The sequence below is a fragment of the Pirellulales bacterium genome (assembly GCA_035546535.1).
Classification (GTDB): Bacteria; Planctomycetota; Planctomycetia; order Pirellulales; family JACPPG01; genus JACPPG01.
Window position 1 is genome coordinate 1 of the sequence record DASZWQ010000180.1, and the last position, 85805, is coordinate 85805.

Here is an 85805-nt window from a genome sequence, read left to right on the forward strand (position 1 = left end):
CGACGATTTTGGATTTGCCGCGGCCGAAAACAAGGCGCACGTACACGATATTCATGCCACGATCCTGCACCTGATGGGGCTCGACCACGAGCGGCTCACCTATTTTCACAACAGCCGCGAAATGCGCCTCACGGACGTCGAGGGGCAAGTCATTCAGGGCATTCTGGCCTGAGTCGCGGAGATCGCGACGACGCTTAATCGGGACTTGTGTCGGGTGCCACTGGTGGCTCGCGCGCGAGTGAAGGTCTTTCTGAGTAAGGCACGGGTGGACAAGCCACCAGTGGCACCCCAAGCCAGATTTTCAAGCTGGAACTTCCAGGCACTCGGCCGGGTGGTTGTCTCCGCGTGGCAAACGTCTAAAACTTCTTGCGCACGCGCGGAGGCGGCGCGATCGCGATGCACCCATGACGTCGAATGCGTTCCCGAGCGGCTCAAACGGAGGAAACCATGGCCACCATGCGTGCGGCAGTCATCTCGAAACCCAAAGGGCCCATTGAAATCGTCGAACGGCCGATTCCCGAACCCACGGTTGGCACCGTTCGCGTCAAGGTCGAAGCGTGCGGCGTTTGCCACAGCGACTCGGTCGTGAAGGATGGATTGTTTGCTGGCATTCCTTATCCGCGCATTCCGGGCCACGAAGTGTCGGGCGTGATCGACAAGCTGGGTCCCGAGGTCAAAGGCTGGAAGGTCGGCGACCACGTCGGCGTCGGCTGGAACGGCGGTTACTGCGGCTATTGCGAGCCGTGCCGCCGCGGGCAGTTCTTCGCGTGCGTTAATGGCATGACGACCGGAATCTCGTTCGATGGCGGTTACGCCGAATACATGATCGCGCCGGCGAGTGCCCTGGCTCTGTTTCCCGCCGGCATGGCCGGGCTCGATGCGGCGCCGCTCATGTGCGCCGGCATCACCACATTCAACGCGCTGCGCAATTGCGGTGCGAGACCCGGCGATCTGGTGGCGGTGTTTGGGCTGGGCGGCCTCGGCCACTTGGGCGTGCAGTACGCCGCGAAGATGGGCTTCTACACCGTGGCCATCGCGCGCGGCCAGGATAAGAAAGCGCTGGCCACGAAGCTTGGCGCTGACCTGTTCATCGACAGCCAGGCAACCGACGCGGCGGCCGAACTGCTCAAGCTCGGTGGGGCCAAGGCCATTCTCGCCACCGTCACCGAGGGGAAAGCCATGAGCCAGATCGCCGCCGGGCTGGGCGTCGAAGGAACTCTGATGGCCATCGGCGTTACCAATTCGATGGAAATTTCGCCCGTCCGCATGCTCACCAGTTCGCAAGCCGTCAAGGGCTGGTACTCGGGCACGTCGATCGATACGCAAGACACGCTCGCCTTCAGCGCCCGGACGGGCGTGGCCTCGATGAACGAGCACTACCCGTTGTCGCGCGCCGCCGAGGCGTACGATCGGATGTTCAGCGGCAAGGCTCGTTTTCGTGTTGTGCTGAAGATGGGTGAGTAGCGGGGTGATGCGTTGAACTTGTCGCAACGGAGCGAGTCGAATGGGCGCCGTGAGCCAAGTTAATTGATCAGATGGTCGAGCACGCCATGCCCTTAACCGCCGACCATACCCGTCAAATTCGGTCAGGTTCCTGAAGGTCGGCATACCGCCGATCCGACTCCGGTGGGTGCGGATCCCACTGCCAGCCTCCGTAACTGGCCACCGCCGGATACTTTGCGCTAAAACGATTGTATTCTGGTGGGGGGATGGGGCCGACCAGGAATCTGCTGAAAATCTTGTTGACACAGCGTTTAGCACTCGATAATAGTTAAGAATAAGAATTCTGATTCCGGTTCCGCTGGTCCCGTTTTTCGGGGATGCGAAAGCGGGATTGTGACTAGGGCAGAAATCAGAACAAGAATTCCGGTTCCGCTTCTCTCTCACGCCGGTAATTACTCGATGAATCGGCTGCTCTCGAAGGTCGAGTGGGTTCGTCCGCCGCGCCAGACGCGCAGCCAGGAGACGCTGGAGCGCCTGCTGGACGCCGCCGAAGAGGTGTTCGGCGAGCGCGGGTTCGAAGCCGCCACGGTCGCCGAGGTCGTGCGCCGCGCCCGGTCGAGTGTGGGCGCGATGTACGCCCGGTTCACCGACAAAGACGCGCTGCTGAGCTGTCTGCACGACCGGTTCTGTGAAGAAGCGTTGGCCACGGCCGACATGGCCCTGGAAGCCGACCGCTGGGAAGGGGCCTCGATTGCCGAGATTTTCGCCGAGGTCATCCCGTTCCTTGTCGCTGTCTATCAACAGAAGCGCGGCCTGGTGCGGGCGTTCATCGTGCGTGGCAGCAACGACCCGCAATTCGCCGAGAGTGCCAGCCGGCTGGGCAAGCATATTTCCGAGCGGCTGACAGAACTGCTGCTCGATCGGCGCGAAGAGATCACCCATCCCGATCCGGCGGTGGCCGTCGATTTCGGACTGCGGATGATGTTCGACACGCTCGATCAGTCGACGCTGTTCGCGGACGTGGAGCGGATGACCCATCCCCTCACGCCGCAAGAAACAGCGCGGGAATTGATCCGTTTGTATCTAAGTTATCTCGGTGTCGAGCGAACACTTGCTGAGCAGGGCCTGTCTGTTCCGGCGCAGGGATCGGATATCCCCGTGCAGGGGTTGGCGATTCCTGAGCAGGGGCTGGCAATTCCTGAGCAGGGATTGGCGGGCCAAGAAGTTTCCAGTACCTGAAGAAGATTTTGATAGTTCAATGACCGTCGCGGCCGTCTCGTGGGGAGCGGCCGACACGACCTTAACCGCATGGCGACCGACGTTTGACAGGAGAATTCCGGATGAAGGCCAGAATCGTTTCCTTGTGCTTGCTCATCGGCCTGGCGCCGTCGCTGGCGCTGGGTGCGGAAACTGTGTCCCAGGCGAAGGATGGTGCGCTGCTGGGAAAGAAGATCGCGAACTTCACGGGGCGTGATTTTCGCGGCAAGGAAGTCTCGCTCGCCGACTTTGCCGACAGCAAAGCCGTCGTGGTCGCCTTCCTAGGGACCGAATGCCCGCTGGCCAAGCTGTACGGCCCGCGACTGGTCGAACTGCAAAAAGAGTTCGCCGACCAGGGCGTGGCCTTCATCGGCGTCGACGCCAACCGGCAGGACCTGGGGACCGAAGTCGCGCATTTCGCCCGTGAATCACAGATCGAGTTTCCGCTGTTGAAAGACGCGGGCAACGTCATCGCCGATCAGTTCGGGGCGCAGCGCACGCCGGAGATCTTCGTGCTGGACAAGGATCGCGTGGTCCGCTACCACGGCCGCGTCGACGATCAGTACGGTTTCATGAAGCAGGGCATTTCGTACCAGCGCACCGAGCCGAATCGCCGCGACCTGGCCGAAGCGCTTGGCGAGCTGTTGGCCGGCAAGGAAGTCTCGCAAGCCGAGACGGCCGTGCAAGGCTGCTTGATCGGCCGCGTGAAGGAACCGGTCGCCAACAGCGACGTCACGTACTCGAATCAAGTCGCGCGGATTTTCAACGCGAATTGCGTCGAATGTCATCGCCCTGGGCAGATCGCTCCGTTCCCGCTCACGTCGTATGACGAAGCGGTGGGTTGGGCCGACATGATTCAGGAAGTGGTGCAAGAACGCCGTATGCCGCCGTGGCATGCCGACCCGTCGGTTGGCACCTTCAGCAACGATTGCCGCTTGAGCGACGCGGACCTGGCCACGATCAGCAAGTGGGTCAAGAACGGCGCTCCCGAGGGCGATCCCAAGGACCTGCCGGAGCAGCCGAAGTTCACCGAAGGGTGGCAGATTCCCACGCCCGACCAGATCATCTACATGGCTGACGAAGCTTATAACGTTCCTGCCGAGGGGACGGTCGAATATCAACGTTTCGTGATCGACCCTGGCTGGACCGAAGACAAGTGGATCAGGGCGATGGAGTGCCGGCCAGGCAACCATTCAGTGGTCCACCACATCATCGTGTACGTGATTCCGCCGGGAGTCGCGCCCACGGGCCGCGCCGGCCGCTTGCAGACGAATTGGCTGGGGGCCTTCGCGCCGGGCTTGCGGCAAGAGCCGTTGGCTGACGGATATGCCCGGTACGTACAGAAAGGCTCGAAGCTTCTCTTCGAGATGCACTATACGCCCAACGGCATCGCGCAGAGCGACCGCAGCTTCGCGGGCTTCGTGTTTGCCGATCCGGCCACGGTGAAGAAGGAAGTGGCGGTGCAGAACGCCGGCAACTTCACCTTCAAGATTCCGCCGCAGGATCCCAACTACGAAGTGGAAAGCGAATTCGTCTTCCGCCAGAACGCGACGCTGTTGACGATTTCGCCGCACATGCACGTTCGCGGAAAAGATTTCTTCTATGAATTGATCTATCCCGACGGGAAAAAGGAAACTTTGCTGTGGGTGCCGAAGTATGACTTCGGTTGGCAGACGACCTACTGGTTGACCGAACCGAAACAGATCCCGCGCGGCACGAAAATGCACTGCGTGGCCCACTTCGACAACTCGCCGGACAATCTGGCCAATCCCGATCCGAACGCCACCGTGCAATGGGGCGAGCAGACTTGGGAAGAGATGATGTTCGGTTGGTTCGAGATGGCGCTGACGGATCAGGACCTGACCGCGCCGGCGACCGATTCGGCCCTGCGAGTGAAAGAGTTCCTCAAGCAGGCCGAAGGAGACACGATCCAGGTCGACGATCAGCTCAAGCAAATGGCTCGCAAGGCGCTTGCATCGCCCAAGAGCTGGGAGCTGGTCACCTGGCAAATCCTGGAGTTGGTGCCGCAAGTGGATCGCGTCTGCATCACCACGGTCGACGGCGACAAGTTGCGATTGAAGATGGTGCAAGACCGCATCGGGTTGAAGACCCCGTTTCACAGCACGTCGACCGTGGTCAAGGCCCAGGGCGAAGCTCTGGCCGACTACGCCGCGGGGGACAAGGTGGTGGTCAACGACTCGTTGGCTGACGTCAAAGGGCCGACGATGAACAAGATGGCCCGCAAGGAGATTCGCTCCAGCATGCACGTGCCGGTCATGATCGACGGTCAGCGCTGCACAATGAATTTCTGGAGCACCGAAGAGGGAGCGTTCCCGCCCCAGGCGGCGCAGATCCTTGAACAGATCGCGAAGCTCGTGGCCGAGGCGCCCCAGGCGCAGTAGCCACGGTTTTTGATATTCAGGCAGACCGCCACGCCAGTGCCCCGTGCGTCGCTCGATAGGACGCGCGGGGCACGCTTTTTTGCGCCGCGAGAGTCGATCGTTAAGCCGCGAGCTTTTTGCGCGAGGACAAAAACGGGGTGCCATTGCCGACACGCCCGCGTCAGCAAGCGGTTCGCAAAAAGCCCCTTGATGGATTCTTCGCCCGCTCGGCCGTGGCCACGACGAGCGTGGCCACGGCACCCGAACCCTGCGTGGAATGTACGGTGGTCAATAGCGTCAGTTGCTCAAGCGGTCTCGTTCCTTGATGACCTCGGCCAACATGGGCGAGCCTTCCAGATCGGCCTGATCCGCAAGCCGCTCGAGCAGTTCGGCGTAGCGCGCCTTGTCGACCAGCCGGGCCACGGCCAAGGCCTGACGGCGGACGTCGATCTCGACGTAGGAGTCGACTGCCAATGCAGCCACGGCGTCGAAGATGGCCGTCGCTTCGTCTCCGACCGGCCGTGGCTGTTCCTCTTCGGCAACGCTGCCCGGCGGGCTGTACTCGAAGCTGTCCGGCGCGATGCGCACGACCGCGAGGCCGTGTGGCGACGAACGGACGTTGCTGAGATACCGATGCAGCGCAAGAATCGAAGCCAGGGCGATCTGCTTGTTGCGCGACTGCGTCAGTCGGGCCAAGGGCGCCAAAAGCTTGTCGTCGTCGGTCAGGCCCGCCGCTTCGGCCGCAGCGGTGACGAGCGGATGCCGGTCGTCGCGCAGGACGCCGAGCAATTGCTGCTGCGCTTCGGCATTGCCGATGGCGGCCAGAGCCCCCAGCGTCACGGCGTACCAGCGCCGGTCCGGCCGTTCGGCGACGATTTCCGATAGATCGCGGCTGGTGCGTGGATCGTCGAGCGCCGCCAGGACCAGGATCGCCTGGGCCGTGTGCGCCGCATCGGCCAAATGCTCGGTGGCCAGCGCGTAGCCGTCGTCGATCTTGTGTCGCGCCAGCAGCCGCGCGATCCGCAATTTGTGGGGGAGAAAGGGCTCGGTCTTCAATAGCGGGCGCACCTCACGGGCGGCCACCGGCGAATCGATATTCTCAAGCGCCGCGAGCGCCGCCTCCTGAAGTCGGCCGTCTCGATCGCGCATCCAGCCGATCAGCGCGGGTACCGCGGCGTCGTCGCGCAATTGTCCTAGCGCCGCCACGAGTTGCAGACGATCGACAAGAGCGAGATCGGCTTGTTGCGCCGCAAGTAGCATCGGTGCGAGGCTCGATTGGACGCGCATCCGGCCCAGGGATTCGATCTCGGCCGCGAGCGATTGCCGCGCAACGATCGAACGGTTCAAGCGTTCAACGAGCGTGACGGCGGCCTTCTCGGCGTCGAGCTTCTCGGCGGCGCGTGCGTACACGGACTCGCGCGCGGGAACTTCGTCGAGCGGCAGCGCGGCGAGAGCGGCGCGAACCGCGGCGGCGACGTCCGGATCGTTCACGTGTGCCAGAGCCGTCGCCGCGGCCGCCCGCTCGTCATAGGTCGTGGCGCTGGTCAATTGCCTGAGGAGCCACGGCCTGGCCCAGGGAACGTCCACCTCGCGACCCAACAACTCTCCCAAGGCATCGATCGCGGCCAGCCGATCACTTGTCCGCGTGGCGTGGGTGACAGCACCGGCGCTTTTCCCTTCGCCACCATTCGGCGCAGCCGGAACCAGCGCTCTCTGCAAGGCTTCGCGAACACTGTCTGTAGCGAGCGGTTGTTCAGCAGCGCCGTGGCTGTTCAGTACGTCGCGCAGTACTCCCAACGCTGCCGAGCGCACATATTCCGGCCCTTCGCTCATGAGTTTCGCCAGAGTGGGAAGCGTCCGCGGATCGCTCGTTGCGCAGTCGGCCCGCATTTTCAGGCTGCTGAGCAGGGGCACGGCGGCCGGTCCGCTGGTCGTCTGCAGGCGGTCGAGCAATAGCTTCGCGCGCTGGTGGCGCGAACGTGCGTCGGCCACTTGGATCAAAGTATCGACCGCGTCGACCAGCGGATCGTCAGGCCCAGAGAGTAGCGGTACGAGCTGCTCAAAGGTGGTGGCGCCTGGCGTCGCGGATACACAACCGAAGCCTTGCAGCCCCTGCTGTTGCACGAGAATCAGCAGGCGGAACTCCCCCTCTTTCAAAGGGCAGCCCTGGACCGGATCCTCGGCCGGGCAGCCCAGATCGACGTTGGTCATCGAGAGTTGATCGCGTTGAAAGATGCCTTTGAGCCGACGCACCGGTTGAAAGCGATATTCGCGCAGCATGACGTCGGTCTTGGCCCCTTCGACGACCGTCAAGCTGCCGATGCTGGTGAGCCGGGCCACCATCACCAGGTGGGCCTGAGTAACGCTAGGTTCCAGATTCCAGTTTTCAAAGCCCTTCTCGGCCGCGGTGGCGCGGCCCACGGACAATACGATCAATAAAAGCGCGCAACGGTAGCGCAGAATTAGCCTGGACATGGAAACCTCCGGGTTTAGTGCGTTACGAAGGGCAACACATGGAGAGAACTTCGGCCGGCACGACTGGCTGGTTTGTCGGCTCGTTCACCGGCGCACCGGGCTCGCAGGTGGTGAAAATGGTATTCGATCGCGCGGCCGGCTGAGCGCCACGCGCGAGCCCATACCGCAACTCGCACGGAAGCACGGCGCAGGCAAACACGAGCGTCAGCAGCGCGGCCAGCCGATTGACCCGACCGGGAGAGCGCGTTTCGAGAATCGCTCGCAGCCGCTGCTCGACGTCGGTGGCAACGCTCATCCCCGTGGCTTGTGGAATGGCGAACGTGGGCAACGGGTGAACAAATTCGAGCACGTCCAATAGCAACTTCGCGTAGCCGCGCCGCGCGTGAGGCATGTGAGCCACGACCGCGCCGTCGCAACGTGCTTCTTCGCAAACCCGCAGTTGCCGGCCGATGGCGCCCACCATCGGCAACCACCAAAAAACGACACGGACCACGAGTTCGAACAGTCGCACCAGGTGGTCCCGATTCTTCAGATGTACCAGCTCGTGCAATAGGAGCGAGGGAACCTGCGTTGGCTCGAGCTGCTCGACCAGCGCCCGGGGCAGCACCATGCGAGGCCCGCGCCAACCGGAAATCACAAACGGCGGTAACCGACCGGGCACGACGAGGATCTTCGGCATGCGCCATAGCGAAAGGTCGGTGGCGAGTTTCAGGGCAAGCGTTTGCCATGAAACGGGCGCCGGCGACGCGCTGACGAGCAGTCGTTGAAAATGACTCCAGCGGCGCCAGGCGTTGTAGCCAGTCACGCCGGCCCCGACGATCCACATCGCGAGCAAGATCCACGGCAACGAAGTGACCAAGGGGCTTGTCGAGTTGACGTGCGTTCCGCAGGCGCATGTGCCCAACACGCAGGCGAGGAGGCCGGGCGACTCGCTGAGCGGCACGCTCACTACCGGAGGCGTCAGTAGCTTCAAAAGCGCCAGCAACCACAATAGCCGGGCAATCGCGAGCGCACCCAGCCAGCGCTGCACCGCGGCGGCCAATAGCGCCAAACATCCCGCCAAAACGACGTTCGAAATGAGCCAAGAAAGCCACGTCATATCGCGGGTTCCTGTTGTGGTCGAGGTCGTTTGGTGCGTGCTAGGTACCAGGCGCTTCGTCGAGCAGCCGGCGCAAGTGGGCCCGTTCTTTAGCGGTCAGCTCTCCGGTTTCGACCAGGTACGTGAGCAGCGGGGCCATCGAGCTGTCACCGAGATTCTCGGCCACTCGACGCAGCTCGCCGCCAATCAACTCATCGCGTGCGACTGCGGGCGCGAAGATCCAGTTCGTCGCATCCTTCCGACGGCGCACAAGCTTCTTGTCCACGAGCCGGGTCAGCAGCTTTTGCACCGTCGCAAATTTCGACTCGCCTTCTTCAGGATAGAGCGCATCACGCAGGTCGCGAATCGTCGCCTGCCCGCGCTGCCACAGCTCTTGCAGCACTTTGAGCTCGGCCTCCGTGGGGGCAGGCATCTGTCGCTTTCGCATCAGTGTCCTTTGAAATCTTGCGGCCGCAATTCCTCGTAATTAACCGACAAGACACCGTGTCTTGCTTAGATTATAGACAACTTGTCTTGTTCGTCAAGCGCTTAAGCGTTGCCATTCGCCCAACCATCCTCGGTGAGCCTCCTCCCGGCAACCGGCTTGAACGACCCTGCGGGCGTGAGTACAAGTGCAGCCATGCAAAAATTCGACGTAGCGATCATCGGCGCTGGCATTGTCGGCCTGGCAACGGGATACCAATTATCGCGCCGCTACCCCAGCTTGCGCGTGCTGATTCTCGAAAAGGAGGCCGATCTCGGCCAGCATCAGACCGGCCACAATTCAGGCGTGCTGCACTCGGGCATTTACTACAAGCCCGGCTCGCTGAAGGCCACGAATTGCCGGGCCGGCAAGGCCGCGATGGAGACTTTCTGCCGCGACGAGGGAATCCCCTTCGATATCTGCGGCAAGGTGATCGTGGCCGTGGCCGAGGAGGAATTGCCGGCGCTTGAGCGCATTTACGAACGGGGCCAGGCCAACGGCGTGCAGGTCGAAATGATCGACAAGGCCCGGCTGGCCGAGTTGGAGCCGCATGCCGCCGGGGTGCGCGCTATCCATGTGCCCGAGGCCGGTATCGTCGACTACCCGATGGTGTGTGTCCGCCTGGCCGAGCACGTGCGGCGCGGCGGCGGGCAGATCGTGACCGGGGCGCGTGTCACGGGCATGCGCGTGGCAACGGATGAAGTGCAGGTCGAAACGACAGCGGGCGCCTACCCGGCGCGTTATGTAGTGAATTGCGCGGGCCTGCAATGCGATCGTGTGACGACCATGAGCGGGCAAAAGCCGGCGGCCAAGATCGTGCCGTTCCGCGGCGAGTATTTCGAGTTACGGCCCGAGGCGCAGCATCTGTGCCGCAACTTGATCTATCCCACGCCCGATCCGGCGTTTCCGTTCTTGGGCGTACACTTCACGCGCATGATTCATGGCGGCGTCGAGTGCGGGCCGAACGCCGTACTGGCCTTTGCGCGGGAAGGATATCGCAAGACCGATATCAACCTCGCGGACCTGGTCGATTCGCTCACCTATCCCGGCTTCTTGCGCTTGGCCGCGAAATATTGGCGCACAGGCATGGGCGAAATGTGGCGCAGCATCAGCAAGCGCGCCTTTGTTAAGGCATTGCAGCGGCTGGTGCCCGAGATTCGCGAAGAACATCTGGTGGCTGCGCCGGCCGGGGTGCGCGCGCAGGCCTTGCTGCGCGACGGCAGCATGGTCGATGATTTTCTCATTCAAGATGGGCCGCGCGTGGTCAACGTGCAAAATGCGCCGTCACCGGCCGCCACGGCCTCGTTGAACGTGGGGAGCCTGATCGTCGACCATCTGGCCGCGCGGATGGCGTGAGCTCTCTCAGCCCGAGGTGGGCTGTCACCTGCTGCCTGCACGTGGCGGCACGCGGTATAATCACCCGCGCCGGATAAAAGGCTGCATTGTCATGAAACGCTGTTTCACAATCGCGCGACAGATCGGTAGGTGTGCCCCTGGTAGCTTGTCTACCAGTGCGTGCGCGGAGTTCGACACTGGTGGACGAGCCACCAGTGGCACCCCCTTTAAGCTCGGAATCAGCGTCTGACGATCACTGACAAACCACGCCATCTTCAAAAGGATTCGATCCATGAACGCTCGTCACGTTTCACGATGTCTGGTCGTGGGAATGCTCTCGATTGCGGTGCTTGCCGCACGACTGCATGAAGTTCGCGGCGACGACAAGCCAGCGGCCGAAAAGCCACTAGACAAAGCCGCGCTCGAGAAAGATTTTCAAGAAACCATGTCGGGCGCCACGTTGATCGGCACCTTCACCGTCCGCGGTCAGACCGATAAGAAGCTCAACGAAGAGAAGTACACGATCGAGAGCGTGAAAAAAGTGGGCGAGGACAAATGGCTCTTCAAGTCGCGCATCCAATACGGCACTCATGATCTGACCGTGCCGTTGACGTTGGACGTCAAATGGGCCGGCGACACGCCCGTCATCACGCTCACCGACATGCCGGTGCCAGGCTTTGGCACCTTCACTTGCCGCGTGCTGGTGTTCCGCAAGGAGTATGCCGGCACCTGGGACGGCGGCGATCACGGCGGACACCTGTTCGGCCGCATCGTGCCGAAAGGGGAAACGGCCGAAGCGAAGCCAGGCGACGGCAAGAAATCCGATGAAAAGGCCGGCGGCGCCGCGAAGTAGGCCCGCTGAAAGCGCCCCCCACCACGCACGATTTGGATGAGCCGTGCCATGCTTAGAGCGCCTGCGGCGAAAAAGCATGGCACGATTCCTTCCTGTCTTAGCACTACCTTAGCCGCGCGCAAGTAGTCCGGCTGCCGTGGCAAATACCGCCGCTGCCGTTTCCACGCGCAAGATTCGCGCGCCCAGGTCGAGGGCGGTCCAGCCGGCGGCGATGGCCCGAGCGATCTCGTCGTCGGTAAATCCTCCCTCGGGGCCGACGGCGCAGGCAAGGCCCGCCTCCGGCACAACCGACGTGTTGCGCAAGAAGTCGCGAAGCGCCGCTGCCGACCGCGGATGTGCCAGTAAGCGCAGGGACTCCGGGGTGGCGCTACGGACGAAATCATCAAACGAATGTGGCTCGGCAACTTGCATGAGCCGGTTGCGTCCGCATTGCTTGGCAGCCTCGATCACCGCGCGACGCAAACGCTCGAGCGTGCCGCCCGTCGGCTGGGCCACCCCGCGCGCGGCCACCAGCGGCACGAACTCGCTCACGCCCAGTTCGACCAGCTTCTCGACCAGCCACCGCTGCCGATCGCCCTTGGGCAGCGAGACGCCGATTGCGACCCGTATGGGCAATTCGCGTTCGATCGCTTGATGGGAAAGCACGCTCAGCTCGATCTCGGCCCGCCCCACGCGCGCGATCTCGGCTGTGTATTCGCCACCGCGCCCGTCGAAGATCGTGACTTGCTGGCCTGGCTTACCGCGCATGACGTGCGCCAGGTGATGCGCCTCGGATGCTAGCAGCGTAGCGTGAGGGCCGGCGATCGGCTGTTCGACGAAATAGCGCTCGGACATAGGGCGCGACTGCGGATTTAGGTGAAGAATTGCTCGACATCTTACCGAAGCCTGAAGAGTCACGGAATTGTCTCGCGCCGCGGGCTGCTGTCAGTGCGAAAGCGGCCGCCCGAGCCCATCTACCACCCATTAGCGCGTGGGACTGACAACAACCGCCCGGCGTTCGCCCGGGGCGACCGAGCAGGGAGGAAATCCCGACCATGTATCTGGCCCACTGGCAACTGCGCGAAGCGCCGTACCGCAACGCCATCGATCCGCGCTATTTCTTCCAAAGCTTGACGCACGAAGAGGCGCTGGCTCGCTTGCAGTTTTTGATCGATGGCCGTCATCGGGCCGGCTTGCTGCTGGGCGATTCGGGCACAGGCAAATCGCTCGTCTTGGAAGTGCTGGCCGGGCAGTTGGCCAGGCATGGGCAGCGTGTTGCCAAGTTCAGCCTCGTCGGTCTCGATAAGACCGAACTCCTGAGTCGGCTCGCCGCAAGCTGGGGTTTGAATCCGCAGCCGGGAGATAGTGCCTGCGATCTATGGCGGATGCTGCTCGATACAATCGCCGTGCAAAACCTCGAAGGGCACGGCAGCGTCATTTTGCTCGACGATGCGGATGAAGCCACGCCCGAGGTTCTGGCGCAGGTGCTGCGAGTAGCGCAAACCGACGTAGCAACGAATCCCGCGGCGACACTGATCCTGGCCGCGCGCCCCGCGCGCGTCACGCACCTGGGCAACCGACTGCTGGAACTGGCCGATCTGCGCGTGGACATTCTGCCATGGAACGTCGACGACACGCAGCACTACCTGGAACACGGGCTGGCGCGCGCTGGCCGGCACGCTCTGACGTTTACGCCCGAGGCGATCGCGCTATTGGCTGAGCTATCGCAAGGCGTGCCGCGCAACACGGTGCAATTGGCCGAGCTGTCGCTCGTCGCCGCGGCGGGGCAGGAGTTGGCCGCGGTCGATGCCGCCACGATTTTGGGCGTCTATCAAGAGTTGGGCGTCGTCGAGCGCGTGGTCGAGGCGTCGCTCGCATCATAGGCCATGGCTAGCCGACTTCTATTTCCTCGCGACCTTCAACAGCGCGATCTGACCAGCGTGGTACAGGTCGTGATGAATGACGACGTGCAGTAGTTCTTCCCGGCCGCCGGGGAGGTTGTCGGCTGGGACGGTGAGCTGTTCCTCGCTGAAGGAAGCGACGTCTTCTTCCAGGGCTCGCTGGGAAGCGTGCGATCGCTCGACCATGGCCTGCCAGGCCGCTTCGCTCGCATCGTCGATCGTGGGCCAGTTTTCATCGGCCGAGAGCTTTCGGCCCGGGCCATGCAAGCGGCGGCGCACCTCGTCGCGCCAGGCGGTCATGTGGGCGACCAACTGCCAGATGCTGTGCGAGCCGGCTGCCGGCGACGCAGCCGCTTGCGCGGCCGTGATGTCGGCCAGCAATTCGGCCACCGCCGGGCCGTGCCAGGCCGGACCGAAGTAGGCCTTGTGCAACATCTGTTGTAGCTGCGCGCCCCCCGTCATTGTTGCCACGCTCGTTTACGAGTTCCGCTGTCAGCCAATTTGAACAGGGACGCTCGCTCATCGGTCCTACGAACCAACGATGCGACAGATATGCTCGATGGCGGCTCAAGTCAGTTACCGTAGTATGGCACCTTCTCTCCGTCTCGAACATGGCGGACGCCGTCGAGAATGATCTTGTCGTCCACGCCGACCCCATTCTCGATCACAAAGATGTCGTCCACCTCATTCGAGTAGCTGATCTCGCGTTGATGCGCGACGTTGTCCTGATCGACGACGTAGACGTATCGCTTGGCAAGAGCCTCGAACGTGGCACGTTGCGGAATTACCAGCGCGTTATTCAGGACTTGACTGATCTGTATAGTGCCTCTCTGGCCGTGGCGCAGGATCCGGTCCGGGTTTGGAAAATCTGCACGGTAGGGAATGCTTCCGGTTTCTTCGCTGAAGTCGGCCTCGATCGCGCCCAGCTTACCACTCTGGTTGAACTTTTTGCCGCTCGCCAGTACGAGTTCGATTTTCAGATCATCGGCCTGCGGCTTCGAATCGGTCACATATTCGAGATAGAGCGATTCAGGGACGTTGAAGTAAACCCACATCACAGTGTTATCGGATAATGTCGTTAGCGTGTCGCCCTCTTCGACCAGGCTCCCTTCTTGATGTTGCAGACGATCAATGATGCCGTCGAAAGGTGCTCTGACGGTGGCAAAGTCCAATTCGGCCCTGGCCAGGTCCGCCTTGGCTTGAGCTTTTTGCAGCTTGGCCGCGAACATGGCTAAATGCTCCTTCGAGACGACCTGGTCTTCGGCCAGCTTCTTGGCGCCGTTGAACTCCAACTCAGCGATTTTTACTTCGGCGCGCTCGGCTTCCACCTTTTTCTGGTAAAGGATCGGGATGACGGTGAACAACACGTCACCTCGCTTCACCTGTTGCCCCTCCCGCAGCTTGATGGCCTCCAGATACCCTTGCTCCAGCGCACGGATTCTGATGTGGCGGTGCGAGTGGATGCGTCCGAGGAACGACGCAGTCAGCGTGACGTCCTGCAATCGCGGCCGCGTGACCGTGATCTTCGGGGGCTGCTCGTCCGCAGCTTTAGCATCCGCAACCCCGGCGTCCGGAGGTGTCGCGACTGGCTCCGATTTCTTTGTTCCCCACCACTGCTTCAAGGTCGATTCGCCGGTGCCGAAATAGTTGCCGCCGAAGCCATTGCCGTCCTCCATGGAATAAAAGCTCACATGAGGCCAGCCACGGCAGTTCATGGGCAGGTACAGGCTGAATGTTCCCGACCCCTTGGCGACGGTCGTGGTCTGCACCTTGTACGAAGTGCTCGTTCCGTCCTTTGCTTCGCGCGCCGTGGTGTAGGCGGCCAACGTTGCCCGATCGTGCGAGGCGAGAGTGTAGGTTCCCTTGATCCAGTAGATGTTGCCGGGCGCAAAGTTCTCGGCGGTGCCGCGGATTTCGGTGATCGTGATTTTGTCGCCGTCGGCGAAGCGGGTCGCCCCCTGCTCGAAGGGAACGGCGTGTGGAAATTCCAGGGACGTGTTCGCCATGGCTAACAGAATCTCTTTCGTCGACGAATCGCTGCCCGGCCTGGTAGACGTCGGAGCTACTTCACCGGCCGCGGTGGCAACCGCCGATGAATCGGCACTTGATGCGGTCCCCACGTCGTAGTGAGCCGTGAGAGCGGCCGACGGGACGGAAACAACCGCGAACAGCGCGACAATCCATTTCGACCTGCGCGAGAGGCGTGGTGTGAATTGGCGGTGCAGAATCATCTCGATCCTCGCTTTCAGGCTTGTCGAATGAAAAAACGAGCTCGCGGGAATCAACCGCGAACCAGGTTTCAGGCCAGGCAGACGGTCCGCAGTTTCGAAAATCGCTTCCGCATAACGGTGCGCGTGATGGGGAAATGCCCAGCACACCCAGGCGTCGCAGCACAGATCTTCGGCCTGGTGGATCTGGCGGCGAATGAGCCATGCCACCGGGTTCCACCAATAGATCGTTACCACGATCAGCTCGATCATCCGTACCCAATGGTCACGCCGGCGGAGATGCGCCAGCTCGTGCGCCAGGATCAGGGCCAGGCGATCGTCGCTGATTTCGGCGACCAGCCCCCTCGGCAGCACGATCGTCGGCCGCGCCCCGGCGCACCAGAGCATGGGGACGCCCGCAAATTCCGCGTATCGCACCGCTGGCACGCGGCCGGCGCCCAAGCGAGCGGCGATTTCGGCCGTCAATTGTTCGTGACGACGCGAAGCGGGCAGCGTGTCGCGCAACAGCCGCTCGAAGCGCACGATTCGTAGGATGGCTACCAGCCCGCAGATCGCCGCGTCGCCCAACCACATCCAGATGATCGCCAACTGGGCGTGCGGCCACCCTGTGGCGAACTGCGCGGCAAGATGAAGCGCTTTTCCACTGGCAAGCGGTGCCACAGGAAGAGCTGGGGAAGCAGAATCGGCGATGACGATTTCCTGCCCGGCCGGTCGTGTGGCGTCGTCCGGCTGATCTGAGGACGCCGTCGACTCGACTGCGGCTGCCTCGGAAAGCGTTTTCTCCCGGTCGTACGGCGCAACTACTACATGACTGGGCGCGGCCCCATCGTCTGACGTTGTCAAGGGCCAGTCGATCGGCACGAGCGGAGGTGCGACGAGCTTGATAAGAACCAACAGCCACAGCAAGTGGGCGGTTGGCGGATGGTGCCAGACGCGGGTTATTCCGAAAACCAGGATCGCGAGCAAAAGAGCCACGATCGTGTTTTGGACAGCCCAGAGAAGCAGATCATTCATGCCGCACCCTGCGGTTAGGATCGTACTCTCTTGCCACGGCAGTCATTTGGAGTACCTGGCGAGAAGCTTGCGGATTTCTGCCGCCTCTTGTTGGCTGAGCCGACGCTGATCGATCAATTGCATGATCAAGGGCGCCAACGAATCGGAACCGAGCCGATCGGCAAGCACTTCCAGTTCGCGCCCCAGCACGTCGGCCTGCGAGGCGCGGGCTGAAAAGACGTGTACGAACGAACTGCGGTCCCGCGCCACGAGCCCTTTGCGCTCCAGCCGCTGCAAGAATGAATGAACGGCGGCGAATTCCGACTCCGCGCCTTGCGGATAAATCTCCTCGGTGATCGCCTTGGCTGACAGCGCCCCGTGCGCCCATAGCACTTTGAGCACGGCCAGCTCAGCATCCGTGACAGTAATGGCTTTTTTGCTCACGACAACTACTTCTCACCAGATAATAAGCGACACGCCTATGGTTATAAGCATGTTGCCTATAAATGTCAATTGGCGTGATCGCGAGTCCGCTCGAACACGGCCGCCCAGCCTTTAGCTGCCGCCGAGGGGGGAATTAGAGAGCCGTTGCGATGTCTCGCGAATGCTCGGTATCCTGCACCTCGAGCGCTTGCCTGTGGCTGAACGATGGCATGGTATTGCCACCCCGGAGAAGTGTCACTCAGGAATACCGACCTCACGCAGCGTCTTGTTCGGACGCGTGGCATCGTGAAACTCGGATAACGCTTTGAGATGAGCAGTTCGATCCGATCCATGATTTCCTTCCCTCATGCTTCGACCGGCCCCCCGGCGTCGCACGAAGACGATCGAGTTGGCCTGCGGTTCGGCCCCGCGGTACCGGCCGGGTCGCGCGGAAGATCACTGCGCACGCTTCTCGAGGCTGCAATCATCGTGCTCATCGCGGCGGCTCTCGTGCGTACCTGGGGCGTGCAGACGTTCACCATCGATGGCAGTTCGATGGCGCCGACGCTGGCGGCATCCCATGTCGTGATTCGATGTCCCACTTGCGGATGTGAGTTCACGGCGGGCGTCGACGGCCCGGCGTCTGAGGATCGGCCCGCGATTTGCCCCAACTGTGGCGACGGGCAGGGGCGCATCGTTCGCTCCGCCGCGCTGCGCGGTGACACGGTGCTGGTGGATAAATCGGCGTTCGCCTGGCGGCGGCCAGGGCGCTGGGAAGTGGTTGCCGTTCGGCATCCCGGCCAAGAACGATGGCCGTGCGTTAAACGCGCCGTCGGCCTGCCGGGCGAGGAAATCACGATCGTGGCAGGCGACGTCTACGTCGACGGCCGCATCGCGCGCAAGAGCCTCGGCGAACAGCGGGCGCTGGCGATCATGGTACACGATGATCGCTTTCGTCCACCGGCCGAGACGATGCCGCCGTGCTGGCAGGCCGGCGTGGATTCGCGCTGGGCGATGACGGACGACGGGTTTTCGCTTGCTGCTTCTGTCGATGGGGGTTCACCACGGAGGCACGGAGACCCGGAGAAATCCGGAGAGAATGAAAAAAGAGAGGATAAAGAGGTATCTGATTCGACATTTGATATTCGTCCTTCGTCATTTCCGACGGACTGGCTGACTTATCACCATCGCCGACGGAATAGCGCGGGTGTGGTGGCCTCGTCACCGGTCGATGATTCGTATGCCTACAATCAGATGCTGCCGATTCGCGAGTTGCACGTGGTGCGCGACCTGGTCTTGTCGTTTTCGATAGCGGCGGGCGGAACGGGCGTCCTTTACGTGCGCGGATCGGACGGCGTGCATGATTTTGTGTGCGCGATCGAGAGCGACGGCGCCGCGCGGCTCTTTTGCGATGGTCAACCGGCGGCCGATGGCCAGATCGGTACCCCGCTCGGTCGCGCCACGAGACGCATGGAGTTTTCGCTGGTCGATGCCGCTTGCCGGCTGGCCGTCGATGGGCGCGAAGTGCTCGAATACGTCTTCGGGCCAACGCCCGCGAACGGCCCCACGACCGCGCAGCCCTTTGCGATTGCGGGCCGGGGAATGACATTGACCATCAGCGGCTTGCGCATCGATCGGGACGCGTTTTATGGTTTGCCGGCTTCGGGCCGCGCTCTGGAAAGGACACGGCTTGGCGACGGCGAATATTTTCTGCTCTCGGATAATGCCCCCCTGGGCGTGGATAGCCGGGAGCGAGCGTTTGGCCCAGCGGTCGACGATAAGTCGTTTGTGGGTAAACCGTTCGTAGCTGTCGGCGCAAGCCGGCCGTGGCCCGACTGGCTGCCGGCGATTCAAGTTCCGGCTCTCCGCCAAATTCGCTATATTCGGTGACCCGCGGCGAATAATCATCCAGGCGCCGGACGTGCCGGGCCGGCCGCCGCAGCACCCGTTCGACGGCGGATTGTTGCGGATCGGCCGCCGTATGAGCGTCGGGACGCTGTTCTACCCTGCCAAGGCCGTAGCCACGGAAGCTGGCATCGGTGTCGCCGTAGCCGGTCGAAGGATCACGATTGATGTCAAAAGCCAAAGCTCAGCCAGCGACGACGACGAAAGCCAGGGGTACCGCCGCGCCAGCCGCCCCGCCGCGCAAGGACGGCATGCGCGAGACCGTCGAATCGATCGTTATTGCCTTCGTGCTAGCATTTCTTTTTCGCGCGTTCGAGGCCGAGGCCTTCGTCATTCCCACCGGCTCGATGGCACCGACGCTGATGGGCGTCCACAAGGATCTCGCCTGCGAGAAGTGCGGGTATCCCTATCGTGTGAGCGCGAGCGAGGAGCAAGACGAAGAGGCCGAATTGTATCGCATGCTGATGGGCGATTCGCAGCGCGAGCCCGAGGTCCGTCGTGGCGCGGCCAATAACCTTGCGGCGCGCGACGTCGTGGGAGGTATCTGCCCGAACTGCCGCTTCCCGATGGTGATCGATCCGCAGACGCCGGAAGGGAAAAAATTCCCCACATACAAGGGGGACCGGATACTGGTCGCCAAGTTCCCGTACGACTTTTCCGACCCTGACCGCTGGGACGTGGTGGTCTTCAAGTATCCGCAAAAGTCGAACGAGAATTACATCAAACGTTGCGTCGGGCTGCCGAACGAAACGGTCATCATTCACGGTGGCAACATCTTTACCCGCACCGAAGAACAGCCACAGCGCGAAATCGCGCGCAAACCGCCGGACAAGGTCCGCGCGATCATGCAATCGGTGTACGACAACGACTATGCGCTGCCGGATCTGATCGCCGCGGGGATGCCCGTGCGCTGGCAAGGCATGAGCGAGGCGGGCGGCGAATCGTGGCAGCCGCTCGAAGGTTATCAGAGCTATCGTACCGAGGGCACGGCCAGCGGCGAAGCGTGGCTCGGCTATCAGCACCTGGTGCCTAGCCAGGCCGATTGGCAGGAATTCCGACGCACCGGCAAGTTTGCAGCCGCCGGAGGCGATATTGCTCCGCGACTGGTCAGTGACTTCTACGCCTACAACGCCGGCTGGAATCGCAATCTGCGCACCGGCCTGGAATCCGAAACGCAAGGTCTGCACTGGGTGGGCGACCTGATCCTGGAATGCGATCTGACCTGCGAACCGTCGGGTAAGACGCCCGAGGCCGAGGTCGTCTTGCGGCTCATCAAAGGCGGGCGCACCTTCGATTGCCGCATTGACGTCAACTCGGGCAAGGCCACCTTTGCCATCGACGGCGCCGACCTGGGCGCCACGGCCGAGACCGGCATCAGCCCCGGCCGCCGACACAGTCTCTCGTTTGCCAACGTCGATTGCCAGCTCTTGTTGTGGGTCGACGGCAGCGTGGTCGAGTTTGATAAGCCCGCCACATACGACCCCGTCGAGCGCGACGTACCGACGCTCGACGATCTGACGCCGGCACGGATCGGCGCTAAAGGCGCCGCGGTTCAGGCCGAACACCTGCGCATCTGGCGCGACGTGTACTACATCGCCTGCAAGTACACGCCCGACCGGCAACAGATCATGATTTCCGACTACGAGACGCCCGAGGCGGGCTTTTTGTCGAACCCCACCAAGTGGCCGCGCGTGTTTGCCAATATGCGGACCGTGGAGTTTCCGCTCGAGTCGGATCAGTTTTTGATGCTTGGCGACAACAGTCCGCGTAGTGCCGACAGCCGCTTGTGGAAGGCGCCCGACGGCCGGCCGGAGCATTATGTGAGCCGTGACCTGCTGGTCGGCAAGGCGGTGTTTGTGTACTGGCCGCATTCGTGGAATCGGATCCCGGGGACGAGAATCCCGTTCCCCTTCTTTCCGAATTTTGCCCGCATGAAATTTGTTCGCTGAGGCGTCGGCCACTCGTGCGTCGGCGGAGGCCGGCGCGGCTCTCGCTAAATCGGTCAAGGAGGACAGGCCGTGCCCACGCTGGAAGTCCAAGCGCTGCGGAGCAGGAACGACTCACAATTCGTTGGTCAGGGAGGACCAGCCATGCCCATGTTGCAAGTCCAGGGACTGGTAAAGATCTACGGATCGCGGCGCGTCGTCGACGGCGTCGATTTCGAGGTAGCGGCCGGTGAGATCGTGGGGCTGCTGGGTCCCAACGGCGCCGGCAAGACAACCAGCTTTCGCATGGCGTGCGGCATGATCGAGCCCAACGCCGGCCGCGTCACGCTCAACGACCTGGACGTGACGACCTGGCCCATGTTCCGCCGGGCGCGCGATGGCGGAATGGGCTACCTGGCCCAGGAATCGAGCGTGTTCCGCAAACTTTCGGTCGAGCAGAACCTGCTCGGCATGATGGAGATGCTGGGCTTCGATCGCAAGTCGCGCCGCCGCCGCTGCGACGAGCTCCTGGAGCAGTTCAACATTACGAAGCTGCGCAAAAGCCTGGCCATGTCGCTGTCAGGCGGTGAGCGCCGCCGCTTGGAAATCGCCCGCTGCCTGGTCTCGAACCCGAAGCTGATTCTGCTCGACGAGCCGTTCACGGGCATCGACCCGGTGACGATCGCCAGCATCCAAGAAATCATTCGCGGCCTGCGCGCTGCCGGAATCTCGATCCTGATCACCGACCACCAGGTGCGCGAAACGCTGCAGATCACGGACCGCAGCTACGTCATCCGCGGCGGCAAAGTCCTTTGCCACGGCCGGCCCGATGAAGTGGTCCGGAATCCCGAGGCCCGCAAATACTACTTCGGCGAAGGGCTCGACCTGGGGCTGCCTGCCGCACCCACGAGCGCACCCAATATGGTCGACTCGTTGCGTTCGCGGTTGAAACGGGAAGGGGCGCCGCAGCCGTAATAGCAGCAAGCCAGCGAGCGACAGTGGCCGGCACCGCTGCCGTTTTCCGTGCGTCAGCGATCGCGCGTCATTTTTCTTCGTCGGCCAGACCCAAGCGCGACAGCCAGCGGCCGCGTTGCTGCTTCTTGGACTTGTTCGCGGGATCGTTCGCGACGCGTGGCTCGTGCGGTGCGACGCCCTGGTCTTCCAGCGTTCGCTGTCGTTCGGCCACCTCTGCTTGGGCGCGGGCCAGTTGCGCACGCTGCACCGACAGGTCGATTTCGGCCTGACGAAGCTTTTCCTCCCACTCCTTTTCCAGTTGCTTGATCCGGGCCCGTTCCTGCATGATCAGCTCGTCCTTGTCCAGTATGTCGGCGACGTTCGGCGCCGGGGTCGCGGCACTGACACTTACCCCGGCCCCCTGTTCTTCCAACTGGCGGCGCAACTCTTCGATTTCTTCGTCGCGTTTGCGCAGTTCCGCGTCGGTTTCCCGCACGACATTCTCGATGCGCACGATCTCGTCGCGCCGCTCTTCTTCGGGCTCCTCGCCTTCGTCCGCTTCCAGGCTGGCGAGCAACTGGCGTTTGCGCGCTTCCCAGTCCATTGATACGCCCGTAGCCGGTGCCGCTGCCCTTCCGGCGCCGGCGCTGCGTTTTTCCAACTCCTCGTTCTTCTTTTTCAGCTCGCGAATGTCGCGCACGGCCATTTCGTAGCGCTGCGTCAGATCGGCAAATTCGGCCGAGCTCGATTCGTCGGAATTGCCGCCGTCGGGCGACTTCGCCACGACGAGCGCCGCCTCGGCGTCGGCCAGCCGGCGCACGAGATCGTCACGCTCGGCCGTGAGTCGCTCGGCTAGCTCTCGAGCACGCAGCTCGCTCTGGCTCGGACCGCGGTCTTCACACGACGATTCGCGCAAGTCTCGTTCCTGCCCGGCTTCCAGTTCAGCGACTTGTTGACGCAAAGCGGCGTTCTCGCCTTGCGCTTTGCTTAGTGCGTCCTGGGCCTTGTTCAGCTCGTCTTGGACTGTGCCGGCCTGTTGCACACCGGCAGAGCATCTCCGGGTCGCCTCGTCCAACTGCGCAGTGAGCGCTGCGATTTGTGCTTGAGCTGCCATGTGGGCTGCGGCCGCCCGGTCCAGTTCCTCGCCGCGCTCCCGTAACCTTTCGCTCAGACTCGTCGTCTCGCGACGTGCGTCGGCCAAGAGGGCCTCATGAGCGGAATTCCCCTGACTGGCAAGCGCTTCCAAATCAGCCAGGCGGCCGGCGATCAATTGCTGGCCAAGGTCTCGCTCGCGTTTCAGTTGCTCGGCGATGCGCCGACGCTGCTCCAAGGTGCGCTCTTGATCTTCGGCGAGCGACTGTCGCTGGCGTTCCAGGCCGGCGGTGCGCTCTTCGTATTGCCGCTTGACGAGCGCCAGCTCCTGGTCGGAGGTCTGCCGTTCAGCGGCCAAAGCCCGCTCTGCTTGTCGCAGTGCGGCCAGCGCCGCGGCATGCTCTTCGCGATCTGCGGCGAGTCTGGCGGTCTCGGCGTTCAGTGCATTCTGGCGATCTTCCAGTTGCTTCTTGGTTGCGGCGAGCTGCTTTTCGGCGACTTCGCGTTGTTCGGACGCGGCGCACTCGTCGGCAGCCAGCTTCGCAACGGCTGCGTCCAGCTCTTCGCGTTGCGAAGCGAGCTTTGCCTGCCTGCGCGATAAGTCGTCCTCGGCTGCTTGCCGCTCCTTCTCGAGGGAGATTCGGGCATCGCGGGCCGCGGCTTGCAACTGTTGCGCAGCTGCGTATGTACGTTGTGCGGCGGCCTCGGCCTCTTCGGCCGCCTGCGCTCGTTCGGCCAGTGCGGCTTGACGTCGTTCCAGCTCGGTTTCGCGGCGCTCAACCTCGGCGAGTCGTTCGGGGAGTTCCTTGGCCTGGCGCGCCAATTCCCGTTGCCACTCGGCGTGCTTAGCTTCGCGCTCTTCGTCGCGGCTCGCCATCGCTTTCTCGCGGGCCGACAATTCCGTTTGCCGCCGATCAAGCTCGAGGGCCAGGCGGTCCAGTTCCGCGGCCCGGGCCGTGAGTGCTGCGCTGCGTGTGTCATCCTCGCCGGCATGACGATCGATTTGCGTTTGCCGGGACAGTGCCGCTTCGCGCGCCGCGCCAAGATCGCGCGCGGCCTGATCGATTTGCGCGAGGATCCGCGCTTCGAGCTGGCCGAGGCGCTCGCGCTGGGCAGCGCTTTGGGACTGCAATCGTTCCCGCCGCTCTTGCAAGCTTCGCGCAAAGGATGATAGGGGATAGGCCGGTTCCGGCTGTGAAGAATCCACGTCCATTAGAGTGCCAAATCCCAGGGGCTTGCGGGGGCGAGCGGCACCATCGGCTCGTTCGCCGGCGCAAGTCGCATGCGCGCCAGAAATGATTTCCTACATTCGTATAGGCCGCCGATCATGGCACGTCAAAGCAGCCTGTCCGGTCTGGACGGTCATAGCGATTCTGCCGTCGCCCGCCGCGTGCTTGGCGACAAAGTGACGCCGCGGCGGGTCGCATTGTTGGGCGTGGCCTCGTCCCCTATCATGGGGCGCGCTCGAGCACAGAGTTTTCTGAAAACGACACGCTCACGGCAGAATCATGAACGATCCACGTATTGCGCGGCTGGCGGAAATTCTCATCGATCACAGCTGCGAGCTGAAACGCGGCGAAAAAATTCTCATCGAGGCGATTGACGTTCCCTCGCCGCAACTGGTCTGCCAGCTCGTCGAGTTGGCGGCAAAGCGCGGGGCGCAGCCGCTGGTGACGCTGAAAAACAACGAGGTCCTGCGTTCTCTCTATCGAACGGGCACGGCCGACAATATCGCTCTGGCGGGCCGCTTCGAAGCGGCCCGCATGCAGGAGATGGATGCCTACGTGGGGGTGCGGGGCGCTTCGAACAGCAGTCAATTCTCGGACGTGCCGCTTGCGCAAATGGACCTGTACCAGCAGTATTGGTGGCATCCCGTACACAGCGAAATTCGCGTTCCGAAGACGAAGTGGGTCGTCCTCCGCTACCCGACCGACGCCATGGCCCAGGCCGCTAACATGAGTACCGCGGCGTTCGAGGATTTTTACTTCTCGGTATGCACGGCCGATTACGCGCAAATGGCCCGGGACCAGGAGCCGCTGGTGGCGCGAATGAAAGCGGCGGACAAGGTGCGCCTCGTCGCGCCGGGCACCGACCTGCGATTCTCGATTCGCGGCATCGACGTGCGTCCCTGCTACGGCCAGCGGAATATTCCCGACGGCGAAGTGTTCACCGCGCCGGTGCGCGACAGCCTGGAGGGGACGATCCGCTACAACGCTCCCTCGCGCTACCAGGGAACCGTCTTCGAGGGGATCGAATTCGAGTTCCGCCAAGGCAAGATCGTGCGTGCCAGTTGCCGTAACGAAGTCGACAAGCTGAACAAGATCCTCGATTCCGATGAAGGAGCTCGCTACATCGGCGAATGGTCGATCGGCTGCAATAACCTGGTGCGGCAACCGATGCTCGACACGCTCTTCGACGAAAAGATCGGCGGCTCGATCCACCTCACGCCGGGCAACGCCTACGACGAGTGCGACAACGGCAATCGCAGCCGCGTCCACTGGGACCTGGTGCTGATCCAGACGCCCGAGTGGGGCGGCGGCGAAATCTGGTTCGACGACGAGTTGGTGCGCAAGGACGGCCGCTTCCTGCCCGCCGAGTTGCAGGGGCTCAACAACGGGCTGTAGCCGTCGCCTGAGAAGGGTCGGAAAAGCCCGAGCCGCCACTTACGGCTGCTTTTTACCGGCCAGCGTCACCGGTTTGTATTTGTGATCGCGCTTGCGGATGACCGTGCCCTCGAGCACTTTGTCCGGATCCGGTTGCTGTGCGGTGGATGACGGATCGCGGCGCTGCAACTGGGCCAGGACGTCCATGCCCTCGATAATGCGGCCGAACACCGTATGGCGTCCGTCCAAGTGCGGCGTGGGGACAAAGGTCAGAAAGAACTGCGAGCCGCCGGTATCCTTGCCGGCGTGCGCCATACTGAGCGAGCCGCGAAAGTGCTCGCGATGATTGGGCTTATCGCATTCGCAAGCGATCGTATAGCCGGGGCCGCCCTTGCCGGTCCCGTCGGGGTCGCCGCCTTGGGCCACGAAGCCCTTGAGCACGCGATGAAAGGGGGTGCCGTTGTAGAATCCCTTTTCGACCAGGGTAATGAAATTAGCGACCGTATTGGGCGCCTCGTTCTCGAAAAGCTCGAGGACGATGTCCCCCTTGGTGGTTGTGAGCTTCACGCGCGGCAAATCATCGGCCTTGGCTTCTGCCTCCCGTATCTTGACCTCCTTGTCCCACCTTTTCTGGTATTCGGGAACTTGGGCGAGCAACACTTTACCGGGCGAATCCTCCAGGACGTTGGCGTCTTTGGCGATCTTGAGATCTTTCGCCGCGGTCTCGAAGTCGTTGGCATTGAACGCAGCGCGACCCGCAATCGCATAAATCGCTTTGTTCTCGTAACCGTTGTCGATCAGCACGTTCGCCAGGCGTACCGCTTCTTCGTATTGTTCCCGCTGCTCGGCCGTAGATGCCATGGCTTCGAGGTACTGTCCAATCTCTTTGTTTTTGTTCGGCGCCGCCAGGTAGGCCAGCTCGGCCGCCTTGTGCATCTTCGGCTCCATGGCCAGGCCGCGCCCCTTGATATCTTCGTACTTCTTTTGCAGCTTTTCGGCGTCTTCTGTATTGCCGGCGAGCTTGGCGGCGCGGTACTCGAGCGCGGTTTTCCGCATTTCAGCCACAATCTTTTTCCACTCCGCGAATTGCTGGTCGAAATAGGCCTGCGGGTCCTTGGTATTGGATCGCGCGGCTTGGGCCAACAAGCGCTCGCTCGCAACCGGGGCCATCGTTAGTCCCATCGCCAGCAGCACCAAAGAGACGTGGAAACGCATCGGCAAAATCCTCAATGGAAAGGGCTGTCGAAACCGGGAGCAGCCCGGGGGCGGTGCTTCCGTCAGCGAAACCATCAATCTACCATACATCCATACGCCGCGACACGCAGGCCTGGCACTGCACCGCTTACCGTGCGGAATTTTCTACGTGAAACGACGAGCACCACGCGAGACTGACGCTGCCGGGCGTGCGCCGCAGGCCGCCGAGCCGACCCCTCTGCGGATTATTGGCGGCACGTTAGCGCGGCGACGTCTGAAATACTCGGGCGACCCGCGCACGCGCCCCATGAAGGACCGGGTCCGCGAGGCTGTCTTCAATCTTGTGGGGCCTGCGGTCGCCGGCACTCACGCTATCGACCTGTTTGCCGGCACCGGCGCGCTTGGTTTGGAAGCGATCAGCCGCGGCGCGGCCCGGGCCACGTTCCTCGAGCAGCATTTTCCCACGGCCCAAGTGATTCGCGAAAATATCGCCCAACTGGACCTTGCCGGCGTCACCGAAGTCATCCCGGGAAATGCCTTCATCTGGTCGCGCCGACTGCCACCGCCGGACGCAATGCCGTGGACCGTATTCTGCTCGCCGCCTTACGACTTCTACGTCGAGCGCGAAGGAGACGTTCTGGAAATGCTGTCGCGGTTGCTGCAAGCCGCGCCGCCTGCGAGTATCTTCGTCGTCGAGGCCGACGCGCGGTTTGATTTCGCCCATTTGCCGCAGCCGCACTCGTGGGATGTGCGCGTTTACCCGCCCGCCCACGTCGGCATATTACGAACGTAAGTAGCAAGGTGTCGAATTGGAAAAGGGGGTGCCATGCTCACGCTGGCGTGAGTATGTGGGTCGATCGCTTGCCAGTGCAGCATGGCCACGACGAGCGTGGCCATGGCACCCAGAACGTGTAACAAACCATGAGGAATGATTTTTCAAGGACTGGCAAAAAAGCATGGATATTCACAACATCAATGACGTGCCGGCCTTTACCACCAAGGACGGCTCGGAAATTCGCGAACTACTGGCCGACCGCAATTCGTGCATCGTGAAACAAAGCCTGGCCGAGGCGCGGCTGGCGCCCGGGCTGTCGACAACACCCCACTACCATCCGCTGACCGAGGAGATCTATTACATCCTGGTCGGCACCGGCTCGATGCGCATCGGCGACGAACAGCGCACCGTCGGGCCGGGCGACGCCATCGCGATTCCGCCCGGCAAGATTCACCAGATCACGAACGACGGCCGCGAGGAGCTGAAATTCTTGTGCTGCTGCGCGCCGGGCTATCAGCACGAAGATACCGTGCTGGTCGAAGCGTGACGGGTAGTAGCCCTACATATCAGCTTTTCGCGCGGGCGCTCGCAAACTCAATACAAGCTCGCGAGAAATTTCACGGCCTGGCCGATCTCGAACACCGGATCATCCGCCCGTTCGCGCTCGATACACAAATAGCCGCGATAGCCAAAGTCTTCGAGCGCTCCGAGTAGGGCGGGAAAATCGGCCAGACCGCGCCCTAGCGGCACTTCGTCGCCACGGCCGCGTGCGCGATCGCGCACCCCATCCTTGGCATGCACGAACATGACGTGCCGCGCGAGGGCTGCGATGGCCTCGCCCGGCGCGTAGCCGTTGACGATCAGGTTGCCGGGATTGAAGGTGACGCCCAACGAGCCGTCAGGCAAGGCGCCGATCAGGCGCGCAAGGTCGGCCCCGCTTTCGCTCCCCGTTTCGGCAGCCAACGTCGCGCCGATGTGATGACCAAAGGCGCCGATGTCTGTGAGCGCCTCGAGCATGACGGGCCAGTCGGATGCTTCCGCATCGGCCGGAACCTGTCCGACCTGGTTCACCACCACTGTAGCGCCGAGTTGGCTGGCCAGGCGCATGGCTTGTTTCGTGGCTGCCACGCGACGCTCGAGCTCTTCCTGCACGTTGTAGCCGCGCCGCGTGCGAAAGCCGATAGCCGCCACGCGCAAATTGAGATTTTCGAGCAGCCTGAGAAACTCGCGCCGCCCGGTTTGCGAAAGTTCGTCCGGCCGCAATTCGGTACGGGCATCGATTTCCACCGCCGCCGCACCTAGTTGCGCGGCCGTGGCCAGTGCCCGCTTAAGCGGCATGCGCAAGCTGCGCAGTTGGATGGCAATCTTCAGCGGCTGCATAAATCGATATTCCTGGGACTTGTGCTGATTCTAGCGACCGCGTCCGCGGGTTGAAGGTGTCCGCCACGGGCCCACACCGGACCCGCGCCAGGGCCAGCGGCCGAGCCGTGTTCGCTACGCTATGCTTTTGTGGCAAGCATGGTTTATGTTTTCGTGAAGATACAGGCCCTGCGGAAGCAGTCGTATGATCACCGTCGACGACGTCTCGCGATTCCTCGACGCCTTTGCGCCGCTGCGGCTGGCCGAGCCGTGGGATAATGTCGGATTGCTGTTGGGCGATCGCCAACGCTCGGCCGATCGCATCATGACTTGTTTGACCATCACCGGCGCCACGGCCGCCGAAGCGGTTCGGCACCAGGCCCAGCTGGTCGTCGTTCACCATCCGCTGCCGTTCGCCGCCTTGAAGCGGCTGACGACCGACTCGCCCGAGGGACGCTCCCTGTGGTCGCTGGCCGGAGCCGGTATTTCGATTTTCAGTCCGCACACGGCATTCGATTCGGCGCCTGAAGGAATCAATCAGCGGCTGGCGGCGGGCCTGGGGCTTGCCGAGATCGAGCCGCTGACGACGCGTCTGGAAGATGTCGATGGCCGGCGCTTGGGCGCTGGCCGGCGCGGACAATTCTCCCAGCCCCTGCCGCTTGCGGAAGTGGTCGAGCGCGTGAAGAAATTCCTGGGGGTCGAACGTGTGCAAATCGTCGGGGCCCCGCGGACCAATGTCAGCAAGATCGCCGTCGGCTGCGGCAGCGCGGGCGACTTGCTGGCCGATGCGCGGCGCGCCGGCTGCGAATGCTTCGTGACCGGCGAAACCCGTTTTCACACGGCGCTCGAGGCCGAAGCCGCGGGCCTGGCCATGATTCTCACCGGTCATTACGCCAGCGAGCGATTCGCCGTCGAGTTTCTGGCCGAACTGCTGGCGCGCGAGTTTCCCGCTGCGTATGTGTGGGCCAGCGCCGACGAGCGCGACCCACTCGTGTGGGGCTAGCAGCGCGCGGACGGGAAGCAGCGTCGTTGCAGCAAGTCACAACGCGTCCAACCGTCTCGACGACGTGTCCGCGCCGCCAGTGCTCGCGCTACCCGCCGATATTTGGTGGACTTTCGGTGAAAGGTTGCCGGCTGCGAAGAAGGGGCGCTTGACTCCTCGTGGCTTTTGCTGGAGAGACGGTCCTTCGAGCCTTTTCGCGCTCGTTGACTTGGCCCCTTGCCCACTTAGAATTGCCAGCAGCCTGCGGGAGGCCGTGGCGGGAATCTTTGCTGGTCATTCGAGGAGGGTGCCACCATGGCGCAGCGATGTCTCACCGCCTTGCCGGTCTATAACGAAGCGAAATACGTGTCGGGCGTGCTGGCCGAAGTGCGCCGCTACAGCCCCGAGATTCTCGTCGTCAATGACGGCTCGAGCGACGGCACGACGGAACTATTGGCCGCCGAGCCAGGCATCCACCTGGTTACGCACGACAAGAATCGCGGCTATGGCGCTGCCCTGCGCTCGGCTTTCGACTTCGCCGTAAAGAACGACTACGACGTGCTGGTGACGATCGATTGCGATGGCCAGCACCAGCCACGCATGATTCCGCAATTCTTCGCCGAATGCGACGGTTGGGACATCGTCTCGGGCAGCCGGTACCTGGAGCAGTTCTCGGGCGATAGCCGGCCGCCGGCCGATCGGCGGCGGGTGAACGAACTCCTGACCGCGCGCATCAACGAACTGTTGGGGCTGAACGTGACCGATGCCTTTTGCGGCTTCAAGGCCTATCGCGTTTGCCGGCTGCCGGAGCTCGATTTGACCGACGACGGCTACGCCATGCCGCTGGAGCTGTGGGTGCAAGCGGCGTTTCACGGCTTCCGCATCAAGGAATTGGCGGTCCCGCTGATTTACCTCGACCTGGCCCGATCTTTCGGCGGCGCGCTCGACGACACGGAGACGCGGCTGGCCCATTACAACAAGATCTTGCAGCAGGCGCTTGCGCGAACGACCGAAAATCGCAAAACCACGCCGCATTCGAGATCGCTTTGTAACGAGCGCGCCGGATGAGCGCCGGTCCGGGTTCGATCGCTTACCGGCGGTTGCGGGCTCCGCGCGAAAACGGCGGCGTGCTCATCGAGCCGCCGCTGGGCGAGCTGCCGCAACTGCTTGCCGCGAATATCGCGCGGCAGCAGGCAGCGCACTACGACGTGCAAGGGCGCCCGCTTGCGGCGCTGGCCGAGTCGGGCCGGCGCGAGCTGGTTGAATTGGCGCGCCGCTACACGTCGAGTTATCGCGATGTCGAAGCCGTGCCCGCTAACGGGCCGATGTTCCTGGCCGGACATCAGCCGGAGCTGTTTCATCCGGGCGTGTGGTACAAGAATTTCGCGCTCAGCAAGCTCGCCGGCGATGCGCGGGCCACGGCCGTAAACCTGGTCATCGACAGCGACACCATCAAGCACGTTTCACTGCGCGTGCCAGGTGGATCGCTCGATGCACCGATCGTCGAATCGATCGCCTTCGACAGCTCGGCCGACGAGATCCCGTTCGAAGAACGGGAGATCGAAGACCGCGGACTGTTCGCCAGCTTCGGCGAGCGGACATGCGAATGGCTGCAAGACATCGTCCCCGATCCGCTCATGAATTCGTTCTGGCCGCTGGCGCTCAAGCGCGCAGCCGCCACGCGCAATTTGGGTGAGTGCCTGGCGCAATCGCGCCACGTGCTGGAGGGGCAATGGGGCTTGAACACTCTGGAACTTCCCCAAAGCCAGGTATGTGCGCTGCCGGCATTCCACTGGTTTACGGCGCACTTGCTGGCCAACCTGCCGCGCCTGCGCGAGGCGTATAACAGCGCGGTCGAGGCTTATCGACGCGTGAATCGTGTGCGCAGCGCCAACCATCCGGTACCGAACCTGGCAGCCGACGGCGACCTGATCGAAGCGCCGTTCTGGCTGTGGAGCTCGGCGTCGCCGCGCCGCCGACGACTATTCGTGCGCCGCGGCGCTGACTCGATGACACTCACGGATCGTCGCCGTGTGGAGATTGAGCTCCCCTTAACCGCTGATGGCGATGCCACACGCGCGGTTGAAGTGCTCGCGGGTTTTCGGGAGCGTGGCATCAAGTTGCGCAGCCGCGCCCTGGTCACCACGCTCTTCGCCCGGTTGGTCCTCTCGGACTTGTTCATCCACGGCATCGGCGGCGCGAAATACGATCAACTGACCGACGAGCTGATCCGCAGCTTCTTCGGCCTCGCGCCGCCAAATTATCTGGTGATTTCCGCGACTTTACACTTGGCAGCGCAGGGCAACGGCGCAGGCCACGACGACGTGCGCCGCCTGGACCAGGAGTTGCGGGATTTGGAATATCATCCCGAGCGCTGTATTACCGACCTGCACGATTGGACGAGCGCGCCGGTGGATATCGCGCATTGGCTCGATTTGAAGAGCCGTTGGCTGGCGACGGAACAGACGCGCGAGAACGCGCGCGAGCGCTGTCATGCGATCCGCGCGGCGAACGAAGCGCTGCAGGCGTGGGTCGAGCCGCGGCGGCGCGAATTGACGCGACATCGGCAGGAAGCCGTTCGTCAGCAGCGCACCGCGGCGGTGCTCACCTCGCGTGAATACGGCTTTTGTTTGTACCCAGCGGAAACTTTACGGGATTTTTTGCTGGCATTTCGAGGGACAAGTCCCTAAAGTATTGTCAAGACGGATCGTAAAACTACGAGCGAAAGGATCTCGCCCATGTGCGCAGCGACGCCAGTACTCGCCAGCGCGCGGCCCAAACGCCGCAGAACGGACTCGCAAAAACGGCGAAAACAAGGACGAAATGGGGCTCTTCCCCATGGGGCCCTTCGGCCGGTTCAACTGTCTGACGCATGCGAGCGCTCTCCCGGTTCAAATACCGGACGGTTGGCGTCGCGCGCCGGGGCGCGTGCTAGCATTCGCGTCGAGCAAGAGCCGCTGGGCGTGCTCGCGACCGGTTGCGCCGGCGACCATCCGGTCGTTCACCATTTGCTGACGGAGGTTTTTCAGGGCCCATCGCGCGACAATTTTTATAGTTCGCTCGACGATCCCTTCTACGAACCGCGTGATCGGCTGCTCATCAAGCGCGCCGGCCAGTCGATCTCGCATGTGCTGATTACCAAGCGCGTGATGCATTTCGGCTCGCTCAGTTTTCCCGCGGACTGCTTGTCCTGGCTGGCGACGTTGCCTGAGTTCCGGCAGTTGGGATACGCCAGTCGTCTGGTCCGCGCGGCCGACGAGACCATGCGCCGCGAGGGCGCCGTACTTTGCCTGTTGAAAACCCGCGTACCGCATTTCTTCCGGCGGCAGGGGTGGGCGTTGTGTGGCCGGCATAGCCATGCCCGTGCCGGCAGCCGCGATCTGCTCGCGCAACTTTCGGCCCGCGGGCTGGTACCGGGCGAAAGCTCGGTCGGCATTCGCCCCTGGCGTCAAGTCGAACTGCCCGCCCTGATGAGGCTGTATCAAGACATGACGGCCGGCCGCGCCGGCCATTTCGAACGCACCGAGGCTTACTGGCGCTGGCTGATCAGCCGTAAAGGCTTCGAGCGCATCTACGTGGCCGTCGACGGACCGGACAACTTCGAGCTGGAAGACGATCCCACGAAGCTCGTCGGTTACCTGATCACGAGCGAAGACCGCGTGCTGGAATTGGCCGCGGCCCGCACGCACCGGCATGTGGCGCGCGAGCTCTTGGCCCGCGCTTGCAGCGAAGCGATCGAGCGCGATTACAACATGCTGACGTTGCACGCTCCGGCCGACGACCCCTTGATGGAAATCTTCCGCATCGCCGGCGGCACACTGCACTGCACCGAATCGGAGCAGGGCGAAGTCTACATGGCGAAGTTGATGAATCCCATCGGCTTCCTCAAGCAGCTTTGCCCCGAATTGCACCGCCGCGCCGACGCGGTCAGCCTGACGCGCCCCTGCGAGCTGGGCCTGGTCCTGGACGGTGAGAAATATCGGCTGATCGTTTCGCGCCGCAGCGTCAAGCTGGGCCGGAATCGCATCGGCCGCAGTTACCTGCAGTGCAGCGGCGCCAACGTGACGCGGTTGCTGCTGGGGCACCTGGATATCGACGAAGCGCTGGCCGACGGCCGGCTGCGGGCCTCGACCCAAGTGGCTGCCGAGCTAGGGCGCACACTCTTCCCGCGGCTGCCGCTGTGGCGCCCGCCGCTGGATGAGATTTCGACGTAGTCCCCGGTGTCTAGCGCCCGGATCGCAGAAATTCTCTTGCCGTGCTGATCTGTGATGCGCTGAGTTTGTCGTTGGCGCGCAGATTCTGAATCGGATCGAACTTGCCTTCTTTGCAAGCCTCGCGAACTGCCTTGAGGAGCGGTCCGTCGCGCCCGACCAGCTTGATGAATTCCTCGACGCTCCTGCCATCGCCAACGACGACTTTTCCGCACAGTTTCTCCTGCGCGTCGCGATTGTACAGGATGCTGCGCGCCATCATCTCGTAGCCGGATGGGAAGGTGTCGCCGGCCGAGAACTTCCAATAGGTCTGATTCGGCGTCCGCAGCCGCCCGTTGGTTTCGATGATGGTGCCGGGCAGCTCAAGCGAATAATCAAAAGACTCCGCGTCACCCAACACGCTGATCAGCGGATAAATGCCAAAGGCGCTGTCGAGCGCGTGAACGAACGGGTCCTCTTCGAAGCCCAGTTTCTCTCCATGCGACTTCCAGTCAAATTCATTGAGCAACTTACTAATCGTGGCGACATCCTCTTTGGTCATCGGCTTGTTGTCGGTCCGTCGAACGTACTTCTGGACGGTTTCTTCGACGAGCTTTCCGAAAGGATCTTTGGCTTTCTCGTCCCAGCCAAAACCGCGTCGCCGTAGAACCTCAATCAGCTCGCGCTTGGTTGCGTCCTCTCCGAGGTGGTGCAGGCGCGCATCGTAAAACGTCGTCGCTAGCTCTTTGATTCCCGCCGGCGCTTCGTCTTGCAGAAACCTGATGAGCGGCGCGGCGTCATACGCATCTCCCAACGCGTCCGGCAGACCGCTTGTAACATACGGGCCGAAAATCTGCAGCAATCCTGCAATGCCGTCCAGGAATCGTTCGCGAGTCACGGAGTTGGTGACGGTTTCCTTCCAGCGGTACTCGACGAACAAGCCGAAATCGGTTCGCTCGAATTCGCGCGTGAGCGCGCTTAATCCCGATTCGGGCGTGGCCTTGTTGGCATACAGGTAGTGCAGCGGAATCTCGGCCGGCGACTTGAACGTACCGTGGGCCGTGAAGTACTCGTACTTGCCGAGCGGCGCGTTGTCCGGAGCTTTTTTCGGCGGACGCTCCGCGCCGGTGACCGACGTCCACTCCGCCATCCAGTCGGGCGAAAGGTCAGTGCTGTCGGGTGCAGCACCAGGCGGACGAGCGACGCGCGGCAGATAGCCCTCACGCGGCTGGATAATCGTGCGTTCACACGAGCCGTCAGACCGCACCACGGTCGTGGCATGAAACTGCGGAGGGTTGCAGCCGACCACGAGCATCAGGAACGCGGCGAGAAGCAGGCAAGGCCTAGAGTGCGCGTGCATACGCCACCTCCGCCAGATTCGATCCGCGCGGCCACGGATTTATTCCCGCCGACTTCGCGGACCGGCGCGCAGCTCGATGCGCTGAGACGGTGCTACTTGCGGCCCAGCAGGGCTTGCGCCTCGGCCACGACGTGATCGGCCGTGATGCCGAATTCCTTGAATAGTTGTCCGGCGGGGGCGCTCGCGCCAAAGCCGTGCATGCCGACGAACCGGCCGGCGAAGCCCAGGTAGCGTTCCCAGCCAAATTCCACGCCCGCCTCGACCGCCACGCGGGCCGTGACCGACGGCGGCAGTACGCTGTCGCGATACTCCTGCGGCTGCTCGTCGAAGAGTTCGAAGCAGGGAAGGCTGACCACGCGCGATTTCACGCCCCCGGCGGAAAGCTTCTCGTGTGCCGCCACGGCGAGACTCAATTCGCTGCCGGTGGCCAAAAGCAAAACGTCGGGCTTTCCGCCCGGCGCGTCGGCCAGAATGTATCCGCCGCGCGCCACGCCCGACGCAGGAGCGTATTTCGTGCGATCGAGCGTCGGCAGATTCTGCCGCGTCAGGCACAGCAACGAGGGCCGTTGCGTTTCCTTGAGCACGGCGCGGTACGTTTCGCTCACTTCGTTAGCATCGCCCGGGCGGAACACAAGCAGACGCGGGATGGCCCGCAGCGCGGCGTAATGCTCGACCGGCTGGTGCGTGGGACCGTCTTCGCCGACGCCGATCGAGTCGTGCGTGTAGACGTGAATGACCGGCAAGCCCATGATCGCGGCCAGTCGCAAGGTCGGCCGCAGGTAATCGCTGAACACCAGGAACGTCGACACGTAGGGGCGCAGGTTCGACAGCGCCATGCCGTTGGCGGCCGAGGCCATACCGTGCTCGCGAATGCCGAAGTGCATGTTGCGCCCGGTCGAATTCTCGGAAAACACGCCGGCGCCATCGAATTCCAGGAGCGTCATCGTCGAGGGGGCCAGGTCGGCCGCGCCTCCCATCAACCAGGGAATCTTGGCGGCCAGGCCGTTGAGGACCTTGCCCCCCGAGACGCGCGTAGCCAGCCCCTTGGCGTCGGCCGGGAAGGTCGGCAGTCCTTGCTCCCAACCGGCAGGCAACTCGCGCGCTTCCATCTGCCGCCACTCCGCGGCCAGCTCGGGATACTTCTTGGCGTACTCGTCGAAGCGCCGCTGCCAGTCGGCGAACAGTTCCTTACCGCGCTTGCCGACCTGCGCCGCGAAGTCGGCGCGGACTTCGTCAGGGACGAGGAACTTGGCGTCGGCCGGCCAGCCGTAGAATTCCTTCGTCAGCCGAATTTCATCCTCGCCCAAGGGACTGCCGTGGGCCGAATGCGTATCCTGCTTGTGCGGCGCGCCGTAGCCAATGTGGCTGCGAACGATAATCAAGGTCGGCGTATCGGTGTTGGCCTTGGCCTTTTCCAGGGCCGCGGTCAACGCGTCGAGATCGTTCGCGTCCGCCAGGTGCAGTACGGTCCAACCGTAACCTTCGAAGCGGCGGCCAACATCCTCGCTAAAGGCCAGGGACGTGTGTCCTTCGATCGTGATCTGGTTGTCGTCGTAGATCCAGCACAGGTTCGACAGCTTCAAGTGGCCCGCGATCGAAGCGGCTTCCGAGCTGATGCCTTCCATCAGGTCGCCGTCGCTGCACTGGACGAAGATGTGATAGTCGAACAGATCGAAGCCAGGCTTGTTGAAGTGGCCGGCCAGCCAGCGCTGCGCCACGGCAAAGCCGACGCTGTTGGCGATACCTTGTCCCAGCGGGCCGGTTGTCGTTTCGACGCCCGTCGTCCAGCCATGCTCGGGATGCCCTGGGCAGAGGCTGTGCAATTGGCGGAATAATTTGATCTGATCGAGCGGCACGGCCAATTCCTTGGTCGGCTGGCCATGGTCGTCGACGCGCTTGACGCCCGCCAGGTGCAGCGTGGCGTAGAGAAGCATCGAGGCGTGTCCACAGCTAAGGATGTACCGGTCGCGACCGGGCCACAGCGGGTGCTCGGGATCGTAGCGGAGGATACGGTTCCACAAGGCGTAAGCCACCGGCGCCAGGGCCATGGGGGTGCCGGGATGGCCGGAGTTCGCCGCCTGAACGGCGTCCATGGCCAACGTGCGGATGGTATTGATCGAGAGCTGTTCGATGCTCGTAGTGGTGGTAGCCATGATGATTCGTTGATTGTTGGCGGGGAGGCGGTCCGTGCGTGGCGCACGGTTGGAAAAGCGCGCCACCGTGAGTCGTCCGTGACGAAACATACCGCCGGGCTCCGCCATAAGCGGGCCCGTGCGTTGGCCGGCCTTGGCGGGCGCGTCATGCGGCCGTGGTGAGTCTAGGGGGCCGCCGACAAGGCGTCAATCGATCGACCGGCGGTTGCATCGCGCGGCTACCGCCATTTTGTCGGCGACATGACGCGTCCGCGAACTGACGCGTACCGCTAGTCATGCGCGGCGCAAGTGAGACACAATGCGCAGGTTGCGCTAGCCAGCTCTCGCGCAGCTCGGCTCACGGATCGTTGGGATTCAACACGCGGAAGACGATGGCCGCCACAACGCCGCCGGCCAGGTCAGCCAGGAAGTACAAGCCCAGATCGGCCGCCGAGGCGATGCCCAAGCGCCACAGGCCAACCGCCACGGCCGGGTTGAAAGCGCCGCGCGAGATATCCCCAACGGCGAAGGCGCCGGTCAACACCGTAAAGCCGATGGCCAAGCCATAGAACGAATTGCCAGCCGTATCCTTCGACGTCGCCACGTTGAGCACGACGTACACCAGCGCGAAGGTGAATAGAAACTCAGCCAGGAAAGCCGGATACGTCTCGATCGGGGCGTAGGGAACCGCCGCCACCCTTTCGGCACGCAGGGAAATGACGGCCGCGGCGGCGGCCACGGCGCCGAGGAACTGCACGATCCAATATCCGACCGCCTCGGGCAACGTCGTCCGCCCGCGCAGTAGCGCGCCGAGCGTGACCGCTGGATTATAATGCCCACCGGAAATATGCCCGCCGGCAAAGATCATCACCATCAGTGCCGAGCCGATGGCCAGGGGCGGAATGACCCCGCTGTTCTCAGGAGCTAAAACCGCGCAGCCAACGGTCAGGACGAGAAAGAACGTGCCGATGAATTCCGTGGCCAGCTTATTCATGACGAAAGGCTCCTGTGAATGAGTTGTGTCGGTCGCACGCTTCGCCGCGTTCGGCGAGCTTCGCATGGCCGCCCTGCGGCGCATCGTTCGAGCGACATGGAAACAGACTCAATCAGAAAGAAAAGATCGGCCGACGCATAGCCGAAAGTGAACGACAGGTAAGCGAAAGTCTATCCGAGCCCGCGTCGTTGACAAGCCATTTATTGCGGATTGCCTCCGGTGCGAAAACAGGGCCATTGCCGGAGAATCACGACGAACGGATAGCCGTCCCTGGCAGCGCAGCTCGAGGCCGGCAGCGCCTTAAACGCTGAAACGAATGTTCAGAATATCGTCGTCTTGCACGACGTAATCCTTGGGCTCCTGGCGCACCAGGTTCTGGGCCTTCACGTCGCGTTCGCTCCCCAGGCGGACCAGGTCGTGGCAGGTCATGACTTCGGCGCGGATGAACCCGCGGGCCAGGTCACTGTGGATGTTATCGGCCGCTTCGAGCGCCGTGCCTCCTTTGCGCATCATCCACGTACGGACCTCTTTCTCGCCGGCGGTGAAATACAACATCTGGCCCGAGACTTCCAGGATGGCTCGCAGGACCGCATCGCGATCCGTGCCCGAGAGGCCCAGGTCTCGTTCGAATTCGGCGCGCTCCTCGGGCGACATGCGCGCCAGTTCGCGTTCCAGGCCGACGCGCACGCCGAGCACCGGTCGATCGCCCCCCGCGGCCTTGGCCCGCGCTGCCGGGTCGGCCTCGTCATCGGCCACGTTCAAAACCACAAGCGCCGGCTTTTCCGTCAGCAGGCGAAAGCTGCGCGTAGCCTTGAGTTGTGGTTCGGTCATGGCCGATTCGGCCAGCGGCTGGCCGGCTTCCATGGCAGCCAACACTTCCTCGAGCGCGGCAAGCTCGGCCATCTCCTGCTCGCGATTGGGACGCGGCTTCTTGACACTTTCCTTCAACCGGTCGACGCGCCCCGAGACGATTTCCATATCGGCCAGCAGCAGGTCCTCTTGAAATCGGCCCAGGTCTCCTTCCGGCGCTCCGCGATCGAAAGCGGCTACGACCATGATCAGGCAACCGCAATCGCGCAGCAGTCCCAGGCGCGCCGGGTTCCCCTCGTGCGTTCGGCTCAACCCCGGCGTGTCGACGATCTCGAGCGCTGCGTAGGTGATTTTCTTGGGATGGTAGACGCCGCACAGGGCCGTGACGCGCGGCTCCGGCACGGGCGCCATGGCGCTTTGGCCGGTGTGGCTCTTGGCCGGGTCGGGCGCGACGCCGGTCAGCCATTCGAATAAAGTGCTTTTGCCCGAGCCCTGGTAGCCGATCAAGCCGATCTTCATGTGCGATCCTGCGTGCGACGTTCGCCGGCCAGCGCCAGTGCGTCGGCCAATTCGGAAAGGGCCTGTTCTACCGCAGTGGCTTCTTGACTGTCCAGGGTCCGGCGGCCGAAGCGCACGCGATAAAACAGCTCGACGACCTGTCGCGCCAGCGGCGCGGCAAAATTGGTGCGCGACGATTCGGCCAATTGGCCGCCAACGGCCAGCGCAAATTCACGCTGCGTCTGGCTGGGGGCACGGCGCAACTGCCGCTGGGCCAGGAGCATTTCGAAACGTCGATAGAAGGCGACGTCCGCGCTGCCGTGGTAATCCTCGGACGAGCCCCCGTCGGACCACCGTCGATAGCGGTTGACCACGAAGCGGATGAGGTAGTTGACGACCAGGAGCACGAGCATGATGACGATCGCGGCGACCGCCCCGCGCCAGCTAAACCAGCCACCATTGGTCAGGCCCCAGTAACCCGGACTGAGCCCGCGGACGATTGCGCGGGCCAGATTCTTCCAGGCGTGCGGGTCGGTCAGGCTGACGAGCGCAGCGACGATGCCTTGGCGCGTCGGGATGTAAACGGATTCTTGCTGCCGCGCATGATTGAGCCCCAGAACGTAATTCCGCCAAGCGCTGTGGATGTTGGCCAGGAACGATCTGATTCCCTCGACGACATAATTGCTGGCGTACGTCGTGGGGGCCGTTCCGACGCCTCCCGTGGGATCCATGATGAGCCAACCGCCGAGTTCGCGGTCGAAACCCGGCGTCAGCCGCGCCGGCAGATGCTGCGGATCGAGATAGGCTTCGACCCAGGCATGGGCATTCAGAGCACGAACCTGGTAATGGTTTTCCGACCACTCACCCCCTTTGAAACCGACCGCCAATCGCGAGGGAATGCCGATGGCTCGCAACATCAGCGCCAGGGCGCTGGCGTAGTACTCGCAATGCCCTACTCGGTTCTGCGTGACGAAGTCCTCGACCGGATCGAGTTCCGGATCGCGACGCACTTCGCCCAGCGAGTAGCGGAAGTTCGTCGGATCGCGGAGGAAATTAGCCAACACGCGGGCACGTTCCAGGTGGTCGTCGGCGGGAATATCGCGCACGATCTGCTCGGTCAGCGCCTTGGTGCCGGCCAGGGGATCAACGCCGCTGGCCGATGGGCCTGGCAGCGTCAACAATCGGCGGCGCGTTTTTCTATCCAACGGTACCGCGGCCTGCACGATCGTGGACAAGCGGCGATCGAAAATGCCGGTGGTCAGCAGCTCGTATTCGATCGTCGTTTCGTGACGACGCTCGGTACGCTGCAACTGGTCACCAGCCGGCGACCAAAGAATGTTCTCCCAAGTGACCGGCGAGTAATAGGGATAGATCGAGAACAGCACATCGGTGTCGAGAGGCTGCACGACGAAACGTTGGAGAATTGCCGGAGCGTCTTTGGGCGGCCGTCGCGCTTGAATCATATTGCCCGAATAGAAAAGTTCCTGCTTCCATTTGCGATTCGTATATACGCTCAGCACCACGCCGCGAAACAGGGGTTCGTCGACCAATTCGCAGGGCTTGTGTGTCACCGCGTCTTCGAGATACACCTGCATGATGTCTTCGTCGCTTTCGCTGATTGCGCCCATCTCGCCCAGCTGCACCTCGCTCGAGAAGCCGACCAACCGCTCGGTGGGCTCGGTATCCGTTTCGCGCCATTTACCGTGCTCGGCGCGCGGAACCGCAGCGAACACGACACAGGCCAGGCCGAATGCAATCACGCTGACGTTGGCAACCAGCCTGACCAGCGACAGGTTCAGCGCACCTTCGGTTTGCTGCTGCTGCGCGCTGCCGGTAAACAGCGGAGCTTGCGAGACTCGTAGCGGCACGAGGCTGGCGGGGGAAGGCAAGAAGGCCTCCGGCTCGGCCCCCGTGATGCGCGCCGATACGCGCAATTGCTCGCGATACAGGTAAAAGACGGTCAATACGCCACTTGCCAAGACGACGTACACCAAGAGCAGGACGCCAAACAGCAACGATTCATTGAGCGCCGTCGAGACGGCCGTCTCCATCATGCTCAGCGCGATCAGCAACCAATAAGTGGCGATGCTTTTTTCCTTCAGTTGCAAGACGAACTGCCCATACACGACGAAGCTCAAGAGCGCCAAGAGGCCCGCGTCCGACACGTCGCGCTGCCACTGAAAAATCGCGGCCACGACGGCGCACAGTCCGACCAGGTCGGCCAGGCGATCCGGCAATTTGATCCACCCCTTGACGTCGGTCAGATAGACCGAAGCGAACGCCACGATCACCGCGGCGACCGTGCGCGTGACGTCCCGCTCGCCCATCCCCAACAGCACGGTCGACAACGAGACGAGCGCCGCAATGCTGACTTGCAGTATTCGTTCCATGTGCAGGAAATGACCGGCCCTCGCCGGTGCATTACACGGGGATGAAATAGTCCGAGAGGTTCGTGTGGGCGACATTGATCGATTGCAAACGTCCCAGCCAGGCGCGCTGCCGGGGATTGCGCCACAATCGCTGGAAACGCTCGGTATCGCTCAAGTCCACCGGCCGGGTCGAGATCAGAATCGCGTTCGTGCCGGGTCGAGCCGCCTCGAGCGTCCTCGAAAGGGCTTCCGGCAACCGATCGGAATTCGCCCCTTCGGCCGTCGCCAGTGATTCCATCACTTCGCGAGTCAGGGCCAGCGACGTAGGACCACAGTTCCAATGAGTTTCGCGCGCAGCCACGGCGATCCACAACATTTGCCCGCCGCGACGGCAAAGATCCGACACGATCGAGGCGGCGAAGCTTACCGCCAGCTCGACATTCGCCAGATCGGTTTCGCTGGGCTCGTCGGGCTGCCACAGCTCCAAGACCAGCGCCAGGTCCTGGTTGCGCTGCTGCTCGAACTGGCGCACGACCGGCGTTTGCCGCCGGGCGCTCGTGCGCCAGTGGATCCACCGCCGGCTGTCACCGGGCCGCCAGTGGCGGAGACCGTAAAAGTCTCCCTCCAGCAGGCCTTGTCGCCGCTGCACGTGGCTGGAGCCGACGTCCGAGGATTGTTGCAACCGCTGCCAACGCCTGGTCAGGCGGCCAAGCCGGGGTAGCACCAGCAGGCTCTGCGGTTCTTCAATGGTCGTTTCGCCATGAATCATGCCGAACGGAAATCGTGTCGACAGGTGAATTGGTCCGAACTCGTAACGCCCGCGGCGCATGATCCGACCTCGATACGATTGCACGGCGTCGCCGCGAGCCGCGACATAGGGAACCAGTGTGCGGGCCGAGATGGCCGCTTCGCCAGACGGCGCGCCGATGCGGCGAATCTGGTCGTCGATCGTAATGGCCCACGAGGCCAGCCGCTTCTGCGGATTCACGACCGAGAGCTCGACCAGCAGCAAGTCGCCCGCCGCCGTGCTGCGCGGGATGCGCCGCTCGACCTTAAGACGCCGCAGCGTGGCCCACACCAGCCAGCGATTCACAAGCGGCAAGCTGACGAGCAAGGCGAATAGCGCCAACAGCAAGTTGATCTGTCGGATCAATGCTCCCGCCAACAAAAAGGCGAGCATCGTGATGTAACACAGCCCTTCGATCGTGATCTTGGGCAGTTGCGGAGTACGCATAAGTGGCGACGGCTCGCGCGTCGAGTCAAGGTTCGAATGCTCGCCGGACTGATGCTGCGGAAAATTCCCTCGTTCGCTTTACGTCGGCACGGGCAGATCGTCGACGAAGCGTTGAATGATCGCTTCCACGGCGCTGCGCTGGTTGCCGTGCAGATAGGCCTTGGTGATCACGCGATGCGCCAAAACCGGCACCGCCAACCGCTTGATATCGTCGGGCACGACGTAATCGCGTCCTTCGATCAATGCGAGCGCCTGGCTCGCCCGATACAAGCACAAGGCTCCGCGGGTGCTGGCGCCGACGTGCAGATCGTCGCTATTGCGCGTGGCGTCGACCAGGTCGAGCAGGTAATGGTGAATGGCCTCGTCCATCGTTACGCGGCGCACTGCCTCTTGCAGAGCGATCACCTGCTGGCAATCCAGCACGGGCGTCAACTGGTCGACCGGTTCTCCCTGCCGGTGGCTGGTGAGCACCTGCAACTCTTCCTCGCGCTCGGGGTAACCGATGCTCGATTGCAACAAGAACCGGTCGAGCTGGCTTTCGGGCAGGGGATAGGTTCCTTCGAACTCGAACGGATTCTGCGTAGCGATCACCATGAAGGGGCGTGGCAGCCGATAGGTCTGGCCATCGACCGACACCTGGCCGTCGCTCATGGCTTCCAACAGGGCGCTTTGCGTGCGGGGCGTGGTGCGATTGATCTCGTCGGCCAAAACGATGTTCGAAAAAATCGGCCCCTGGCTGAAAAAGAACTCGCTCGTCTTCGAGTCGAACACGCTCGAGCCGACGATATCGCCAGGGAGCAGGTCGGGGGTGAATTGAATGCGGCAGAAGCGCGCGTTGATGCTCTTGGCCAGCGCCTTGCCGACCAAGGTTTTGCCGACGCCGGGCACGTCCTCGAGCAAGACGTGCTCGCCGGACAGGAGCGCCGCTACGCAGAGCCGGACGACGCGCGGCTTGCCGAGAACGACTTTGCCGATGTTCGCTTCTAATTCACCGACCAGGCTGTGCAGCTCGGGCGTCATAGGGGGCAGTCCACCAGGAGTGTTCCGAGCGACGCGCATTTTTGCGTCGCGTGCCTCGTTCCAGGAAAGCGCACCGGGCACCGCCACGTCCGGGCCGCCACGAACGAATGACATTTTATGTTAGTCGCTGAAAAGTGGGAGGGTCCACCCCCTGCCGTCAGTCCCGCCAACCCGGCGAGTAGGACTACTCCGCGTGATACGTACGCAGCGGGATATCACCCGGATAATCCCCGAGATTCAACAACTGGGCCCGTTGCTGGCGGGCCCGCTCAATCCGGCGCCACTCGCGAACCTCACGCGCCGCAAACGTTAGCGCCATAGCAATTACTGCCGTGAGCGCTAGCAACGTCCGCAGGCGGAAACGTAGCCAGGACTTTCCGGTGCGCGTGGTTGGCGCGACTTCCTTCATGTTGGTGCGCGTGAAATAACGGTTGAACACCGGCGCGGGGGGCGGCCGTTATCCCTGATTCGCCACTGCGGTCATTTTATCGGGCGGCCGCCGCGGCGCGACCGAAAAATCACTTTGGCGGGCCTAACTGCCGTGCTTCAAAGCGTTCCAGCGCCAGGGTATACTGCCCGATCACCTTTTTTGGCCGCCGTGCTGACAGGCCGGCAGCCTCCCTATTCGCGGCAGGTCGATCCCGTGATCATCGTACTTAAGCCCAACGTTACCGAGCAGCAGATCGAGCACGTCGTCCAGCGCGTCGAGGCCCTGGGCCTGAAGGCGCATCTCAGCCGGGGCACATATCGCACGATTATCGGCGTCATCGGCGACGAGGCCAAAACGCAAGTCGCCCCGCTGGAGGCTATTCCTGGCGTGGCCCAGGTCGTACCGATCCTGCCCCCTTACAAGCTCGCCAGCCTGGAAGCTCATCCCACGCCCAGCGTCGTGGAAGTGGCCGGCGTCAAGTTCGGCGGCGGCTACTTGGGTATGATCGCCGGACCGTGCGCGGTGGAAAGCGCCGAACGCCTGGACGCCATCGCCGGCGCCGTCAAAGCCGCCGGGGCCAATGTGCTGCGCGGCGGTGCCTTCAAGCCACGCACCAGCCCCTATGCCTTCCAGGGGCTAGGCGAAGATGGGCTGAAGATCCTCCGCGATACCGGTGACAAATACGGCATGCCGATCGTTACCGAGGTCATGGATCCGCGCCGCGTGGAACTTGTGGATCGTTACACCGATATGTTCCAGATCGGTGCCCGCAACATGCAGAACTTCAACCTGCTCACCGAAGTCGGCCAGACGCGCCGGCCCGTGCTCTTGAAGCGCGGCATGAGCGCCAGCGTCAAAGACCTGCTGATGAGCGCGGAATACATCCTCGCCCAGGGAAATGCCAACGTCGTGCTTTGCGAGCGCGGCATCAAGAGCTTCGACAATGCCACGCGCAATCTGTTCGACGTGGCCGCGGTTCCGCTGGCGAAAACGCTATCGCACCTGCCCATCATCGTTGACCCCAGCCATGCTACGGGGCGCCCCGACTTGATTCCCGCCTGCGCTCTGGCGGGCGTCGCGGCCGGCGCCGACGGGGTCCATATCGAGGTCCACAACTGCCCGGAAGAGGCCCTTTCCGACGGTGAGCAGGCGCTCTTGCCCGAGCAGTATGTCGAGATCGCCGATCAGATTCGGAAGCTGGCCGAACTGCTGGGCAAGACGGTCTCACAACCGGCAGGAGCAAGCGTATGAGACGGCCGCTGATCGCGGGCAATTGGAAAATGAATCTCGATCGGGCCGGCGCCGTGGCGCTGGCCCAGGCCGTGGCCGCCAAGGCCAACGATTATCCTTCGGCCGATCTATTGGTGTGTCCCCCGTCGGTCTATATCGACGCCGTGGCGGCGGTGCTGCGCGGTACGCCTGTGGCCTGGGGGGCTCAGAACATGTATCACGAGCCTAACGGCGCCTTCACCGGCGAGACAAGCGCCTCGATGCTGGTCGACCTGGGCTGCCGGTACGTCATCCTGGGGCACAGCGAGCGCCGGCACATCCTGGGCGAGACCGACGACCAGGTGCGGGCCAAGACCGTCGCGGCCCTGGCCGCCGGCTTGATCCCGGTCGTTTGCGTGGGCGAGCTCTTGAGCGAGCGGCAAGCCGGCCACACCCAGGGCGTGATCGCCCGGCAAATGGCCGGATCGCTAGCGGGCCTTTCTGCGGCGGACATGGAGAAGACGGTGATTGCCTATGAGCCTGTCTGGGCCATTGGCACCGGACAGGTGGCCACGCCCGAACAGGCCGAGGAGGTGCATCGAGACCTTCGCAGAATCGTCACGGATCGATACAATACTGCGACCGCGGAAAAGGTCCGGATTTTGTATGGCGGCAGCGTCAAGCCGGGTAATGCCGGCGAACTGCTGGCACAGCCGGACATCGACGGGGCGCTCATCGGCGGGGCCAGCCTGAAGGCGGACGACTTTTTGGGCATTGCCGCCGCGGCGCGCTAGAGGCCGCCGCGGCGCGCAAAAGGCCGCTGGGGCGCGTTAGCAAGGATTGCGAACGTATCGGGCGAGAGCCTGGCGCCGGTGGCACCGGCGTTTTCATCCGCTCGCCTTTAACGGACAAGTCGTGCAGGAGAATTTGCCATGTTCGGCGGGATCCTGATGGTGTTGATGTTTCTGGTCGCCTTGTTCTTGATCCTGCTGGTGCTCATCCAGCGCGGACGTGGCGGCGGTCTGGCCGGCGCGTTCGGCGGCATGGGCGGACAAAGTGCTTTCGGCACGAAAGCGGGCGACCTGTTCACGCGTATCACGATCGGCGCCGCCGCGGTCTGGGTTCTGCTGTGCGTGCTGTCGGTCAAGTACTACAACACACCTGATACGTTCAGCAGCAAGCTGGGCGGAGCCGCGAAGATTGACCTGACGCCCGGCGGTCAGAATCCCGCCACCGGTGGCATGCCGAACGCGGGCACTCCGGGCAAATCGACCGAAGCGCCGGCGGAAACTCCGGCGGCCGGTGCTACCGAAACGCCTGCGGCTACAGAAACTCCCGCGGCGCCGGGTGCTGCGGAAACGCCCGCCGCGAGTCCGCCGGCCGAGGCCCCGGCGGCCGAAACGGCTCCCGCCGAAGCCCCGAAGCAGTAGCGGCGGCGCGTGAGGATGGGCCTTCGCCTGGCGTTACGTGCTGCTCGAGCAGCGGCGTTTTGGCATCGTTGTTTTTACGTCCGTGCCGTTTGACCTGCGGAGTCTGCGACCGTGCTACTGAGCATGACCGGATACGGCGAAGCTCGCAGCAAGCTCGATGGACGCAGCGCGTGGGTCGAAGTCCGAACGATCAACGGGCGCTACTTCAAGCTCACGACCAAGTGCCTGGAAGCGTACAACGCGTTCGAGCCCGACATCGAGCAGGTCGTGCGGCGGCAAATCCGCCGCGGCTCGGTGCAGATCACGCTCCGGGTCGAGCGTCCGCGCAGCGGCGACGCCGGCGGCATCAACGCCCCCTTGCTGGACTCCTACCGGCAACAACTGCTGGCCTTGTTTCAGCAATGGCGCGTGGACGATCCCTTGCCCTACGGCGCGCTCCTGGCCTTGCCGGGCGTGGTGGCCGACCAGCCGGTTTCGAGCAGCGAGCTCTCGGAGGATTGGCCGCTGATCGAAGCGACCCTCGAAGCGGCGCTAGCCAACCTGGCCGGCATGCGCACGAAAGAGGGAGCGGCGATGGCCGCCGACCTTGCGGATAACTGCCGGCAGATCGCGGCCGAACTGACGCAGGTCGAGTCGCGGGCGCCGCTGGTGGCCGAAAGCTACCGCACCCGGCTGAACGATCGGTTGCAGAAGACGTTGGAACAGTACCAGGTCACGCTCGACCCGGCGGACCTGATTAAGGAAGTCAGCATCTTCGCCGAGCGTTCGGACATTTCCGAAGAAACGGTCCGGCTGCGGAGTCACCTGGAACAGTTCGACCTGTTGCTCAAGGCCGACGAGAGTTCCGGACGGAAGCTCGAATTCCTCACCCAGGAAATGTTCCGCGAGGCCAATACCATCGGCTCGAAGGCCAACGACGTCGCCATTTCGCGCCATGTGATCGAGATCAAGGCCGCGATCGAGCGCATCCGGGAAATGATCCAGAACGTCGAGTAACGAACCGCCTTTCACACCGCTCCTAGCTCGTTGATGTCGACCAGACCGGGCCAACTTGTGATCGTTTCAGGACCCTCGGGGGCGGGCAAGACCACGCTCTTGCAGCGCGTTTTCCGCGACAGCGAGTTGCCCCTGGTAGGAAGCGTCTCGGCCACCACCCGCAAACCGCGACCGGGCGAGCAGGATGGCGTCGATTACCATTTTCTCAGCCCCGAGGAATTCGCCCGTCGCCGCCAGCAGGGGGATTTTCTCGAATCTTGCGAAGTCTTCGGCCAAGGCGACTGGTACGGCACCCTGCGGGATGAGGTCACCCCTAGCCTGGCGGCGGGCAAGTGGGTAGTCTTGGAGATTGACGTGCAGGGGACGCGGGAGGTGTTGCGGCACTATCCGGCGGCCCTGACGATCTTTGTAGAGCCCGGCTCGCTCGATGAACTTGAGCGGCGACTGCGTGACCGGGGCACTGAGAATCCCGCGGCGCTCGAGCGGCGGCTGCAAGTGGCCCGCCGCGAGATCCAATCGATCGACATCTATCGCTACCGGGTCGTAAACGACGAAATCGATCGCGCCACGCGCGCGATTTGCGAAATCCTGAACCAGGCAAGCCTGCAGCAAGTAGGAGACGTCTCGGAATGATTGACGAACTGCGCGAGGAACGGATCGTGAACAAGGTGGGCGGGCGCTTCAAGCTTTCCACGCTCATCCAGAAGCGCCTGGTCGCCCTGAACGCCGGCAGCCGGCCGCTCGTGAATCTCGACACGCACGACAAGCTCGAAATCGTGATCCAGGAGATCATGCAGGACAAGATCTATCTCGATTCGTCAGCCAACTTGCGCATCACGGGCGAGCCCGAAGCGGGCGGCGGTCCTCCGGAGTTGGATCTTAGCGATCTATGAACGGGCGCGAGATCGTGGTCGGCGTCACCGGCGGCGTAGCGGCCTACAAGACCGCGGCGCTGGTGAGCCAATTGGTGCAGGCGGGGGCGGGCGTGTCCGTCGTGCTCTCAGCCTCGGCGCGCGAATTCATCGGCGCCGCCACGTTCGAGGCTTTGACCGGCCGCACGGTGAACACCGGCGTCTTTCACGAGCCTGAACATCCGCTCGGCGCGCACATCGATCTAGCGACGCGTGGTGAAATTCTGTGCGTGGCGCCCGCGACCGCGAATTTCATGGGCAAGGTCGCGCACGGGTTGGCCGACGATCTCTTGAGCACGTTGGCGCTGAGCTTCACGGGCCCCATCATGCTGGCGCCGGCCATGAATTGCGAAATGTGGGACAAGCCCTCCGTGCAGCGGAACGTCGAGCAATTGCGCGCGGATGGTGTGATCCTGGTCGGCCCCGAGGAAGGCTGGCTCAGTTGCCGGCAGCGCGGAATGGGCCGCATGTCGGCGCCGGAAAAGATCTTCGCGGCCATCGCCGAACAGCTCGCGCGCACTTCGAAAAAGTAAAACCGCACGCGCGATTCCAATGGCCCGCATCCTGATTACTTCCGGCCCGACGCGGCAGTATCTCGACCCGGTGCGTTATCTGACCAACGCCTCGAGCGGCCGCATGGGGCGTGCCCTGGCCGCGAGTGCCCTGGCCGCCGGGCACGAGGTGATCATCGTCAGCGGGCCGGTGGATGTCGAATATCCTGCCGGCGTGAAGGTCATTCCCGTCGTGTCGACCGAAGACATGCTCGCGCAGTGCCAGGCCGTGTTCGACGAGTGTGACGGGTTGATCGGCGTCGCCGCCCCGTGCGACTACCGGCCGGTGAAAGTCGCGCCGGGCAAGATCAACAAGACTGGCGAGCCCCTCGTGCTGCACCTGATCGAAACGCCTGATGTGGTCGCGACGCTGGGTGCGGCCAAAACGCATCAGTGGCTCGTAGGCTTTGCCCTGGAGACCGACGACCACCGCCTGCGAGCACTGGCAAAACTGGAAAAGAAGCATTGCGACCTGATGGTCTCGAACGGTCCCGAGGCGATGCATTCGCTCGATACGCAGGTCGAATTGATCGATCCAAGTGGCGCCGTCGTGCAGGCGCTATCGGGCACGAAGGAAGAAGTCGCCGACGGCATCTTCCGCGTGATCCAGGAGCGGCTGATCGCTGGCTGGAAAGGGTAGAACCTTTTGGGTGCCACTGGTGGCTCGTCCACCAGTGCCGCGCAGGGTAGCGACGTTTGAAACGTCGTCTACGAGCCTGACGCCAGGGCCTCTTCCGCATCGGGAGCGGCGTCGTCCCTCGTCTGCGTAGCCGCTGTGCCGACAAGCCGCAGCAGCGTGATCTCGGGCCGGCAGTTGTAGCGCACCGGAAATAGCCCTGACACGCCGCGGCTGACGTGCATGAGCGTGGGAGATTTGTAATACAACCCGCCGGCATACCGGGTGCCGTAGATGCTGGGCGCCAAGAGTGCTCCGATGATAGGAAACCGAATCTGCCCGCCGTGGGTGTGGCCGGCCAGCATCAGGTCGTAGCGGCGGCGGCGGGCCCAATTGATTTGATCGGGCGCGTGAGAAAGCAGAATCCGCAGCGAGCACGAGGCGCCCGCCTGCTGCTCCTCGGCGTCGGCGTCATGTTCCGGCACAATCCAGGGGAGTTCGTTGCCCGTGAGCAAAACATTTTCGCCGGCAATCTCCAGGCGCTTCGAATGGCCGCCCAGGTTCGTGATGCCCGCCTCGGCCATTTTCTTTCGTAGCGCCGGCACATCGACCCACACGTCGTGATTGCCTGCGATCCCGTACACCCCCAGCGGAGCGTTCAGCCGACCGAGCGTCGGCACAATCCACTCGAGGCACTCTTCGGAATCGACAATGTCGCCGGTAATCGCCACCAGGTCGGGGGCCAGGGCGTTGGTGAGATCGACCATCTCGTGAAAGAAGTCGACTGAAATCCGCCCGCTCATGTGCATATCGGAGAGATGCGCGATCGACAGCCCTTCGAGCCGTTCCGGCAATTGCGGCAGTGCCAGCGTTCGCTCGGCGATTTCTACCTGGAACACTTCGTTTCCCGGTACCAGCGCGCCGTAGCGGCCTGCGCCGTGCAGCAATTGCTTGCCGGAGAGATTTTGCGCGAAGTCGATGCAGCGGACGCGGAGTGTCGTCTGGTGCGCCGGGTCGCGCCGGAACCATCCGGACAGAAGCCACCACGGCATCGGCACGAGCGCCACCAGGACGCACAGCGCCGCGTAAAACTCGGCCACTGTGGCCAGGGATGAATTGGAAAGAGACTCCACCCAGCCGGGCATTTCGATCGGCAACCGGGCGGCGAGCGCAGGCGAAGCCGTCAAAGCCGCGAGCGCCACCACCAACGGTCCACCAACGAATCCGATTAGCGCCACGAGCGAACAACCGTGTACGAGCGGTCGCCAGATGCCCAGGCCGTGCGAGCGGTTGAGAAACGTGATCCACAGCGCCGCATTGCCCACCAGGGCGAGCACCAGCAGCAGGGAGGCAGGGAGCGGCTCCATCCAGATGTCCTTACAACGTGACGCTATGGAACGATTGTTCCATGCCGACGAATGATTAGCCTTGGCGCACCATGCGAGAAGAATTGGACACTTTTTCTACAGTGTCAAGCAGGGCGTCCAAACGAAACGGCTTGTACAGCACGGCGTCGGCCTGCAGGCCCGCCTGCCGCGCCTTGACGATGGAATGGCCGGGGTCGTATCCGAAACCGGTCATCAGCACCATGGGCACCGCGTCGAGGATGCCCTGCAGCTTGAGCATCAACTCGTAGCCGTTCATGTCGGGCAGGCGAATGTCGGCGATGATGCAATCGTAGGCGGTGCCCGGCGCCAGGTTGCGCACCATGCACACCGCTTCGCTAGCGTCGTGCGCGGTTTCAACAATGCAGCCGTAGCGCTCGAGCAAGTCGTGCGCGGCGATGCGCACGTTCTCGTCAGCGTCGACGACCAGCACTTGCAGACCGCGCAGCTGCGGCCGCAATTGATTCTGCATCGGCTGCGGATGGGCCTGGCTGGGGGCCATCTTCTGGCCCACTTTCTGAATGACTTGCTTGATGTCGCGGGCATTGCGGAGGATGCTTTGCAACCGCTCGGCGACATCCGGGTCGTGACCGATGTAGCGCTCCATCAAGTTCACGGCGTCATTGAGAATGTCGTCGACCGGCATAGCCACGGCGCGATGCACGGCTTCGATGTTTTCGACGACGGTGGTCGCCTTTTCGGCGACGAGCAGTTCCAGCGTATTGAGCGCCACGGCCACGTCGCGCGTGAAAATCTCCAGGAACTGCATGTCACTTTCGGTGAACGCCCGCGGCTCAGGGCTTTCGACATTGAAAGTGCCGATGACCTCATCGTGCAGGATCAACGGGACGGTCAGCGAGCTTTTGGCTCCCTTACACCCTTCGAGATACAAGGGATCTTCGGTGGTGTCCTCGCACAGATAGCTCTTGCCGGTCGCAGCGACGAAGCCGGTCACGCCGTTGTTCTGCAATTGTGCGTACAGCGAGCGATCCATGGCCTCGGGCACCATGCCGGCCGCCAACAGCGGTTCGAGCTTGCCAGTGGCGCTATCCAGGAGGCGAATCTCGACGACGTCGAAATTCAACAGGTCCTGCGTGAAATGCAGAATGTTCGACTTCAAGAGCTCGATGCGCTCTTCGATCGACATGTGCGAAAGTTCATCGGGCGACAGGTCGGCCAGTTCGACGCCGGCCTGATGAATCGCGGCCAGTTTTTGCTGCTGCAGAACCTCGCTCGTGACGTCACGAATCGTGACGATCAAATTCTGCGCCGGGCCATCCGCGTCGCAAACCGGCATGGCGTGTACGCGGAAATAATGATTGTCGTTCGACCGCAGCGTGGAACAGCTACGCGCGCCGGTGGCGAGCGCCGTGTGGAACGGACAAAAGTCGGGCCCGAGAATTTCGGGACTGCCCAGCACGGCGTAGAAGTTCAGACCGACGATCGATTCCCTGCCGGTCCAGTCGCGCAGACGACCGTTGCCCCAGATGACGGTATTGTCACCATCCAAGAGGACGACGCCGTCGGGCATCTGTTCCAGGATGCGTTCGTTCTGCAGGAGCTTGCCGAGTTCGAGCGCTTCGCCCAGATGGGGCGAGGCGACGAAGACGCCGTCGAATTTTTCGCGTGCCAGCCGGGCAAAAGCGCGAATCGGGTTCTGGACGGCAACGGTTTCCACCGTGCTCCCGAGGCGTGCCAATAATGGGGCCGTGTCCTCGCCCGCGTCCCCTAGCAGCAGGATTCTGGGTCTTTCCGTCAAAGGCCCTAACTCCCGGCAGATCTGAATAATCCGTAATTGATTATAGGGTCGCCCGTTGCGACAAACAACCGGAGCACGTGCGTCCTTCAGGTTCCATCGGACGCGCGCCGCCGCTTGAATCAGCCCTCCACGCTATCGGTTCAGCTTTCCTGGTTTTCGCCCACGACAGGACTGACACTTGCTGCGCCACCGTCATGTCCGGACAGTCCTAATGAGGGGCAAGCGCGCCGCGTTTCTTGGCAATCATCTGCAACAAGGCGTGCTGCGGATCGGCGAATTTCTTCAGCCCTTCCTCCATCAACGTCTCTTCCAGGTGCTTGATATCGACCTTGGCGTCAATCTCGTCGAGCACGGCCTGGGGGGGCAATTCATCGACGTGGCGCGTGATCGTTCGGCCGCTTTTTTCCACCGCTTCGTTCGTGGCCGGAGGATTGGTCTCGATGTCGCTGCCGGCGAACGCCTCGACGTACTTCCAGGGAGGATCTTCCTTCTTTTTCGTGCCGGTGCTGGCAAAGATCATTTCCTGGGAAAGCGGCGTCTTGTTCTGCTTCCAGAACTCGACATTCGTGGCCCAGATCCGCTTGGCGTTGACGATACCCACCATGCCCTGCGCCGCGGGCGAGAGGCTGGGGACGGCCTTTTCGGTGTAAACGTCCAACCGCGACACAAAGATGCTGTAAACGCTCTTGAAGTGACTTAAACCGCTGCGGCGTCGGGCGCCGCGCCACACGGCGTCGCGGGCGGCGATGTACTGTCGCATGCTGAAGATCAGGGTGACGTTCACTGTTACACCCGCCGCGACGAGTTCTTCGAGAGCCCCCAGCCCCGCGGGCGTTGCCGGCACCTTGATCATGCGGTTCTTGTGCCCGGCCGCCCATTTCTTTCCCAACTGGATGTAGTGCTTGCTGCGCTCTTCCTGCGACATGGTTTGCCGCACGTCCTCCAGCAGGGGGTCGAGCTCGAAGCTGACGTACCCGTCGTTGCCGCCGGTTTTCTCCCAAACCGGTAGAAAGACCTGCTGAGCGCCGCGGACCAACTGATCGGTCATCTGCCAGGCGATTTCCTCGTCCGAGAGCCCCTTCTGCAGCAACTCCTCCAGGCTGCTATCAAAGCGCCCGGTTTCGAGCAGTCCCGACACGATGATCGGGTTCGAGGTAGCACCGCTGGCGCCCAGGGCGAAGTTCTCGGCGACCAAATCGGGATCGATGGAATCGAGCCACAGCTTCGTTCCACTGGCAATGAGGGACCTGAGGGGGGACGTCATCATGGCACCTCGACAACTTTGCAAAGTGTTTTGAATTATTGCTTTGTGTCGCAAAAAGAATCGGCATTTCGGCGATTTCGTCGCCCGGAAGCCTGCGTCCGGCCTGAGAATAACACAATCGGAAAGTCGGTGCCATTGAAGCGGACGCATGGGATGAAATTCCGATTACAGCGACTGGGGTGGATACATCGGCTTCGATCGATTTCGAGGAATTTAACGGTTATTCCTGTTTTGCGGGGCTCAACCGGCCGATTAGGAATGGGACACTCGGGCCTACGGGCTCGCAGTGTTTGCCAGTTCCCTGACTCTACGCGTCTCCGCGTAATGCGCGACAACGCTTAGGAGCTCGTTCGTGCCGCGAGTGCTGTCAAAGCTTGCGATCGCCGTCGCGTTGGCCCTGGCGCCGCCGCTGGCCGTGTGCGGTTCCGCGCAAAGCACGGATTACGCCATGGCGTTGCGCCGGCAAGGCTACGTGCAGCCGGTCGAAGAGGAGGTCATCGAGCCTGGCGTCATGGAAGAACCGGCCGATGGCCCAGAGGCTTATTACGACGAAGACGACGGGCCGCTGGTCGGCGAGTTCGGCGAGCAATTCGACGACAACTCGTGCTTATTCCCGGGCGCGGGCCCCTATGAAGAGAACGAGTCGCTGTTTCCCGACGGCACTTTCAAGAACTGCGGCCCGATGTGGTACTCGAACGTCGCGTTCACGATGATGCAGCGATCGGCGCCCACGCACCAGGGAACAGCGCTACCGGTTGCACAGAATCTCGAAGAAATATTCTCGAGCACTACCTCCATAATCACCAGACCGTTGGTGATGGGCACGAGCGGTGTGGACTTTCATTTCACGCCGGGCATGCGAGCCACGCTAGGGCGCAATCTGTTCGAAGACATCCTGCACCGGCAACACTCGGTTGAATTCACGTTCATCGGGCTGAATACCTGGTCCACCAGCGGCGTGGCGATTGGCTCGGGACAAATCACTGGGCCGAATTTTATCAGGGCTGCCAACCTCTTTTCGCTATTTCCGTTTGCCGTCGGCGGTTTCAACAACGCGACGATGATGACCATGGCTGATTCTTCCAGTTTCAGCAACTGGGAGCTCAACTACCGCATCGCCAAGCTGCCGCGCCCCGACCGCATTACGCAGCTTCCCGATGGCACGTGGATGCAGGTCGCGACGCCAACGCTCGTGCCGTCATTCCTGTTCGGCTTTCGCATGTTCAACCTCAACGATCACTTTAATTGGTTCAGCACGGGCACAAATACGAACGGAACCACGTTCACCGGCGTTTACAACGTCAAGACGACCAACCTTCTGGCCGGTGCCCAGATCGGCGGCGACCTCGTCATGAACCAAAACATCTGGCAGTTAGGCATGCGCGCGAAAGCCGGCGTGTACGGGAATCTGGCCCGTCAATGGTCTGACGTCGAAATCAACGATCCCGTGGCTGGCAATTCGTCGGGAAGCGGTCAGGGACAGGTGCCCACGACGGCGTTCATTGGCGACTTGGGCTTTTTCGGCACGACCCGCCTCACCGAGCGGATCCACTTCCGTGCTGGGTACGACCTGATATGGGTCGGCGGCATCGCCAATGCCGCGGAACAGTTGCAGTACACCACCAACATCGCCCCGGTGGTACGCAAGAACGGCCACATGCTGCTGCAAGGCGTGAACCTGGGCTTCGATATTTGCTGGTAGGCGGGGTTTGCTGGTACGCGGGGTTTGCTGGTACGCGGGGTCGGCCCACGAGCAAACGATTCCTACTTCTCGGCCGCGATCACAATCGCCGCGGCCTGCCCCGTTGACGCCTGGTTGAGCGAGAGAGCGATGCCGGCCGTGCCCTCGAGCGGCGTTCCCTGCACGACGTTCACAGGGCACTCTGGATCGGGATGCTCGTAATTGAGCGTCGCCGGAACCTGGCCGCGCTCGAGCGCGAGGACACTGGCGGCCAGTTCCACGGCGCCGGTTCCCGCCCCCAGGTTGCCGAAATAACTCTTCAATCCGGTGACAGGAACATCGCCGAGGACCTGGCGGATGGCTTGAGCCTCGGCCCGATCGTTTTCGATGGTGCTCAGGCCGTGGGCGTTCACATGCCCGACGTCGTGCGGCGAAACTTCGGCCGCGCGGAGGGCGTTTTCGATCGAGGATTTGATCGCGGTACCCTGCAGACGCGAACCGTTCATGTGCGGCTCGAAGCCACTTGAGTAGCCCAGCACCCGGCCGAGAATGCGTGCCCCGCGTGCCTCGGCGTGTCGACGGCTTTCCAGGACCAGGACCCCCGAGCCTTCGCCGTAAACCGCGCCGCAGCGATGGGCGTCGAACGGCCGGCTGGCGGTGGCGGGATCCTTTGCCTCGCGCGCCGTATCGCAAAGAATCGCCCGCACGTACGTGGTGGGATGAATGCGCGAGCTGGTGCCACCGGCGACCATGATGTCGGCCAGTCCACGCTCGATGATGCGAGCCGCTTCGGCGACGGCCAGCAAGCTGGAAACCTCGGCCGTGGCCAGCGAATTGCTCGGCCCGCGCGCATCGTACGTTATCGCCACGTGGCAAGCCGGCATGTTTGGCAGGTATTTCAGCATCCACAAGGGATACAACTGCGCCATGGCATGTTGTCCCCAACGTCGAAAATCGAAATGCCCTTCGACGACGCAGCTGCGATAAGCGGCTTCGACGTCCTCCAGGGGGCAAAGAATCATGTCGGCGCCGAAGACCACGCCGAAGCGGTCCGGATCGATGGCGCCGGGAGTCACGCCGGCCTGTGTACAAGCCATGTCGGCGGCGCTTACGCCGAACTGAATATCGCGCGACATGACCTTCAAGCTCTTGCGCGGCTTCACATACTCCTTCGGATCGAAGCCCACGACTTCGGCGCCGAAGGGGACGGGCATGCCGCGCGAATCGAAGCTCGACAGCGGCTGTATGCCGCCGCGCCCCGCGGTCAGCGATGACCAGAAGGCCTCGGTGCCAACACCGATCGGGCTGACGACCCCCAGCCCCGTTATGACAATATCTCGCGCCACGACCGCTCAACTCCCTGGGGTCAGGAACTGCCAAACTGCGACGTCCCTGTCTCCACGCCCGTAAGAGTCTCGCAGGCGCGACAATAAAGCCTTAATCCAGCAGGGCCTCGGCGCGAAGGGGCGTGGACGCAATTCGTGAAAAAAAGACTGTTCGACAAGGCCCGCGATGGTCGCTCAGGGGCTTAAATCATTCTCTCGCGGCTGCTTTTCTTCGGGTGACGACGGCCGTGCGATAGAAGATGGTGCGATTTTGACCATTCCAGACAATGCGGTGAGCGAGGCAAATCGCGCCGTACAGGTCGTGTTTGCGGCGTAATCAGGTCCCACCGGCGTGGCGGTCAAGGAAATACGACCTCGCAGCCGAATTCTCGATTAGTGCTCCGGCGCAACGTGGTCGCCGTAGAGCTCCCTGCCCTCCCTGAATCCTCGCTCCGGTTAGCAAGTCGTGACAACTTCCCACGAGTCCACGCTTGCGCGCGGCCATGGCTGGCCCGCGCCCTTGTTCCCAGATCGGCATCGCTCTCGGGGGCCTTCCCGATCCGCCCATTCGCGCGAGGATTTTTCGCTGCGTGACGCTCGGCAGTTGATCAGCGATCTATTCGAGCCGCGCGTGGCGATCTATTGGACCGATTTCCTGCTGTCGATGGCGGTCGGCGTCGGCGGCCTGGCTGCCCTGCGACGCTTGCCGCTCACTTGGGCCGGCTGGATCGCGATCTACACCGTGGCCGTATTGGCGTTCTATCGCGCCGCGATGTTCAGCCACGAAGTCGTCCACTTGCGCGGCGATAAGTTCAAAGCCTTTCGCGCGGCATGGAATCTTCTCTGCGGCATCCCTTTTCTGATTCCATCGTTCTTGTACCAGACACATACGCTGCACCACGTGCGCAAGCACTATGGAACGGCGGCCGACGGTGAGTACCTGCCGCTGGCCACCGGGCCGGTGCGGAATATCTTCCTGTTTCTCTGCGAGCCGCTGGTAATGCCGGCGATCGCCGTCGTGCGTTTCTTGGTTCTGGCGCCTTTGACCTGGATCAGCCCCCGCTCGCGGAATTGGGTCTACTCGCACGCCTCGGCCATGGTCATTGATCCCAGCTTCGTCCGTCCGCTGCCCGCACGTGGCGAGTTGCGACTGTGGCGTTTGCAGGAAGCGGCCTGCTTTGCCGTGGCCGCGGGCACGGCGGTGGCCGTGCTTTCAGGGCTGCGACCGTGGCAGATGGTGCGGGACATGTATCTGATCGCGGCCGGTGTGCTAATGCTCAATGCGATTCGCACCCTGGGCGCTCACCGCTACCTGCATCGCGGCGAAGAAGTCAGCTTCGTCGAGCAATTGCTCGATTCGCTGAACTATCCGTTCCATCCGATCTCGGGCGAATTGTGGGCGCCGGTGGGCCTGCGCTTTCACGCGCTGCACCACCTGTTTCCGTCGCTCCCCTATCATGCCTTGCCCACGGCACACAAGCGGCTGATGGAAGGATTGCCGGATAACTCGCCGTATCGACGCACGATCAGCAAGAGCTTGCCATCGGCGTTACTGGCCCTGTGGCGGCGTGCGCGGCGCGCCTCCTAGCAGCCTGTTGAAAAAAGCCCTCGTGGCTTTTTTCAACCTCGCCAAGTGCGAAGCAATGCTTCGCACGGCCACCGGTGGCTCTGCCCGTACGTCGGTTCTCCCCTGGTGGGCGAGCCACCACGGGCACCCGGTTTAAGATCCTGGAACAAGGACCAAGCGAGGTCGCTACCGGTCGAGGTCGTACATCCGGTAGGTCTTGATCAGCTTGGCGTCCATTTTCTCGAGGCCCATCCGCGGCATCACGTTGGTTTCCGCGATCCAGGAAAATTCCGCCTCTTCCACCCCCATCGACAGGGCCTTGGGCACGAGCGACCGCAACAGCACCAGCCCTAATCCCCACCGCTGATACTCGGGCACGACGTTGATGCTGAGGATGCGGATGCGGCGCACATCTTTCTTGCCGCGCAACAACTGCAAGAAGCCGAACGGCAGCAGCCGGCCACGAATCCGCTTGATATGCGGATTGTAGTCCGGCAAGCCCAGCACGGCCCCCACGCCACGGCCATCGACTTCGGCAATCAGGGCCAACTCCGGGCTGACCAGGTAGCTGAGCGTGCGGACGAATTCCGTCATTTCGTGTTTCGTTAGCGGCACGAACCCCCACATCGCCTCGAACGAACGGTTGTAGAGTTCGAGAAATAGCTCGACGTCTTTATTTGCCACGGTCATCGGACGAACCGTGGCCTGACACCGCTCCTGCGCCTGGTCGACCAGCCAGCCCATGTTCTCTTCGAAGGCCGGCAACTGCTCCTTGTAGCCGATGTAGGCCAGCAGGTCTTGCGACTTCTGAAAGCCGTACCCTTCGATGAGCTGCGCATAGAAGGGAGGGTTATAGGTCATCAAGAAGGTCGGCGACGAATCAAATCCCTCGACCAGCAAGCCGCAATCGTAGTTCATCGAGGGGTTCGCCGGCCCGCGCATTTTCGTGATTCCCCGCGCCGCGAGCCACTCGCGCACGGCGTCCAGCAGGGCGTGGGCGACGGCCGGGTCATCGACCGTTTCGAAAAATCCGAAGAAGCCGCGTTCTTCCTTGTGCTCGCGATTGTGCTCGCGGTTGATGATGGCCGCGACGCGTCCGCACGCTTCGTTACCGCGCGTGGCCAGAAAGGTCTGCACCTCGGCCGTTTCATGAAACGGATGGTGCTTGTAGCCGACGAGCTCTTTTTCAATGATGCGCAGACGGGGTATCCAGAACGGATCGTTGCGGTAAAGTTGCTCCGGTAGATTGAGAAACCGCCGGCGGTCACCCCACGAAGTTACCGGCCTGACGACGACTGCGGCCATGGCGTTCCAAATTGATTTTGCAGGAAAAGGTGCAATGCTAATATAGCGGTGGCCTAATGGGCAATATTGCCGGCGCCGTCGGGGCAAAACATCGTGTTCACGGGGCATTTCCAAAGGCGATCCAAGCGCCGCCCCCCCGGCGATATGCGGCAAGGACGGACAGCGACAGGGAAATCGTGAAGGCATTAATCACAGGCGCCAGCGGATTTATCGGCACGCATCTGGCCACGGCCTTGAGCAACCAAGGGCATCAGGTGCGCTGCCTGGTGCGGCGCAGCTCGCGGACCGATCAACTGTCGGCCGTCGGGGCCGAGCTTGTCTACGGCGACGTGACGGATCCAGCCAGTGTTACGGCGGCCGTCCGTGGCGTCGACGCCGTGTTCCACCTGGCTGGACTCGTCAAAGCACTCACGTACGAAGAGCTGCTGCGCGTCAACGAAGACGGAACACGGCACGTGGCGCATGCCTGCGCCGAGCAAGGGCAGCCGCCGGTCATGGTCCTGGTTTCCTCGCTGGCCGCTGCTGGGCCGTCCGCGATCGATCGCCCGCGGCTCGAGTCCGATCCGGTCGAGCCCGTGTCGAATTACGGCCGCAGCAAGCGTGCCGGAGAACTGGCTGCCCTGGCCTTTGCCGATCGGATGCCACTGACCATCGTGCGGCCGCCGGTGGTCTTCGGCGAGGGCGATCTGTCGATGTTGTCGATGTTTCGCCCCATCAAGTTGTTACGTCTGCACCTGGTTCCCGGCTTCACCGAGCGGCGCGCGTCGATGATTCACGCCGCGGATCTGGTCGCCGGACTCATCAAGGCCGCCGAGCGAGGCGAACGCATCGAGCCAGGCCAGGCAGCGAATTCCGCGCACGGATATTACTTCCTGGCCGCCGAGCGCAACCCTACGTTCGCCGAATGGGGGCAATTGATCGCCCGCTCCTTGGGCTGTCGCCGCTTGCGCGTGGTTCGCGCTCCCGAGGTCTTGGGTTGGGGACTGGCCGGACTGAACGAAGCCTGGGCCCGCGTCCGCCGACGGCCCCACATCTTCAATATCGACAAGCTCCGCGAGGCCACGGCAGGCTCGTGGGTCTGCGGCGCCGATCGCGCCCGGGAACAGCTCGGCTTTTCGGTCGCGGCCAACCTGGAACAGCGCTTCGCGCAGACCACGCGCTGGTATCGCAACCACGGGTTGATCTAAACGGATCCGTCGGATGGGCGGGCGCACTTTGGGATGTGGTACCCATCCCGAATTTCTGCTGCGCAAGCCCGGCGGGCACCGCATCATTACCGCAGATTTGGCCCCCCTACGCAGGTTCGGACCGACACGTCTCCCCGGTGGATGCCGAAGAGGAATCGCCGCAAGTCCTTGGAGTAATTCGGGCTTATTGCTTTGCCCAAATTGCCAAATTAGGATCGATATCTGGAACGGGTGCAGAACCTATCCTTTCCTTAGCAATCATCCGCCCCCATCCGTGCCGCCGCATTTTCGCGTTGTGCCGGTGGGGGCGAACCGGTCAACGTTCTGCCACGGGAGGTCTGGGGATGTCGTTACGCATTACGCGGGCTTGCGTCGTCATCGTTGCGGCGTGTGCGTTGTTTGCACTGGTGATTCGAAGTTCGGCAACAACCACGCCCACCCCTACCCCAAGCTCCGGCACGATCCCTCCTCCTCTTGCGCCGGCCGGTGTCATCGTGAACGCCGACGGCGTGTTACGTACTCAAGTGTACGACGACCAGACCGGCGCGCTACGCCGTCGACGCGTCGAAGAGGCGCAAGCCAGGCTCAACGACAAAGTGGCCGCGCGCAGCAATCTGCGCAAGGTCTCGCTGACGCGGTTGGAAAAGGCGATCCGCGCGCGACGCGAAGCGGGTCAGGAGCCAACTGACGAGATGCTCTGCCTGGCCGGCCTGCTCCGGCTGCGCTACGTGTTCCTTTATCCCGATTCGGGCGACATCGTGATCGCCGGCCCGGCCGAGGGCTGGTTTCATGATCTATCGGGACGCGTCGTCAGCCTGACGTCAGGCCGCCCGGTGCTGGAACTGCAGGACCTGGTCGTGGCGCTGCGAGCCTATCCGCCCGGCCAGGACCAGGGCCCGCTGATCGGCTGCTCGATCGATCCCACGCCCGAGGGCCTGGCGCGCATGCAGAATTTTCTGCGCAGCATGGGCGGATCGGCCACGCCGGAAGACACCGAGTTCATCGTCGATGGCCTGCGCACGGCGCTGGGATTGCAAAAGGTCGCCATTCGCGGCATCTCGCCCAACACGCATTTCGCGCAAGTCATGGTCGAGGCCGACTATCGCATGAAGCTGATCGGCATCGGGCTCGAACGCCCGCCGGTGGCCTTGCGCAGCTACGTCGACCGGGCGAATCCGGCCACGGTCGGCAAGAACGCCCTGCAGCGCTGGTATTTCGTGCCGGAATACAAATGTGTTCGCGTCACGGAAGACCACGAATCGATGGAATTAGTCGGAGATGGCGTGAAGCTGGTCGGCGCCGACGAAGTGGTGGGCGCCGGCGGCCAACGCACTAAGTCCAAGACCACCAACGGCGCCAGCGTGTCGTTCGTGACGGGCTTTACGAAGAAATACCCCGATCTAGCCGCCAAGTCGCCGGTATTCGCGCAGCTGCGCAACCTGATCGATATGTCGGTGGCTGCCGCCTTCATCCAGCAGAATCACTACTACGAAAAAGCCGGCTGGAACATGGAAACCTTCGGCAACGAAGAGGCCTTTCCCGTCGAGACGTATAACGCGCCGGTGGAAGTCGAATCGGCCGTCAACAGCGTGTGGAAGGGGAACCAGTTGATGACGCCCATTGGCGGCGGCGTTTCGGTCCGCGCCCATGAGGCTTTGGCCACCGATAACCTGCTATCAGACGATGGCAAGAAGGTCGAGAAGGCCCATGAGAACACCACCGTGCAGGGATTGGCCGAGGGGCAATGGTGGTGGGACTGAATCGCGGCGCCGGTAGCTGGCACCCGTCAGCAGTGAAATTTTCTGATGCGGCGGCCTTTGGGCTTGGACGGCGCGACTCTCGTGCGGTAAGACTCTAAGCGTTGCTGCGCTCGCGCGGTCGGCGCGGTATGCGCCTGGAGTCTCGCCACCTTTCGGCAAGCCACGCTATGTCCGCTGCGCTCGACTACCAGGCCGTGCTCTCCGTCTATCCGGACGATTGCCAACCGAGCGCGGTCGAGTTTCTCGACGCGGCCGGCGGCTTGAGCGGCGCCCGCTTGTGGCGGCTTACCACGCCACGCGGCCCGTTATTGCTGCGCCGCTGGCCGCAGGAGCATCCGACGCGCGAGCGTTTGGAATTCATTCAGGCCGTGCTATGGCACGTGCAGCAGGAGGGCTTTGCGCGCGTCTCGCTACCGCTGGAAACGCGCGAGCATCGCGGTTACGTGGAACGGGCCGATTACCTGTGGGAGCTCGCGCCCTGGCTGCCGGGTGTCTCCGATTATCGACAGGCCCCCAACGCCCGGCGGCTGGCGAATGCCTTGCGGACTCTCGCCGAGTTTCACCTGGCGGCGGCAACCTTTCCGCTGGCCGAACCGGTGCAATGCCCCGCGCCTGGTATCGCCGAGCGACACGAACAGTTGCAGGAGTTGCTGGCCGGCGGGTTCGATCGATTACGCGAGGCCTTGCAGCCGGCGCGCGACGAGTATCGGGAGTCGGCCGAGCGGATCGTCGAATTGTTTCCACGTGCAGCGCCGCGCGTCCGGGCGGCGCTCGAACAAGCCGCGCGCGCTCGCGTGCAAGTCGTGCCTTGTCTGCGCGACATCTGGCACCAGAACGTGCTGTTCGAAGGAGACGAAGTCACGGGCCTGATCGATTTCGGCTCGCTGCGCCCCGAGAACGTGAGCGCCGACGTGGCCCGGCTGTTGGGCAGTATGGCCGAGGACGATCGCGCGTTGTGGCGTGAAGGTTTCGCCGCTTACGAGTCGCGCCGGCCGCTTTCGGAAAGTGAAGCCATCCTGACGAGCGCCTTCGATTCCAGCGGAGTGCTCTTGGGGGGCATCAACTGGCTCTCCTGGATTTACGAGCGTGGCCGTAAGTTCGACCACCCAGCGGCGGTACTCGAGCGGCTCGGGTATTTCCAGCGTCGGCTGGGGGTCCTGGCCGCCGGCAGCCTGTGAATTCCGGCGGGCTAAGCGAGTTGGAAGCCAAGTCGCGTAGAATGAAAGCAGGTGCGCCGACGATGTGTCCTTCCGGGTCGCGTGGGGTACTTATGCTGAAATTGACCGCACCCCGCGAGGCGACCTAAAATAGCCCATCTTTCTGGATTTAGGGACGTCGGGAGGTATTCATGAGGGAGCGCAACGCCAACGTTTATTTGCTCACTCTCGCCGTGGCGGTTATAGGCACGGCGCTAGCAGTACAGGCTTACGCGCAGGTCAATCTCGGGGCGCTTGAGCCGGCCGGCCAGCCCGGGCCGCGCAGCGATGGCCCCGTGAAAGCTTCGGCCCGCATTGCGCCGGCCACCGACAAAAGTCCCGCCCAACTGGTCGTCACGGCCGACATCGCGCCCGGCTGGCATATCTATTCGATTACGCAAAAGCGTGGAGGCCCTGTTCCGACCAAGATCACGGTCGAACCGGCCACGGGCGTCAAGCTCGCTGGCGATTTCAAGCCCAACACCAAGCCCGAGATTCATCCCGAACCGGCGTTCGATAACCTGCCGGTCGAGACGCACGAGAAGCGCGTGATCTGGACGGCGCCGCTGGAGCTTGCGGCTGGATTGGACATGGCCAAGCTGGCGATCACCGGCAAGCTTTCGTTCCAGGCGTGCGACGCGAGCAGTTGCCTGCCGCCGAAGTCGCTGCCGTTTACCGCTTCGCTCGGCGCCGCGGCCGATGCTGCCCCCGGGGCCGGGGTGGTAACCGGTGAATTGGGGACTTACAAGCCTGGCAATGCGCACGTCGTACTCGAGGGGTCGTTCGAGCCGAAGGTGGTGACGCCCGGCGAAAAAGTCAGACTGACGATCACGGCCAAGCCGACCGATGGCTGGCATATTTACGCATTAGCCGCGCGCGATCCACAAAAGGTTGCCAAGCCGACGCTGATCGCCCTTACGGATACCGCGGGTTGGCAGGCGTCAGCGCCGGTCGCGCAGGGCCCGCTCGTTGAGCGGACTTCGCCTGTGCTGCCCGACGAGAAGGACCGTTTCTACGAAGAGCCCGTCACTTGGACCATCGCTTTCGAAGTGCCGGGTGATGCCCAACCCGGCAAAGCGAAACTGGCGGGGTTGATCGGATTTCAGACCTGCCAGGACGAGAAGGGTTGCGACTTGCCGCATGCCGCGCAGTTTCAGGTCGAGGTGCCGGTCGCCGCGCAAGGAGTGGCTGGCACTCTGCCGCTGGAGTTCACTCCTGCCAAAAGCTACAAGCAAGTGAACGAAGCCACGGCGGCCAACGAGGCGCCGGCCAATCAGACAGCCGGATTCGACGCTCAGAAACTCGAAGCCAATGTCGAGAAAAGCGAAACGTCACTGGCCCTGATGTTGGGCGCGGCACTCTTGGGCGGCTTGATTCTCAATTGCATGCCCTGCGTGCTGCCCGTGATCGGCCTGAAAATCCTGGGCTTCGTCGAACAAAGCCATCAGCACCGCCGGCAAATCTTCATGTTGAACCTGTGGTTCACGTTGGGTCTGCTGTCGGTATTCATGATCCTGGCGTCGCTGGCCGTGTTTCTGAACTTTGGTTGGGGCGAGCAATTTACCAAACCCTGGTTCACGATCGGCATGTCGGGCCTGGTGTTCGCCATGGCGCTGAGCTTTCTCGGCGTATGGGAGATTCCCATTCCCGGCTTTGTTGGTAGCGGCAGCGCGGGACAAATGGCGACCAAAGAAGGAGCCGCCGGCGCCTTCGCCAAGGGGATCTTCACAACGATCCTGGCAACGCCCTGCAGCGGGCCGTTTCTGGGTCCGCTCTTTGGTTTGTTGTTGCGGCAGCCGCCTGCCGTAATCTACGCGATCTTCTTTTGCGTCGGGCTAGGTATGGCCAGCCCTTACCTGCTGATTGGTGCCTTTCCGCGCTTGATTCGCTTCTTGCCCAAGCCTGGCGCTTGGATGGATACGTTCAAGCAGGCGATGGGCTTCGTGCTGTTGGGCACGGTCGTATTTCTGTTCATGAGCATCAAGCACGATTACCTGGTGCCGACATTCGCACTATTGATCGGAATCTGGCTCGGTTGCTGGTGGGCCGGGCGAACGCCGCTGACCGCCGAACTCGGCCAGAAATTCATCGCCTGGTTGATGGGCGGAGCGATGGCGGCGCTGGTCGGGCTGTTCGCCTTTACCTGGCTGGTGCCGGGCGACGACGTGCTCCAGTGGCAACCATTCTCGCGGGCGTCGCTCGTGCAGTTGACCAACGAAGGCAAGACGGTGTTCGTCGACTTTACCGCTACCTGGTGCGCGACGTGCAAAATGAACGAGCGCGTGGCTATCAATACCCGGGCCGTTCGCGAACTGGTCGAAGAGTACGGCATCGTGCCGCTCAAAGCCGACTGGAGCGAGGAGTCAGACGAGATCAAGGACATGCTCAATCTGTTGGGCTTTAACTCGATACCTGTTTACGCCGTCTTCCCGGCCGGTGAGCCGAACAAGCCGATTGTCTTCAGCGATCTGGTGTCGGAAGGGTTGGTGCTGGAGAAGCTCCGCGAAGCTGGCCCTTCGCGCGACGGTGCCGAGCGCACGGCCCTCATGACGTCGCGGCAGTAGCCACCTGCGCACGTAGGGTGCACTATGTGCACCAATTCTCAAGGAAGCGCCGTGGTGCTCACAGAGCACCCTACATGTCAGGCGCCGTCGAAACTCTGGCGTGTTCGACGGTCGTGCTTTGCCAACCCTAATTCTTAGTGTTGACAAAGCACTACGCCCACACGGCCCCGCGTGCTCCCGCCGCAACATGGCCGATCGTAAAGCACTCGAGGCCCTGGTCGGCCAACTGCTGGGCAATGCTGTCTGCGTAAAAGGCACTCACGACCAGCACCAGTCCCAACCCCATGTTGAAGACGCGCGCCATTTCGTCGGCGTCGATAGCGCCCAATTTCGCCAGCCATGGAAACACGGGCGGCACCGGCCAACTGTCGCGCTGGATGACCGCCGTCACGCCCTCGGGCAAGATGCGCGAGAGATTTTCCAAGAGCCCGCCCCCCGTGATGTGGGCGATGCCGTGCACGACGCCTTTGACTTTATAGTGCGCGAGGATCTTGCGAATTGGCTGCACGTAAATGCGCGTCGGCGTCATCAGCGTATCGCCGACGGTGCCCGATAGCTCGTCGACGTAATCATCGACGCCCAGTCCGGCTTGCTCGAAGACGACCTTACGCACCAGGCTATATCCGTTCGAGTGCAAGCCGCTGGACGGCAGCCCCAGCACCACGTCACCCGCCGAAATGGCGCGACCGTCGATCACGCGATGGCGCTCGACCACGCCGACGCAAAAGCCAGCCAGGTCGTAGTCGCCCGGCGCGTACAGGTCGGGCATGATGGCCGTTTCGCCTCCCAGCAAAGCGCAGTCGCTGGCTAGACAGCCGGCCGTGATGCCCGAGACGATCTGTTCCAGAAGCGGCGGATCGTCCTTCGACATCGCCACGTAATCGAGAAAGAACAAGGGCTCGGCGCCGCAGCACAACGCGTCGTTGACGCTCATCGCCACCAGGTCGATGCCCACCGTATCGTGCCGGCCGGTCAGCTGCGCGACTTTCAGCTTGGTGCCCACGCCATCGGTGCAGGAGACGAGCACGGGGTTTTCGTACTTGCGGGCGAAGAGAGGGCTCGTGAAGTCGAGCTGAAACAAGCCCGCGAATCCGCCCGGCAAGGGGAGCACGCGGGGCGACTGCGTTCGCACCATCAGGCCGGGCAAGCGGGCCATGGCCTGCGCGTACAATTCGAGGTCGAGCCCCGCGTCCTTGTAAGTCGTCTTGGCCATCAAAATTGGGGGGCGAGCAGCGAGAAAGAAGCGATTGTAGGAGGCGCGCGGAGAAGCTGTCAAACGGCCCACCCGCGCGGTCAGAAACTTACAGGTTTCCTCGGGCTATAGACTTGTGCCCGGTCCCGCGACACGCAATCGTAGAGACCAGGTTTTCGCCAATCGATTTCAGGAGATATGCCTTGAGACTTTCCGCCGCCCGACTGTTGCTCCTTGTTTGCTGCGCGCCTTTGGCTGTGCTGGTGGGTGTGGTGCTGGCCGATGCGCCGGCGCCGCCGCCGGCACTTTCAAAGCTCATGCCGGCCGACGATTTGATTGCCGAGATCGACCAGTGCGTGACGAGTTGCCGCGACGGCATAATGGACGCACAAAGCTACGCCGACAAGTCGCGGCAGGTGAAGCGCGACGCGCACACCATCGCGGCACTCGCGCTCACGCTGGCCAAACACGATCAAGATCATCGGCTGAAGTCTTCGGCGCCCGCGCTCTTGGCCGCGGCGCAACAGCTGGCAGCGGCCGCGGATTACGACGCCGCCAAGAAGTCGTTTGCGAACGTCGAAAGCGCTGCGGCCGGCAAGAGCCCCGGCGCCGCCAGGGCGGCGGAATGGGGAAAGGTTGCCGGCCTGGGCCAGTTGATGAAGCAAGTCACGTTCGTCAACAACCGTCTGAAGCGCAACATGCGCCGCTTCGAAGAGCGTAAAAACGACAACGCTCGCGACGCCGCTACATTGGCCGCGATCGCGCAAGCGTGCAACTACGATACGCACGAAGTCAAAGAGGCGTCCGACCTCGATAAGTGGTATCAATTGTGCGGCGAAATGCGGGATGCGGCCGGTTCGCTGAACGCGCAAATCCACGCAGGCGACAAAGCCGGGGCGGAAACGGCGCTCGGTAACCTTGGAAAAAGCTGCGAAACTTGCCACGAAACGTTTCGCGTCCGAACAGCGCCGTGAGCGTGGTATGCTTCAGCACGACGGTCGTGTTACTCCTCGTGCCACCTTGAGTTGACTTCATGCCCCTTTCGCATCCGACTCTGCAGTTCACTCACCCGCTTCCCTATGGCGCCATCCCGATCGATGGCGGCGTGCAGTTCGTGGTCTTCAGCCGCTCGGCGACCGCCATGCGGCTCATGCTCTACAACAACGTCGACGACGCCGAACCGAGCGAAGTCATCCACTACGACGCCGACAGCGATCGCTGGGGCGACATCTGGAGCATGTTCGTTCCGGGTCTGGGCGCCGGTCAGCTTTACCATTTGCAGGCCGACGGACCGTACGATCCGCAGCATGGGCAGCGCTTCGATGGCCGGGCCCGTTTGATCGATCCTTACGCCCGCGCGCTGGCCGGAAATTTTTTGCCGTCGCGCGACGGCATCGTGCGTCCGCCGAAGTGTGTCGTCGTCGACGATACCTTCGACTGGCAGGGCGATCGCCACTTGCGCCGCAGCCTGGCCGACACCGTGATCTACGAAATGCACGTCGGCGGTTTCACCCGCTCCGAGACCAGCGGCGCCGAGCATCCCGGCACCTACCTGGGCGTGATCGAAAAGATCCCGTACCTGAAATCGCTGGGCGTCACGGCTGTCGAGCTGATGCCGGTACACGAGTACCCGATCAACAATTGCTTTGGCGAGCGCGACGAGCGGCCCAACTACTGGGGCTACGACCCGCTGGCCTTCTTCGCGCCGCACCGCGGCTATGCGTCCAGCTCCGAGCCGGGGGCACAAGTCGTCGAGTTCAAGCAGATGGTCCGCGCCCTGCACCAGGCGGGCATCGAGGTGATCCTGGACGTGGTCTTCAACCACACGGCCGAAGGAAATCAGCACGGCCCCACGCTGAGCTTCAAGGGGCTCGAAAACCGCGTCTACTACATGCTCGAGAACGGCGGTGCTAGCTACCGCAACTACTCGGGCTGCGGTAACACCGTGAACGGCAATCATCCGATCGTGCGCGAGCTGATCTTCCTTTGTTTGCGCCACTGGGTGTTGAACTACCACGTCGACGGGTTCCGCTTCGATCTGGCCAGCGTTTTGAGCCGCGACCGGAACGGAGAATTGCTGCCCAACCCGCCGCTGGTCGAAACCATCGCCGAGGACCCGCTTTTGGCCGATACGAAGATCATCGCCGAAGCGTGGGATGCCGCGGGTGCCTACCAGGTGGGCTCGTTCGCTAATCTGCGGTGGGCCGAATGGAACGGCCGCTACCGGGACGATATCCGTCGGTATTGGCGCGGCGACCAAGGCACGCTGGGCGATTTCGCCACGCGTTTGGCGGGGTCCAGCGACCTCTATGCCCCCAGCCGACAGCCGTACCACAGCATCAACTTCATCACCTCGCACGACGGCTTCACGCTCAACGACCTGGTGACGTACAAGGAGAAGCACAACCAGGCCAACGGCGAGGAGAGCCGCGACGGCGACAATAACAACCTCAGCGACAACTACGGCATCGAAGGGCCGACGAACAAACGCCTGATCGAAAAGATTCGTGGCCGACAGATTCGCAACTTCCTGGCGACTTTGTTCCTCAGCCAGGGCGTGCCCATGTTGGTCTTCGGCGACGAGTGCCGGCGAACCCAGCGCGGCAACAACAACGCCTACTGCCAGGACAACGAGATTTCCTGGTTCGATTGGGACCTGGTCACGCGACACGTCGACCTGGTGCGGTTCACACAGGCGCTCGTGGCTTTCCGCAAACGGCAGCCGACACTACGACGGTCGAGCTTCTTACGTGGTGAGCCGCAAGTGCCCGGAACCTTGCCCGACGTCAGCTGGTTCAACGCCGAAGGCGGGCCTGTGGAATGGTCGGGAGACGAGTTGAGCCTGACATGCCTGCTAGCCGCTCCGCCGACCGCGAGCGCTGGCGAACGGCCGCGGCACGTCCTGATTTTTACCCATGCCGGAACTTTGCCGCGCGACTTTGCGGTGCCGGGACCGGCGCGGAAGATCGCTTGGACCCAGTTCGTCAATACGGCCGCCGAGAGCCCGAAGGACATTTACCCCAATCTGGACGGCCCCGAGCTGCGGGTCGATCGCAAAGTCACGCTGATCGACCACACGCTCGTCTGTTACGTCTCGGCTCCGTGATCCTTGCAGTTTTCTGCTCCAAAGTTCGGACGGGCGTGCGTCGCTAGCCTGCGGTGACGGGCAGGAAAGCCCGAAAACCAGTAGCGGCGTCCGCCCGTCTGCGGCAGAATACCAGTGCTCCGCCGAATGTTGGGTTTCGGGTTAGGATTCTGATACCAGGCGCGAGGCGCCAGCGAGGGTTGTATCGCGCTTCCATAGGCCCCTCGCTGGCGCTTTGGTCTGGTGTAAACTGCGCTGACATCCGGGGCCGTTCTGTTCGATCGCGCAGGCCCGCGGTTGCCACCCGCCAGGCAGTTATGGGAGTGAACGCCATGAGCATTGCCACGTCCGCCGCACTCTATCAAGAACGGACCGGGCAGGTCACCACGCGTGAAGTGATCGACCGTTGCCTCGAGGACCTGGCGCAAGCCAAGGAACGCTGGCGCGAGCTGGCTTTGGACCGGCGGATTGCCCTGGCCCAGGGCTGCCTCGAAGGCGCGATCGCCGCCACCGAGCGGTGGGTCACCGAGGCGTGCCGCGCCAAGGGCATCGAGCCGGGCACGCCGCTCGAGGGGGAAGAGATGGCCGCCGGCCCCTTGGCCACCGTGCGCTATCTAACGCTGTTGATCCGCTCGCTCTCGGACATCGAACGGCGCGGCGCCGTCCGACTCCCCGGCAAGATCGACACGACGAAGACCGGTCAACTGCGCGTGCAGGTGTTCCCCACACGCGGGCTGTTCGATTCGGTGCTCTTCGCCGGCTTTCGCGCCGAAGTGTGGATGCAGCCCGGCGTGACGCGAGAAAATCTCGCCGAGCACATGGCCTTGTACGTTCGGCCTGGCAGCGCCCCGGCCGGCATCGCCCTGGTACTGGGGGCGGGCAATGTCAGCAGCATCGCGCCGACCGATGCCTTCAGCAAGCTGTTCCAGGAAGGCAAGGTCGTGCTGCTGAAGATGAATCCGGTCAACGAATACCTGGGCGGGATTTTCGCGCAGGCGTTCGCACCGCTCGTCGAGGCCGGCTTCTTGCGAATCATCTACGGTGGCGCCGAAGTCGGCACCTACGCCGTCGAACACGAGCTGGTCGACGAAGTGCACATCACGGGCTCGATCTTTTCGCATGAAACGATCGTCTGGGGTCCGCCGGGCGCCGATCGCGAGCGGCGCAAGGCCGAAGGGGCCGCGCGGCTGCAAAAGCGCATCACGAGCGAGCTGGGGAACGTCACGCCGTGGATCGTGATCCCGGGGCCGTACACTGATCGCGAACTGACGTTTCAGGCGGAGAACGTGGCGGCGATGATCACCAACAACGCCTCGTTCAATTGCATCGCGACGAAGATGATCGTCACCAGCCGCCAGTGGCCGCAGCGGCAGCAATTCCTCGACAAGATCGATGCCGTGCTCAGCCGCATCCCGCGGCGCCGCGCTTATTATCCGGGCGCCGAAGAGCGATTCACACGCTTCACGGGCCGTCCGCCCGAGGCAGGTCCGGCCGGCACACTTCCTTGGACCTTGGTGCGCGATGCACAGCCCGATCGCGACCCGCAATTCTTCGAGGAAGAATCGTTCGTGTGCGTGTGCGCCGAAACGGCGCTCGACGTGCGCAGCGACGAGGAGTTCGTCGAGAACGTCGCCAACTTCGTCAATGATCGGCTGTGGGGTAACCTCGGCGCCGGCATGATGGTGCATCCGAAGTTCCGCCGCCAGCCGGGAAACGAAGATCGCTTTCAGGACCTGGTCGGCCGGCTGCGCTTCGGCACGATCGGCATCAATCACTGGCCGGCCCTCAGCTACGCCCTCATGTGTACGCCCTGGGGAGGATTTCCCGAAGGAACGCTCGAGGACCCCAAGAGCGGGCTGGGCTGGGTCCACAATACGTACCTGCTCGACGCGGCGCAAAAAACCGTCATCGAAGGGCCACTGACGATGATGCCCAAGCCGTTCTGGTTCCCCACGCACAAGACGGCCAACATCCTGGCCCGCAAGACGGTCGATCTGACGCACCGGCCGAGCGTGTGGAAGCTGCCGGGGCTGATGCTGCCGGCGCTACGAGGGTAAGAGGGACGGTTCACTCTCGAGCCGGTGTGCCCGGTTGACGCGTGCGCTCCCGGAGTGCAGGCTACTCGTGCGCGTCGTAATTGCCGTTCCGATTGCACGGCGTGCGCAGACCGTCGTCCCGCCACCCACCTCGGGAACCGCCATCATGACTCCCGCTCGCAGTCTCGTTTCGATTCGCCCTGCTCATCGCCTTGTCACAGCGGCCGCCGTACTGTCGGTCGCCCTGCTCGTGCTGCCGAACGTGACGCATGCGCAAATCGCCGTGGCCGAGCCTGAGTACAAGGGGAACGATCGCATCGAAGCGTGGGAAGGCAAAACGGTGCTCGTCGTCACGCCGCATCCGGATGACGAGACGTTTACCTCAGGCGGGCTGTTGGCCCTGCTGGCTGCGCGGAAGAACAACGTGCAGATTCTCATCTACACGACCGACAACGCCGGCTCGAACGATCCGACCATGACCAAGGAGCGACTGGCCCAGATCCGCCGCCAAGAGGAAGAAGATTCCTGCGCGATTCTCGGCATTCCCAAGGATCACATTACCTGGCTGGGCCATGACGACGGCATGCTTGAATACGTCGATCGCCGCGAACTGACCAAGCAGGTGGCTCGCGAGGTTCGCCGCATCCGGCCCGACGCTGTGTTATCGATCGACCCCGGCGCACCCTACGAACAGTGGCACAAGAGCGACCATCGCAGCGCCGCCGTGATCACGGTCGACGGCATGCGGGCCGCGGCGTGGCGGCTGTATTTTCCGGAACTGGAGCGCGAGGGGCTGAAGGCCCACAAGGTGCCGGTCGCGTTCTTTTTCTATTCGAACCAGCCGAACTACGAGGTCGACATTACCGACCTGGCCCAGAAAAAAGCCCAAGCGGCGGCGGCGCACACCAGCCAGTTCGGCACCATGGTCACGAGCTACGACGACAACAAGCTGGCCGAACGCCGTGACAGCCTGGCCAAGATGCTGTTGGCCACGCGCGTGGTCCGCCGCGAAGATGGGCGAATCGTGGAGAAGTTCCGCCGCTCGACGGCGTATGGCGAGTGAGCGCTGAGCGCGGAGTGACGAGCGATGAACGGAGTTGTAATAGTCTGCAAAGCGGTGCTTCCGCAGGAACACCTACAGGTTGTCGAACGATGATTTGGCAAACGTGGCGCATCAGGATGTTCGTGTGGCTGGCAATTGCATTGTGCGCGATCGGCGTAGTTCGCGATGCGACGGCGGAAGAACCGGCGGCGAAAAACTCGAATCTGAAGATTCTCACCTGGAATATTCAGATGCTGCCGACGTTCGGCTTCCTGAGCGAGGATTTGCAGAAGAAGCAAGCTTTGCGCGCTCCCTGGATCATCGAATACCTCAACCAGCAGGATTACGACATTGTCGCCCTGGAAGAAGTGATCGACCGCACGATCACTGAAGAGCTTAAGGCAGGCCTGAAAAGCCAATATCCGCATATCGTCGCGCCGCCTTCGAAGTCCGGTATCTCGGGCACTAGCGGCGGCATCCTGTTGGCCAGCCGCATCCCGCTGACCTACGTCGCGCACATCGTCTACAAGAATGTGGCCGGTGTCGATCGCCTGGCCGAGAAGGGCTGCCTGATGGCCGCCGGCGAGCGCGACGGTGTTCGTTTCCAGATCGCGGCCACGCACTTGCAGGCCGGGCACAACGAGATGAAGGAGAAACAGATCCCCGAAATCTGGGAGGGGATCCTCAAGCCCAACCTCACCGAGGGCGTGCCGCAATTCCTCGTCGGCGACATGAACGTGGCCTCGGACACGCCTGACGAACGCCCGCGCTGGCGGATGCTGCTGGCGACGACGCACATGCGCGAATACCCGACCGACGACCCGCAACCCTTTTCCGTCGACGCAAACAACAGTTGGAGCCGGGCCAGCAAGCAGGCCGAGCGCATCGACCACGTGCTGTTGAACCCCAACGGCACCGGGACCACGATCCAGCGACAGACCATCCAGCGGGCGTGGAAAGAGCATGAGGGCAAGCGGATGGACTACGCCGACCACTACGGCGTGATCGCGGAAGTGCTGCTGAAAAAATAGGCTAGGGACCAAACTGGCCGGCAACTTGCGACGGTACAATGGAATAGCCAGCCACGCACTAGCACGGTCCGGGTGAATCGAATCGTGAGGTCAATCCATGACTTACCGCGGACATATCCAAAACGGCGTTGTCGTTTTCGACGGCGGCGCCCCGCTTCCGGACGGAACGATTGTGAACGTTGAGCCCGTTTCGGCGAATCAGACATCCGCGAAACGCGAGGGCTCCTCGCTCGTCGAACGACTAAAGGGCGTCGTTGGCAGCATTGATGACCTGCCTGCAGATTTCGCTGCACAGCACGATCATTATATTCATGGTGTACCGCGCCGATGAACCGCGTGTTCGCCGACACTTTTTATTTCCTCGCAATCATTAACCGGCGCGATGCTTGTCATGGCCGCGCGGTCCAGGCGGGCTCACAGCCGAATCTGCAGATTGTGACAACAGCGTGGGTGCTCACCGAGGTCGTCGACGCCCTATCCCAGCCCCCGCGACGGCAGGTAGCAATTGACCTCGTGCGCGGGCTACAAAGCGACTCGATGGTGACGATTGTCGACGCGTCGCCCGAGCTGTTTCGCCGTGCGATCGAACTTTTCGAAGCACGCGAAGATAAAAGCTGGACCCTGACGGATTGTACGTCCTTCGTCGTGATGACCGAATTCGGTCTCACCGACTCCCTCACCGGTGACCATCATTTCGCGCAAGACGGTTTTCGGCCGCTATTGGCCGTCGAATAGCATTCCGCTCGACCGTATGCCTCCCGCCTGTCGGCTGGCATCGCGCCGCGCGGTGGGTTATCGTCAAAGTCTGCCGGCCGCGTTCTGGTTGCCGGCCTCTTGGACCCGACTCTTTCCATCCGCGATTGGCATCATGAAGAACCTGTTGCGAAGCGGTCTGCTCCTCGCTCTGTCGATTTTCCTCCTCAATGACCACGGCCCGGCTCGGGCTGCCCCGCGGTTGGCACCCTTTCCCGGCCTGCGCGAGCCGGCGCTGACGACGCACGCCATCACGGGCGCGAAAATCGTCGTCTCGCCCGAGCGCACGATCGATAGCGGCACAATCGTCTTTCGCGACGGTGTGATCGTGGCGGTGGGGGACAAGATCACGCCGCCGGCCGACGCCCAGGTACACGACGGCCGTGGCAAGACGATCTATGCAGGCTTCATCGACGCCTACAGCGAGTTGCCGGCCGATGCTTCGCGCGCCGTAGCGAACGACAAATCGGGCGCCGGCTATTGGAATCAGAACATCGTACCGCAGGTCTCCGCGGGCTCGATCTATGCCGCTGACGCTGATGCCAATCGCAAGTATCGTTCTCAAGGCGTGGCCGTGCGGCTGGTCGCTCCTTCGGCTGGCATCGTCAAAGGCACAAGCGCGCTAGTAACCACGGCCGACGAGGGCGGCCGCGAGACGATCTTGAAAGAGCAGGTCGCGCTGCACGCCAAGCTCACGACAGCGCGTGGCGGCGGCGCCTACCCGAACTCGCCGATGGGAGCCTACGCGCTTGCGCGCCAGGCGTTTTACGACGCGGGCTGGTATGGCCAGGCCTGGGATGCTTACGCGGCCAACAAAGACCTGCCGCGCCCCGAACGCAGCGATGCGCTGGCCGCGCTGCGCGGCTACTTGGGGGGCAAGCATCCGGTGGTGATCGATGCCGGGGACGAAATCTACTTTCTCCGCGCCGATCGGATCGGAAAGGAATTCGGCCTCGACGTGATTGTGCGCGGGTCGGGAGATGAGTACCGCCGGCTAGGAGATATTGTCGCCACGAAGCGCTCGGTGATCGTGCCGCTCGATTTCCCCAAGGCGCCGAATGTCGCCACGCCCGAGGCGGCGGCGAACGTCTCGCTCGAGCGGTTGATGCAATGGGACATGGCGCCTGAGAATCCGGCGCGGCTGGCCGAAGCCGGCGTGAAATTCGCCTTCACGACGCGTGGGCTCAAGGATGCCGGCGCGCTTTTGGGCGCGGTCCGCAAAGCCGTAGAGCGCGGACTGAAGCCCGACGCGGCGCTACGGGCCCTGACGACAGCGCCGGCTGAAATGTTTGGCGTGGTTGACCGGCTCGGCACGCTCGAGCCCGGCAAGGCAGCCAACATCGTCGTGGCCTCGGGCGACTTGCTACAGGCGAAGAGCAAGGTGCTGGAAACCTGGATCGATGGTCGCCGCTACGAAGTCGAAGCCGCACCAGCGGTCGACATCCGCGGCACCTGGAACGTCGAGGTCACCAAACCTGACGGCGCGAAGGAGACGTTCTCGCTGGAAATCAAGGGATCGCCCACCAAACTCTCCGGCAAGATCAAGCGTGGCGACAAATCGACGGCGCTTGTGAATCCGGCCCTAGCTGGTTGGCAGTTCACGGCGTCGTTCAAAGGAGAGCCGCTGGGCCTGGAAGGTGTGCTGCAACTCTCGGCCACCATCGCACAAGCCGCCGCCGCGACGGCAGACGCAGCCCCGGAGCTTAGCTGGCTGGGTTCGATTGTCTGGCCCGCCGGTGAAAAGACACAGACCGAGGCCAAGCGCGAAAAACCCGCTGCGCCCTCGGAAAGCGATGAATCGGCAGAAGCGAAAGACGACAAAGCCGACAAGAAGGCCGGCGATAAGTCGGCCAATGAATCTGAGAAACCCGACGCCGAAAAAGCCGACGCGGGCCAATCCGACAGTGACAAAGAATCGACAGAGAAAAAGGACGCCGACAAGTCCGACGCCGACGACAAAGACGGCGACAAAAAAGACACTAAGGAAAAAGACGCTGAGAAAAAAGAAAAATCCGACAAGCCGAAGAAGCCTGTGCGGGCACTGGCTGAGGTGAACTACCCGCTCGGCGAGTTCGGTCGCAAGGCGCCGCCCGAGCAACCGGCGCTTGTGCTGTTCCGCAATGCCACCGTCTGGACCAGCGGTCCGCAGGGACGTCTCGATAACGCCGACGTCCTGGTCGAAAAAGGGAAGATCAAAGCGGTCGGGGTCGGACTGGCCGCGCCCGATGGCGCCATGATCGTTAACGCCACCGGCAAGCACATCTCGCCGGGCATCATCGATTGCCATTCGCACATCGCCACCGACGGCGGCGTGAACGAGTCGGGCCAGACGATTACGGCCGAAGTGCGCGTCGGCGATTTCGTCGACCCCAACGACATCAACATCTATCGCCAGTTGGCCGGCGGAGTGACTAGCTCGAACATCCTGCACGGATCGGCCAACACGATCGGTGGGCAAAACCAGGTACTCAAGTTCCGCTGGGGCGCGGGGCCTGAAGAAATGAAATTCGCCGCGGCCCCGCAGGGGATCAAGTTCGCGCTCGGTGAGAACGTCAAGCAAAGCAATTGGGGCGAGCGCGCCAACAATCGCTACCCGCAATCGCGCATGGGGGTCGAGCAGTTGGTGCGCGACGCGTTTCGCGCCGCCCAGCAATATCGGCAAGCGCACGACGAGTGGAATCGCACCAAGACGGGCCTGCCGCCGCGCACGGATCTGGAATTGCAGGCCTTGTCCGAGGTGGTCGAGGGCAAGCGCCTGATCCATTGCCATTCGTACCGGCAGGACGAAATCCTGGCCCTGTTGCGGACCTGCGAAGCGTTCGGCGTGCAGATCGCGACGCTCCAGCACATTCTCGAAGGCTACAAGCTGGCCGACGTGATGGCCAGGCACGGCGTCGGGGGATCCAGCTTTTCGGATTGGTGGGCCTTCAAGTTCGAAGTCTTCGACGCGATTCCGTACAACGGTGCACTGATGCACAACGCCGGGGTCGTCGTGTCGTTCAATTCGGACGACGCCGAGTTGGCGCGGCGACTGAATCTCGAGGCTGCCAAGGCCGTGAAATACGGCGGCGTGTCGCCCGAGGAGGCGCTCAAGTTCGTCACGCTGAACCCGGCGAAGCAGTTGCGTATCGACCGCTGGGTGGGCTCGCTCGAGCCGGGCAAGGATGCCGACCTGGTCGTGTGGAGTGCTTCTCCCCTTTCGACCTACGGGCGGTGCGAACAAACGTGGATCGACGGTCGGCGATACTTCGATCGCCAGGAGGACCAGCAAGCCCGCGATGACGCCGCCAAGCTACGCGCGGCGCTCGTGCAGCGCGTGCTCAGCTCGGGCGAATCGACGGCCGGACCGGACGACGAGAAAAAACGCGAATCCGAGCTATGGCCGCGCGAGGATCTCTTCTGCCATCACGGTGAGGACGAGCACGGGCATTAAGAATGGGGTGCCCTATTCATCGATCGCGTGCGCATGTGCGTGCCGGCCAATCGACAGATTTAAGCAGAAGTGCAGCCGAGACGGCCGCACCACAAGAAGGTAAAAACGACCGCGGTCCGCAGATTAAGGCGTCATGACGAAAACCACCGCAAATCTCAAAGTAGACGGCTACCTGCGCAAGGAAAAACGGTGGCTGCCGGAATTCGAGAAGCTCAGGCAGATCTGTCTCGCCACGGAACTGACCGAAGAACTGAAGTGGGGCCATCCCTGCTACACGATGAACGGCAAAAACGTCGTGCTGATCCACGGTTTCAAGGAGTATTGTGCGCTGCTGTTTTTTAAAGGCGCGCTGCTGAAAGATCCTCAAAACATTCTCGTCAAATTTGGAAACGTGCAGGCCGGTCGGCAGATTCGTTTCACCGCCGCGAGCGACATCGCGAAGATGAAAACCGTCTTGCGAGCCTACATCCACGAAGCGATCGAAGCAGAAAAGGCGGGATTGAAAGTCAAATTGAAAAAGACCGCCGACTTCGCCGTGCCCGAAGAGTTTCAAAACAAGCTGGACGCGTCCGCCAAATTGAAAACGGCCTTCGAGGCCTTGACGCCGGGAAGGCAGCGAGGTTACCTCCTGCACTTCGCGGCAGCCAAGCAGTCCAAAACGCGCGCGGCCCGGGTCACGAAGTGCGTGCCGCAGATTCTCAAGGGCAAGGGATTGAATGATTAGGTGCAGAAGAAACAACATCGGGAGAAGATTTGTGAGCCGATATCGACTCTTGACCCTGCTTGCGATCGGTGTTCTCGCGGCCCGATCGATCGATCGCGCGCACGCCTCGCCCGAGGTCCCCGGCGCGCCGCAGTCGCATGCCATCGCTCTGGTCGGCGGCACGATCCATCCCGTCAGCGGACCCGCGATCGAGCACGGCACGCTCGTGTTCGACAAGGGGAAGATCACGCTCATCGAGAAAGGGATCGCCGTGCCGGCCGAGGCGCACTTCATCGACGTTGCCGGCAAGCACGTCTATCCCGGCTTGATCGATGCCAACTCGCAGCTAGGCCTGATCGAAATCCCCTCGGTCCGCGGCACGCGCGACCTGGCCGAGACGGGCGAGATCAATCCCAACGTCAAAGCCCAGGTCGCGTTTAACGCGGACAGCGAATTGATTCCCGTCGGGCGCTCGGGCGGAATCCTTACCGTGTTGACGGTGCCCAACGGCGGCCTGCTCACTGGGCAATCGGCCTGCATGCATCTCGACGGCTGGAGTTGGGAGGACATGTGTCTGAAGCCGGGCGTGGCGCTGCATATCAACTGGCCGCAAATGGCTCCCGTCGAAGCGTGGTGGATCGAAGAGACGGGCGCAGCGCAGACGCAGAATCGCGAAAAGTCGCTCAAGGCCATCCGCCAGGCCTTCGCCGACGCCCGGGCCTACGCCACGGCCAAGGAAGCGAGCGCCGCAGGCAAGGGCGCGGTTCCTGAGTTCGACGCCCGCTGGGAAGCGATGATCCCGGTGCTGGAACGAAAGATTCCGGCTTTCATCGACGCCGAAGAGACGCAGCAGATTCAAGCCGCGGTGTCTTTCGCCGAACAGGAGAAGCTACGCCTCGTGATCGTCGGCGGATACGACGCGCCGGCCTGCGCCGAGTTGTTGAAGAAACACGACGTGCCGGTGATCGTGGCCGGCGTGCATCGTTTGCCGCGGCGGCGCAGCGACCCGTACGATTCGCCGTTTACGGTGCCGGCGCGGCTACACGCCGCTGGTATCAAGTTCTGCATCGGCGGCGTCATCGGCGGTTCGTCCGGCGCTTCGCCCGCCAACGTCCGCAACCTGCCGCACCACGCCGGCACCGCCGCGGCGCACGGGCTGCCGCCGGAAGAGGCGCTCAAAGCCGTTACGCTCTACCCGGCGAAGCTCTTGGGAGTCGACGATCGCATCGGCGCGCTCGAGGTGGGCAAAGACGCCACGCTGATCGTCACGACCGGCGACCCCTTAGACATCCCCACGCACGTCACGGCGGCCTATATCCAGGGGCGGGAAGTATCGTTGAATGATCGCCACAAACGGCTGTGGGAAAAGTACAAGGAAAAGTACCGCCGGCAGGGAATTCAGAATCCGTAGCTCATTTGGCTCGCGCTTACTTCTCGCGCGGTAGCGGCCAATCCGCCGATTCCGTCCGCGCTTGATCCATATACGCCGTCAGCCGCGCGACGATGTCCGGATGATCCTTGGCCACTTCGGTCGTTTCGCCCAGGTCTTTGGACAGATCGTACAGCTCGACGCGGCCGCCGACGCCGAAGCGGATGGCCTTCCAGTCGCCGGCGCGCACGGCTTGCTTGAAGCCGCGCTCATGGAACTCCCAGTACAGATACTCGTGCCGCGACTGATCGCGACCGGCTTTCTCACGGCCTAATAGCGCAGGCACGACCGAAATTCCGTCGAGGCCCGGCGGCGCCTGCGCGCCGGTCAATTCGGCCAGCGTGGGTAACACGTCCCAGAAGGCCCAAGGAAGGTCGTTCGTCGTGCCGGTCGGCACGTGTCCCGGCCAGCGGACGATCATCGGCACGCGGATACCCCCTTCGTACAGATCGCGCTTGATGCCGCGTAAAGGGCCGGAGCTATGGAAGAACGTCGGATCGGCGCCCCCTTCCTTGTGCGGCCCGTTGTCGCTCGAAAAGAAAACGATCGTGTGCTCGTCGAGCCCATGTTCGTGCAACCGATCGAGAACGCGGCCGATATCACGATCGAGCCTGGTGATCATCGCCGCGTGATTCTTCTGTGCCTGCGGCCAGGGCTTGTCGCTGTATGGCTCGTCGCTGGGGACCTCCATGCCTTGCTTGCCCGCCTCGTTATTGGCGTGTGGGCTGGTGAAGGGCAGGTACAGGAAGAAACGATCGCCTTCGTGGCGATCGAGAAAATCGAGGGCTTCTCGCACGAACAGGTCTTGCGAGTAAACGGCCTTCGTGCTGGCCACGTTATTCGCCACCACATTGCCGGCGATCGCTTCGCGATTTCCGTTGCGCCACAGAAAATCTGGATAGTAATTATGGGCGTGATGTTGATTCAGGTACCCGAACCACTCGTCGAAGCCTTGCGCATTGGGCACGCCCGTGGTGTCGGCTTCGCCGAGTCCCCATTTGCCGAAGATACCTGTCGCGTAGCCGGCTCCTTTTAGCACTTTGGCCACGGTAACATCGCCAGGCGCAAGCGGCACTTCGCCATTGCCACGAATGCGGCCGTGGCCGCTGTGCACACCGGTCATCAGCGCGCAGCGCGACGGCGCGCAGACCGTGCTCCCCGCGTAACAATTGGTGAAACGCATGCCCTGCGTGGCCAGCCGATCGAGGTTTGGCGTCTTGATCTCGCGCTGCCCGTAGCAGCGCAGGTCGCCATAGCCCAGGTCATCGGCCAGGATGAATACGATATTCGGCCGAGCCGCTGAGTTCGCGTCCGGCCCGGCCCGACAAAACCGCGGCGCCGAAACGAGGACACTGCACGTCAACAGTAGAATGAGCGCCAGTTGCGCGCGACAAACACGTCGGTTTGCGGAAAGCCCCGGTGTACGATCGTGGAGACCTGGCATTCGATCCTCGCGCAGCGCCTTTTAACACATTCCAAGACTAAGCAATCCGCTGCCAGACGCGAATCCCATCGCGCACTTCCGGCGGAATGCCGAACAGCTCGGGATGCACCAGTGCGGCCACGATTTCCAGGCTGTCGACGATCCGTGGACCGGAGCGATTGAAGTAGGCGTTGCCGTCAAGCGCGAACACGCGCCCCGCGCGCATGGCCGCCAAATCGCTCCAGCCCGCTTGGCGCGCCAGTGAATCTGACTCGTCCACGGCCCGGGCCAGGTCGAAGCCACACGGCATGACCAGCAGCACCTGCGGGTCGAAGTCGACGACGTCCCGCCAGGAGTTGTATGTGCTGTGCCGACCATGCCCCGCGAGTGGCTGACGCCCACCGGCCAGTTCCAACAACTCGGGCATCCAGTTGCCGGCCAGCATCAGGGGTTCGATCCATTCGATGGCCGCGACGCGCGGCCTGTCGTCAATCGACAGGTCGATGGTTTTCGCGCGGATTGCTGCCACGCGGCGTTCGAGGCTGGCGACATATTCTTGAGCAACATCGGATGCGCCGCATGCTTCGCCCACGCGCCGGATGTCGGCAAAGATATCGGCGAGCGTCATGGGATTGAGCGCCACGACATGCGTTCTGCGCAGCGCCGGCTCGTCGCGCACGAGCGCGAGCACGTCTTCGTATCTCACCGCGCACACGTCGCATTGAGCCTGCGTGACAATCAAATCCGGGGCGAGCTCGACAAGCCTGGCCGCGTCGATGGCGTAGAGCGCCTGTCCGGCCGCCAGCATTTCGCGCACCTGGCTATCGATCTCGGCGCTCGTGGGCGCGGCCACATGGCTGGTCGTCACGCGCGGCTTGCCGAGGGCGGCGGGCGGGAAATCGCATTCGTGGCTCACGGCCACGACGCGCTCGCCCAGCCCCAGGGCGTACAAGATCTCGGTGCCGCTGGCCAACAGCGACGCGATGCGGCGGGGCGAATCGGACACGGCAGAGCTCTCGAGGAACAACCTGGAGCCGAACGAGCTTCTTTCGTTCGGGCGGATCACTGCGCACAATGATGGCAGTAGCGCACGAGCTGGACCAGCCCCGCGGCCGAAAAAATCGGAGCACAAGGACGATGAGCTATCGCCATGTTCGCGTCATAATGACGACCCTTTGCGTATGCCTGCTGTCGCTGGGCGCAAAGGCCAGCGCCGTCGAAGTCGTCTGTCATCGCGGCGCCAACGAATACGCGCCGGAAAACACCCTGGCCGCGGCCGAGTTGTGCATCGAGTGGGGCGTGGCGTACGTCGAAATCGATGTCCGTACCAGCAAAGACGGCGTGATGTACATCTTGCACGATCCCTGGGTCAACCGCACGACTAATGGCAAGGGCTTCCTTTTTCAACTCACCAGCGACCAGATCGACGCGCTGGACGCCGGAAGCTGGTTCGACAAAGAATTCGCCGGCGAGAAGGTTCCGCGGCTGGAGCCGTACCTGAGGGCGATCAAGGGGCGCATCAAGGTCTATTTCGACGTCAAGCACGCCGACCTGCCGGCGCTCATCAAGCTGGTCTATGACGTCGGCATGGAAAAGGACTGCTTCTTCTGGTTCGACCGGCCGGAGCGGGCCCTGGAATTTCGCCAGCTCGACAAAGAGCTGCCGCTGAAGGTAAACGTCAGCAACGTGGCCGACGTGCGCGAGGCGGCCGAGCGGTATCGGGCCAACATCGTCGAAACATCGCTGCGGAACATGACCGACGAACTGGTCCACGCCTGTCGGGAGCGGGATTTGAAGATCATGATTCTCTCCACCAAGAAAGATCCCGAGGCGTTTCGCCAGATTGTCGAGCGCAAGGCCGACCTGGTGAACCTGGACCACGGCGATGTCTTCTTGAAGGTAGAGAAGCAGGTGCGCGAGGAAGCCGCGGGGGCGAGCGCCGGCGGTAAATAGGCCGTTCCTGCCCGCCAAAGGGGCGAAAGCTCGGTATGTGGCCGCGCCGAGGCGGCGTTGACCCCTATTTTCCGCAGGATTATATTCCGGGCTTCCAGACGGTGGCTGTAGCTCAGTTGGTTAGAGCGCCAGATTGTGGTTCTGGATGTCGGGGGTTCGAGTCCCCTCAGCCACCCCTTTCTCAAGCATGCGTACTGCCCCCTCCGACGTCCTCGACATGATCTAGCAGCCTGTTGAAAAAAGCCCTCGTGGCTTTTTTCAACCTCGCCAAGTGCGAAGCAAAGCTTCGCACGGCTCGCAAAATAACGACTTACGTCGACATTTTGCCATCGCATCCCTGCGATGTCGCAGCCCGTTGAGTTC

67 protein-coding genes and 1 tRNA gene are annotated in these 85805 nt (G+C 62.7%); 43 read left to right on the forward strand and 25 right to left on the reverse strand.

From position 1 onward, the window contains the following. The 4 genes from VHD36_20615 to VHD36_20630 form a co-directional block, all read left to right on the forward strand. Positions 1 to 172, forward strand: a 172-nt coding sequence (locus VHD36_20615) for a DUF1501 domain-containing protein (protein HVU89745.1), incomplete at its 5' end; no start/stop codon positions are given. Positions 173 to 447: 275 nt separating this feature from the next. Continuing rightward, positions 448 to 1464 (forward strand): alcohol dehydrogenase, encoded by a 1017-nt coding sequence (locus tag VHD36_20620; protein HVU89746.1) that lies wholly within the window; start codon positions 448 to 450, stop codon positions 1462 to 1464. A 438-nt stretch (positions 1465 to 1902) separates the two neighbouring features. Next, a complete protein-coding gene (locus VHD36_20625) occupies positions 1903 to 2682 on the forward strand; it encodes a TetR/AcrR family transcriptional regulator (GenBank protein HVU89747.1) in 780 nt (259 codons plus the stop codon). A 101-nt stretch (positions 2683 to 2783) separates the two neighbouring features. Beyond that, a complete protein-coding gene (locus VHD36_20630; protein ID HVU89748.1) occupies positions 2784 to 5102 on the forward strand; it encodes a redoxin domain-containing protein in 2319 nt (772 codons plus the stop codon). A 276-nt stretch (positions 5103 to 5378) separates the two neighbouring features. On the opposite strand, the gene VHD36_20635 is transcribed toward VHD36_20630, so the two are convergent. From VHD36_20635 to VHD36_20645, 3 genes are read right to left on the reverse strand one after another with little or no spacing between them, the layout of a single operon-like run. Beyond that, positions 5379 to 7556, reverse strand: a complete 2178-nt coding sequence (locus VHD36_20635; protein ID HVU89749.1) for a hypothetical protein — start codon at positions 7554 to 7556, stop codon at positions 5379 to 5381. Between the two features lie 22 nt (positions 7557 to 7578). After that, on the reverse strand, positions 7579 to 8655 hold the full coding sequence (locus tag VHD36_20640) for a M56 family metallopeptidase (protein HVU89750.1): 1077 nt from the start codon (positions 8653 to 8655) through the stop codon (positions 7579 to 7581). 40 nt (positions 8656 to 8695) lie between these two features. Then, positions 8696 to 9067: a BlaI/MecI/CopY family transcriptional regulator gene (locus VHD36_20645; protein ID HVU89751.1), complete on the reverse strand. Its 372-nt coding sequence runs from the start codon at positions 9065 to 9067 to the stop codon at positions 8696 to 8698. 189 nt (positions 9068 to 9256) lie between these two features. On the opposite strand from VHD36_20645, the gene lhgO reads away from it, so the two are divergent. Both lhgO and VHD36_20655 read left to right on the forward strand, forming a co-directional pair. After that, the gene (gene lhgO / locus VHD36_20650; protein ID HVU89752.1) at positions 9257 to 10474 is read left to right on the forward strand and encodes an L-2-hydroxyglutarate oxidase; all 1218 of its coding nucleotides are present in this window, start codon (positions 9257 to 9259) and stop codon (positions 10472 to 10474) included. A gap of 271 nt (positions 10475 to 10745) precedes the next feature. Continuing rightward, positions 10746 to 11306, forward strand: coding sequence for a hypothetical protein (locus VHD36_20655; GenBank protein ID HVU89753.1), 561 nt, complete (start codon positions 10746 to 10748; stop codon positions 11304 to 11306). Between the two features lie 108 nt (positions 11307 to 11414). On the opposite strand, the gene VHD36_20660 is transcribed toward VHD36_20655, so the two are convergent. After that, positions 11415 to 12140 (reverse strand): 16S rRNA (uracil(1498)-N(3))-methyltransferase, encoded by a 726-nt coding sequence (locus VHD36_20660; protein HVU89754.1) that lies wholly within the window; start codon positions 12138 to 12140, stop codon positions 11415 to 11417. A gap of 200 nt (positions 12141 to 12340) precedes the next feature. Between VHD36_20660 and VHD36_20665 the strand changes: the two genes are divergently transcribed. After that, positions 12341 to 13168, forward strand: coding sequence for an AAA family ATPase (locus tag VHD36_20665; protein ID HVU89755.1), 828 nt, complete (start codon positions 12341 to 12343; stop codon positions 13166 to 13168). Between the two features lie 18 nt (positions 13169 to 13186). On the opposite strand, the gene VHD36_20670 is transcribed toward VHD36_20665, so the two are convergent. From VHD36_20670 to VHD36_20680, 3 genes are all read right to left on the reverse strand, one after another. Next, positions 13187 to 13648, reverse strand: coding sequence for a DinB family protein (locus tag VHD36_20670; protein HVU89756.1), 462 nt, complete (start codon positions 13646 to 13648; stop codon positions 13187 to 13189). 110 nt (positions 13649 to 13758) lie between these two features. Continuing rightward, complete coding sequence (locus tag VHD36_20675; GenBank protein ID HVU89757.1) at positions 13759 to 16428, reverse strand: efflux RND transporter periplasmic adaptor subunit; 2670 nt, start codon at positions 16426 to 16428, stop codon at positions 13759 to 13761. A 42-nt stretch (positions 16429 to 16470) separates the two neighbouring features. Continuing rightward, positions 16471 to 16851, reverse strand: coding sequence for a BlaI/MecI/CopY family transcriptional regulator (locus VHD36_20680; GenBank protein ID HVU89758.1), 381 nt, complete (start codon positions 16849 to 16851; stop codon positions 16471 to 16473). Positions 16852 to 17181: 330 nt separating this feature from the next. Between VHD36_20680 and VHD36_20685 the strand changes: the two genes are divergently transcribed. The 3 genes from VHD36_20685 (at position 17182) to lptB (ending at position 21635) form a co-directional block, all read left to right on the forward strand. Further along, positions 17182 to 18720: a S26 family signal peptidase gene (locus tag VHD36_20685; GenBank protein ID HVU89759.1), complete on the forward strand. Its 1539-nt coding sequence runs from the start codon at positions 17182 to 17184 to the stop codon at positions 18718 to 18720. A gap of 182 nt (positions 18721 to 18902) precedes the next feature. Further along, entirely contained in the window at positions 18903 to 20684 is a 1782-nt protein-coding gene (gene lepB / locus VHD36_20690; GenBank protein ID HVU89760.1) for a signal peptidase I, read from the forward strand. 141 nt (positions 20685 to 20825) lie between these two features. After that, the gene (lptB, locus tag VHD36_20695) at positions 20826 to 21635 is read left to right on the forward strand and encodes an LPS export ABC transporter ATP-binding protein (protein HVU89761.1); all 810 of its coding nucleotides are present in this window, start codon (positions 20826 to 20828) and stop codon (positions 21633 to 21635) included. A 67-nt stretch (positions 21636 to 21702) separates the two neighbouring features. Here lptB and VHD36_20700 read toward each other — a convergent pair whose 3' ends face one another. Next, positions 21703 to 23583, reverse strand: a complete 1881-nt coding sequence (locus tag VHD36_20700) for a hypothetical protein (protein ID HVU89762.1) — start codon at positions 23581 to 23583, stop codon at positions 21703 to 21705. 27 nt (positions 23584 to 23610) lie between these two features. Between VHD36_20700 and VHD36_20705 the strand changes: the two genes are divergently transcribed. Beyond that, positions 23611 to 23877: a hypothetical protein gene (locus VHD36_20705; GenBank protein HVU89763.1), complete on the forward strand. Its 267-nt coding sequence runs from the start codon at positions 23611 to 23613 to the stop codon at positions 23875 to 23877. A 337-nt stretch (positions 23878 to 24214) separates the two neighbouring features. Further along, on the forward strand, positions 24215 to 25330 hold the full coding sequence (locus VHD36_20710) for an aminopeptidase (protein HVU89764.1): 1116 nt from the start codon (positions 24215 to 24217) through the stop codon (positions 25328 to 25330). A 39-nt stretch (positions 25331 to 25369) separates the two neighbouring features. Here VHD36_20710 and VHD36_20715 read toward each other — a convergent pair whose 3' ends face one another. After that, on the reverse strand, positions 25370 to 26524 hold the full coding sequence (locus tag VHD36_20715) for a peptidylprolyl isomerase (protein HVU89765.1): 1155 nt from the start codon (positions 26522 to 26524) through the stop codon (positions 25370 to 25372). Positions 26525 to 26672: 148 nt separating this feature from the next. Here VHD36_20715 and VHD36_20720 point away from each other — a divergent pair, with 148 nt between their 5' ends. Both VHD36_20720 and VHD36_20725 read left to right on the forward strand, forming a co-directional pair. Further along, the gene (locus tag VHD36_20720) at positions 26673 to 27296 is read left to right on the forward strand and encodes an RsmD family RNA methyltransferase (protein HVU89766.1); all 624 of its coding nucleotides are present in this window, start codon (positions 26673 to 26675) and stop codon (positions 27294 to 27296) included. Between the two features lie 163 nt (positions 27297 to 27459). Further along, entirely contained in the window at positions 27460 to 27825 is a 366-nt protein-coding gene (locus tag VHD36_20725) for a cupin domain-containing protein (protein HVU89767.1), read from the forward strand. Between the two features lie 47 nt (positions 27826 to 27872). Here VHD36_20725 and VHD36_20730 read toward each other — a convergent pair whose 3' ends face one another. Further along, positions 27873 to 28658 (reverse strand): sugar phosphate isomerase/epimerase family protein, encoded by a 786-nt coding sequence (locus tag VHD36_20730; protein ID HVU89768.1) that lies wholly within the window; start codon positions 28656 to 28658, stop codon positions 27873 to 27875. Between the two features lie 184 nt (positions 28659 to 28842). Between VHD36_20730 and VHD36_20735 the strand changes: the two genes are divergently transcribed. The 4 genes from VHD36_20735 (at position 28843) to VHD36_20750 (ending at position 33833) form a co-directional block, all read left to right on the forward strand. Then, on the forward strand, positions 28843 to 29640 hold the full coding sequence (locus VHD36_20735; GenBank protein HVU89769.1) for a Nif3-like dinuclear metal center hexameric protein: 798 nt from the start codon (positions 28843 to 28845) through the stop codon (positions 29638 to 29640). Between the two features lie 294 nt (positions 29641 to 29934). Continuing rightward, positions 29935 to 30687, forward strand: a complete 753-nt coding sequence (locus VHD36_20740) for a glycosyltransferase family 2 protein (GenBank protein ID HVU89770.1) — start codon at positions 29935 to 29937, stop codon at positions 30685 to 30687. Then, a complete protein-coding gene (locus VHD36_20745; protein ID HVU89771.1) occupies positions 30684 to 32309 on the forward strand; it encodes a hypothetical protein in 1626 nt (541 codons plus the stop codon). The genes VHD36_20740 and VHD36_20745 overlap by 4 nt, the downstream gene beginning before the upstream one ends. 273 nt (positions 32310 to 32582) lie before the next feature. Next, positions 32583 to 33833, forward strand: a complete 1251-nt coding sequence (locus VHD36_20750) for a GNAT family N-acetyltransferase (GenBank protein ID HVU89772.1) — start codon at positions 32583 to 32585, stop codon at positions 33831 to 33833. 10 nt (positions 33834 to 33843) lie between these two features. On the opposite strand, the gene VHD36_20755 is transcribed toward VHD36_20750, so the two are convergent. From VHD36_20755 to VHD36_20785, 7 genes are all read right to left on the reverse strand, one after another. Continuing rightward, the gene (locus VHD36_20755; GenBank protein ID HVU89773.1) at positions 33844 to 35169 is read right to left on the reverse strand and encodes a hypothetical protein; all 1326 of its coding nucleotides are present in this window, start codon (positions 35167 to 35169) and stop codon (positions 33844 to 33846) included. Between the two features lie 92 nt (positions 35170 to 35261). Next, positions 35262 to 37322, reverse strand: a complete 2061-nt coding sequence (gene tkt, locus VHD36_20760) for a transketolase (GenBank protein HVU89774.1) — start codon at positions 37320 to 37322, stop codon at positions 35262 to 35264. Between the two features lie 337 nt (positions 37323 to 37659). Then, on the reverse strand, positions 37660 to 38295 hold the full coding sequence (locus VHD36_20765; GenBank protein ID HVU89775.1) for an aquaporin: 636 nt from the start codon (positions 38293 to 38295) through the stop codon (positions 37660 to 37662). 300 nt (positions 38296 to 38595) lie between these two features. Beyond that, positions 38596 to 39624 (reverse strand): DUF933 domain-containing protein, encoded by a 1029-nt coding sequence (locus tag VHD36_20770; GenBank protein HVU89776.1) that lies wholly within the window; start codon positions 39622 to 39624, stop codon positions 38596 to 38598. Beyond that, positions 39621 to 41993 (reverse strand): DUF3488 and transglutaminase-like domain-containing protein, encoded by a 2373-nt coding sequence (locus VHD36_20775; protein ID HVU89777.1) that lies wholly within the window; start codon positions 41991 to 41993, stop codon positions 39621 to 39623. The genes VHD36_20770 and VHD36_20775 overlap by 4 nt, the downstream gene beginning before the upstream one ends. A gap of 31 nt (positions 41994 to 42024) precedes the next feature. Continuing rightward, positions 42025 to 43206 carry a DUF58 domain-containing protein gene (locus VHD36_20780; protein ID HVU89778.1) on the reverse strand — a complete coding sequence of 394 codons (1182 nt, stop codon included), beginning with the start codon at positions 43204 to 43206 and terminating at the stop codon, positions 42025 to 42027. A gap of 78 nt (positions 43207 to 43284) precedes the next feature. Continuing rightward, positions 43285 to 44181 (reverse strand): MoxR family ATPase, encoded by an 897-nt coding sequence (locus tag VHD36_20785; protein ID HVU89779.1) that lies wholly within the window; start codon positions 44179 to 44181, stop codon positions 43285 to 43287. A gap of 688 nt (positions 44182 to 44869) precedes the next feature. On the opposite strand from VHD36_20785, the gene aroF reads away from it, so the two are divergent. From aroF to VHD36_20825, 8 genes are all read left to right on the forward strand, one after another. Next, on the forward strand, positions 44870 to 45907 hold the full coding sequence (gene aroF / locus VHD36_20790) for a 3-deoxy-7-phosphoheptulonate synthase (GenBank protein ID HVU89780.1): 1038 nt from the start codon (positions 44870 to 44872) through the stop codon (positions 45905 to 45907). Continuing rightward, positions 45904 to 46659: a triose-phosphate isomerase gene (gene tpiA, locus VHD36_20795; GenBank protein ID HVU89781.1), complete on the forward strand. Its 756-nt coding sequence runs from the start codon at positions 45904 to 45906 to the stop codon at positions 46657 to 46659. Before aroF ends, tpiA begins: the two co-directional genes overlap by 4 nt. A gap of 138 nt (positions 46660 to 46797) precedes the next feature. Next, complete coding sequence (gene secG, locus VHD36_20800) at positions 46798 to 47295, forward strand: preprotein translocase subunit SecG (GenBank protein ID HVU89782.1); 498 nt, start codon at positions 46798 to 46800, stop codon at positions 47293 to 47295. A 123-nt stretch (positions 47296 to 47418) separates the two neighbouring features. Beyond that, positions 47419 to 48291 (forward strand): YicC/YloC family endoribonuclease, encoded by an 873-nt coding sequence (locus VHD36_20805; protein ID HVU89783.1) that lies wholly within the window; start codon positions 47419 to 47421, stop codon positions 48289 to 48291. Positions 48292 to 48324: 33 nt separating this feature from the next. After that, complete coding sequence (gene gmk / locus VHD36_20810) at positions 48325 to 48924, forward strand: guanylate kinase (GenBank protein HVU89784.1); 600 nt, start codon at positions 48325 to 48327, stop codon at positions 48922 to 48924. Then, a complete protein-coding gene (locus VHD36_20815; GenBank protein ID HVU89785.1) occupies positions 48921 to 49184 on the forward strand; it encodes a DNA-directed RNA polymerase subunit omega in 264 nt (87 codons plus the stop codon). The genes gmk and VHD36_20815 overlap by 4 nt, the downstream gene beginning before the upstream one ends. Then, positions 49181 to 49735 (forward strand): flavoprotein, encoded by a 555-nt coding sequence (locus VHD36_20820; GenBank protein ID HVU89786.1) that lies wholly within the window; start codon positions 49181 to 49183, stop codon positions 49733 to 49735. Before VHD36_20815 ends, VHD36_20820 begins: the two co-directional genes overlap by 4 nt. Positions 49736 to 49754: 19 nt before the next feature. Next, positions 49755 to 50393 (forward strand): phosphopantothenoylcysteine decarboxylase, encoded by a 639-nt coding sequence (locus VHD36_20825; GenBank protein ID HVU89787.1) that lies wholly within the window; start codon positions 49755 to 49757, stop codon positions 50391 to 50393. Positions 50394 to 50461: 68 nt separating this feature from the next. Here VHD36_20825 and VHD36_20830 read toward each other — a convergent pair whose 3' ends face one another. The 3 genes from VHD36_20830 to VHD36_20840 form a co-directional block, all read right to left on the reverse strand. Beyond that, positions 50462 to 51736 (reverse strand): metallophosphoesterase, encoded by a 1275-nt coding sequence (locus VHD36_20830; GenBank protein HVU89788.1) that lies wholly within the window; start codon positions 51734 to 51736, stop codon positions 50462 to 50464. A 55-nt stretch (positions 51737 to 51791) separates the two neighbouring features. Then, a complete protein-coding gene (locus VHD36_20835) occupies positions 51792 to 53432 on the reverse strand; it encodes a response regulator (protein ID HVU89789.1) in 1641 nt (546 codons plus the stop codon). Between the two features lie 289 nt (positions 53433 to 53721). After that, positions 53722 to 54780 carry a transaldolase family protein gene (locus VHD36_20840; GenBank protein HVU89790.1) on the reverse strand — a complete coding sequence of 353 codons (1059 nt, stop codon included), beginning with the start codon at positions 54778 to 54780 and terminating at the stop codon, positions 53722 to 53724. Between the two features lie 349 nt (positions 54781 to 55129). Between VHD36_20840 and VHD36_20845 the strand changes: the two genes are divergently transcribed. After that, positions 55130 to 56479 carry a BBP7 family outer membrane beta-barrel protein gene (locus tag VHD36_20845; protein ID HVU89791.1) on the forward strand — a complete coding sequence of 450 codons (1350 nt, stop codon included), beginning with the start codon at positions 55130 to 55132 and terminating at the stop codon, positions 56477 to 56479. Between the two features lie 62 nt (positions 56480 to 56541). On the opposite strand, the gene VHD36_20850 is transcribed toward VHD36_20845, so the two are convergent. Beyond that, positions 56542 to 57804 (reverse strand): beta-ketoacyl-[acyl-carrier-protein] synthase family protein, encoded by a 1263-nt coding sequence (locus VHD36_20850; protein ID HVU89792.1) that lies wholly within the window; start codon positions 57802 to 57804, stop codon positions 56542 to 56544. 583 nt (positions 57805 to 58387) lie between these two features. On the opposite strand from VHD36_20850, the gene VHD36_20855 reads away from it, so the two are divergent. Further along, a complete protein-coding gene (locus VHD36_20855; GenBank protein ID HVU89793.1) occupies positions 58388 to 59371 on the forward strand; it encodes a fatty acid desaturase in 984 nt (327 codons plus the stop codon). 165 nt (positions 59372 to 59536) lie between these two features. Here the strand turns inward: VHD36_20855 and VHD36_20860 are convergent, their stop codons facing one another. Beyond that, positions 59537 to 60655 carry a GNAT family N-acetyltransferase gene (locus VHD36_20860; protein ID HVU89794.1) on the reverse strand — a complete coding sequence of 373 codons (1119 nt, stop codon included), beginning with the start codon at positions 60653 to 60655 and terminating at the stop codon, positions 59537 to 59539. A 176-nt stretch (positions 60656 to 60831) separates the two neighbouring features. On the opposite strand from VHD36_20860, the gene VHD36_20865 reads away from it, so the two are divergent. From VHD36_20865 to VHD36_20880, 4 genes are all read left to right on the forward strand, one after another. After that, complete coding sequence (locus tag VHD36_20865; GenBank protein ID HVU89795.1) at positions 60832 to 61842, forward strand: SDR family NAD(P)-dependent oxidoreductase; 1011 nt, start codon at positions 60832 to 60834, stop codon at positions 61840 to 61842. 344 nt (positions 61843 to 62186) lie between these two features. After that, on the forward strand, positions 62187 to 63602 hold the full coding sequence (locus tag VHD36_20870) for a DUF1598 domain-containing protein (GenBank protein ID HVU89796.1): 1416 nt from the start codon (positions 62187 to 62189) through the stop codon (positions 63600 to 63602). 167 nt (positions 63603 to 63769) lie between these two features. After that, on the forward strand, positions 63770 to 64780 hold the full coding sequence (locus VHD36_20875) for a phosphotransferase (protein HVU89797.1): 1011 nt from the start codon (positions 63770 to 63772) through the stop codon (positions 64778 to 64780). A 170-nt stretch (positions 64781 to 64950) separates the two neighbouring features. After that, on the forward strand, positions 64951 to 67362 hold the full coding sequence (locus VHD36_20880; protein HVU89798.1) for a protein-disulfide reductase DsbD domain-containing protein: 2412 nt from the start codon (positions 64951 to 64953) through the stop codon (positions 67360 to 67362). A 151-nt stretch (positions 67363 to 67513) separates the two neighbouring features. On the opposite strand, the gene purM is transcribed toward VHD36_20880, so the two are convergent. Next, entirely contained in the window at positions 67514 to 68575 is a 1062-nt protein-coding gene (gene purM, locus VHD36_20885; protein ID HVU89799.1) for a phosphoribosylformylglycinamidine cyclo-ligase, read from the reverse strand. 182 nt (positions 68576 to 68757) lie between these two features. Between purM and VHD36_20890 the strand changes: the two genes are divergently transcribed. From VHD36_20890 to VHD36_20930, 9 genes are all read left to right on the forward strand, one after another. Continuing rightward, a complete protein-coding gene (locus tag VHD36_20890) occupies positions 68758 to 69528 on the forward strand; it encodes a cytochrome c (protein HVU89800.1) in 771 nt (256 codons plus the stop codon). A 59-nt stretch (positions 69529 to 69587) separates the two neighbouring features. After that, entirely contained in the window at positions 69588 to 71660 is a 2073-nt protein-coding gene (gene glgX / locus VHD36_20895) for a glycogen debranching protein GlgX (protein HVU89801.1), read from the forward strand. Between the two features lie 311 nt (positions 71661 to 71971). Then, positions 71972 to 73696: an aldehyde dehydrogenase family protein gene (locus VHD36_20900; protein ID HVU89802.1), complete on the forward strand. Its 1725-nt coding sequence runs from the start codon at positions 71972 to 71974 to the stop codon at positions 73694 to 73696. A gap of 145 nt (positions 73697 to 73841) precedes the next feature. Next, on the forward strand, positions 73842 to 74738 hold the full coding sequence (locus tag VHD36_20905) for a PIG-L deacetylase family protein (GenBank protein ID HVU89803.1): 897 nt from the start codon (positions 73842 to 73844) through the stop codon (positions 74736 to 74738). A gap of 89 nt (positions 74739 to 74827) precedes the next feature. Beyond that, positions 74828 to 75748 carry an endonuclease/exonuclease/phosphatase family protein gene (locus VHD36_20910; GenBank protein ID HVU89804.1) on the forward strand — a complete coding sequence of 307 codons (921 nt, stop codon included), beginning with the start codon at positions 74828 to 74830 and terminating at the stop codon, positions 75746 to 75748. 327 nt (positions 75749 to 76075) lie between these two features. Further along, positions 76076 to 76483, forward strand: a complete 408-nt coding sequence (locus tag VHD36_20915) for a PIN domain-containing protein (GenBank protein ID HVU89805.1) — start codon at positions 76076 to 76078, stop codon at positions 76481 to 76483. A 133-nt stretch (positions 76484 to 76616) separates the two neighbouring features. Further along, positions 76617 to 79934, forward strand: a complete 3318-nt coding sequence (locus VHD36_20920; GenBank protein ID HVU89806.1) for an amidohydrolase family protein — start codon at positions 76617 to 76619, stop codon at positions 79932 to 79934. Between the two features lie 133 nt (positions 79935 to 80067). Beyond that, positions 80068 to 80658 carry a DUF1801 domain-containing protein gene (locus VHD36_20925; protein ID HVU89807.1) on the forward strand — a complete coding sequence of 197 codons (591 nt, stop codon included), beginning with the start codon at positions 80068 to 80070 and terminating at the stop codon, positions 80656 to 80658. Positions 80659 to 80689: 31 nt separating this feature from the next. Beyond that, the gene (locus VHD36_20930; protein ID HVU89808.1) at positions 80690 to 82048 is read left to right on the forward strand and encodes an amidohydrolase family protein; all 1359 of its coding nucleotides are present in this window, start codon (positions 80690 to 80692) and stop codon (positions 82046 to 82048) included. A gap of 16 nt (positions 82049 to 82064) precedes the next feature. Here the strand turns inward: VHD36_20930 and VHD36_20935 are convergent, their stop codons facing one another. Next, positions 82065 to 83429, reverse strand: a complete 1365-nt coding sequence (locus tag VHD36_20935; protein ID HVU89809.1) for an arylsulfatase — start codon at positions 83427 to 83429, stop codon at positions 82065 to 82067. A gap of 118 nt (positions 83430 to 83547) precedes the next feature. Continuing rightward, positions 83548 to 84495 (reverse strand): cobalamin-binding protein, encoded by a 948-nt coding sequence (locus tag VHD36_20940; GenBank protein ID HVU89810.1) that lies wholly within the window; start codon positions 84493 to 84495, stop codon positions 83548 to 83550. A gap of 131 nt (positions 84496 to 84626) precedes the next feature. Between VHD36_20940 and VHD36_20945 the strand changes: the two genes are divergently transcribed. Then, positions 84627 to 85442 carry a glycerophosphodiester phosphodiesterase family protein gene (locus tag VHD36_20945; protein ID HVU89811.1) on the forward strand — a complete coding sequence of 272 codons (816 nt, stop codon included), beginning with the start codon at positions 84627 to 84629 and terminating at the stop codon, positions 85440 to 85442. A 101-nt stretch (positions 85443 to 85543) separates the two neighbouring features. Continuing rightward, positions 85544 to 85617, forward strand: a tRNA-His gene (locus tag VHD36_20950). Positions 85618 to 85805: the final 188 nt, after the last annotated feature.

Coding starts and splice junctions, on each gene's coding strand:
- VHD36_20875 (HVU89797.1), top strand. CDS start 63,770: ATGTCCGCTGCGCTCGACTACCAGGCCGTGCTCTCCGTCTATCCGGAC.
- VHD36_20735 (HVU89769.1), top strand. CDS start 28,843: ATGATCACCGTCGACGACGTCTCGCGATTCCTCGACGCCTTTGCGCCG.
- VHD36_20700 (HVU89762.1), bottom strand. CDS start 23,583: ATGGCGAGCCGCGACGAAGAGCGCGAAGCTAAGCACGCCGAGTGGCAA.
- VHD36_20820 (HVU89786.1), top strand. CDS start 49,181: ATGAACGGGCGCGAGATCGTGGTCGGCGTCACCGGCGGCGTAGCGGCC.
- VHD36_20625 (HVU89747.1), top strand. CDS start 1,903: ATGAATCGGCTGCTCTCGAAGGTCGAGTGGGTTCGTCCGCCGCGCCAG.
- VHD36_20675 (HVU89757.1), bottom strand. CDS start 16,428: ATGAATGATCTGCTTCTCTGGGCTGTCCAAAACACGATCGTGGCTCTT.
- VHD36_20945 (HVU89811.1), top strand. CDS start 84,627: ATGAGCTATCGCCATGTTCGCGTCATAATGACGACCCTTTGCGTATGC.
- VHD36_20740 (HVU89770.1), top strand. CDS start 29,935: ATGGCGCAGCGATGTCTCACCGCCTTGCCGGTCTATAACGAAGCGAAA.
- tpiA (HVU89781.1), top strand. CDS start 45,904: ATGAGACGGCCGCTGATCGCGGGCAATTGGAAAATGAATCTCGATCGG.
- VHD36_20725 (HVU89767.1), top strand. CDS start 27,460: ATGGATATTCACAACATCAATGACGTGCCGGCCTTTACCACCAAGGAC.
- VHD36_20910 (HVU89804.1), top strand. CDS start 74,828: ATGATTTGGCAAACGTGGCGCATCAGGATGTTCGTGTGGCTGGCAATT.
- VHD36_20840 (HVU89790.1), bottom strand. CDS start 54,780: ATGATGACGTCCCCCCTCAGGTCCCTCATTGCCAGTGGAACGAAGCTG.
- VHD36_20660 (HVU89754.1), bottom strand. CDS start 12,140: ATGTCCGAGCGCTATTTCGTCGAACAGCCGATCGCCGGCCCTCACGCT.
- VHD36_20630 (HVU89748.1), top strand. CDS start 2,784: ATGAAGGCCAGAATCGTTTCCTTGTGCTTGCTCATCGGCCTGGCGCCG.
- VHD36_20655 (HVU89753.1), top strand. CDS start 10,746: ATGAACGCTCGTCACGTTTCACGATGTCTGGTCGTGGGAATGCTCTCG.
- VHD36_20745 (HVU89771.1), top strand. CDS start 30,684: ATGAGCGCCGGTCCGGGTTCGATCGCTTACCGGCGGTTGCGGGCTCCG.
- VHD36_20825 (HVU89787.1), top strand. CDS start 49,755: ATGGCCCGCATCCTGATTACTTCCGGCCCGACGCGGCAGTATCTCGAC.
- VHD36_20900 (HVU89802.1), top strand. CDS start 71,972: ATGAGCATTGCCACGTCCGCCGCACTCTATCAAGAACGGACCGGGCAG.
- VHD36_20920 (HVU89806.1), top strand. CDS start 76,617: ATGAAGAACCTGTTGCGAAGCGGTCTGCTCCTCGCTCTGTCGATTTTC.
- VHD36_20880 (HVU89798.1), top strand. CDS start 64,951: ATGAGGGAGCGCAACGCCAACGTTTATTTGCTCACTCTCGCCGTGGCG.
- VHD36_20640 (HVU89750.1), bottom strand. CDS start 8,655: ATGACGTGGCTTTCTTGGCTCATTTCGAACGTCGTTTTGGCGGGATGT.
- VHD36_20805 (HVU89783.1), top strand. CDS start 47,419: ATGACCGGATACGGCGAAGCTCGCAGCAAGCTCGATGGACGCAGCGCG.
- VHD36_20925 (HVU89807.1), top strand. CDS start 80,068: ATGACGAAAACCACCGCAAATCTCAAAGTAGACGGCTACCTGCGCAAG.
- VHD36_20685 (HVU89759.1), top strand. CDS start 17,182: ATGATTTCCTTCCCTCATGCTTCGACCGGCCCCCCGGCGTCGCACGAA.
- VHD36_20755 (HVU89773.1), bottom strand. CDS start 35,169: ATGCACGCGCACTCTAGGCCTTGCCTGCTTCTCGCCGCGTTCCTGATG.
- secG (HVU89782.1), top strand. CDS start 46,798: ATGTTCGGCGGGATCCTGATGGTGTTGATGTTTCTGGTCGCCTTGTTC.
- VHD36_20915 (HVU89805.1), top strand. CDS start 76,076: ATGAACCGCGTGTTCGCCGACACTTTTTATTTCCTCGCAATCATTAAC.
- VHD36_20815 (HVU89785.1), top strand. CDS start 48,921: ATGATTGACGAACTGCGCGAGGAACGGATCGTGAACAAGGTGGGCGGG.
- VHD36_20645 (HVU89751.1), bottom strand. CDS start 9,067: ATGCCTGCCCCCACGGAGGCCGAGCTCAAAGTGCTGCAAGAGCTGTGG.
- glgX (HVU89801.1), top strand. CDS start 69,588: ATGCCCCTTTCGCATCCGACTCTGCAGTTCACTCACCCGCTTCCCTAT.
- VHD36_20715 (HVU89765.1), bottom strand. CDS start 26,524: ATGCGTTTCCACGTCTCTTTGGTGCTGCTGGCGATGGGACTAACGATG.
- lptB (HVU89761.1), top strand. CDS start 20,826: ATGCCCATGTTGCAAGTCCAGGGACTGGTAAAGATCTACGGATCGCGG.
- VHD36_20770 (HVU89776.1), bottom strand. CDS start 39,624: ATGAAGATCGGCTTGATCGGCTACCAGGGCTCGGGCAAAAGCACTTTA.
- VHD36_20870 (HVU89796.1), top strand. CDS start 62,187: ATGTCGTTACGCATTACGCGGGCTTGCGTCGTCATCGTTGCGGCGTGT.
- purM (HVU89799.1), bottom strand. CDS start 68,575: ATGGCCAAGACGACTTACAAGGACGCGGGGCTCGACCTCGAATTGTAC.
- VHD36_20905 (HVU89803.1), top strand. CDS start 73,842: ATGACTCCCGCTCGCAGTCTCGTTTCGATTCGCCCTGCTCATCGCCTT.
- VHD36_20710 (HVU89764.1), top strand. CDS start 24,215: ATGAACGATCCACGTATTGCGCGGCTGGCGGAAATTCTCATCGATCAC.
- VHD36_20830 (HVU89788.1), bottom strand. CDS start 51,736: ATGGAGCCGCTCCCTGCCTCCCTGCTGCTGGTGCTCGCCCTGGTGGGC.
- VHD36_20860 (HVU89794.1), bottom strand. CDS start 60,655: ATGGCCGCAGTCGTCGTCAGGCCGGTAACTTCGTGGGGTGACCGCCGG.
- VHD36_20730 (HVU89768.1), bottom strand. CDS start 28,658: ATGCAGCCGCTGAAGATTGCCATCCAACTGCGCAGCTTGCGCATGCCG.
- VHD36_20665 (HVU89755.1), top strand. CDS start 12,341: ATGTATCTGGCCCACTGGCAACTGCGCGAAGCGCCGTACCGCAACGCC.
- VHD36_20670 (HVU89756.1), bottom strand. CDS start 13,648: ATGACGGGGGGCGCGCAGCTACAACAGATGTTGCACAAGGCCTACTTC.
- VHD36_20765 (HVU89775.1), bottom strand. CDS start 38,295: ATGAATAAGCTGGCCACGGAATTCATCGGCACGTTCTTTCTCGTCCTG.
- VHD36_20775 (HVU89777.1), bottom strand. CDS start 41,993: ATGGAACGAATACTGCAAGTCAGCATTGCGGCGCTCGTCTCGTTGTCG.
- VHD36_20635 (HVU89749.1), bottom strand. CDS start 7,556: ATGTCCAGGCTAATTCTGCGCTACCGTTGCGCGCTTTTATTGATCGTA.
- VHD36_20620 (HVU89746.1), top strand. CDS start 448: ATGGCCACCATGCGTGCGGCAGTCATCTCGAAACCCAAAGGGCCCATT.
- VHD36_20780 (HVU89778.1), bottom strand. CDS start 43,206: ATGCGTACTCCGCAACTGCCCAAGATCACGATCGAAGGGCTGTGTTAC.
- tkt (HVU89774.1), bottom strand. CDS start 37,322: ATGGCTACCACCACTACGAGCATCGAACAGCTCTCGATCAATACCATC.
- lepB (HVU89760.1), top strand. CDS start 18,903: ATGTCAAAAGCCAAAGCTCAGCCAGCGACGACGACGAAAGCCAGGGGT.
- gmk (HVU89784.1), top strand. CDS start 48,325: ATGTCGACCAGACCGGGCCAACTTGTGATCGTTTCAGGACCCTCGGGG.